The 115343-nt window shown below is 42.2% G+C and carries 72 protein-coding genes and 3 pseudogenes (2 of these 75 cut by a window edge); 24 read left to right on the top strand and 51 right to left on the bottom strand.

The window, feature by feature from the left end; genetic code table 11:
• A protein-coding gene (locus MKY19_RS14655; RefSeq protein WP_339803930.1) for an FGGY-family carbohydrate kinase crosses the window boundary here: on the bottom strand, positions 1–41 show its start. 1567 nt of this gene lie to the left of the window's left edge; only the first 41 of its 1608 coding nucleotides appear in the window; its start codon is at positions 39–41; the stop codon falls past the left edge of the window.
• 262 nt (positions 42–303) lie between these two features.
• Between MKY19_RS14655 and MKY19_RS14650 the strand changes: the two genes are divergently transcribed.
• Positions 304–1386 (top strand): GntR family transcriptional regulator, encoded by a 1083-nt coding sequence (locus tag MKY19_RS14650; protein ID WP_042188207.1) that lies wholly within the window; start codon positions 304–306, stop codon positions 1384–1386.
• A gap of 103 nt (positions 1387–1489) precedes the next feature.
• Here the strand turns inward: MKY19_RS14650 and MKY19_RS14645 are convergent.
• From MKY19_RS14645 to MKY19_RS14630, 4 genes and pseudogenes are all read right to left on the bottom strand, one after another.
• A pseudogene (locus MKY19_RS14645) lies at positions 1490–2197 on the bottom strand (glycoside hydrolase family 11 protein); the annotation flags it as partial.
• 244 nt (positions 2198–2441) lie between these two features.
• Entirely contained in the window at positions 2442–3275 is an 834-nt protein-coding gene (locus MKY19_RS14640; protein WP_339803926.1) for an SUMF1/EgtB/PvdO family nonheme iron enzyme, read from the bottom strand.
• Between the two features lie 151 nt (positions 3276–3426).
• Positions 3427–4062, bottom strand: coding sequence for a glycoside hydrolase family 11 protein (locus MKY19_RS14635; RefSeq protein WP_042188200.1), 636 nt, complete (start codon positions 4060–4062; stop codon positions 3427–3429).
• Between the two features lie 358 nt (positions 4063–4420).
• Complete coding sequence (locus MKY19_RS14630; RefSeq protein ID WP_339803923.1) at positions 4421–5344, bottom strand: 2-dehydropantoate 2-reductase N-terminal domain-containing protein; 924 nt, start codon at positions 5342–5344, stop codon at positions 4421–4423.
• A 148-nt stretch (positions 5345–5492) separates the two neighbouring features.
• Here MKY19_RS14630 and MKY19_RS14625 point away from each other — a divergent pair, with 148 nt between their 5' ends.
• From MKY19_RS14625 to MKY19_RS14580, 10 genes are all read left to right on the top strand, one after another.
• Positions 5493–6044: a TetR/AcrR family transcriptional regulator gene (locus MKY19_RS14625; protein ID WP_339248192.1), complete on the top strand. Its 552-nt coding sequence runs from the start codon at positions 5493–5495 to the stop codon at positions 6042–6044.
• A 286-nt stretch (positions 6045–6330) separates the two neighbouring features.
• On the top strand, positions 6331–8118 hold the full coding sequence (locus MKY19_RS14620) for a sensor histidine kinase (RefSeq protein WP_076301134.1): 1788 nt from the start codon (positions 6331–6333) through the stop codon (positions 8116–8118).
• Positions 8111–9664, top strand: coding sequence for a response regulator transcription factor (locus MKY19_RS14615; RefSeq protein ID WP_339803920.1), 1554 nt, complete (start codon positions 8111–8113; stop codon positions 9662–9664). Before MKY19_RS14620 ends, MKY19_RS14615 begins: the two co-directional genes overlap by 8 nt.
• Before the next feature lie 131 nt (positions 9665–9795).
• The gene (locus MKY19_RS14610; protein WP_339803917.1) at positions 9796–10752 is read left to right on the top strand and encodes an ABC transporter permease subunit; all 957 of its coding nucleotides are present in this window, start codon (positions 9796–9798) and stop codon (positions 10750–10752) included.
• A gap of 9 nt (positions 10753–10761) precedes the next feature.
• Positions 10762–11664 carry a carbohydrate ABC transporter permease gene (locus MKY19_RS14605; RefSeq protein ID WP_339803914.1) on the top strand — a complete coding sequence of 301 codons (903 nt, stop codon included), beginning with the start codon at positions 10762–10764 and terminating at the stop codon, positions 11662–11664.
• A 76-nt stretch (positions 11665–11740) separates the two neighbouring features.
• On the top strand, positions 11741–13492 hold the full coding sequence (locus MKY19_RS14600) for an ABC transporter substrate-binding protein (RefSeq protein WP_339803911.1): 1752 nt from the start codon (positions 11741–11743) through the stop codon (positions 13490–13492).
• A gap of 124 nt (positions 13493–13616) precedes the next feature.
• Positions 13617–14711 carry an endospore germination permease gene (locus tag MKY19_RS14595; protein ID WP_339803908.1) on the top strand — a complete coding sequence of 365 codons (1095 nt, stop codon included), beginning with the start codon at positions 13617–13619 and terminating at the stop codon, positions 14709–14711.
• Positions 14708–16159 carry a spore germination protein gene (locus tag MKY19_RS14590; RefSeq protein WP_339271286.1) on the top strand — a complete coding sequence of 484 codons (1452 nt, stop codon included), beginning with the start codon at positions 14708–14710 and terminating at the stop codon, positions 16157–16159. Before MKY19_RS14595 ends, MKY19_RS14590 begins: the two co-directional genes overlap by 4 nt.
• Positions 16156–17295, top strand: a complete 1140-nt coding sequence (locus MKY19_RS14585) for a Ger(x)C family spore germination protein (protein ID WP_339271283.1) — start codon at positions 16156–16158, stop codon at positions 17293–17295. The genes MKY19_RS14590 and MKY19_RS14585 overlap by 4 nt, the downstream gene beginning before the upstream one ends.
• Positions 17296–17544: 249 nt before the next feature.
• On the top strand, positions 17545–18798 hold the full coding sequence (locus MKY19_RS14580) for a HAMP domain-containing sensor histidine kinase (protein ID WP_339803906.1): 1254 nt from the start codon (positions 17545–17547) through the stop codon (positions 18796–18798).
• Positions 18799–18872: 74 nt separating this feature from the next.
• Here MKY19_RS14580 and MKY19_RS14575 read toward each other — a convergent pair whose 3' ends face one another.
• The 8 genes from MKY19_RS14575 to MKY19_RS14540 form a co-directional block, all read right to left on the bottom strand.
• Positions 18873–31856 (bottom strand): discoidin domain-containing protein, encoded by a 12984-nt coding sequence (locus tag MKY19_RS14575; protein WP_339803903.1) that lies wholly within the window; start codon positions 31854–31856, stop codon positions 18873–18875.
• An 83-nt stretch (positions 31857–31939) separates the two neighbouring features.
• Complete coding sequence (locus MKY19_RS14570) at positions 31940–38953, bottom strand: discoidin domain-containing protein (protein ID WP_339803900.1); 7014 nt, start codon at positions 38951–38953, stop codon at positions 31940–31942.
• A gap of 210 nt (positions 38954–39163) precedes the next feature.
• The gene (locus MKY19_RS14565; protein WP_339803897.1) at positions 39164–42232 is read right to left on the bottom strand and encodes a glycoside hydrolase family 2 TIM barrel-domain containing protein; all 3069 of its coding nucleotides are present in this window, start codon (positions 42230–42232) and stop codon (positions 39164–39166) included.
• Positions 42233–42270: 38 nt separating this feature from the next.
• Complete coding sequence (locus tag MKY19_RS14560; RefSeq protein WP_076299057.1) at positions 42271–43092, bottom strand: carbohydrate ABC transporter permease; 822 nt, start codon at positions 43090–43092, stop codon at positions 42271–42273.
• Complete coding sequence (locus MKY19_RS14555; RefSeq protein ID WP_076285839.1) at positions 43092–44000, bottom strand: sugar ABC transporter permease; 909 nt, start codon at positions 43998–44000, stop codon at positions 43092–43094. The genes MKY19_RS14560 and MKY19_RS14555 overlap by 1 nt, the downstream gene beginning before the upstream one ends.
• A 132-nt stretch (positions 44001–44132) precedes the next feature.
• Entirely contained in the window at positions 44133–45443 is a 1311-nt protein-coding gene (locus MKY19_RS14550; protein WP_339803893.1) for an extracellular solute-binding protein, read from the bottom strand.
• A gap of 185 nt (positions 45444–45628) precedes the next feature.
• Entirely contained in the window at positions 45629–47407 is a 1779-nt protein-coding gene (locus MKY19_RS14545; protein WP_339803890.1) for a sensor histidine kinase, read from the bottom strand.
• The gene (locus MKY19_RS14540) at positions 47404–48963 is read right to left on the bottom strand and encodes a response regulator transcription factor (protein ID WP_339803888.1); all 1560 of its coding nucleotides are present in this window, start codon (positions 48961–48963) and stop codon (positions 47404–47406) included. Before MKY19_RS14540 ends, MKY19_RS14545 begins: the two co-directional genes overlap by 4 nt.
• A 389-nt stretch (positions 48964–49352) precedes the next feature.
• Between MKY19_RS14540 and MKY19_RS14535 the strand changes: the two genes are divergently transcribed.
• Positions 49353–49574: a DUF3955 domain-containing protein gene (locus tag MKY19_RS14535; RefSeq protein ID WP_042188163.1), complete on the top strand. Its 222-nt coding sequence runs from the start codon at positions 49353–49355 to the stop codon at positions 49572–49574.
• A gap of 103 nt (positions 49575–49677) precedes the next feature.
• Here the strand turns inward: MKY19_RS14535 and MKY19_RS14530 are convergent, their stop codons facing one another.
• A complete protein-coding gene (locus tag MKY19_RS14530; RefSeq protein ID WP_042188161.1) occupies positions 49678–50571 on the bottom strand; it encodes a hypothetical protein in 894 nt (297 codons plus the stop codon).
• Between the two features lie 470 nt (positions 50572–51041).
• On the opposite strand from MKY19_RS14530, the gene MKY19_RS14525 reads away from it, so the two are divergent.
• A complete protein-coding gene (locus MKY19_RS14525) occupies positions 51042–51584 on the top strand; it encodes an RICIN domain-containing protein (RefSeq protein ID WP_052404286.1) in 543 nt (180 codons plus the stop codon).
• 82 nt (positions 51585–51666) lie between these two features.
• Here the strand turns inward: MKY19_RS14525 and MKY19_RS14520 are convergent, their stop codons facing one another.
• Positions 51667–53163, bottom strand: coding sequence for a glycoside hydrolase family 43 protein (locus MKY19_RS14520; protein WP_339803884.1), 1497 nt, complete (start codon positions 53161–53163; stop codon positions 51667–51669).
• Positions 53164–53306: 143 nt separating this feature from the next.
• Here MKY19_RS14520 and MKY19_RS14515 point away from each other — a divergent pair, with 143 nt between their 5' ends.
• The 3 genes from MKY19_RS14515 (at position 53307) to MKY19_RS14505 (ending at position 56106) form a co-directional block, all read left to right on the top strand.
• Positions 53307–54170, top strand: coding sequence for a helix-turn-helix domain-containing protein (locus MKY19_RS14515; RefSeq protein WP_339803881.1), 864 nt, complete (start codon positions 53307–53309; stop codon positions 54168–54170).
• Positions 54171–54281: 111 nt separating this feature from the next.
• Positions 54282–55418, top strand: a complete 1137-nt coding sequence (locus MKY19_RS14510; RefSeq protein ID WP_339803878.1) for a glycosyltransferase 61 family protein — start codon at positions 54282–54284, stop codon at positions 55416–55418.
• Positions 55419–55560: 142 nt separating this feature from the next.
• The gene (locus MKY19_RS14505) at positions 55561–56106 is read left to right on the top strand and encodes a TetR/AcrR family transcriptional regulator (protein WP_339803875.1); all 546 of its coding nucleotides are present in this window, start codon (positions 55561–55563) and stop codon (positions 56104–56106) included.
• A gap of 92 nt (positions 56107–56198) precedes the next feature.
• On the opposite strand, the gene MKY19_RS14500 is transcribed toward MKY19_RS14505, so the two are convergent.
• From MKY19_RS14500 to MKY19_RS14465, 8 genes are all read right to left on the bottom strand, one after another.
• Positions 56199–58472: a glycoside hydrolase family 3 N-terminal domain-containing protein gene (locus MKY19_RS14500; RefSeq protein WP_339803872.1), complete on the bottom strand. Its 2274-nt coding sequence runs from the start codon at positions 58470–58472 to the stop codon at positions 56199–56201.
• 36 nt (positions 58473–58508) lie between these two features.
• A complete protein-coding gene (locus MKY19_RS14495; RefSeq protein ID WP_339803869.1) occupies positions 58509–59822 on the bottom strand; it encodes an MFS transporter in 1314 nt (437 codons plus the stop codon).
• Positions 59823–59989: 167 nt separating this feature from the next.
• On the bottom strand, positions 59990–62521 hold the full coding sequence (locus MKY19_RS14490; RefSeq protein ID WP_339803866.1) for a helix-turn-helix domain-containing protein: 2532 nt from the start codon (positions 62519–62521) through the stop codon (positions 59990–59992).
• A gap of 143 nt (positions 62522–62664) precedes the next feature.
• On the bottom strand, positions 62665–64518 hold the full coding sequence (locus tag MKY19_RS14485; protein ID WP_339803863.1) for an ABC transporter ATP-binding protein: 1854 nt from the start codon (positions 64516–64518) through the stop codon (positions 62665–62667).
• Entirely contained in the window at positions 64505–66244 is a 1740-nt protein-coding gene (locus tag MKY19_RS14480) for an ABC transporter ATP-binding protein (RefSeq protein WP_339271254.1), read from the bottom strand. Before MKY19_RS14480 ends, MKY19_RS14485 begins: the two co-directional genes overlap by 14 nt.
• A gap of 11 nt (positions 66245–66255) precedes the next feature.
• Entirely contained in the window at positions 66256–66741 is a 486-nt protein-coding gene (locus MKY19_RS14475) for a nitroreductase (RefSeq protein WP_339803859.1), read from the bottom strand.
• The gene (locus MKY19_RS14470) at positions 66728–67111 is read right to left on the bottom strand and encodes a hypothetical protein (RefSeq protein ID WP_339248126.1); all 384 of its coding nucleotides are present in this window, start codon (positions 67109–67111) and stop codon (positions 66728–66730) included. Before MKY19_RS14470 ends, MKY19_RS14475 begins: the two co-directional genes overlap by 14 nt.
• A 591-nt stretch (positions 67112–67702) precedes the next feature.
• Positions 67703–68398, bottom strand: coding sequence for an SUMF1/EgtB/PvdO family nonheme iron enzyme (locus MKY19_RS14465; protein ID WP_339271647.1), 696 nt, complete (start codon positions 68396–68398; stop codon positions 67703–67705).
• A gap of 178 nt (positions 68399–68576) precedes the next feature.
• Here MKY19_RS14465 and MKY19_RS14460 point away from each other — a divergent pair, with 178 nt between their 5' ends.
• Entirely contained in the window at positions 68577–69023 is a 447-nt protein-coding gene (locus tag MKY19_RS14460; RefSeq protein ID WP_042188137.1) for an OsmC family protein, read from the top strand.
• 128 nt (positions 69024–69151) lie between these two features.
• Positions 69152–71044: a squalene--hopene cyclase gene (gene shc, locus MKY19_RS14455; protein WP_339803855.1), complete on the top strand. Its 1893-nt coding sequence runs from the start codon at positions 69152–69154 to the stop codon at positions 71042–71044.
• Between the two features lie 388 nt (positions 71045–71432).
• Here the strand turns inward: shc and spoVB are convergent, their stop codons facing one another.
• Positions 71433–72989, bottom strand: coding sequence for a stage V sporulation protein B (spoVB, locus tag MKY19_RS14450; protein WP_339803852.1), 1557 nt, complete (start codon positions 72987–72989; stop codon positions 71433–71435).
• 320 nt (positions 72990–73309) lie between these two features.
• Complete coding sequence (locus MKY19_RS14445; RefSeq protein ID WP_339803849.1) at positions 73310–76099, bottom strand: glycoside hydrolase family 3 C-terminal domain-containing protein; 2790 nt, start codon at positions 76097–76099, stop codon at positions 73310–73312.
• A 181-nt stretch (positions 76100–76280) separates the two neighbouring features.
• Between MKY19_RS14445 and MKY19_RS14440 the strand changes: the two are divergent.
• Together MKY19_RS14440 and MKY19_RS14435 are read left to right on the top strand one after the other, a co-directional pair.
• Positions 76281–76457: pseudogene (locus tag MKY19_RS14440) on the top strand (rhodanese-like domain-containing protein); the annotation flags it as partial.
• Between the two features lie 51 nt (positions 76458–76508).
• Positions 76509–77395: pseudogene (locus tag MKY19_RS14435) on the top strand (MFS transporter).
• Between the two features lie 68 nt (positions 77396–77463).
• Here the strand turns inward: MKY19_RS14435 and MKY19_RS14430 are convergent.
• The 7 genes from MKY19_RS14430 to MKY19_RS14400 all read right to left on the bottom strand — a co-directional run bounded on the left by MKY19_RS14430 (position 77464) and on the right by MKY19_RS14400 (position 86714).
• Complete coding sequence (locus MKY19_RS14430) at positions 77464–78792, bottom strand: family 43 glycosylhydrolase (protein WP_339803846.1); 1329 nt, start codon at positions 78790–78792, stop codon at positions 77464–77466.
• Positions 78793–78834: 42 nt separating this feature from the next.
• On the bottom strand, positions 78835–79671 hold the full coding sequence (locus tag MKY19_RS14425) for an NAD(P)-dependent oxidoreductase (RefSeq protein ID WP_339803843.1): 837 nt from the start codon (positions 79669–79671) through the stop codon (positions 78835–78837).
• 43 nt (positions 79672–79714) lie between these two features.
• Positions 79715–80938 carry an enolase C-terminal domain-like protein gene (locus tag MKY19_RS14420; protein WP_339803840.1) on the bottom strand — a complete coding sequence of 408 codons (1224 nt, stop codon included), beginning with the start codon at positions 80936–80938 and terminating at the stop codon, positions 79715–79717.
• Positions 80939–81238: 300 nt separating this feature from the next.
• Positions 81239–82798, bottom strand: coding sequence for an extracellular solute-binding protein (locus MKY19_RS14415; protein WP_339803837.1), 1560 nt, complete (start codon positions 82796–82798; stop codon positions 81239–81241).
• A 53-nt stretch (positions 82799–82851) separates the two neighbouring features.
• Positions 82852–83736 carry a carbohydrate ABC transporter permease gene (locus tag MKY19_RS14410; protein WP_042188123.1) on the bottom strand — a complete coding sequence of 295 codons (885 nt, stop codon included), beginning with the start codon at positions 83734–83736 and terminating at the stop codon, positions 82852–82854.
• 39 nt (positions 83737–83775) lie between these two features.
• Complete coding sequence (locus MKY19_RS14405; protein ID WP_042188121.1) at positions 83776–84702, bottom strand: ABC transporter permease subunit; 927 nt, start codon at positions 84700–84702, stop codon at positions 83776–83778.
• 206 nt (positions 84703–84908) lie between these two features.
• Positions 84909–86714, bottom strand: coding sequence for a sensor histidine kinase (locus tag MKY19_RS14400; protein WP_339803833.1), 1806 nt, complete (start codon positions 86712–86714; stop codon positions 84909–84911).
• A gap of 131 nt (positions 86715–86845) precedes the next feature.
• Here MKY19_RS14400 and MKY19_RS14395 point away from each other — a divergent pair, with 131 nt between their 5' ends.
• A complete protein-coding gene (locus tag MKY19_RS14395; protein ID WP_339803830.1) occupies positions 86846–89575 on the top strand; it encodes an alpha-mannosidase in 2730 nt (909 codons plus the stop codon).
• 56 nt (positions 89576–89631) lie between these two features.
• Here MKY19_RS14395 and MKY19_RS14390 read toward each other — a convergent pair whose 3' ends face one another.
• The 7 genes from MKY19_RS14390 to MKY19_RS14360 form a co-directional block, all read right to left on the bottom strand.
• Complete coding sequence (locus MKY19_RS14390) at positions 89632–91368, bottom strand: response regulator (protein ID WP_339803827.1); 1737 nt, start codon at positions 91366–91368, stop codon at positions 89632–89634.
• Between the two features lie 111 nt (positions 91369–91479).
• Entirely contained in the window at positions 91480–92958 is a 1479-nt protein-coding gene (locus MKY19_RS14385) for an Lsa family ABC-F type ribosomal protection protein (RefSeq protein ID WP_339803824.1), read from the bottom strand.
• Between the two features lie 317 nt (positions 92959–93275).
• Entirely contained in the window at positions 93276–93776 is a 501-nt protein-coding gene (locus tag MKY19_RS14380) for a DinB family protein (protein WP_042188113.1), read from the bottom strand.
• A 283-nt stretch (positions 93777–94059) separates the two neighbouring features.
• On the bottom strand, positions 94060–94608 hold the full coding sequence (locus MKY19_RS14375; RefSeq protein WP_339803820.1) for a CueP family metal-binding protein: 549 nt from the start codon (positions 94606–94608) through the stop codon (positions 94060–94062).
• A 179-nt stretch (positions 94609–94787) separates the two neighbouring features.
• Positions 94788–95654 (bottom strand): SDR family oxidoreductase, encoded by an 867-nt coding sequence (locus MKY19_RS14370; protein ID WP_339803817.1) that lies wholly within the window; start codon positions 95652–95654, stop codon positions 94788–94790.
• Positions 95655–95837: 183 nt separating this feature from the next.
• Positions 95838–97589: a HAMP domain-containing sensor histidine kinase gene (locus MKY19_RS14365; RefSeq protein ID WP_042188106.1), complete on the bottom strand. Its 1752-nt coding sequence runs from the start codon at positions 97587–97589 to the stop codon at positions 95838–95840.
• A complete protein-coding gene (locus MKY19_RS14360; RefSeq protein WP_042188104.1) occupies positions 97586–98341 on the bottom strand; it encodes a response regulator transcription factor in 756 nt (251 codons plus the stop codon). Before MKY19_RS14360 ends, MKY19_RS14365 begins: the two co-directional genes overlap by 4 nt.
• Before the next feature lie 194 nt (positions 98342–98535).
• Between MKY19_RS14360 and MKY19_RS14355 the strand changes: the two genes are divergently transcribed.
• Positions 98536–99567 (top strand): M23 family metallopeptidase, encoded by a 1032-nt coding sequence (locus MKY19_RS14355; RefSeq protein WP_339803814.1) that lies wholly within the window; start codon positions 98536–98538, stop codon positions 99565–99567.
• Between the two features lie 163 nt (positions 99568–99730).
• Positions 99731–100609, top strand: coding sequence for a deoxyribonuclease IV (locus MKY19_RS14350; RefSeq protein ID WP_339803811.1), 879 nt, complete (start codon positions 99731–99733; stop codon positions 100607–100609).
• A gap of 57 nt (positions 100610–100666) precedes the next feature.
• Here MKY19_RS14350 and MKY19_RS14345 read toward each other — a convergent pair whose 3' ends face one another.
• The 10 genes from MKY19_RS14345 to MKY19_RS14300 all read right to left on the bottom strand — a co-directional run bounded on the left by MKY19_RS14345 (position 100667) and on the right by MKY19_RS14300 (position 113119).
• Complete coding sequence (locus tag MKY19_RS14345; RefSeq protein WP_042188099.1) at positions 100667–100990, bottom strand: hypothetical protein; 324 nt, start codon at positions 100988–100990, stop codon at positions 100667–100669.
• A 100-nt stretch (positions 100991–101090) separates the two neighbouring features.
• Positions 101091–102311, bottom strand: a complete 1221-nt coding sequence (locus MKY19_RS14340) for a GNAT family N-acetyltransferase (protein WP_339803807.1) — start codon at positions 102309–102311, stop codon at positions 101091–101093.
• A 128-nt stretch (positions 102312–102439) separates the two neighbouring features.
• Positions 102440–103813, bottom strand: a complete 1374-nt coding sequence (gene nhaC / locus MKY19_RS14335; protein ID WP_339803804.1) for a Na+/H+ antiporter NhaC — start codon at positions 103811–103813, stop codon at positions 102440–102442.
• A gap of 253 nt (positions 103814–104066) precedes the next feature.
• Positions 104067–106574 carry a hypothetical protein gene (locus tag MKY19_RS14330; protein WP_339803800.1) on the bottom strand — a complete coding sequence of 836 codons (2508 nt, stop codon included), beginning with the start codon at positions 106572–106574 and terminating at the stop codon, positions 104067–104069.
• A gap of 37 nt (positions 106575–106611) precedes the next feature.
• Complete coding sequence (locus MKY19_RS14325) at positions 106612–107952, bottom strand: ABC transporter substrate-binding protein (protein ID WP_339803797.1); 1341 nt, start codon at positions 107950–107952, stop codon at positions 106612–106614.
• 38 nt (positions 107953–107990) lie between these two features.
• On the bottom strand, positions 107991–109151 hold the full coding sequence (locus tag MKY19_RS14320; protein WP_339271206.1) for a biotin/lipoyl-binding protein: 1161 nt from the start codon (positions 109149–109151) through the stop codon (positions 107991–107993).
• Between the two features lie 20 nt (positions 109152–109171).
• Entirely contained in the window at positions 109172–110050 is an 879-nt protein-coding gene (locus MKY19_RS14315; protein WP_339803794.1) for a carbohydrate ABC transporter permease, read from the bottom strand.
• A gap of 13 nt (positions 110051–110063) precedes the next feature.
• On the bottom strand, positions 110064–110930 hold the full coding sequence (locus MKY19_RS14310) for a sugar ABC transporter permease (RefSeq protein WP_339271645.1): 867 nt from the start codon (positions 110928–110930) through the stop codon (positions 110064–110066).
• A 204-nt stretch (positions 110931–111134) separates the two neighbouring features.
• Positions 111135–112604: a DUF4179 domain-containing protein gene (locus tag MKY19_RS14305; RefSeq protein WP_339803791.1), complete on the bottom strand. Its 1470-nt coding sequence runs from the start codon at positions 112602–112604 to the stop codon at positions 111135–111137.
• Positions 112605–112624: 20 nt separating this feature from the next.
• Positions 112625–113119 carry a sigma-70 family RNA polymerase sigma factor gene (locus MKY19_RS14300; protein WP_042188081.1) on the bottom strand — a complete coding sequence of 165 codons (495 nt, stop codon included), beginning with the start codon at positions 113117–113119 and terminating at the stop codon, positions 112625–112627.
• Between the two features lie 184 nt (positions 113120–113303).
• On the opposite strand from MKY19_RS14300, the gene MKY19_RS14295 reads away from it, so the two are divergent.
• A complete protein-coding gene (locus MKY19_RS14295; protein ID WP_339803788.1) occupies positions 113304–114059 on the top strand; it encodes a DeoR/GlpR family DNA-binding transcription regulator in 756 nt (251 codons plus the stop codon).
• 50 nt (positions 114060–114109) lie between these two features.
• Here the strand turns inward: MKY19_RS14295 and MKY19_RS14290 are convergent, their stop codons facing one another.
• A complete protein-coding gene (locus MKY19_RS14290; RefSeq protein WP_339803786.1) occupies positions 114110–114916 on the bottom strand; it encodes an alpha/beta hydrolase in 807 nt (268 codons plus the stop codon).
• 13 nt (positions 114917–114929) lie between these two features.
• Positions 114930–115343, bottom strand: partial view of a Gfo/Idh/MocA family oxidoreductase gene (locus MKY19_RS14285; protein WP_339803784.1) — the 3' end only. It continues 660 nt past the right edge of the window; only the last 414 of its 1074 coding nucleotides appear in the window; its start codon lies off the right edge, out of view; its stop codon occupies positions 114930–114932.

The following is a 115343-nucleotide window of genomic DNA, read 5'->3' as shown; positions in this document are numbered from 1 at the left end:
TTATTAATCGCTTGTTCGATGCTTAATCGATTCGATATCACGTTTGTCACCTCTCTGAGAGCGCTTTTTTAAAAGGTCATGATAAGAATTTGCTTTCTTAATTGACAGCTTTAGTATAATTTTTTGTACGTACATTTGTCAATTGATTAGTTATATATACATACAAATATGGAGATAATAATGATTTAACTGTATAAAAAAAGAGCCCCTTTCTATTTTTTTTGTTGTCATGCTATAATTTGTACATACAAATTTACCGAATATACGAATAACTTAGCGAACAAGAATGGAAAGAGGAATTACATGAAACCAAAGTATCAAGTGATATTAGATGACATAAAAAGCAAAATTCTTTCGGGAGATTACAATGTTGGTGAGCAAATCCCTACTGAATCTGCCTTGCAGTCCATGTACGAAGTTAGCCGGCAGACTGTTCGAAAAGCAATTTTAGAACTTTCCAACGAAGGCTTCCTCCGAAGCGAAAAAGGGTCTGGTACTTATGTCAGCAACCAATATCGTTCGAAGACCGGTGGGAGTTCCCATAAGAAGACGATCGGCGTAATCACGACCTATATTTCCGACTATATCTTTCCTTCCATTATCCGTGGGATCGAGAGCCGGCTAAATGAGGATAATTATTCTCTACTATTAGCTAGTACAAATAACGATGTTGCTCAAGAAAAAAAGGCCCTGGAAATGATGTTGTCCTACGGTGTAGATGGTTTAATTATTGAACCGACGAAAAGCAATCTATATAACCCCAATATTGCTTACTACCTTTCTTTTAAGGAACAGGATATTCCGATTATAATGATTAATGCCTTTTATGAAGAAATAGAACTGCCGTACCTTTGTCTTGATGACGTGCAGTCCAGCTATTTGGCAACAAAAGAGTTGATAACCAAAGGGCACACCCAAATAGGGCTCATTGCTAAAATGGATGATTTACAAGGAAAGTATCGGATGAAAGGGTACATTAAGGCACTCGGAGAATCCAAATTACGATTTTATCCTGAGCAGATATTTTCATTCAACACAGAGACAAAACAGACGTTATCTACAGACTTGAAGGATTTTCTGAATAAAAATAGAGATACGCTCACTGCTATTGTTTGTTATAACGACGAGGTTGGGTTGGAGGTGGTCCATGCCTGCAGACAGCTGGACATCACTATTCCGGAGGAATTATCGATTATCGGACAAGACAATTCCTATATCGCCAAAAACGCGAACATCAAACTAACCACCTTGACACACCCACAAGAAGCCATGGGACGCGATGCAGCGGATTGGGTCATTAAGAAACTACAAGGAAAAAAAGACCTTCCGAACAACACTTATTATCAGCCTGTGTTAATTGAAGGTGAGACCGTTGTTGAGAGATAGGTTGTAACAAGGCAAGCAACCCACCAGTCATGGCTGGTGGGTTGCTTTTTTCTTTTTGTCTCTACATTAAGCAGTCCGGCTCCAATTTCCGTGTTTGGAATATTTACTGGATTTCCAGATAATCAAGATAAGCATCCCATGTCCCGTTATCAGCTGTTACGACGAGCTGGATCTCTTGATTTCCGGTTCCATGACTGACATTGTTTAGAGTATAAACGGCGGGACTGCTTCCCCCGAAATAAAAGGTGCCCTTGGTCACTCCACCGATTTTCAAATCGACCCTCGCCATATTGGAGTTATTGGAAGCCCCGCAGAGTGAAAAATTATGGGTACCGGTCGTAAAATTCTGTGTATATTTCACTAGATCATTGTTGGCGTATAAAGCCACTCCAGAGAATGGTGAGCTTATATTGGAGGTATACTGACCACTTTTAGTCATATTTTCAGCTTCTATTTTTGTACTTGTGCCCGGATTTGGTGTGGAGGTTGGTGTTGGGTTTGGCGTTGAAGTCGGATTAAGCGTTGGCGTCGGATTCGTACCTCCGCTACCTCCGATCGTAATTGTATTGCTAGTCACGGTAGCTGTTCCACTACTTTGATAACCCTCTACCGTAAGCGAAGTTTCATACATCTTCCCCATTGACATTCCTCTGCTCTCCCACGCTTTAAAGTGTTCACTAACAGATATGGTTCCGCTTGAACGTTTGGTCGTCCGGACACTCCAATATTGTTTAAAGGTTGCTGTGCCTTTAATTGAAGGTTGGTTGACTCTGGTAGTCTCATATATGTCATATGTTCCCCCATCAACGGTACCTTTTTATTCCATATTTATTTATGTAAGCGGAAACAATTAGATTCTATCATTGTCCTATTTTTTTCATATGTATAAACTAAAGCTTATACCGTGAAAAGTTTAGATCTTTTGTAGTTGGAAATAAACGAAAATTAAATAAGCTGCTTCCGGTAGAGTACCGGAAGCAGCTTATTGGCTTGATCATTTTATCATTGCTTATGAAATGGAGTCTTAACTTAAAAGAGAATAACCTTCCCGCCATTTACTCACCACGACTCACACGAAAGCCTTGATCAGGTCCCATGCCATTTGCGTCGAACTTGCCTTGAAAAGATATCTCGTTGTTGGTGATGTTACCGATCCAACCGCCGCCCTTCACAACCCGGAAAGATCCGACATCGCTTCCCCTATCCCCGTACCAGTTCCAACACCATTCCCTTACATTCCCTGACATATCATAAAGTCCTAACTCGTTGGGCTGTTTGACACCAACAGATTTTGTTTTATTATTGTTGTTTTCAATGATAGGCCAGTTCCATTCTCCCGATAAGTATTTATCTCCAGCGTTTTTCCAATACCATGCTACCTCATCTGCATTATTGCTTCCACTGTAGGTGTAACTCTTGCTTAATTGACCTCCACCTGCAGCATATTCCCACTCTGCTTCTGTCGGTAATCGATAACCATTAGCACCTTCATTGATCGTTACGGTCCATTTTATATTATCGTTTTCGCTCTTATTATTTGTATCTATTTTATTCATATCTATATTGTAATAGGGTGTTAAACCCTCTTTTATACTCCGCTTATTACAGTACTCAACAACGTCATACCAGCTAACCATTTCAACCGGCAAATTGTCGCCCTTGAATTCTGAAGGATTACTTTCCATTACCTCAATCCATTCTTTTTGAGTTACCTCATATTTACCGATATAAAAGTTCGATAGGGTTGCACCATTGTAGTTGGACTTTGTGTTTATAAAAGTTCCTCCCTTTACAAATACATTGTCATTACTCGTTTCAGGCTTTTCTTGTGAACAAGCGCTGATAACAACTATTGTTGCTATAAATAGGAAACTCAATAGTTTTCTCATTGATTTATCTCCTTTGAACGGATAGGAAAATAATAAGTTGTGACGATGATCTTAGTAGTATGTAAGTATTCTTTTGGAATAAATAAGGCCGCCGGTGGTGAGACCGGCAGTCCTTAGAATTATCATCGATTAAGAGGCTACAGTTTACCTGTTACCACACCGTTACGTTAGAGCTCCCACTACTTTGATAGCCCTCAGTAGCTAACACTTGGTAAGCCCAACTACTTCCCAAATTCATTCCATATTTCTTCCATGCGTTAACGTGGTTGCTAAAAGTGATAGCAACATTACTCCCAGTTGCTCTCTTCGACTGTCTTACACTCCAGAACTGAGTGAAAGTTGCAGTGCCGTCAATAGAAGGTGCGTTGGTTCGGGTAGTCGTATAGATGTCATATGTGCCACCATCACTGGTCACGGTACCTTTAAATGTTCCAGTAGGTCTATAAGTGCCCCAGCTATCAACGACGTAATATTCTATGAGTGAGTTTCTCGTCCACCCATAGAGTGTCAAATATCCATTACCGGAAGGCGCCCAGACTCCGGCATTGTAGTTTATTGTCCTTGTTGGTGATCCGGTATTCCAGCCTTTACCGACAACAAAGTTCCCGGTGTTTGACCATGTAACACTGTAATTCCCACCTGATCCATTCGTAGCATTTACTGTTCCTCCACCATCAGTCCAATTTTGCCAATAATCTGTCGCCGCATTTGTAGTTGCTGCAAACAAGCTAAAGCTCATTGTAGCTGCGAATAATACAGTCAAGATTTTCTTATTCATCTTAAACATAATCTACCTCCTAAGATTTTTTTTGATTACATACTACTTGACTGACCTCTAGTATTCCAAGCAATCGTCTGTGGTTTTCTTTGTTGTTTGGTAAAACTCCCGAGATCACCACATCCTTCCATTTATATAATTGTAAGCGATTTCAAATAGAAGTTTATCATAGCTTACGTACAATTTAATCTGTTCAAATTAAAGGTTTTACCCCAAAAAGTATTGTTATTTTATGGTTACAATTGGAAATATAAAGAAGGGACATACAAAAAAAGAGGACTTAGCGTCCCCCCTTTTCTTGTCATACATCAGTTTAATTATGTTCCTTACAAGCCCCTCCACAATACTATAATATTTCACCAAAAAATTACTGAACATGTATTTCTGATTTGATATCATGTTGACTTAAAAATTTCATTAAATCATTACTAAGCTGCACAATCTCATTGTTAGCATTATTCGCATAATCCGGCAACATCATATCCCTAACCATTTTAGTTCGTAGCCATGTCATAAAGAAAAGGTCCAAAAATAAGTTTGGAAATTTAAGCACCATTTTAAGCATTGGTGGATCAATTGAAACGCCAGCTTTTTGTGTTGCCCTTAGATACGCTTTTAAAGTGAATGTTATTTTGCGTGCTGTCTTTCTAGTTCTGGCTGTTTTTTTGTCAATGATCTTATTCTCAGAATGCAAAAAGCTCAACATGGCAATGTCTGATACGGAATGCGTGATCAGATACGCTTGCATATCTTTTTTAATAACGTAGGGAAGCTTTGCAGTTTTAAATAATATTGCAAGGTTTTCTATGCGTTCTGTCACTACACCATTAATTTCTCCAAATGCAGTTGCCGCTATAAACTTTGGTAGAAATCGAGCATGCAATACTCCGTCTTTAATCTGTCCGCCGAAGCCGGGAAAAGCTGGTAAAAGTCTATCCCCTACGATATCCATCCACGAAGAAAATCCAATTGAATTACTAGTCATTGTAACTATATTTTTACTTTGATTATCTTTTAGCGCTAACAACGCTGCTTCGGACCGATCATAACGAACGGTAACGAAAATAAAATCGTATACATCGTCATTTTCGAGCGTATCAATGACATTCACTTGTATCGATCTAACTGTACCTTTTTCTATATACTGCAGGCCATTTTCTCTTAATGATTTATATCTATTCGAATGTGCAAACAGGCTAACGTCAAACCCTGCTTCAATAAGCTTAATTGCGTACATGCTCCCGATGACACCTGCACCAAAAATTAAAATTCTATCTTGTTTTGCTGACATATAAACCACCCCTACTTATTAATATTCCCTTTGGAATATCCGACAACGTGTTGTATGATGTGATTATAAATCTTCATTATTCCTTGATCAACCATCAGTTTTTTATGATTTGTCGGATGATATTCTTATTCACTAATAGGAGGGAAACATGAAAAAGCAACCCCAAATAACGGAGAAAACAAAACAAAAGTTTGTAGAAGTTTTTTGTGAGTTATATAGCCAAAAGCCGATTGAGAAAATTTCGATTCAGGAAATTTCGAATAAGTCAGGATATAACCGCAGCACCTTTTATCAATACTTTACTGACATTTACGAATTGTTAGACTCTGTTGAAAATGACCTATTGAATGAAATGAAAAAAGAATTGGCAAATAAAGAGCTATCGTTGGATACGGTTCAAGACACGCTCTATTGTCTGGATAAAAAAGAACATCTCCTGGTTCTTAATGCCCTTTTGGGTGATTATGGAAGTGCCCGTTTTTTAAAACGCTTAAAAAAAGAAATCACTTTGAATCAATTAGAATTAAACGTTCCGCAAAACCAATCCTTAACGCCATACTTCATTGAGTTTTACCTGACAACTGCCCTTTCTTTATTTCGTCTTTGGCTCCAGCGTCAAAAGGATTTATCGTCAGAAGAATTTTTCAAGTTAGTAGAGAACCTATATTCAAAAGGGATTACACCCTATTTTAAAGAATGAGTCTGTCATTCAAACCAAATCCCCATAAGGGTCCGCATTCTGGTTTAAGAATTATTCTTCGGTAAAGAAAATCGAGACCATTCAATTGGATAAAAAAACCACTGATCTAGTTGACTAGATCAGTGGTTTTCTATTTTTTTGTAGATTTTTATATAATATTTCCTCTTTCCAAAACTCCATAACAGAAGACAATAAATCCCTAAATGATCACATATAATGGAAGTTCGTTAAACGATATACTTTTATGTAAGCGTTAACATTCCGGTGCAGGAGGTGGCCCTTAGTCGTGTATGCTCGTATCATCACTCTTATGAATAATCTAAGACTCAGAACGAAGTTATTTCTATCATTTGGCTGTGTCGTTCTAATCCCGGTCTTAATTGTAGGGCTGTTCCTTACAAATGAACTACGGAATATGGCAATGGCTAATGCGCTTGAGCAGATTACAGCCAACGTGGATCGAGTGAAAAAACGGACTGGCGAAATGCTCAACATCCCGCTTGATATTGCTTATCGACTATCGAATGATAGCCGGCTTGAAGAGGTTGCCAATCATCGTTATGAGTCTGTCTATGATGTTGTTGAAGCTTACTGGAACTATCCTGATTTCCGTGATTTTGTTCGACTATACAACGAAGTTTCCAGTATCCGCTTATATATCGATAATCCAACGGTTCTCAACAACTGGGAGTTTCTACAGACGAATGAGAGTGTTACGCAGGAACAATGGTACCAAACCGCACTAGCCCAAAGGGGACTGGTCTGCTGGAACTACATTCGAGACAACCGTAATGGACAATATTATTTAAGTCTAATCCGAAAGGTCAATTTTTTTAAGGCGAGAACCACCGGTGTGCTAGTCGTGAATGTGAATACCAAAAAGCTCAATGCGATCCTCAACCAAGAATCTTTTGAAACTCTTATTATGGATGAGAACGACAATATTGTCGCCTCAAATCGTGTAGATACACAAGATAAATCACTGTCGAATATTGACCTAGCAACCTTATCCGCTACAGGGCAAGGTCCCCACGATGTAACCATTGATGGTAAACCCTTCAAAATGGTGATCGATCACTGGCAACCTGGAGGAAGCTTGAATAGCCTGCGTATCATTTCCATTTTTTCTGTAGCAAGCATCGTCGATGAGCCCAACCGAATTATCTTTCTAGCTTCAATTGTAATTCTTTCGGCAATGATTATGGCTATTCTGTTGATTTACTATGTCTCGCGGCTACTCACCGGAAGGATGCTACATTTGAGCAAACATATTTCTAAGGTCGCTGCGGGAAATTTAGGAGCCACGCTTGTTATTGACGGTAAAGATGAAATCGGTCAGCTTGCCAGACAATTCAATCATATGGTTCGGAACATTAATGAACTAATGAGTGAGGTACAAGAATCCAATCGACAGAAAAATGCGACTCAGCTTAAGCAAAATGAAATTAAATTCAAGATGATGGCCAGCCAGATCAATCCTCACTTCCTCTTCAATGCCCTAGAATCAATCCGCATGAAAGCTCTTGTCAGAGGACAAGCGGATATTTCTCAAGTCGTTCGACTGCTGGGAAAAATGATGCGTAAAAACCTTGAGGTCGGCAATGGGATGATCAGTCTGCAAAGTGAGCTAGAAACCGTAAACAGTTACCTAGTCATCCAAAAATTCCGCTATGATGACAGACTCACTTATGAGCTACTTGTGGACCCAAAGGCGAATCCTTTTCAAATTCCCCCTTTAATTATTCAGCCCCTGGTAGAGAATTGTGTCATCCACGGATTGGAGAATCGAATTGAAGGCGGCATGGTCCGGGTGGAAATCCGCTTAGAAGACAGTTATCTAAAGGTTCAGGTATCTGACAATGGAGTGGGTATTTCAAAAACACGGATACAAGAAATTAGGAAGATGTTGAATAACAATGATGACTATGAAACTAATAATATTGGGATGCGCAATATTCATTTGCGACTGCAGCTGACCTACGGTCCACAATTTGGGCTGACCTTAGCAAGTCAAATCGGATTCGGAACGCAAATCAGCTTTGCGATTCCATTAAGGAGTGATTCTTATGTATAGCGTGTTGATAGTGGATGATGAGCTGGTGATCCGTGAAGGACTAGTTGCTCTGCTAGACTGGGAGAGTCTTGGATATCAAGTCATCGATTCCGCCGCAAATGCCATTGAGGCTAAACATAAATATAAACTTTACTCCCCTGATTTAATGATCGTAGATATTCGTATGCCCGGTAGAGATGGTCTAGAGCTTGTTGAAGAACTGAGAGCACTTGATCCGGAAATGCACATCATCATCCTCAGTGGCTATGCGGATTTTAACTATGCTAAGCGAGCGTTATCCTTTGGCATTGATACCTATTTGCTCAAGCCTGTAGATGAAAATGAACTACAGCTATACTTGGAGAATCTGTCCATTGAGCTGGATGCACGTATTACTGATCGTAAGAAACAGGCCGCAGTCAAAGTATGGAACCGGGAAATGCTAGTTCAATCCTTGTTAATGGATCGAAGTGCGCAGACTCCGTCAATAATGGATTCAATCATTCTTGAAGCAGAACTACTATGGGATTCCTATCAAGTGGTTCTGATTAGGCTGATACTTCAGGACAATGCTGATCATGGACCTTCAACAGTCGTAAAGGCGAGACTTGCAAAAAGCTTTGAAGAAAATGACTGGGGCATAGTATTCTTGCTAGATTCTTATTTGGGGGTTCTGCTTCAGCCCTCATTTCAGAAAGAACTTGTACATAAGTTAATGGTCCAGAATATACAGAAAGTAGTATCTGACCATGAACTTGAATGTATCATCACCGCAGGTGATATGGTGAACTCTCTGGAGGATATCTCTGTCTCCCACCTATCGGCGCTGGCAAGGATGAAAGAGCATTTCTTCTATGACGAGACGGGGATGATTGGACCGGATTCCATGAAAATAAAGAATGGGCTGACAGTTAGTTCAGAGGAAATAGAGAACAGGCTGGAGTCCGTTCTAGAACGGATGTTTTTTTGTATGGATACCGGCAATTGCTCGTTACTCTTCACCCTGATTCAAGAAGCTGGAGAACTTATGATTACCGCCGATTATTCCGAGATGGCCGTGAAATCGCGTTATGTGCGTATCGTCTCTTATCTACTTAACAAACTCTCGTTTCAATATAAGGAGCTGAGTCCTATGCACAGCAACATGGATGAGCAAATTGAACAAATCTATAAACATACCTCTCTGCCTCAATTGCAGCGCTATGCCTCCACTCTTCTTGAGTATTATGCAAAAGGCATTACCCGCGACGATATGGAGGTCTTCCTAAAGCGGATGCTGGATCTCATCCATCGACATTATAATAAGAATCTTAAGCTCGACACGCTAGCGGATGTATTTAGTTATAGTAGCGCTTATCTAGGGAAGCTTTTTAAGAACAGCACGGGGTATTCTTTTAACAGCTATCTAGATAATGTCCGCATGGAGAAGGCCAAGGAACTGCTTACTCAAGGCTACAAAATCCATCAGGTTGCAAACGAAGTGGGCATCAGTGATGTAGATTATTTTCGTGAAAAATTTAAGAAGCATGAAGGTGTCTCTCCCTCCGACTACCGCAGAAAGAATTAAAAGAGACTCAACATTTTTCAGAAAACGCTTACGAAAATAACAGATATACCCCTGTTTTTTATATAAAATATTCGGGTGTTTCTTTCACTTTCTGTAGATTATGATTATGGCATATCGAAGGAGGGACATAAATGAAAGCGATTACCTCAAAAGCTCAACCGGAGCTGAAGAAGCCTGCTTCACGCTTTTGGCCAACTTTTATACAGCAGAAATACCTCTATATGATGGCCATCCCATTTGTGCTCTGGGCATTTGTATTTAATTATTTGCCTTTATGGGGCTGGACGATGGCTTTTCAGAAATACAAACCCGGGAAATCCTTTTTCGATCAAAAATGGGTCGGCTTACAGTACTTCAGAGAGCTTTTTCAAGATGATCAATTCTTTAATGCACTTCGCAATACACTCGCTATGAGCATCATGGGCTTGTTGGCTGGATTCATTATTCCCATCATTTTTGCTATCCTTCTGAACGAGCTACGGCTTCAGTTTCTGAAACGGTTTGTACAGACGGTCTCCTATCTCCCCCACTTCGTATCTTGGGTGGTTGCTGCCGGAATTATTACCAAGATGCTCTCTACCGATAACGGTGCGGTAAACGACCTGCTGCTAAGTCTTCATCTAATTAGTGAACCTATACAATTCATGGCTAAAGGTCATTTATTCTGGGGGATCGTCACAGCTTCTGATGTTTGGAAGGAAACGGGGTGGAACACAATCATTTACCTTGCAGCTATCTCAGGTATAGGTCCAGAGCTTTATGAAGCAGCAAGAGTAGACGGTGCAAGTCGCCTGCAGCAAGTACGAAACATTACACTTCCAGGTATTCAGACAACCATCATTATTCTGCTCATTATTTCCATCGGGCATTTAATTAGCATTGGGTTCGAGAAGCAGTTCCTGCTTGGCAATAACCTGGTGCGCGACTACTCACAGACGCTGGATCTCTACGCATTGAACTACGGGCTAGGCATGGGCCGCTTCTCCTTCGGTACAGCCATTAATATCTTCAATTCTGTGGTAAGTGTGATTCTGCTGTTTGTCGCCAACGGGATATTCAAAAAAATAACAAAAGAAAGCATCATATAGGAGGCCCTTATGCTAAGTAAAAAACTGGCCGCCGTGTCATGGTCGGACCGCATCTTCGATCTGGTAGTCTATATTGCGATCACTGTAGTGACCATAGTTACGCTATATCCTTTTCTGAATGTGTTGGCAATTTCCTTTAACGACTCCACAGACAGCATTAAGGGTGGAATTACGATATATCCACGCGTCTTCACTATTAAGAACTATGAGACGATCTTCGCCTATTCCGGGCTGATGACCGGACTCAAAATCTCTATATTACGTACGGTGATTGGCACGATTCTTGGGTTGGTCAGTGCCTCAATGTTAGCTTTCACTCTGAGTCGGGTAGACTTCCAAGCCCGAAAATTCGTCTCTACATTTCTCGCGCTTACGATGTATGTCTCAGGTGGTCTCATCCCTGGCTACATCCTGATTAAAGATCTTCATATGATAGGAACCTTTGGCGTGTATGTCCTCCCCGGTCTAGTCAGCGCATTTAATGTATTTGTCATCCGTTCCTTTATCGATGGCTTGCCCTATGCACTGCAGGAATCCGCTAAGTTGGACGGTGCTAATGACTTCACGATTTATTGGCGGGTTGTTCTTCCACTGACCAAACCTGCGCTGGCAACCATCGCTCTCTTCCTCGCCGTTGGCCAATGGAATTCATGGCTTGATACTTATCTTTACAATGGTTCCAAGGATGCGTTGACTACTCTTCAGTTCGAGCTAATGAAGGTCATACAGAGTACGACAACTAATGCGGACAATTTCCGAGGTCGCAATATGACAGAGGTTATGGCACAAATTTCTCCGGAATCAGTCAAAATGGCAATCACGATCGTAGTCACTGTGCCTATTCTAATCGTCTATCCGTTTTTGCAGCGCTACTTTGTTAAAGGTATGACTTTGGGTTCAGTAAAGAGTTAGTACGCTAATGGTATAAGCAGGCTCAGCCTGTATACACAATACATTTTTTGACCAGAAAAAGGGAGGGTTTCTATTCATGACAAGAAATACAGTAAAATCGCATGTGATGTTGATGGTCTTGACTTTACTAATTAGTGTGCTGGCAGGTTGTAGCGGATCAAGCAACAAAACGGCTGATAACAACGAAGGAACTAAACCAACGAATGAAGTTAGTGCCACTGCAGAGGCTACCGCGGAAGCAACTGCACAAGCCGAAGATTTAAGCCCGCTTACACTCTCCTTCTTCGCTGAAGATCCAAATCCGAACTGGAATAATATGAAAGACGACATCAGTAAAGTGGTTACAGAGAAAACAGGCGTCACACTCGATGCGGAATTTGCGGTAGGTGATCCACAACAAAAAATCGCCTTAATCGCTGCTGGTGGTGATTATCCGGATATCATCTCTGCCAAAGCTGATATCGGTAAACTTGTAGATGCTGGAGCAGTCATCGATTTAACGGAGTTAATCGACAAGTATGCACCAAATATTAAACGTGTGCTTGGTGACAACCTTGCCCGGGCAAAATACACAAATGAAGACCAATCGATTTATGCCATTCCTACCTGGGCAGCGGTTGATGAGAAGAAATTCGTGGCTGGCGGTGGATTTGAGCTTCAACATCGCGTCTTGAAGGAAGCCGGATACCCTGAAATCAGAACAGTCACCGATTATGAGAATGTAATTAAAGCCTATCTTGAGAAACATCCAACTGATGAGAACGGCAACAAGAACATCGGAGTCTCCCTGAACGCGGATGATTGGCATATGTACATTTCTGTCACTAACCCTGCTGTTGCAACGACAGGCGGTTCGGATGACGGGGAATATTACGTAGATCAACAGACACATGAGGCGATCTACCACTTTCGCCGTCCGGAGGAGAAAGAGTATTTCCGCTGGCTGAATCATATGAATGATATCGGATTGCTAGACAAAGAGAGCTTCGTGCAAAAGTATGACCAGTACAAAGCTAAAGTAGCCACAGGACGTGTGCTTGGCTTGATTGATCAAGATTGGGATTATAATGATGCTCAACAAGCGTTGAAAACGGCAGGAAAGTTCGATCAAACTTATGGTCATTATCCGGTAACATTAACGAAAGAATACAAGGAAACTAGCTTCTGGCCTACCGGCTTCATGGGTGGTTATGGCATCTCGATCTCCAGCACAAATCCGGATCCGATTCGTACAATTAAGTTCCTGGATTTTCTCGCTTCTGACGAAGGACAAATCTTGAATAACTGGGGAATTGAAGGTAAGCATTACGTGGTAGAGAACGGCAAACGGATCGTTCCGACAGATGTACAAGATCGCATCAACAATGACAACACAGCCTTCACCAAGGAAACAGGAATTGGCTTCTACTGGAATATGATGGTTCATTACGGAGACGGCGCTAAAGATGCAAGTGGAAATTATTACACTAAAAACTTCCCGGAACAACTTGTACTTGGGTATAGCGATATTGAGAAAGAAACTTTAGCTGCCTACAAGGCCACCACTTGGAAGGATCTATTCCCGAAAGAAGAAGAATTCACTGAAAAGGCCTATGGTGCAGCGTGGAATATCGCGATTCCAGGTGAAGATGAGGTCACCATTTTAGGTAACAAAATGAGAGATATTACATGGAAACGTATTCCGGAAGCCATTCTTGCCAAACCAGCAGATTTCGATAAAATCTGGGCTGACTACATGGCAGCTTTGGAGAAAGCCGGAGTAGAAAAAATGGAAAAAGGCTACACCAAATATGTGCAGGATCGTGTTGCCTTATGGAGCGCTAAATAATAACACTTTGAGCCGAGCGGATATCCGCTCGGCTCTTTACGTTTTGCACTGCTCAATTCTCAGAATAAATCACCTCCAAGAATGGCATTATAAGGTAGACGGTGGGTCCGGTTTATTTAGGAGGATGAGGAAAATCAAAACAAATATTACGTTTATTCAATCCATCATGATTATTATGCTGAGTACAGGCCTTCTAAATCATGTCATTATCATCCCCATCCTATTGGACGCGGCAAAACGTGACGCCTGGATCTCAGTGCTGCTTGCTGGGGCTTGTGCGCTAGTTTGGATCTTTATCCTGCACATTAGTACTACCAAAATCAAAAAACAGCATCTTTTCGCTTGGCTGGCTAAAGCTTACCCTCCTATCGTGAGCCGTATTCTTGCGGTAGTCGCTAGTGTATATTTGTTTATCTTATGCATGATTACAACTAGAGACACTGTATACTGGGTGCATCTGACCTTCTCACCAGAGACACCTATACTGGTCCTTACGTTCGTATTACTTTTGATTTCTGTGATAAATGCTTATTTAGGTATTCACTCCCTCGCGAATACCGCTGCAATTTTGCTGCCTTTTGTTGTTATATTGGGTTTTTTTATAATGTTCTCTAATACAACTCATAAAGATTATTCCTTATTAAGACCGATGCTTGAGCACGGTATGCAGCCCGTTTGGAAAGGGAGCGTGTACGTAGGAGCAGGTTTTGTTGAGGTCATCATGCTTTTCTTTATGCAACATCACATCAAATCGCGATTGTCATATCTATCGTTTATGATCATGATCCTGCTTATCTTAGGTCTAACCATGGGTCCGATAATTGGTGCAATTGTTGAATTTGGTCCGGATGAGGCTGATAAACTCAGATTTCCCGCGTATGAAGAATGGAGATTGCTGACGATTGGACGATACATCGAGCATCTAGATTTTTTTAGCGTTTATCAATGGTTCAGTGGTGCTTTTCTGAGAATTTCTCTAACAATGTTTCTAATTCTCGATATACTCCAAATTCAAAGCAAAAAAGTGAAAATGTTGGTTCTTGGAAGCATATCTTTTGCTATTGTAGTGTTCACAGCCATTCCATTTAGTGACCAATTTTTTCTGAGTATGTTAGCTCACTATGTACTTCCCTTTTCTTTATGGGGGGTACTCGCTTTTTCTGTAATTATTGCAGGGCTGATTAGCTTGGCTCAACGAAAGGGGAAAGCAACATCATGAAAGAGCCTGAGCAAAAGGAATCCAATACGTTCGAGGATGTGTTCACACGAGTATTTGGTTCAAGTTCAGACATTAAGAGACTAACTATCTCTTTATCTGACTCGGACAATGCCGTTCAAATGGTGTATTGCAAGGGGTTGTGCGATGAAATCAAAGTGGAAGAATATATCATCCCGGAATTAAAAAAAATCCCGGAATCTATTCTCACATCGAATGAACTCGATCTTATGCAAAAGGTTCCGTTTCACATGACCCCCCTTCCATCAAAAGAGATTAATGCTTCAATGATTGATACTGTGCTTAATGGTGATCTTTTCCTTCTTTTTACGCCATCGAATCAATACTATGTTGTGAAATTGGCTGATCCACCTAAACGGCAACCTGAAGAACCCAATACAGAAGTGTCCACAAGAGGGCCTAAGGATGGTTTTACGGAAGAATCATTTACCAATATTGCCCTTATTCGAAAAAGACTTAAGACAGAATTATTGGCTGTTGAACAATTCAGTATTGGAATACAAACCGCGACTGAAGTTCATCTTTTATATCTCAAGGAGACGATTAAACCTCATGTACTAGATGAGATCAAGTCAAAACTAACCGGCATTCAAATCCAGGGATTGGTGAGTAGCACCCAGCTTGAAGAAAGTCTGACTGGGTTTTCATTTTTTCCATTATTCGCATATACGGGCAGACCTGACTATGCTGCGAATTCACTGCTTCATGGCAAATTTGTGCTTTTGACAAATGGTTCGCCTACTGTGATTATAGCGCCAGTGAGCTTTAGCTTCTTGTTGAATACTTCGGAAGATGCACATATGGTAAATATCTTTGTTGCTTTTACTAGGTTATTAAGAGTCCTAGGGGTTATGCTTTCCTTGTTTTTGCCGGGCTTTTGGATCGCGCTTACTACGTTTCATCAAGATCAAATCCCCTTTACGCTGCTTGCAACGTTAGTAAATTCTAGACAAGGCGTGCCTCTTCCGGCTCCCTTGGAGGCGATTGTGATGCTCATTTTGTTTGAGATTTTTCGGGAAGCAGGGATGAGATTACCTACTGCTTATGGCCAGACCTTATCGGTAGTTGGTGGTTTAATTATCGGTCAGGCAGCCATAAGCGCCGGCATTGCAGGTCCAGGTACGATTGTAGTTATAGCCATTTCAGTATTGGCAACCTTTACATTGGTCAACCAGTCATTAGTTAGCGTTGTTAGCTTGCTTCGAATTGCTATTCTCATCATTAGCGGGTTTCTGGGGTTGTTTGGTACGATGACATGTCTGCTTGCACTGATCCTCTTTATGGTCAATTTACGTTCTTTCGGCACCTACTATCTTTCCCCTCTATCCCCGCCTCAATGGAAGGATTTTTATAAAGTTATTTTCAGAATGCCGTGGGGAAAGGGAAAGTTCACGGACAATACGGGAAATAAAGGACGAGATCGATCATGAAATTGATCCGGTGCATGCTTGTTACTGCTCTGCTCTCCATGCTGCTTACAGGTTGTTGGGGATCAAAAGAAATTGAGCATATGATCTATGTGAATACATTAGGCGTCGATTATGTAGATAACAAAGTCGTTGTTTATATTCAAATGGTTAACTTTAGTGGCATTGCGAAAAAAGAGGCCGGGCAGAGCCAGGAACAAAAAACTTTCATAGGGAAAGCAGAAGGAGATTCGTTTGATGCGGCAATATTTAATTTATATGCCACTAGTCCACAAAGAATTATCTGGAGTAATGTGAAAACAATCGTATTTAGTGAAGCAGCGCTAAAGAAGGGTAGCGTCATCAATCAAGTATTGGACGTTTGGGATCGATATTATGAATTTCGATATACCGTTTGGACCATGGCAACCAACGAACCCATGGAAGAAGTGCTGAATACCCCGTCGATCGCCGATCTGTCAGTGATCTACTCGCAGCTTAACAGTCCCATGCGAACTTATGAACAGAGCTCGGTTATCGCTCCATTGTATCTGTACAAGTTTATATGGAAATGGAGAGAGAAAGCCGAAACGGTTCGATTACCTTTTCTTGAAGTTGCGCCAGACTGGACCAGTAATAAGGAACCTTCCCCTAACATTAGCATGTCGGGGATCTGCTTTCTGCAAAATGAGCAATTTCGTGGTTGCCTGAAGTCTAAAGAGATATTAGGGGTTCGATGGCTGGAAAAAAAGACGCAACGAACGCCTCTGATAATCAAAGATGACAAAGAAGTACTTGCTGTGATCGTCATGAACAAAGTTAAATTCTCTATTCAACCCAAGATGAAGCATGGCAAACCTATCTTCGATATTAAAGTGTCTATGCAGGGCACTCTTCCGGAATTGAGCGCAATCCTTAATCGAAAAGATATTGAACTGAAAGCGATAAAAGTAATTGATGATCAGATTAGGGAAACTTACTTGAAAGGTTTAGAAATAAATGCCGATGTATATGGACTCTCAGGCATATTCTATCGTAATCTTCCAAAAGAGTGGAACAAACTGAATGATAAAGGAATCTTACCGCTCGATTCAAGCAGCATCGAAAAGATTGATATCAAGGTGAATCTGATCAGTGGTGGGATATCTAAGATTGAGTAAACTCAGATGAAATGATCAAATAAAGGCTGAAGAACAACTTTTAATTATTAAAAGTTGTTCTTCAGCCTTTTTATTTGAAATGATTAAACGACAGGTTTCGCACGCACAGTATAATTCTTCCTGTATATGTAACTTTCTTCTCAATAGTTATTTTTAGTGCCTTTACACCGCTCCCTCAGAAGGAGGAATTCATAGTCACAACGAATAAACAGTATATCAAATTCTTTCTAAACTATCGGGAGGGCTAATATGCTGGATGTAAAGGATATTTTACTGCAATTATTGTTTGCCCTAACCCCTTTTGTCCTTTATACCATTTACTATCGTGACAAAGCCGTTAACTATTCAAAACAATTTATCACGATCACCTGCATGATATGTCTTTTTATGTCGATGACCTTTCCTGCTAGTATACAAGATGGAATCATATTCGACATTCGTTACGTGATCATGTTTTTCGGAATGGTGTATGGAGGCATAACTACTGGAGTTTTTCTTATCGTTGAGTTTCTAGTATACCGCCTCCTTATAGGTGGACAGGGACTATTTTCAGCGATAATTATTCTCTCCATCACTTTCTCCTTATCCGCATTGTTATCCAATCTATACCGTCGCAGTTCCGAGTACCGAAAGCTTATTACACTCATTGCAGGGATATGCTTTTCCATTATTCCAATAGGTACTATGTTTGCAACGGAATACCAATACACGATACAGCATTTAAAGTTCAATATCCTCGTTATGCCAGTACAAAATTTCCTCGGAATATGGATATTGATTTCCCTTTTTAATAAAGCAGTTTCTGATAAGGAATTATATCTCAGGTATCTTCAAAGTGAAAAATCGGAAACGATTGCTCATGTCGCAGCCTCTCTAGCCCATGAAGTCCGTAATCCACTTACAGCGGTTATGGGATTCTTAAAATTATTGAAGGATGATTCGATTACAAGAGAAAAGAGTCAGAAATATATTGAAATTTGCCTTGAAGAGATTAAGCGGACAGAAGTTATTCTTTCTGAATATTTATCGATAGCCAAACCCAATCATTCAATAGTAGAGAAAATTGAACTTGTGCAGCAAATCTGCTCAATTGTAGATATCATAACGCCGTACGCCAATATGAATAACGTTACTTTGGAGATGCACCCCTTGGAGGATAAACTATATGTATCTGCAAATCCTACTGAAATCAAACAACTATTCATAAATTTCATCAAAAACGCGATAGAAGCTTGCACTGTTCATTCATCAGGTATTGTGAGCATCCGTATCGAGCGTCAATCCCAATTCGCAAAAATAATAATAATGGATAATGGGGTTGGTATGAGCAGCGAGCAGATGGATCGACTGGGAAGCATTTATTTTTCAACTAAAAGCAAAGGTACCGGATTGGGTCTTACGCTTTCTTATCAACTGATCCGTTCGATGAACGGTGATGTAAATGTACGAAGTAAATCAGGAGAAGGAACTGAATTTATTCTCTCGATTCCATTAACTTACTGAGTACATAGATGCTCCAACGCAACAAAAAAACTCGGTTCAAACTTATCGTTTGAACCGAGCCTATTTAATATTACTTAATTCATAAACTTCAAATATTGCAAAATCTGTTTAATCATCAACGCTGCCTCAGCACGTGTTGCTACGTCTTGCGGTGCAAATGTTGTTCCTGTTTTCCCTTTTATTAATCCTTTCTCTGCCGCTTCTGTTACCGCTTCGCTAGCATAATCAGAGATTTGGTCCTGATCGGCAAATGGAGTACGTTGTTGCGCTTCAGTTCCGTTATCACTTTGCACGAGATGAATAGCTTTCATGATCATCACGACCATTTGCTCTCGTGTAATCTGTGTATCCGGACTAAACTTCCCTTCGCCAACGCCTTGAACCAAACCGAGTTTCGCTGCTGTATTCACGTCCGGCGCATACCACGCTGTGGCACTAACATCTGTAAACACATTTGTTAACGAATCCGTTGATAATCCCAGCCCTCTAACTAATAGTGCTGCAAATTGAGCTCGTGTGACCTGGTTTGCTGGAGCAAAGGTCCGCTCCGTCATTCCGTTAATGATCAGCTTGGAGGCTAAGGTCTCAACATCTTTTTGCGCCCAATGTCCAACCATATCATCGAATGTTTTCTTGTTCTGAACGATGGTGTATATGCCATTTAGTTGACCGAATATTGAGACTTCAGTCTTGCCGTTCTTCATAGTGAACACCGATGGCACGAAACGCATTTGTCCTGTAAGCGGATCGATCATAACTGCGGTTGCAGTCGAAGGATCTTGAATGACACCATTCATATACATAACGCGAGTCACAAAAGAATTCCCCAGATGTTGGATCTCCTCTTCTTTATCATTCGATTTAAGAATGACTTTGAATGCGATGATGTCACTTATCCGCTTCAAGCCTTTTTCTAATTTAGAGTGTTCGAACTTTTGATCCTGCTGTGAAGTCAAATTATCGATTCGAATGACTAAGGTAGCACGCTCATCTTTAGCAGCCTTCTCCACATCCTCACGATTCAGAATGGAAAGCGGAAGGTCATAAGAACCCAAATGACTTCGTAAGGTGAAAATAGTTTCGCTACTTCCTTTCATACTGTTGTACAGAATTGGAAGAGGGAACTCTACAGCGTTCAAGTCATGCTCTCCTGGAATTTCAAAATGAAGAACCGAACGATCCTTAGCTGCCATGAGATCAGCTAATTTCTGTGCCAATCGCTTGCTATCAATGACCGCCGTCACCGACGTGTGGCCGTCTTGCGTTGAGATCCGTAGTTCCGTTTCTTTCAGTTCATAGCGATTCGGATCTTCTTTGACTTGTGGCGTAGTTGTGTTTCCACTGCTGTTGTTAATATTACTATTATCGTTACCGTTGCCATTTCCGTTTTCATTACCAGATTGATTGCTTTGTCCTGTAATGGTTATGGATTTTTCTCCAATTACTCCGGAGCCGTCATTTGCAGTTACAACCACTTTTACGATGCCATCCTTAGCAGCTGTCAGCAAACCATGAACATCAATGGTTGCTTTATCTGTAGCTGTTCGGCTATCAGCTTCGAATACAGCCCATGTTACCGACTTATTCGTAGCATTATCAGGCAGCACGATAGCGCCTAATTTCAGGCTTCCGTTCTTAGCAGTAATTGTAGACACATTACCCACACTAGTGATGTCAATCGTTCCAACATACACTGTTTCAGTACCCGGATCGATAATGTCCGTTTGACCACTTATGGTTATAACCATTTCATCATGAACACCAGAGCCATCCGTTGCTGTGGTGACCACCTTCACGGTTCCATCTTTCACAGCTGTGAGCAAACCGGATACATCAATGGTTGCGATATCCGTTTCTGTTATACCATCCACTTCGTATACAGCCCATGTTACTGACTTATTCGTAGCATTAGCAGGTAGCACGGTAGCACCTAGTTTCAAAGTTCCATTCTTAGCAGTAATCGCGGACACATTTCCTGAGCTTGTGATGTTAATCGTTTCAACATTCACAAGCTCAGTGCCTGGATCGATAATGTCCGTTTGACCACTTATGGTAATATCCATTTCATCATGAACACCAGAGCCATCCGTTGCTGTGGCGACCACCTTCACGGTTCCATCTTTCACAGCCGTCAGCAAACCGGAGAGATCAATGTTCGCTTTGTCCGTTGCTGTTGTGCCATCTTCTTCATACACAGCCCATGTTACCGACTTATTAGCATGGGTAGGAAGTACGGTAGCGCCTAATTGGAGCGTTCCGTTCTTAGTCGTAATCACTGATGATTCACTTGTAATCGTGATCGATTGCACCATCTCATGATTGTTGATACTCTCCTCCATCGCTCGCAACGCAGCAGTTAAGTCATTCGCCGCTTGCTGCAATTGCTGCTGCGTTACTGATAAGCTGTCGCGTACTTTCTTCGCTTGATCAATGGCTTTTTGCAATGTTTGTTTTGAACCTTCTGGATACTGGCCATCTTCAGTCCCTTCAATAGCATTGTCGTGCATAATTTGTGCACTCATGATAAGCACTTCAAGGTCTTGATAGTCTATATCCATTTCATTCTTCACGATGTTAAGCTCTGCCGCGGAAGCCAATCCACCATGACCTTCAATAGCAGTAAGTCTTAGGTATCTACTAGCGACCGGAGTGAATTCTGCGTTTTTCTCAGTGCTGTCATCATCCCAGCGCCCGCTAGTAACCGGTGTGAAGTTGACTCCATCCAAGCTTGTTAATAACTCATAAGAAGTAATATTTCCGTTTTGTGCCCCATTTTGCCTTGGCAAATACTTTAATTTCGAAATGACGTGTGTATTCCCAAGATTAAGGGTGATCGACTGTGGAAGCGGATTAGACAAATCCCACTTCGTATGCCAGATTGTCGCCGGGTTCCCATCGATGGCTTGCGAAGCATTATTATTATCACCACTTGTCTCTTCACTCGTTGCCGTAGCTGTCATTTGCGATTGCGGGATCAACGACGTATCAATCGGAACTGCGCCGTACACATCAAATTCCCAAAAACTTGCCCAACCATCGGACATATCCGTCACATGAATTCGTACATACCTTGCGTGAGTGTTGAAATAGTCGAACTGCACTTGCTGTGAGCTTGACTTTTCTACTACGGATGCCCAGTTTACATCGTCTTCTGAAACCTCGATTTGATATCCATACTTTTTATTATCCATTTCCCACTTCACTCGAGTACCCGATAAATCGTAACCCCCCCCTAAATCTACCTTGTACCAATGTCCGACATCTCCGTCGGCCGCGCTCCAACGAGTCGTTTCATTCCCATCGTTACCAGCCGCTTCTGGGTTGTTGCTTTGATAGCTGTCTGCGGTAGCGGGCTTATTAAGCGCAACGTTCTGAGGATCACTAAAGACTTGAATTTCCTTGATCGCTGGTTTCTCTTTTCCACTGCCCCCTGCTAGTGATTCTACGGATACCCGTACATATCTAACCCCAGTTGCCGTATAGTTGTCCGGTCTCATATCTTGACCTGAGGCCGAGCGGCCCGCCATTTGTAACCATTCTTTACCGTTGGAGGAAACCTCTATTCTATAGGTGTAATAGATGTTATCCCTTCCCCAAAGGATTTTGCTGCCTGTTAAATTGTAGGAGGCACCTAGGTCCACTTGCCACCATCCAGGGGCATTGCTACTAGCCTCCCACCATGTGGCATTGATTCCGTCGTTTGCATGGATAGGCTCATTTCCAGTTACCGAACTGCTTGCGCTGACGGATTTATTCAATGCGACATTTACCAACTCTGGGCGCTGAGTCGCCTGATTTTGAAACGGAGCTACGCCAAACACTTTTAACTCGTTGAAACTAGCCTGACCGGTTTGCACACCCGTTAACGTTACGCGTACATACCGAGCATTAGCAACAAGCTTATCCCTCTGCTGTGCTGTTGCTATCGTATTTTTGGTTTTATCCAAAATGGTCGTCCAGTTCCCCTGATCTTCGGATACATCAATTTTGTACTGATTATAGGAGCTACTATTCGCCCAAACGATTTCAGATCCCGTAATGTTATAGGCTTCTCCTAAATCTACTTCCCACCATTGATCTGAATTGCTGTTTGTAGCTGTCCATCCAGTAGTGTCATCTCCATCATTTCCGTTCGTTCCTGGATTTTCGCTTTGCTCGCTGCTTGTTCTAACGGTTTTGTTTAAGGCTACATTCTCACCTTCAAACCAGTTGTCTCCTCCATCACTTCCACCGGGAACAAACATACTTTGATTTGGAACACTGGTAATTTCAGCACTTCCCGACAGCAATCCGCTCGCTGAGGCCGTTAATTTCAAAGTGCCATCCACAAGAGAAGATTTCACAAGCGCAGCGGCAACGCCACCTTCCACGGCAACCGGATTGGCAAAGGTTCGTGTCTCACCATTTCCGATGAGCCCTCCTGGGCCACTCAAGTTTAAAGAAACTGAAACATCATTTGTCGGAACTATATTGTTGTTAGCGTCCCGCACCGTAATATAAGCCATTACCAGATCGGAGCCGTCTGCAACAAGTTCCTTCCCCTTCTTATCGTACTCAACCGCCAAATGATCCGCCTGTCCCGGCGTATTCACGGTATGAGAAGCGACGACCTCACCGTCAATCAGTCCATCAGCCCGCAACGTTCCTGCTGACCAAGGAACATTGTTGAAAGTAAATGTCGGATGGGCGACATACTTTAATCCGCTGTCAGGACTACGGGTATCAATCAGTTTATTATTCAAATAAAGTTTAATTTGCTGCGTATTGCTAGTTACTGTAACATTCCTAGATGAAGATGGTGTCCAATAATTAGCGATATAAACCATCGGTCCAGAGTCGATACCACTTAGCTTCACATCAGGATTACGCTGACTTTGGAAGAAATAATAATTAAATTTCGGATAACGATCCAGATCCACTAGGCCTGAATATGCCGGGTCAGAATCCATACCCCGGTTGTTGTCGCTAAAGCTCCAAACTGAATGTCCGGCTATACGTGGATTGGCATTGAGGCCCGCCCAGTCGAAGTAGCCTTCACCATTTAGCGCCTTTTGACGCATGATGATGGAGTTGAGCATGTCGGTTTCGCCCACTTTGCGGACTGATCGATATCCCGTAGGACTTGTTGCGCTTTCCGACCAATCATCTCCCCATTCCCTCGTAAAGAGTGGTTTGAATGCTGTATCTAATTCTTTGTAGTTCACATCATAAACTTCTTTTCCGAAGAATCCGTATTCTGCAGATGTGTATGTCTGATCTCCTGGATATTCTTCATGGGTAGCATTATGAGCGTTTTGTGCATACTCCAGCGAGTAGAACGTTTCATTCAAGCTGGATTCCCACATAATAATACTCGGATGGTTTCGATCACGGCGTACCATATCCCGTATGGCTTGATAAGAACGCTCTTGGAAGACAGAATCTCCGAAGAACTGCCAGCCTGGCGTTGGGGCGATGACAGTCAATCCAAGCTCGTCTGCCGCATCCAGGAACGCAGGATCCTGTGGATAATGACCCGTACGCACATTATTGAAACCGCCTTCTCGAAGCTGCATAGCGTCTCTGTACTGTCCAGAGTTAGGCATTGCATTACCGACATACAAATACTCTTGGTGGCGATTTGCGCCATTTAACATTAATTTTTCACCATTGATAAGAAAACCTTGATCAGGTGTAAATTGAATGTGACGAATCCCGATACGGGTCTTATAGCTATCAACATAAGCAGCTCCATCATTCACAGCGGTATACACCGTATACAGATTAGGATGGTCAGGATGCCAAAGCTGTGGTTTGGATATCGTCGTCGATTGGACAAATGTATGATCGCTTCCCGCTCCTATTTTCTGTGGATCACTCACCATTGTGGCAACCACTTGATTATTGCTGTCTACAATCGTGGTTTTTACACTGGTGTTCTTAGCGCTCGTGTATTCATTGATGATATTTGTCTTCACCTGCACCGTCGCTTCCTCTTTGCTCACCTCTGGGTAAGTAACAAAGATGCCACCGTCCGCCACCTTATTTGCGTATATAGCATCGGAAACGTGTAAATTGTCCATGACATGCAGTTTAACATCTCGATAAAGTCCGCCGAAATATTGAAAGTCCAAACCGCTTTGCGGCTTGCCAGGTGGCGTTTGTGGGTCATCTCTGTTATCAAGCTTGACTGTAATGACGTTCGTTGCCCCCTCTAATTGAACATATTTCGTGATGTCGAATGTAAACGGGGTGTAGCCTCCGTGATGGACACCTAGATAAGTGCCGTTTATCCACACTTCAGCGTTGATCATCGCACCTTCGAATTCTATAAATAGCTTCTTGCCGCTGTAAGAATTGTCGAGTGTGAAATGTCTTCGATACGTTGCAAAGCCTTGGTAGCTTTGATTAGAGCCGCCGCTAATCTTTGGCTCCAGACGCACGCTATGAGGTAGATTGACTCCCTCCCAGGTGCTATCGTCAAAACTTGCCACTTGGGCTCCGCTTACATCTTCACGTTTGAATAACCAACCCGTGTTGAAATTTAATTTCTCTCGGTTCGTTGGATCAGTTGACGGGTTCTCATCATTTTGACCAGTGATGATAATAACTTTTTCACCGAAGAGAGAAGAATCATTCGTCGCCGTTGCAACGACTTTTACATTTCCATCCTTCGCAGCCGTCAACACACCAGCTGGATTGATTACCGCTTTATTTGTTGCAGTGCCATCCACTTCAAAGACACTCCAAGTCACTGGCTGATCAACCGGGAGTACGACTGCCCCTAAAGAAAGACTTCCGCCTTTAACGTTAATCCGGTTAGTTGTGCTTGTGATGGTGATAGATTTGGCATTCGAATCATTAATTTTGAGCGATTCAAAGGTTTGTAGCGCAGTATTCAAGGTATCGTAAGCCTTTTGTAACTGCTGTGATGTGATTGAAGTGCTATTAATGACTTGTTGTGCTGTTTTAATGGCCGCCTGTAGCGTTTGTTTCGAACCAGTCGGATATTGCCCTATGCTGCTTCCTTCAACGGCGCCATCATGCTTGCTTTGTGCATTCGCTATAAGCTTAACTAATTCCTGATACCCTACGTCACTAGCATCTTTGCTAACATGGAGCTCTGCCACAGATGCATAGCCTCCATGACCTGCAGTAGCAGTAAGCTTCAGGTATCTGCTTGTAATCGGATCGAATGTTGCAATTTTCTCATTGCTGTCATCACTCCAGCTTCCGCTTGTAAACCGTGTAAATGATATTCCATCCAAGCTTGTTGATAGCTCATAAGATGTAATATTTCCGTTTTGTGCCCCATTTTGTCTTGGCAAATACTTTAGTTTAGATACCATTCTTGGTTTCCCAAGATCTAAAGTTATCGATTGTGGCAACTCCGCAATAGGTTCCCATTCTGTATGCCAGATGGTTGAGGGATCTCCGTCAATGGCATTCCCCGCTTCTTCTCCGCTGTGATGACTGGTAGCTTTCGCTGTCATTTCACTTTGCGGAATCTCAGTTGCTTCTGAACCGTCAGGTGTATAATCATTCGTTCGCGTAACAACAAATCCTTGAGCTCCATCCACGGAGTCCGTGCCAGGAATCATGCGATTGAAGTTGATTTTTTTATCAACATCGCTTTCTTTAAAGCTGTTTCCCGCTATGGTAACATCCTTGGATGCATCCAAAGCAAGGTCAAAACCACCCTGATTCGCGGTATTGTTCGTAAACGTAAAGCCGTCTACACTCTTTGCATAAATCTCAGAGTTGCCGTCCGGTTTATTAAACTGGTTACCGTCAATCACGATATGACTGTGTACAGTCTTATCGGGATTCGTCAGAGAGGTGCTCGGCTCAACGCTAATCACCGCATTCCCGTTATTATTAAACGTATTGTTGCGGATCAAGACATCCTTCACCATGCCAGATTCGTACCAGCTACTCGCATCATCAGCGATCAGAATCGCACTCATCTGCATACCATTAAAGGTGTTATTCTCGATTCGGACAGGACCACGCGTTGTCACGAGAATGCCTCTAGTCGGAATCGTTTCAAACGTAGAATTCGTAATGCTAACCTTCGGTGTCCATGTAGCATTTTCCACCACATAGTCATTCTCAGTTATCAATGAAGGTACCGTCTTATCTAGCGTAAGGAGAATTTGAGTATCATTAATACGTGTTACGTTGGTGACCACAGCACTTTCCTTAGAAAGCAAAGTAGATTTATTGATGTACTCCATCGTATCCCCTACGGCAAATGCATCAAAGCCCCAGCTCTCAGGATGCATAAATTGGACCTTCACCTGATTGGATGCCGGAATCTGTACAATCTGCAGATGTGTACCATGAATATTAATGGCATCATCTTGCGCTCCAGCAAAATAGGAGTTCGACACCTGAATATCGCCTTTGCTTCCCGAAACTTGCAGGAAGTCAGCCATCGAAGCGTTTGTTCGTCCACTTCCTGCCTTAGGTGCAAAGCTCATCTTATCGATCGCTACATTTTCACTATATTGACTGACAATTCCCAGCCCCGGAACAGCGTAGAAATTGACATCAGACCACGCAATATCTTTGCTTCGATAAATCAATGCGCCTTGTTCTCTTCTAGCTGTATCCCGTAGCTGAAAAGTGTTTCCTACCGTCACATTCGGGCTTTTAGAGAAATTGAATTGCACCTCACGTTTACCGAGATCCTTCGCGCTTGTTGAGCTGTCGAGAGGATTAGCCACTCTCCAAGTTTGTTTAGTGACGGGATTATACTCTTGCACAACTCGTACATTTTGAGTTCCATTCTCTGTCCAGTTCTCTTCTCCGAACCATACTAATTGATTATTCTGAATAGAGTACCATGAGTCCTGATGTATGCTTGCTTTCATGTAGTTATCGCCTACTTCAGTAACGGTCATCTCCGAAACTACTGGACGGTTAAAATCAATGTTAATTCCATTCACCTTGATATTTGTCGCATGGTCAAATGCAATAGGCGTCATCACACCATGGAACAACAAGGTTGAGCTATTCCCACGAATGGTAAGATCATCGATATCTTTGAATAGAAGACCTACCTTTCGAGTGCTGCTTGGCGTCTGTTGGATAGTTGATGTATTTGAAATGAAATATTGCACTTTATTCGCGGTTGATGCTTTAAAGTGATAAGTATCCGTCGGAAAGTCTAGAATAACAGGCTTTTGCGCCTTCTTAACAGCCTCAATTGCTGCTCTAACCGCATCCCCTGCGTCTTCCCCTTTATAATTCAAAGTTATCACACTATAGTTAACCCCATTAATTGTTTCTTTCGTTTGTTGATAATAATCTTCGGATTTATTCACGCCCTTAACTACACGAGACTGAATATCCGCACGGTCGACTGAAATAAATGTGTTATTTGCATTGGCAATCTTCTGATCTGTCACCCGGATTTTGAGCACATGTTCCTGATTCAACATCTCCGAGCTTTCAAAAAGCAGTTGTTGATCTAAACGCGAAGAGGCGTAAGTATCAACCAGTTGTTCAGGACCATCGTCGATGGAAAACGCAACCATCCCCTGATTATCGTTCTTAGCTCCATTCAATTGCACCTTTGAGCCAGTAAAACGCAAAAGTGCGTATGAACCCGCCTTGTTAGAGTAGTGGTTGTCACGACTGAATGCCCCACCTTCGGAAGTAGTATAGTCCCAACCTGAACTGTATACAAACTGATCACTTCCTGATCCAGTTGCATTGTCGTTCACGGTTCTATCTAACGAAAATACAAACTTCTGATTATTTCCTGTTCCGGCTTTATTTTGCACGAATTGTTCACCGTTTGATAAACGGTTATCAGGCATTTCAATGACTTTGCCACTAGCCCGGTTTTTCAATTGAAAGTAACCATCACCTACATCTACGACAGACCATTCATCTTTGTAGTTCGTATCACCGATGAAAGTGGCTTGAATAATTCCCGCACCATCTGCTGTTGAAGCATTCTCTACAGCCAATGCTTTTGAACTGCTCATTGAAATTATTTTGTAATAGCCTGGATCTGTCTTCATAAACATCCATTGCTGATTCCAGCCTGAACCTGCAGTCCATTGTATGATTGCGGCCCCGTCTGCTTTTGAATCTTCATTTACGTCCATACGAAGATTGCTGTGTTGAACCGTTAGATTGAACTTCTGCTGATCATATAAATCTCTTACAGGATCTATTTTCAATAATTGCTCATCTGAATCTGTTATTGAAGTTTGGATCAGCTGTGCCCCATTCTCTGTGTTGCGTGATGCCGTAAGTGCTTTATCGCTATTGCGATTAACCAACTGATAATAACCGTTCCCTTTATCTACGAGTAGCCATTCATCATTATATGATTTGTCTGATGTATAGGTTTGCTGTACAAGCTTCGCACCATCATCCTTTGATGAATCTAATACGGCAATCGCTTTTTTACTCGTGTTATTAGTAATTTTGTAGTAGCCATCACTTACACTTTCTAAATACCACTGCTGACTGCTAGATAACGAATCTGCCATTTGAATAACTGCTGCTTGCTCTTGCTCCAATGCCCCTTCAATGTCCAGTAAATGACCGCTGTTCTTCATTGTCATCTTATACATTTGTCCGTCTTGAAGAGGAATTGAAACAATCGAGTAAACGTCTCCAACTTGTGTGTCGAAGGAAATTTGATTGTTATTGTCTACAGTATAATTTACCTTCTCCCCAACCTGATTTATGACACTTGCACCCGCTATGTTTGGATAGGCAATCACTGCACGATTACCTTTGTTTGATTTGACGCTGATATTTGTAGCTCTTGAATGGTACCATTTCACACTAACCTCAAATCCCCCGCGGGCAACTAAGCCTGAATAGCTTCCTTCTGGCCATGATGCAGGAAGCGCCGGCAAAACATCAATATTATCCAAATGGCTTTGCAGCAGCATTTCAGACATACCGGACGTAGCACCAAAGTTGCCATCGATTTGGAAAGGTGGATGCGTATCGAACAAGTTATTTAATGTACTTCCGGTAAGCTGACCTTCCAGAATGGTATGTGCATGTGTACCATCTTGCGCACGAGCCCACATGTTAATTTTGTTAGCTTTGCTCCACCCTGTACCTTCGTCTCCACGATGCTGTAACGACACTTTAGCTGCTTCCATGAGCTCGGGTGTATTTTTGTTAATTTGCTTGCCAGGATACAAGGCAACTAATTGAGACAAGTGACGATGCTTGTTATTAGGATCGTCGATGTCTTCTTTCCATTCTTGAATTTGACCATACTTTCCAATCTTAATTGGAGATACTTGTTTTAATTTACTTTGGACTTCCGCACGAAAATCAGAATCAACAGCTAAGGTTGTACTAGCCTCCAAATAATTAGTAAATAAGTCTTGTACAAGCTGCTGATCGTAAGCACATCCTGTGCTGATCGTACCTTGTTCTGGAGAAAAACAAGGTGTGGATACCAATGTTCCATCTGAGTCTTCTACTAAAAACTTAGTCCAAAATTGTGCCGTTTCCTTCAAAATTGGATAAACTCGTGACTTCAGTAGATCAATATCTCCAGAAAATTTATAACTCTCCCAAATATTATTTGCTATAAAAGCATTGGATGCCGGCGACCAGCCCCAATCAAAATCCCATCCAGGCGCAGTATATCCGAACGGATTGTTTGCCACTCCAATCGACCACGCATTAGTAATGCCATAATATTTTTCGGAAGAAATACGCCCAGGAGTACGTAGCGAATCTATGTAATCGATCAGTGGTGTCATTGTCTCCGAGAGATTCGTTACCATCGCTGGCCAATAGTTCATTTGAATATTGATATTAAAATGATGATCGCTGCTCCAAGGCGCTCTATTTGAATCATTCCATACGCCCTGTAAGTTGGCCGGTAGTGAACCCGGACGAGAAGATGAAATTAACAAATATCGCCCATATTGATAAAATAAAACCTCGAGCGCTTTACTTTTCGTTCCCGCATAGGTGGCTAAGAGCTCGTCTGTCGGAATCGTAGGTTTAGACTCCCCCAAATCTAGTTTCACACGATCAAACAAAGACTTATAATCTTTCTTGTGATTCTCAAGTAGTGTTTCGTAAGATTTACTCTCTGCGGCATCTAATATCGCCACTTCCTCATTATGCGGATCAGTTCCTCTATAAGTTGGATAGCTGTTGGCATAGTTGGTGCCTAATGACGTAAGAATAGTTAGCGAATCTACATTCACTGCATGGATCATTCCGTTACCTGGTGTTATATTTCCACCTTGATTTAGTACACGGAAGTTCGCTTCATATAGCATATTGTTGTCTTGTACATTGCCCCTAATATTAATGTTGTTACCACTAGCCGTGATGGTTCCTCCATGAGCACTTGTCGGGCGTACATCCAAGGATAACTTACCTGGCTGATTGGCTGTCAGACGTGTAACCATTACTTTATCTGGATAGCTGACAAAGTACTCACGAGTATACTCTACTCCATCCAGCGAGTATTTAACTCGAGATATCGCGTCTTCAAGATCAAGCTCACGACGATAATTCTCTACATTGCTTGTTGCTGACTTCTCAAAGTCCAGATACAAGTCGCCAAAGGTTAGATAACTTCCTAAACCTTCATTCAAGCCTGTAAGATTCTCATTTGCTTCTTTGTGAGCACCATCGATATCCCCCTCGCGGAGTTTAGCTCGGACACTCTCTAAATGATCTTCACCACCCTCGCGATTACCGAATGTATACGGGTTAGAAGTTGTTGGTTCATCCGTGGAAGGCCAAGTATATACAAAAGAAGAACCTGGACCACCAGACCACAACGTTTTTTCATTTAACTGAATGCGTTCTTGCTCGATGCCACCGAAGATCATCCCTCCCATAAGGCCATTGCCAATTGGAAGCGCATCAGTTTCCCAATTTATCGCCGGTTGTCGGTACCATAGGGACAATTTATTCTCCGGAGCATCAGACATTCTATTGATTGCGCTTACAGGTTCTGCTTTAGCTATGGGAACTGATATAGGATTCTGAATAATTAAGCTCAATGATAAAGCGCTCACAGTCAAACGTTTAGCTAAAGGTTTGATTTTAATCAAGATCATTCACTCCTCCTTATAACTAGTTGATAATCATTGTGCTCGGTTCACAGTTAAGTGTGAGCCGAGCACAGTTTTCAAACATTTATCTAGTTCATAAACTTCAAGTATTGCAAAACTTGTTTGATCATCACCGCTGCCTCAGCACGTGTGGCTGCATCTTGTGGAGCAAAAGCTGTTTCTGTTTTGCCTTTGATTAATCCTTTGCTTGCTGCTTCTGTTACGGCTTGGGTAGCGTAACCAGAGATACTAGCTTGATCGGCAAATGGAGTGCGCAATTGAGCTTCTGCTCTATCATCTCCTTGAACGAGCTGAATAGTGTTCATGATCATCACGACCATTTGCTCTCTCGTAATCCGTGAATCCGGACTAAATTTACCTTCACCAACGCCTTGAACCAAACCAAGTTTCGCTGCTGTGTTCACATCCTGTGCATACCACGCAGTTGTATTAACATCTGCAAACACATTCGTTAACGACTCCGTCGATAACCCCAGTCCTCTTACCAGTAGTGCCGCAAATTGAGCACGCGAGACTTGACTAGCTGGCGCAAACGTCCGTTCCGTCATTCCGTTAATGATCAGCTTGGATGCCAGCGTCTCAACATCCTTTTGCGCCCAATGTCCAATCATATCATCGAATGCCTTCTTGTTCTGAACGATGGTGTATAGACCATTTGCATGTCCGAAGATCGAGACTTCAGTCTTGCCGTTCTTCACGGTGAACACCGATGGCACGAATCGTAGTTGTCCCGTAACCGGATCGAACATAACAGCGGTCGCAGTCGCTGGATCTTGAATAACGCCATCCATATTTATGAAACGTGTCATAAACGGATTTCCGAAACGTTGAAGCTCTTCTTCTTTATCATTCGATTTAAGAATGACTTTGTACGCGATGATGTCGCTTACTCGTTTCATTCCTTTTTCTACTATGGATTGTTCAAACTTCTGCTCATGCTGTGAAGTCACATTATCCATTCGAATGATTAAGGTTGCACCCGCAACTTTAGCTGCTTTCTCAAGTTCTTCACGATTAAGATTGGCAAGTGGAAGTTCATAACTGCCTAAATGGCTTCTAAGTGTTATGATTGTTTCCTTATTTGCTTTCAAGCTGTTGTACAAGACATCCAATGGCAAATTGACTGTATTCCATGAATTCATTCCCGGAATCTCGATGTCAAGATTAGGGGTTCCTGTAGTTTTGTTAAGAGCTTCTAACTTCTTCGCTAAAGCTTCCTTATCGATGTTAATGGTCAGGCTCGTTGTTCCGTTCTGTGCAGTTTCACTTTGTAGTTCTTTTCCTGCTGGAACATAACGATGTGGATCTTCTTTTGTAGGAGGGGTCGTTGGTGTAGGTGTAGGACTCGTTGATGTCGTTGGGTTGCCTGGATTTGTTCCTGGGCTTGGAGTAGGCTCTGGGCTGTCATTTTGACCGCTTATCATAATCTCTTTTATTCCGTAAACAGTGGTGTTATCAACGGATGTTGCAACGACTTTCACAACGCCGTTCTTCGCAGCCGTTAACAACCCATTTGTATTGATGATTGCTTTATCCGTTACAGTTTTTCCATCTGCTTCATAGACCGCCCACGTAACGGACTTATTCGTAGCATCAGCTGGTAGAACTTCCGCTTGTAACTGCAGAGTTCCTTTCTTCACTTCAATGGACGACGAAACGCTCGTGATTGAGATAGACTGTACTTTAACATGTTGATTCTTTGAAGCCTCTAATACTTGAATTGCTGAATTCAAATCATTTGTTGCTTGTTCTAACTCAGACTGTGTAGCTGAATCATTGTCATGCACTTGCTGTGCCTCCATGATCGAATCCATCAGTTTCTGTTTCGAACCTATTGGATACTGACCAACAGCCGTTCCTTCCACGACTAAATCATGAATGGCTCGTGCATCAGCGATTCGTGCGGCAAGTTGTGCTCTATTAACATCATCGCTTACGATCACATTCGCAACAGCTGGGATCACTGTGCCGTCTACCGCTCCACTTACGCTAAAGACACCCGCTTCGGCATACTGTGAAGGATCAATTACGTCCCATACAACTGATTTATTTTGGGTTGTTCCATCGCTGTATACAGCCGTTACAACTGTTGGCAGTACAGGTGGAGTTCCAATCACCGTAGCTACATTGACTGGCATGATATTTGTAATCACTGGTGCAGCTACAGGCTCCCATTTCGCATAGAGAGTAATATCATTTGCCGGAACCGTATCAACAGTAAAATCCCATACTGTATTCAAGGCTGCGTCTTGATACCAATTCACAAATTTAAATCCATCACGAGTCGGTTCTGTAGGCGCAGTAATTTTCGTACCGACTTCAACCCCATACAAGGAAGAAATCGAACTTCCTCCATTACTATTGAAGTTAATAGTCGTACCGGTCTTGAATAGAGAAGTATCCCACTCATCATGCCAACTTACCGCAATTCTGCGATTCTCGTTATCGAGTTCAATCGGAAGCCAAACATATCTGGAATCACTCAAATTACTCGGGTACCAGCGATCGGCCATAAAGATAAATTTATTCGGTACCAGAACACCATTACCATCCCGATAAGGCAGTACAAACGTGCTTTGGCTCCTGAAGGTATTTCTATTGTCATTAACCATAGGATTTCCTTTATTTTCCCACGGTCCAAACATTCCCTCAGTGGAGACGCGGTATTGGGCTTCGTTAGGATCCCAACCGGACAAACCGGACGTAATCATATAATAGACTCCGTCTTGCTTAAAGATCGTTGGTGCTTCTCTCCAATCTTTAAATGCTCTCACATAGTGAGTTCCTTCTAAGGATTCACCCTTCTCATTCTGGGCTGGACCAGTATAATCATCGTTCAACATCATGATTATGGTCGTAGCATTTTCTTCGGAAGAAAAAATCAAGTAGGCTTTGTCATCCGTCGCTTCATTACCATCGTCATCGACATACAAGGTCATATCCCGAAGCATTCCTTCATTGCCACCTTTATCACCTACATTTGGCAATCGGGATGTGCCGAGATATGTGAATGGTCCAGTCGGCGAATCGCTTACAGCAACACCACCTTCTGCTGTCCAATATTCGCCAGCAATCGGTCCGTCTTGATGCCACCACATCACATAATTGTTGTTCTTCTTGTTGTAGACGACTTTAGGACGCTCGACAACTTTATCCCAGTTGAAATCTTTATACATCTTTTGCTTCTCTTCATTCGAATAATTCGAATACAGCGCATTTAGCTCAGCGATTCGAGCTGGTGAATTATGTTTACTGAGCGTATTGTTTGGCGCTTTCATGTTACCTGTGTAATCTTCATCTTTACTTTTAATTTCTACTTTCCTATCCGGATCGTATGGAACCCCGCTATTCTTGTACGTTTCAGAATTTTCATCCAGATATAATGGCAGGTCATTTCCAGCCGGCACTACAGCTTCGCCAAGTTGAGGGTTATTGAAGACAGGCAATACGATGCCTTCATTTTGCCATTTGTACAAATCTTTGGACGAATATGCGTGAACTCCAGTAGGAAGATAACCTTCCGTCTTGTCTTCACCGTACCAGTAATATGTCTTATTCTTCTCGTTGTACAGAATGCCTCCGCCATGTGCTTGAATCGGTACGCCTTCCGTATCTAACCATACTTCACCACTCTTAATGGAGTTTCTGTTATTTACAGTCAAATAGAGATTGTATAAGTCTTTTATCTGTCTGGTGTATTGCGAAATGCTTTCTTCGGTTAAATCACTAAGATCACCGATCGTTGTAATTTGCTTTTCTATCGCAGCTTTCACTTTTGGACTAATGTCTGACAACGTACGCAATTGATCGATTGCTGCTTGTAGTTTACTAGTATCAAAAGTCGCTGTTTGTTTCTGACTAACTGCAATTTCTGCAGCGCTGAGTGTGTTACCGTCACCGCCAGTAGTTATAGCCTGAATGGCGATATACCGAGCTTCAACGGATTTGAACGTTGCGGATTGAACACTTGTGCTATAGTCATCAAAAGAGCCATTTGCTGCAAATTTGAAATTCTCGTCCAAATAAGCTTGCGTACCGACAGCGTCAGCAGGTAAATCCTTCAGGTTCGCATCGCTGTAATAGATTTTGAACTGTTTGATGCGACCATTCGCTTTGTCTAGTCTTGGTGTAACAAGCACCTTCCCAACGTCAGGAACGCTCTCTCCCAGATCTATAACGATATAATCGCCAGATTTGTATTTCCGTCCGTTCTTGTCCCAGTTAGATTCGTAGAAGGTAGAAATATCGTTATCCACCATTAGATTAGCAGGATTCGCGTGATAGGCTTCTGGTGTATAGAAAAGGCTCATTCCCTTAATATTTGGATTACTGTTTTGAATATTGGATATTTCAGTAAAGATACGGCTGGCAAATTTCGCGATCTCTTCTTGTGTCGCTGTTGCGCTATTTAGCAGAGTACTAGCTCGACTAAGGATCGCGTCGAGATTCTTGAAGTAAGACTCATCTTTCCCAGAATCTGTTTTGAACTTCTCTGCAGCTTGAATTGCGCTGTCTAAGCTGGAGAAATCCACTTTATATCCCTGCTTGTTAAAAATATTGATCTCTGCAGCCGATGCATATTGCTTACCTGCATCACTTCTCGATTCAAGTGCAGTAAATCTAACATATTTAGCACCCTGCGCATTAAAGGTTGCTGATTTCTCTGTCTTATCGGCATTCCAAGTTCCTTCTGCAACTACTTTGGTGAATTTATCACCATCGTCACTTACAGAAACTTCGAACTTAGTGACTACACCATTCCAGTCCACATCCTGTCGTGGCAAATATTGAAGTTTGTAAATACCGTTATATGCTTTACCTAGATTATAAGTAATGGAATGCGGGAGTGTTGAATATTCGTTGTTATATGCAGTATGCCATTTAGTCCAAATATCGCCATCAATAGTTTTCTCCGGCCCATCCTCAGATGCGGAATTGTCAGACGTTGCCGTCATCTGGCTTTGTGGGATAAGTCCTTGGCCTAAAACGCTATATTCTACGTTCAGTTTGTAAACGATTTGCGTGATCTCTTCCTGTGTTGCTAAAGTGTTCTTTTGAACAACTTTGGCTTCATCCACCAAATCTTGCAATTCCGATACATTTACATTTGCGTTATTAGCTGAGATATAGTCTTCTGCTCTAGAAATTGCATTAGCGAGTAAAGTCGTATCCACTGTGAAATTGGACTTTCTCATAATATTTATCTCTGCAGCCGATGCGTACTGCGCTCCAGACCCATTACTTTCATCTACCTTTAACCTTACAAGCTTCGCTTTTCGCGAAGAAAACGTTGCAGTTTTTTCAGATTTATCGTTCTTCCAGGTTCCTATCGCAACCGGTGTGAAGTTATCGCCATCCGAACTCACTTCGATGGTAAACTTCGTTACGATACCGTTCTCATCTTTATCTTGCCGAGGCAAATAGCTCAGCTTGTTGACATCATCATATTGCGCTCCAAGATCATAAGTAATCGAATGCGGTCCCGCATTATAAGGGTCCCATGACGTATGCCAATTCGTCCAATTATTCCCATCCAGTGTTCTTTCAGCTTCTTCACCAGACTGAGCACTACTCGCGGTTACCGTCATATCGCTCTGAGGAATAAGTAAGTTGCTTGTAAAGGAAGCTCCATCAATTACGAAAGTTGTAATAGATTTTGCGCCAACCTTCGCTTGCAGCATTTTATCCAAAACAGGAATTTTACCCTTTTGTACGACATTCTCTGTCGCGGAAGAAACATAAGGCGTTGCATCCCCAGTGACCGTATCAAACTGTGACAAATCTAAAGAAATATTTTGACTGGTTACGTTTGGATTTCTATATACAATATGAATTTTTTTAGTATTAGGATCAAAAGCGGCCAACGTGTTATCGTCGGTATCCTCTATGAAACGTGCACCCTGCGGAATAAATTTACTAAATTGCTGCATGGCGTAATACTTCTTCGTATACCACCATTCTTGCGTGTCGAAATCTGCATGAAGGAGACCCCAGTTCATGTTCTCCTTATCCTTTTGCATATTCTTCTCGCTTTCAAACGCTTGCCAAGTGATCCACGCCGTAGGTTCTAGCCAAGTAATGTCCGTCATAATTCTTTCTGCCAATGCTAGTGCTGGTTCGAAATCATCATGGTCGTGGGCAACCCCAGAAGGACCTAAATCCACTTCAGACATCCACAACGTCTTGTCTGCAGCTTTCGCGGCATCTCTGATCTCAGCTCGCTTTGAACCACCGTAGGAGTGGGTATTCATTTTACCAACATTAGCTTTAGTTGTCTCATCATAAGAGTTCCAGTTACTTACAAAGGTGTCCAGAATAGATTCATCCATGGCAGCTATTTGTACAGATTGTAGATTTGCTGCATCCAATTTAGCACGTGTCGTATTTATGATTTTCATTTGAGAACCAACATCCCAGTGGGAACCCTCTTGACCCCCACCGAATCCCCAGTAACTCGTACTAGGTTCATTCACTGGTGATAGATAATTGAAGTCAATATTCCAGTCATCTTTGAAATGCTTAACCACTTCTGTCAAATAATTAGCAAAGTTCTCGTACTCATCCGGCTTCAAGTTGTCTTTTCCCGAATCCCAGTGACCAGTCGTACTTCCGCTTTCCGTCATATAATACGGAGCAGAGTTCGAGAACGCTTCCAGAATGTTGGCACCTCGTTCTTTTGCCGCCTGCAGCCACCAACGCTGATTAGCATCTTGCGCCCAATCAAATACTCCAGGTGATGGCGAGAATCCGGGTACTTCCCCTCCTTGGCGCATCGTATTGTAGTCAGGATTCTCTCCGCCGCCTATATTATATCTAGCAATATTAAAATTCAATCTGTCTGGAGAATATAGTGAATCAGCCATTGCATTTTTGACTTTATCGTTCCAACCACCAGTGATATTACCAAACCAGGCAAGTGAGGTTCCCCACCCCTCCCAAGATTGCTTCATATGGTTTGGATCTAATTTAATCGTAGTATTCGCTGCATCTACCTTCTGACCTGTTAAACCCATAAACATAGGTACGACTAAAGAAATAGAAAGAAAAGACATGGTCAACCTTCGTTTAACTGTAGTAATCATCCAGATTACCCCCTTCTCATAAAAATAATCATAGAAACCACTTCTTTACTATCTTCCGATCAACATTGCAAACTATTTTTTAGATTACAAACACCTCCTCCATAAAATGTAAACGATTACAAATATGTATAAACCAACTATTCAATCATTCACAAATAGGATTTGGTTGCCCCAACCTTATCCATTGAGGCAACTGCTATCCGTCTCTAATTATGCTCTGCGAATTGTAAATTCAAAATCCAAATCTATTGATGGATCAATTAAATATTCATCAAGAACTGGTGCTCCCCAGCTGTCATCACCGCCAACGCCCATTTGACGACCGGCAATCGTAACAACGGTATGATGAATGTTCGGCAGCTCATAATGATGCGTCGCATTCTCCAGCTCCATTGCGGAATATGGCGATATGTTGGCTTCAACAGGGGCTGAGACTGGTGAGGATATTATAATCCCTTGACCAAGATCGTTGGTTACGGATACTTCACGCACACCTGTACGGTTGCCTGATTCCTGCGGTACCAAATAGGACGATACATTGTCCACCGCATGATTCTGAAAGCGACACAATCTCGCGCCAAACGAACGGTCAATATAATTTTCTTCTGGCCCATTCGCATACCAATTCAGCTGGTAATAATCCGCTGGCACCTTGAAGGTTAAAGCGAAAAGGGGAAACTTCGGTAAACCCGGCTCTCCATGGTAGCTTGATTTTACCTTTATGCTCCCATCGGAGAACACCGTGTAAGTTACACTTACTCGTACTCCTTCTGACACACTCAGTTTATACACGTAAGTCACAGTAGCTCGGTCCTCTTCTTCCATAAGCTCGAAGTTTAAGGTTCTTCGGCTCAAGCTTGCAGCATACCAAGTGGAAGAGTCGAAATGCATTCCCGCCCCCTTGTCGTTGTCTGTCATCGCTCTCCAGAAGAGCGGTGCCGGCGGCGAAGAGATCATTTCCCTTCCTGAATATTTGACGGATATTAGTGTACCAGCCTGCTTCGAGAACATTACAGAGAAGTCACGACCGTGAACGCCAATATTTACATCCCCTTCAACTACGCGAAAATCATTTACATTAGTGCTTACCTTAGGCTGTGTTGTAACCTCATCTTCTGACTTGTTCTCCACTTGAAATACATACTGTCCAAAAGCGATTTCATAACCAGCGCTTGCCCATAACGAATCTTCTTTGAGCACAAGAGAAACATCTAAACTATACTCACCAGACAGGTTAGTCTCTGGTAAATCAAGTTCTACATATCTTTCTTCTCCGGGTTTAACCTGGGCGAATACAATGCCATGATGGAATTCCTTGCCCTCATAATTCAGACAATAGTTCAATTTATAAGCATCCAAGCCAACAAATAAGTTCTCATTTCTGATGATAACCCCATAGCAATCAGGGGAAAGTTTGACGTTCTGATATAGAAATTTCACTTCCTGCATTTTCGGAGACCATCTGCGATCCGCATACACAATTCCGTTTCCTGAGAAGTTGTAATCGGTTGAACGGTCATCGAAGTCTCCACCATAAGCCATATAAGGTTTGCCATATCGATCATTTTTTACGATGACCTGATCCATGAAATCCCAGATAAATCCACCTTGATACATTGGATACTTCTGCTCTAGCTCTGTGTATTTATGCAATCCTCCAACGGAATTCCCCATCGCATGCATGTATTCGCAGCTAATATATGGCTTTAATGGATTTTCTTTTAGATACATTTCGATATCTGCTGCTTTCGCATACATCCGGCTTTCCATATCACTCGCATCATCATAATCCCGGTTATGGAACACCCCTTCGTAATGAACCAGACGCGTAGAATCCTTCTCACGAAAATAATTCGCAACGTTCCGAATGACTTCTCCGGCAAAAGACTCGTTGCCACAGGACCAAATCAGAATCGATGGATGGTTCTTGTCTCTCTCCACCATGGAAATCGCACGATCCATTACGATATCCTGCCATTCAGGCTTACTGCCCGGTATGTTCCAAGACGGTTCTACAACACCCATTTTTTGCCATGATCCATGCGATTCTAAATTCATCTCGTCAATAACATACACACCGTACTCATCACACAGCTCATACCAGAGTGTTTCATTCGGATAGTGCGACGTCCGTACAGCGTTGATATTCGCCTGTTTCAAAGTCTTTATATCCCATTGCATATCTTCTTTCGTAATACTGCGTCCGAAGCGCGAATTAAACTCGTGCCGGTTGACACCTTTGAATACAATACGTTTACCATTTAAGTACATAATCTTATCGATCATCTCGAATTTTCGAAATCCAACCTTTTGCGGCACAACTTCCACAAGATCCCCGGATGCGTTGAAGACAGATACGTAAAGGGTATACAAATTAGGATCTTCTGCGCTCCACAGATGAACCTTTGATGCCTCAACCGTAAGCGAAACGGAATCTCCTGAAATTCCAGTCTCGCTACGAACTACAAGATTACATGCCTTATCCTTAAGTTCAAGGACCACTTTCGAAGCAGGCTTACCCATCAACTGCAATACAGCCGTTAGCGTTCCCTGCTCAAACTTCTCATCCAGATCGGTCTGAACGTGGAGATCCCTCACGTGAACATCAGGCACAGTATATAGATACACATCGCGAAAGATTCCGGAGAAGCGCCAGAAATCCTGATCCTCCAACCAACTTCCGGTACTGCGCTGATAGACCTCAACCGCCAGCTTATTCTCACCTGCCGTCAAGTACGGTGTCAGATCAAATTCACTCGGCGTAAAGCTATCCTCGCTATAGCCAACAAACTCCCCATTTAGCCAGATATAAAAAGCGGATTCAACTCCCTGAAAAGAGATATACAGTGGACGTTGCTCCCAGCCTAAAGGCACTTCAAAATATTTAACATAGCTGCCTACAGGATTGTGATCCTCAGATATCATTGGAGGTCTAAGATGCTCATGACCATCCCATGGATACATCGTATTCACGTACTGAGGCTGCCCAAAACCCTGAAGCTGGATATGTCCAGGAACCTCAATATCATCCCACCCTCTACAGGACACGTTCTCCTTATAAAAATGCGCCTGTCGTTCCATAGCGTTGTGGGCGTAGCTAAATTTCCAGCTTCCGTTCAGGCTATGGCGCCAACGCATATCTCCAAGCCCTTCAGCCTCAAATTTCGTCTCGTAATACCGATGATCGGAGTGCGCATGTATTCTGCCTACTGCATAAATGGAAGGGTCTGACAACCATTCCAGGCTTGGAGTGACGCCCCGTTCAACCTGCTGCTTCATCTAATTTTCCTCCTTCTGCTATTAAAATGATCGCTTTCTTATTTAACTGAACCCGTCATACCAGCCACAAATTGCTTTTGCATCATGAAGAATACAAGTGCAGTCGGCAGAGTCGTAATGACAATCGCGGACATAATCAGACCATAGTCAGGCGCATAACCCGATCCAAGATTCGATATTAGCAATGGCACGGTCATATTTTCTGGTGATTGCAATACGATCAAAGGCCATAAATAGTTGTTCCAGCTGTTAAGGAAGGTGATAATCGCCGCGGCAGCATAAGTTGATTTCATCGTTGGCATATATATGCGGAAGAATAAACCAAATTCCGAAAGACCATCGATGCGACCGGCTTCCATCATTTCTTTAGGAAACATTTTTGTGTTTTGACGGAAGAAGAAAATTAAGAATGCTGTTGTAAATGTCGGCATAATAACTGCTGCTGCCGTATCGATACCAAGGAACGGCACAACACTCGATACTTTGGCAAACATTTGAAATAGAGGTACCATGATTGCCGCGAACGGAATCATCATAGAGGCTAGTAAGATATTAAATACGATATCTTTACCACGGCTGCGGTACATTTCAAAACCATATCCAGCCGCTGATGCTACCAATAGTGAAAGTAAAGTAGTAACAACAGAGATTTTTGCAGAGTTCCAAAGAGCTTGCCACATATCTACGGAATTGAACAGATTGTCAATATTTTTAAAGAGATGCGCACCTGGTAGTAATGTCCCTTTAGTTACATCAACCGACTGATTCGTGGCACTAATAACCATCCAGATAAATGGAAAGATAGAGATCAGCGCAGCGATGACTAGAAACAGGTAAGTAAACATGCGTTTAGTTTTCATTATCTCTTGTCTCCTCCTACTTTGTTCTGAATCAGCGTCAGAATGAGTACCATTACAACAATCGAGTAGGAGACGGTTGCAGCGTATCCAAAGTCAGGTGTGTATTCAAAGGAAAGGTTGTAAATATATTGGGAAATCGACATGGTTGCATTGCCGGGTCCACCTTTCGTGATGTTAACCACCTCATCAAACAACTGAAGTGTTCCAATGGTCGATGTTATCGTCGTAAACAAGATAATCGGTTTCAGTAGAGGAATTGTGATTTTGAAAAATTGAGTAAATGCACTAGCGCCATCTATGTGAGCAGCTTCATATATAGATTTGTCTACATTTTGCAGGGATGATAAATAGAAAATCATATTATAGCCAGTAAAGCGCCAGGTGATAGCAATGATGATCGTAACTTTGGCCCAGAAGGGGTCAGTAATCCATTGAATCGGTTCGCTGATTAGATGAAGATTCACCAGAAATTTGTTAATGATCCCTTCGGCTCCAAACATGTACTTGAAAACAACGGAATACGCTACAAGTGAGGTTACCGTCGGCAGAAATATAGCCGTTCTGAAAAAACCCTTAAATTTCAGTCTATCGTCATTTAGCAGGACGGCGATAAAGAGCGCCAGTACCAGCATGACTGGAACCTGAATAATCAAATAAATAAATGTATTTTTGACGGCAGTAAGAAAAGTAGTATCGCTAAACAATCGAATATAGTTATCTAGTCCGGTAAACTGAAGATTGTTGCCTCTACCCGTCTTAAAGGATAGAATTAACGCTTGGATCATTGGATAAAAATAGAAAATACTGATCATAATGACCGGCACAAGGACGAATAACCAACCCGTCAGACGGATCTGCCGTGACCCTTTAGAGCTCTTATGTTTTTGCGGGCTTAGCCCTGTCTTTATAGTTTCCACTCCACTCCGCACCCTTCTGTCTTATATATTAGAGATGAAAGCCCCTGCTACCTATCCTTCTGTATAAATCCAATTTACAGGAGAAGAAGGAGCAAGGGCATCGGTTGTACAGCCTAAGTGCGATTAGCGAATTTGAGTATCCGCTTGCTTCTGCGCATCTTTCAGAACAGTGTCTACATCTTTGCCACCTAGATAAGATTGTACTGCTACAACCATAATGTCCTCGATTGCGTAAGTGTTCATGCCATAGTTGACGTTAGGAATTTGCTCGGTCCATGCTGCAAAGTCTGATACGACCTTTTGGCCTTTGAAAAATTCATCCGCAGCTGAGTAAGCTTCACCGCTCGCCGCAGCTTTCAAGGTGCCGATAACACCAACTTTTGTATTCAACGTCTGATACAGTTCAGCATCAGAAGCAAAAGTCTTAGATAGGAACTCAGCTGCTGCTTCTTTACCATCTACATTCATTACGTACCAGGAACTACCTCCAAGGTTGGAAGCGTGAACAGAGCCTTCTGTTCCTCCTAACTTAGGTAGTGGAGCTACTGCCCATTTACCAGATTGAGAAGCTTCTGCTTTAATCGAAGGTGTAATCCAGTTACCTGTAGGTACACTAGCCACTTCACCACCATTGAATGCACCTACAAACTGACTCCAGTCTGAAATTACTTTTACGATCCCGGAATCCATCATTTCTTTGTACATCACAAGTGCCTCTTTCAAAGCAGGGTTGCTTTCTATAGTCGGAGTCTGACCATCATCTCCGGTATACCATGCGCCCGCCGATTGGATCATCACTCGGATAAGACCAAGGTCGTTCGGATCAAGTGTTAGCATGCTTTTGCCGGTTTTCTCTTTTACAGCTTTACCGATCTCGATATATTGCTTCCAGTCGATATCCTGTAATGCATCCAGGCTGTAGCCTGCTTGCTCGAGATAGTCTGTCCGTACATACATTCCAGTTACGCCAGAGTCAAACGGAACACCGTATTGTTTGCCGTCAACACTGGTAGGGCCAATCTTATAATCCGCAAAGTCAGCAGCCTTTACAACATCCGTCAATTCATAAAAAGAATCTGGATATGCTTGTAAGAAGCTCTGTGCACGATAATCTTCGATCAACACAATGTTAGGCAGACCCTTCGTGGAACCAGAGTTTAGCCCCGTATTCAGCTTTTGAACGATATCAGCTTGCGCGTTCTCAACGACGTTAACCGTTACGTCCGGATTAACTTTCGCATAAGCATCTTTGGCAACATTCATAGCGGCAATGTTAAACGCCGGGTCCCAAGCCCAAACTGTAATCTCTTTTGGCTTGCTGCTACCTTCGGCACCGGAGTTACCAGAGTTGCTCGTTTCATTTTTCGTTCCACCTGTGGAACATGCCGACAGTAGAACCACACTAGCTAGCATTACGGATAATAATTTTTTCACTACGTAAACCCCCTTGATAGTCTGAAAAATAATAAAGATGGAAGCGTTTTCTCTTCTACGCCTCCATCTTATCATTTTGTATTCGTTTTCTTTGGCAGTATCTTTGTTAGCTTTGGTGATATTATTGGGTCCTATTTTGATTCTAATATCGACTCTGGTACTATTTTTAGATTCATGTAAAATTTTTAGTTTTTTAACAATGGAAGCGTAACAACGATTTGTGTACCTTCATTCCGTTTGCTTGTAATATTAATCCCGTATCTCTCACCGTATAACAATTTGATTCTATCATCCACATTCCGTATACCGATCCCGGAGAACAGTTGGCGTTTGTGCTTCGAAGCTGGTAGCTGCTCCTCTTCCAGCAAATTCGGGTCAAGATCCATTCCATCACCGTTATCTACAACTTCACATACTAGTTGCTCTTCCTGTACGGAAATCATGATGAGAATTCTTCCCTCATCTTTAAGGTTGAATGCATGAAAGAATGCATTTTCGATAAAAGGTTGAAGAATTAGCTTCGGCATATGATAATCCAAGCTCTCTGGCTCCACAAAGTAATTCACACGAATCTTCTCGCCATATCTCACGTGATTGATATACACATAATGCTTCAACGACTCCAATTCTTGACTAACAGGAATAGTAGAATGAACATCGCTTACTGTATTTTGCAGGAGTGAGATTAGTGAATTTATCGTTCCAGCTGCTTTTTCCTTATTGCCCTGCTGCACCAGAAATTTGATAGAAGCCAGCGTATTATATAAAAAATGTGGGTTAATCTGCATTTGGAGTGCCGCCAGCTCCGCATTACGTTGTTGCTTCTGAGTCTCCATCAGCTTATCAACATAATCATGAAGTGAATCAAGCATAAAATTGAAGGCGTTACCTAACTCCTTAACTTCATAACTACTATTAGTGACATCTACATGATTATCGAAATCACCTGTAGGAATACTCGACATCTGTTTAACGAGTACACGTAAGGACTTCGTCATTTTTCGGGTAATCAAAAAAACAATAATGAGCGATATTGCCACGATAGCCATGATTGTCAGTGTCACCGCTTTGGCATTCACCATCTGTCCGGTCACGGCGTTCTTATCTATCAGGTTCACCATGTAAAAATCAAATTCAGGTAAGTATTCCGAGAAAACAATTCGTTCATTCCCCATCACATAGGTAGAATCGCCATCTTTACCTCCATCCTCTACTTCTTGCAGCAGCTTTTTATCGCGGAGCCCAATCATTTCTGTCTTGCTGCTGGATACAATTAATCCCTTCTTATTCAGCAACACGACGTCATTACCCTCACTCGTAAAGTTAGCGTAAAAGGGCTTGAAATCTCGATCACGAATGGCTACGTACATGGTGCCATAAATTCTTCCGGTTGAATGATCAAATAAAGCTTTGGAAGCTACCAGCATAGGCTCTTTCACGTTCTCTTTATTTTCCCTTAGATCGAGCTGGTACAGGATTTGATCAGGATGGGATATGGTTTCCTTCGTTATTGGGTGAGCCATTAGTTCATCTGCAGAAATGTCCCAATACCAAGGATCTGTTGAATAACTCCTGCCATTTACACCCACGATCATGATACCAACATCAACGGCGCTGAGGTTAGAGCGGATTGCCCGCATGCCCTCTGTCATGTGATATGTTTTGATCGCAAGATTCACTGCATCCGTCTCTCCGCTAGATAAATAATTCCGGATAGCTTCATTTTGAGCCATCATAGTAGCACCGGTAGCAATAATGTTGTTATACGATTCCAGGTTTGACTTCATCTGATTCAGCAGTTTGCCGTTTGTAATACTAAAGGTCTGTAAAAATAATTTCTCCGACATACTAATTGTAATAGCCAGCGTCAAGAGTGATACAGTTACGATGCTAATTAGGGTCACGAGAAACAGCTTGAGGAATAAGCCCTGCTTTCTAATATTGTTAATGAAATTTCCAATCATGGCTGGTCTACGTCCCGTCTCCGGTACCGGCTTGGAGAAATGCCAGTCTGCTTTTTAAATACCTTGGTGAAATAACTCTGATCTGAATAACCCACGCTTGCGCTGATATCAGAAATTGATTTTTCCGTTGTCTCGAGCAGTTCCATAGCTTTTTCCAACCGGACTTTGTTCAGGTACTCACTAAACCCTTCGCCATTGTGTGCAGTAAAGTAGCTCGATAAATAAGAAGCATTGAAATGAAACTGTCTAGCTACCCCTGTTAATGTGATTGGATCTGCATAATGATTCTGAATATATTCGAGTAGCTTCGTCATATTGGGGTTAACCGATGAATTCGTCTCACCAATAGTTCGCTCCACTTCACGAATGAATGCTTCGGTAACTGCAATAGCATCACTTGCATACATCGCTTCATCTATTTTTCGGAAGTAGTCGTATTTGGTCTCCTCCAGACCTCCGATCTCACACTTCATTTTTCCAAGCGTGGTCGCTACGTTAAATATAAAGTTGCCCAATAGCGATTTAAATTCGAAAATATCAATGCGATAATCCATTGAACGCAGATGGACATATTCAAGAAACTCTGTAAATGCCTTCTGGAATTGCTTACGTCTCAACTGGTCCATTAATTCTCCCATATCAATTTCCTGATATGCTCCCGGAAGACCCGGCAAATGATCATTCTCAATCAGACTTCGTTCTGGCAAGTAGAAACTGTATCGTGTAAGCTTCAAGTAATTGTCTCGATAAATCTCACCAAGTCTCTCAAAGTGCGCGAAGCTCTGACTGATAATAAAATGTGTTTCTTTCACACGATGTTCTATTTCTGAGATCAGAAAACGGAGTTCAATCACAAGCTCGTCCCAATGTTCTGGATTAACGTTAAGCAAATAAATGACCGAGTCGTTAACAAACTTTAACCGAATAAACACAACATCGTCCAATGCTAACTTTTGAATTCCTCTTTCGATTTCATTTGCGAACGTTAACTTATCACCAGAATCTTTAATATGCTTCATATCTGCTCCGAAAAATGCGAATTGTGCGTGTGGAAACTTGGAATGAAGCAAAGCAGGTTCTAGCACTGACTCATAACCCGTCATGAGCTTCTCGATCGCGAACAAAAGCTGCTTTTCCTCTGGATCGGCCCCTGAGTCGCTTATCTTCATCCCTGCCATCTTAGCTGTAGTTTTATTTAGGATGGACAACAGATAATCGGCTTCCAGTTTCGGCTTAAGGATGTAATCCGCTACCCCACTCTGAAATGTGGAACGGACATAATCGTATTCACTGAAGCTGCTTAAGACGATTACTTCAATGTGTGGGTACTTCTCCTTAACGATCTTGACTAGCTTCTCCCCGCCCATTATTGGCATTACGATATCCGTAATAATAATATGAGGATTCAGCTCATCCATCATACTCAGTGCTTCAACACCGTTAGAGGCCTCTCCGACGATTCGATACCCTTCTTGTTCCCAATCCAAAAGATGTTTAATTCCCTGTCTAACCAGCATCTCGTCATCCACAATCATAATCTTAAATATTGGTTTCATATCTGCCCCCTTGCAGCTGTTCAACCTGTTATTATGTTCATTCACTGATTGAACAAATTTAAAAAGTCATACAAATGATCAGAACGTCGTTCCTCCATACTATCGAAGCATTCGATGTAACCGTTTTCTATTTATCTGTTACAGTTCAATCCTTCCGACTTGGAGCGACCTTCTATACAAATAAAGCCTTGAGACTTACTTAAATTTGTTTAAACCAAATAATAGTCCTCACCAGCAATTATGGTCAAGTCCCCATTTTCAAATCCAATTCCTAGCACAAGTTAATTCATTTGATTTACAATAATGATATATCGAATTACAATAAATTAATGTTGATTCGCGAGTGTTTTTTGTGTATTATATGGTTATCAAGCAAAGGAGAATGTCATATGAAAAAGAAATATCTATTAGCCGCTTCACCATTATTATTAAGCATCATCAGTTTAATGATCTCACGTATGGTGGGTTCAAGCGTGGGATCGGATGGAATCTTGCATGAGCCGGCTTTCTTCTTAATTCCGCTTAGTTACCTATTTTTTTTCTGCAGTATTGTAGCATTTCTATTCGTAGGTCTCGGGTCAGTCCTCAATAATAGAAAAAAGATTTCGTAATAGCGTTGTGTGGGGACATTAACTTTCATAGCAAAAAGAAAGAAGCCGCAATCTATCGCGGCTTCTTCTGTGTTGGATGTTCATTTTAAATTTGACATGAACTCTATAAACTCAATTTCTGCTGGAGTAAGACTACCAGCTCTTCAGCTGTATCCCAAACGATTGGACGGATATTCTTCACTTGTACGAAAAGATCATTAGCATCGCTGCTGTTCACAGTCCAAATCACTGGAATGTTCAACCCGAGCGCATATCCTGCAGTAAAATACACTTCAGGGGATTGGCCGGTTAAATCAGCGATAATCAGTTTACTCTCCTCTATAAGCTCTAAGGAATACGGTTCACGGTTATGCATTGAAGTATGCCTTAGTAACCGTGGTATATAACCAAACTGCTCGATTTTAGGAAGCAGCTTATCCACCCACTCCGTGTGCAAATCCTCTGCATCTGACAATAGAACGATACAGGGTTTTAATTTTTTGCCTCCTGCGATTGCGGCAGCTTCATTCCATCCCTTATCCGTCAGCTTAAAGGTCATGCCTTCCCTGATCATAAACTGCTCGTTAATCAGCTTATCTATGATATATACCAGTTCTTGCAGATTAGGCGAATACGTTAGGTTATAGCTACTGGAGAGTGGCTGAATAACAACGGATTCCCCAGGGGCTTCAGAATGTCTGTATAAGTATTGCAGTAAACGGTTTCCTTTATCTTCAATCGTCACTGGAATTTTCGAGGAGTTTACAATGGATTCTAAATCGTCGGCCGATAGACTGACCTTTTCTCCGCGATCTGTCAGCTCCCGTATATAAGCCGATATCACATGAAACATATCGCGTTTCTTTGGATGCGCGAGAGAGTTTATAGGCTCATAGCTGTCTCTCAATAAGTTATAGAACCCGTCAGGAGAACAATTACAGCCTAAAAATCTATCGTAATCACCTTCCGATGTAATGGATACCATCTCATCACAGAACAAGCAGTATTTCTTAATCATTACAACTCATCACCTCTTATTCATTGATATCCCCTTACCTTACCAAGAATATCTTAAAAAGTAGACAAGAAGATATTTCCTTTAGCACTGAACATAGAAGTGAAATATCAGGAATGTCCACAAAAAGACACTGACTTGTATCCGTGTCTTTTTATGGTCCGATGAGTATTTTTGGTTTTTGAAGTGCTCATTTAAAGCTGTTGATAGTATTATTTTTATATAAATAGAGAAAAAAATCATATTGACTCATTATTTGATATTAAAGTATATTCTTAGCAAATGAACCATTATTTATTTATATTTTATCTATTTACTTTTGAGGATAGAGTCCTTTTTCAGATTCTATCAAATGACATGCAATACATTTACTGATTTAGGAGGTGGTTAAGTTGAATACATAAAGCTTGTTTTTAAATTGGACAGGCCGCAGGTTAAGAAATTAAATTAAATTGAAGAAGGAGTGTATTTTCATGAAACGATCTCTCATTCGGTACGGTTTGAAAACTCTTTTGGCACTTGTGTTAGTTGTATCTGCATCATCACTCGCACTAACTTCAACGACGTACGCTGGAGTGCCAATTCCTCTCAAAATTATTAATGAACACAGCAATAACGTGCTGTCAGTCAGCGGAGCGGATTCACAAGCAGACGGTGCGCTTATCGTACAATACATCGATCAAGGAGCAGAGTATCAAAAATGGTATCTCGAAATTGCAGAAAACGGATATTATAATTTCAGAAACATTGCTAGCGGAGATTTATTGGATGTCAACGGAGCATCTTCATCCGATGGGGCCAGTGTTATTCAATGGCCGAGCAATAACGGGTGGAACCAACAGTGGGAACTTATTCCAACTGGTGAAAAAAACATGTATAAAATTAAAAACCGAGCCAGTGGCAAGTTATTGGATATTTCGGGACAAGATAAAACCAGCGGTGCGCAGGCCATTCAATGGAGTGATAACGGCGGTCACAATCAGCACTGGTATATAGAATATATACGGAAAAATTAAGCTATTGCCAAATACAAGAAATGGCGGTGCAGGGAAACATCCCGAGCATCGCCATTTCTTAATTTAACATATTTTAGGATTGTTATTCCTTTTGATATCGGAACCAATCATAATATGCGATTGTTCGGTTGATAGAGTAGTTATACATCCCAAAGAACACTCCGGTAAATCCACCTGCCACTTCAGTAGAGATCAAGTGTGTCTCCGCTTCACCTAGTGGATGCCATAACTGATCTGCACCTCGATAAGAGAACAAATATTTCTCAGGTAATACTTGAATCTTCAATTCTACGACTGTGTCTTCCAATGGAGAAGAATATTTTACATCACTTATGCTACCCACTTGTCTTCGCAGCGTAATCACATTTTCACCTTCTACCTGGGTTAGTCCGATTTCGTAGTGATACATCTGATCCATAAACACAACAAGCCCCGCTTCATCACCATCTAGTGGGTTGAATTCCATTTTAGTGGAGATTTCACAATCCAAGTGACGCTGTCTACAGCCAATAAATGCAGGCGTTCCCTGTTCGCTTAATCTCACATCCGCTCCACGTAATGCCAGCCACCCTGGTCGCTCCTGCAAAGACCAATCGACTTTTTTAGCATTGCGAATAAAATTCCAGCTCATTCCTAAATCAGATCGATTAAAATCATCGGTCTCAGGCTCGTCTTCCCATAGCACTGGTGGTGGAGTGTCAGCTTCCATTTCTAATCCAACAACACCGTGATCTCCAATCATCGGCCATCCATCTTCACTCCAATGGACCGGAGCAAGAAATGTCTCTCTGCCAAGATGATGTCGATATGGATATCCTACTGGTCGAATCCCTAGAAATACCGCCCACCAGCTGCCATCCTGTGCTTCTACCAGATCGCCATGTCCCGTAGCTTGTATAGGGTAATCCGAGCTCCGGTGAGTCAAAATGGGGTTCCGGGGTGAGGATTCATAGGGTCCATAGGGTGATTTACTTCTTGCTATGGTTTCCATGTGTCCATATTCTGTCCCACCTTCAGCACACATTAAATAATAGTAGCCATTTATTTTATAAAGATGTGGTCCTTCAGGAAATTTACCGCCACTGCCTGTCCATATCAAACGAGAATCGCACAGCTTATGGCCCGTTTCAATATCAATCTCACATTGGTAGATTCCCATACCATCCTTGGTGCCAGTGCTTGTAAAATATACTTTTCCATCGTCAAAAAATAAGGATGGATCAATCCCTTCCTGATCCACATAAATAGGATCCGACCACTCACCTGCTGGATCCACCGTCCAAACATAGAAATGTCCACCGCTATCCTGATTTGTCGTCACCATGTAGAATCGACCATTATGATGACGAATGGTTGGTGCCCACACCCCTCCAGACACTACCGATTTATCAAATTGAAGCTGGGAATCACGTGTTAAGCAATACCCGAGCTGCTTCCAATGGACTAAATCTTTACTATGCCAAATGGGTATTCCCGGAGAGTAAGCAAATGAACTGTTTACCAAAAAGTAATCCTCGCCTACTCTGCAAATGCTTGGATCTGGATAAAAACCTGGTAATATCGGATTGTTATATTTCATGAAGCATTCTCCTTTTGTTGAACATTTGCATCTATGTCAAGGATTATACTCCACCAGCTAAACGATAAACCTTGATTATCCAGTCGTAAAATAGCATGATATAGACATTCATTCATCTAGACATGCTTTTGGAGGGTTACGAATTGAGCGAATTTTATTTGAATTGGTTTACATCAGATCAGAAATTCCCATTCTTTATTCAATACGGCTTTCATGACAATGATACTGATCTTCATAGACATGTGGACTTTTCAGAGCTTGTAATCGTCTTGAGTGGTACTGCTACTCATATTGTGAATACCGAAGAATCATTCATCAAGAAGGGAAATGTTTTTGTGATTAACGGTTCAACCCCGCATGCTTTTAAAGATCCTCAGGATTTTAAGATCTGTAATATTATGTACAAGCCTGAAATGCTGTCGACGGCTGGACCGGATCTGCGAACTTCGAATGGCTTTCAGGCGCTGTTTGTATTGGAACCGTTGTATCGTCATAAACATGCCTACACAAGTAAACTAAGCTTGCCAATTCCAATGCTGGAGTTTGTCACTGCACTCATTGCCGGTATGATTGAAGAATATAGCCACAAGCTTCAAGGATATCAGACGTTGCTCGTCTCACGGTTTATGGAACTGGTTGTCTATTTATCAAGGCATTATGAAAAACAGGATAAAGGCAGCCAGGATAATCATCTAATACATTTGGCGAAGTCGCTCTCTTTTATGGAAGACCATTATCTTGAAACGTTGTCGCTGGATCAAATCGCCGCACACGCAGGGATATCTGTTAGGCACTTAAACCGGATCTTTCGCTCTTACTATCAGACGACTCCTATCTCCTATCTCCATCGATTGCGTCTGGAACGGGCTTGCAGCTTGTTGAAGCATTCTAACTTCAGTATTACTCAGATCTCACATGAAAGCGGGTTTAGCGATAGCAATTACTTTACACGACAATTCTCCAAAACCTACGGTATGTCTCCTAAGGCTTATCGGAAGAAGCTATAAAGGAACTGTTCACTCGCCCTTTTCAGAAGGAATTGTGTCGTTAAGTTCTTTGTTCCATAGAATAGCTTAATGATGTTTCTGGAGTTCTACTTGGTCAAAAGAGGTGAAACGATGAGATTTTCTGTGAACGGGGGAGCGCCCTCTGGTTATTACCGGAGCGTCTTGGAACTTGAAACAGAATGGGGACAAAAAAGAACTATCCATGAAGCTGGACAGGTTATTCCGTTTGATTTCGGTCAGGTGGCCGAGTTCACCGCTCCTAAAAGCATTGAATCGAGTATTCATCCTGCACTGACGCCTTATTGTTTACAGCCGTTTGGCGGATACTTAGCCACCATCTCGAGTGGAAGGGTATGGGGAGAATCTGGTGCTGTTCTATCTCCGGAGGGAAAGCTGATCTTTGATCTGTCACAGGAATATGACGCCGTTCAAAATAGAATGCTAGAAGCTGAGGAACACCCTGTGTTCCACCGGTGGAATGATCCAAAACTTCAATATTTAGAAGGAACCGTGGCTGTGTTGACGTTTTGCGGAAGCCATAACTATTTCCACTGGTTGTATGATGTGCTCCCTAGGCTGGCGATGCTCAAAACGAGTGGAATTCCTTATACCTCTATCATCATGAATCCAAATCCATATGGACCATTTGTGGAACAAACCTGGGCTATGCTCGGTATATCAGAGTCTTCAGTAATCCGGACAAATCCTGAAGCTTACTTTGAAGCTGATCAGCTACTTGTCCCTTCTTTGATGATGAATTCCCACTATCCCCCGTGGACCACGGATACGCTACGTAAATTATTATTGCCTCACAGGGAATCAACACTCGCTACACCTGAGCGTATTTATATTTCTCGAAACAAAGCAAGCACCAGGCGTTTGGTTAATGAAGAGGAAGTTATACGCTGCCTTGAAGAATATAGCATTCAACCTATTTATCTTGAGGATTGGACGGTTGCCCAGCAAATCCAGTTATTCGCTTCGGCAAAGGTAATCATGGGAGCACATGGCGCTGGACTGGCCAATCTGGCTTTTTGTCAATCTGGAACACAAGTTATTGAAATTGTTCATGAACAGCATGTCGTTCCAACGTATTGGATGATCAGCAACCATAACGCTCTTGATTATTACATGATGTATGGTCAAGGCTGGCCAGATCCTCCTATTCGTTTTCCGGGATTCGAAGATATCTATGTGGATATAGATCGTCTGAAGCAGATTTTGCATTTGGCAGGTTTGAATACTTAGCCCATCGTCATTGAGCTTGTCTACGCTTCTTAAAGAGAAATTTGCGGGTTTCTGGTTTTTTAAAGCGATGTGTGTGTTTTGTTCAATACTGAACAGGTCCTATAAAAGCGTTCATTTTTTTTGAAGGTAAGGAGAAACTCAAATGTCTAAAGTGGATAGAAGGATTCTTAAATCGCAAGAAGCACTTAAGAAAGCTGTTATTGAATTGATGTCCGAGAAGAATTTTGACGACATTACCATACAGGATCTCTCCGACAAGGCAAATGTAAGCCGAGGAACCCTTTATCTTCATTATCAGGATAAATATGATTTATTAGACAAGCTTATCGAGGAACATATAGAAGTTCTTAGAGTACTTTGCGAATCGGCAGCAGATTTAGATTTTATTGAGGCCACGTTGAAGTGGACGGAATACTTCGATAATCATTATTCTTTTTTCTCTATGATGCTTGCGAGCAAAGGCGCTCCTTATTTCCGTAATCGGTTCTTAACCTTTCTTCAAAAAGAGTTTAGACATGAAGTAAATGTAACGGAAGGGATAAACCACGGATTAAATGAAGAGGTTATCATTAGTTTTGTGGCATCAGCTTATGCAGGGGTTGTGGAATGGTGGTTCAAGAATGAGAAGCCTGTAACACATCAAATCTTGGCTGAACAACTTGGGACTTTGTTGGAAAGGAACTTATAGCTCCACCATCGGAAAAACCGATTAATATACAAAGCACCGCCTGATAAATTCTTCAGGCGGTGCTTTGCTTTTATTTTTCCGCAGAACGGTTCTTATTTCCGGTAATTCTTCGTTCTTTCATCCTCTATAACAGCATTCCAATTCATTCCAAAGGCAAAATCATATACATTTCCTTCTGAATCCGCATGACATTCCATGTCATGTGCCACATCTTCCAGCTGCTCTTCTACCGTTTGCATACCTGATGGCATTTGTACTGGTAGCAATCCCGAAGGCTCCTCGGCACCCGTTAACACCTCCATAAGTGCTTGATCCTGTAACCCAAAATTAACAAGTATAGCATCAACCTCTCCCTCAAATTCAGCAACAACCGAAGGATTGGACAATAACATCGACACAATTACCGGTTTGTCTTTCATCAGCTTGCGAGCTTCCAGGACACGATCCAGATCGCTCTCATTATGCGTAACAACGGTTTTTCCTTTATAAGAACGGTTGAGTACATCGTTATCTCGCGCATCTCCAGCTAAGCTCTGCTCCCGAGCATGTTCCGCAGTGTACGGTCTATATTGCAAGCTAATGGGTACATAGCCGTTACCGCCTTGCTCAGAATCTTCCTGACTAAAGCCTACTCCTGATTTAGGACTGCTTATGAAGACAAGAGCAAAGTCTGCTTTTTCCGGCTGATCTGTCACATGATAATATTTAGACACAACATCCAGGTTCACCGGATATTCTGTCTTTTCCGGCGTTGGGTTGCCGAACCAATCCTTTCCTGCTGGAGTATAACGCTTCGGAACATATACGGTTTGTTTCGCTGCCAACGGCAATACCCGATTTTTGTTTTTCAGCAGCACGATCGACTTCAGCTGTGCTTCATAGCCTGATTGCATAAACTCAGGATTCCCAACAATCCGAGCGCTCTCCTCAGGCTTCAAATACGGGTTCTCGAAGAGACCCAGACGGAAAATATTAAGTAGAAGCCGAACAGCTGACCGCTCAAAGCGATTCCGCATCCATACCTCTCCATGCTCAGCTACTCCCATTCGGTATGCTTCAAGGACGGGCTCCATCTCATTATTGCCGCCGAATTGGTCAACGCCTGCCATCAAGAGCTTGTAATGCCGTTCTGCGACGGACATACCCTCTACGCCCCAAGGTTTACCACTGAGAAAGGAATCCTTACTATCTGATTCGTCTGCTGTAATGAGCCAATCTGTGCACACAACGCCATCGTAACCGTATTTTTCCCGAAGCAGATCGGTAATAAGATAGGAACTATAAGAATTTCCGACATTCTCCCCGTTCAACTGATCTTGATCTGTAGAAATTGTGTAGTATGGCATGACCGCTGAAGCCTGTTTGGTTGGGCCTTCCAGCTTGAAAGCCCCTTCTGTAAATGGAATAAGATGTTCATCAAAGTTAGCACCCGGATAGACAGCATATTTGCCACAAGCATAATGCGCATCCCTTCCGCCTTCCCCGGAACCACCGCCAGGCCAGTGTTTTACCATAGCGTTCACGCTGTCATATCCCCAGCCTTCGTTAATCTCCCTGTCATCTTTCGAGCTCTGGAAGCCGTCGACATAAGCCTTTGCCATGTCAGCAGATAACTTCGAATCCTCGCCAAAAGTGCCGTTAAAACGAAACCATCGTGGATCTGTAGCAATATCGATTTGCGGCGATAGCGCCGTCCCTAGACCAAGTGCACGATACTCACGTGAGGCAACTTGCCCGAAACGATAGGTGATCTTCGGATCGAAGGTTGCCGCAAGGCCCAGCGTCTCCGGCCACATGGAGATTTGCCCACCAGCTCCAGCATTAAACTCTGAGCTAGAATCTGAGCCATGGCGTGGGTCGGAGCTGTTGTTGGCTGGAATCCCAAGGCCGGTTCCTTCTGCAAATGCCTGCACCTGGTTGTTCCACAGGGCGGCAATTTCCGGACTTTCCACGGTGGTCACCAGAATATGTCTTAGATGGTCCTGTGCCAGAAATGCCAGCTGTTCATCGGTAAGCTCCCATGGTTTGGCTCCGCTCTCCTCATAAGATTTACCGTTATACGTTCCTGAGAACCAGCTGCTACTAAGTGCTGGGATGGATTGATGACGACTATACAGCATGAGTCCAGCAATTTGTTCAATACTCATTTGTGAAGCTAGATCTTGAGCCCGCTCTTGCGGCGTCAATCGCCAGTCCTCATATTTATCCAGCTTGCCATTACGATTCAGATCTTTGAAGAACAGTCCATCCTGCTCGAGAATCTGCACTCCAGAATCCGGGGAATAACCCAAGGTTGGACCGCCCTTATTGCTTACGTAAGAAATGGTATGAAGGCTTTTAGTTTTAATAGTCTCTCTCTGATTCATATGGTTTCCCTCCACTGTTTTCTTGTTTGTTTTTTCTTAGACCAGATTGGCTTTTTGTGATTGCGCTTCGACAGCTGTTAGTTCAGCAGTTTGAGCTCTTTTCTCTGTTCCCACTTCTGGAAGTGGCTTCACTGCCAGCATACCGAGTATAGTGCAGACGGCAAGGAAGATGTAAAAGAAGGTCCAGCTGCCAATGCCTAACAGCACAGGAGCGATTGCTGGAACAATGGACTGAGGCAACGCATTAGCTACGTTCATAATCCCGAAGTCTTTGGCTGAATCCTCTTTACTTGGAAGAATGCGTGCAACGAGTGCCATATCTACGGCTGAGAAGCAGCCAAAGCCCAATCCGATCACTGCAGCTCCGGCAATGTAGGCCGGATAACTTGGCACAAAGGCAAACAACAGAACCCCAATAGCAATAATGAACCCTGAAACAATCAGGAATGGTTTTTGCTTACCAAATTTATCTGACAACACCCCACCGAAGATACTTGTAATTGCAACACCCACTAGCATAACGATATTAATCGTAGCAACCTTTGCGGTGGCAAGCTCTTCCGTAAGTCCCATCCGGTTTACCAGCATGACTGTGAGGTATAAAGTGCTACAATATCCCATCATGATCAGGAACTTGGATACGAAAGCCCAAGAGAATTCCGGGAATTTACGTGGACTAGGAAAAATCGTACTCAGCTTCTTGCCCAGCGATATTTGATTATGTGTCTTGGGAACAAGTTCTACTTTACCTTCTTTAATAATCAACGTACTGAGAAGTGGACCTATGATGCCGATTACACCTAGCAAAAGCCACTTAATTTCTGAAGAAACTGAGGTCATCACTGTCATCATGATCATCCCTACCGTCATAGCGATTGGAATAGTGAGACCGATTAATCCGGAGATTGTCCCTTGTTTCTCCTGAGGTACTTGGTCTGGAATAAGCGCTGTATAGGCTGCCATCCCTACATTGAAGAAAAATTGTGCGACTGCCCAGCTAATCATGATCTGCCAAGGCTCGTTGGCGAAACCAGTACATACCAGAGCAGCACAGCCAACTAGTGGACCTAGGATAATCCACGTGCGCCGCCGTCCGAACGAAAGATGTGTTCGGTCACTGAGTGCACCGCCAATCGGATTTCCGATAAGAGCAAAGAATGCGCCTATTCCTGCAACCAGCCCATAGGAAGAGGTATATCCATTCGGATCCACTTCAATCATTTTAAAGGTCAGCAGCAAGGTGGCAGGTGTCATCAGTGCCAGCATCATCATGCCGTACCCAAGCAGAATACCAAAGGTCAATCTACGAAAAGGGGTGTGAACCTGCCCTTTAGTCGATGCTCCAGTCATTGTAATTCCTCCTCGTCCTTTTAGAAAACGTTTACAATTTGATTATAAAATAAACCACCTCTTGGAGGAGAGGTGGTCAATTACACACTTTTAGGTTCATTTTTAATCTAAATGAAAGCGTTTCAATATTATTCATTAAGATGAAGCTTAAAAATTGACTCATTTTCTCATAACAATGGAGTCAGCTCAATGAGCTCTACGCTATGAGGTTCCATTCTAATGACAACAGAAAGCCCTTCACCTACTTCAAGAATCTGAATCTGTCTACCTGGAAGAGAGGCAGCTTTTAGATAAGCAGTGTCCTCTACAGTCAGAACGGGTGGAGCCCCCATTTCTACCCACTTGTCAAAGCTGCTGCCATGTGCCCTGCTGATCGTATGGTTCACTTGCTTATATCTGCCAGATGGTAATCCAGTTAATGTGAGTTCAATTTTAAGAAGCCTCTCGTTTTTGAAGCCACTATAACGACTAATAGATGTAATGAATGAAGTATCACCAAGCGCGTACAAATCATCAAAATGACAGTAATTATAAGCCAAAATCTGATAACCACCTCTTCCAGCCGTCACGATATAACCCTCTTCGTGTGCGACTAGCCGATTCCCCAGCTTAGCGAGCATTTCATAGGCATTCATAGCCGCTTTCGGAATTCCATACTGAGCCATAAGTCCAAGACCACCATGAAATATCCGGGATGAAGCTGCTGTTTCTTCAATATTGTCACTTAGTACCCAATATCCGAACCCGCTGATGCTGTCGAGATTTTCGATGATATTTTTTACGATATATGCAGCTTTATATAATGTGTCATTGGTCAGTTCACGATGAAATGCCGTTGAATTCCATTCGGTTAAATATAGCTCTTGTCCGTTAAGTCCCAACTCAGCGAGCAGTCCGATTTCACGCTCCAGTGATTCCTTCAAATAATCGGGGTTTGGGGACACTTTGTTGAACCCCTCTACTGTAAGTGGAGATATTTCTTTTTCACTTAATCGTTCTTCAGGCTCCCAATTTTTACTAAGCAGATCATCCATGTCCTCATGCGGATAAAAATGTAACGGGATAAAGTCTGGAAGACAACCCCGTTCTTTGCAGAAAGCGAAAAACTGTTCACAAAACGCATTGGAGTTCAGAGTAATAATTCTACCAGGAGCGCCAATCTGAAGGTTCAGAGAGATGGCTTTGAGGGTATCGAACGTTCGGGCATACAATTCGTTGTACACTTCTTCCGTCGCAGGCCAGAACAAACCATATTCCGGTTCATTCCAGAATTCAAACTTCCAGCTTTCCACCTCTTCAAGACCATATCGATTGATACAATGGCGAATAAACCGATCTACCAATTCGCACCAGCGGTCCATGGATTTAGGCGGACTCACGTAACTTTTTTCATAAAACACATGTTTACTGCTGTCTGCTGCGAGATCAAAAGGCATAAACCCCAGTTCTATAAAAGGCTTCAAACCGATCGATAACAAAAAATCAAACAACTGATCTACAAAGCGAAAATTAAAATGTGCCTGCCCTTCGTGATCCTCCCGGTACACCATCATTGAATCATCAAAAATTCCATGAAAACGCAAATAGCGAAACGGACACCGCTCTTGTACATATTTCAAATGAGCTTGTACATCACTTTGGAGTCCTTCATTTGCTTTACTAATCGTAATGATATTTTTCCAGCTATGCTGGATTTGCCGCTGAATCCTGTCTAAAGGAATACTCGCAGACAGCTGAACAACCGCATGTACGGGTTCAAGCTGGTGCGACTGACTACGCCGGAGGAATTGCCGAACAATGCCCAGTGCGCTGGATTGATTAAATGCTAAGTAGCCGGAAGCAGAACCTTCCTGTTTCGCATGAGTTTGAGGCCGATATTTTTTGCGATATTCATGTGGTGTAATATGATATCGGCTTTTGAATGCAGCGTAAAAAGATTTTGCGTTTGGAAAGCCCTGCTCAAGTGCCAGCTCAGCAAGCGAATGTTCTTGATCTCTTAAAAGGGCTTCTACGGTATTTTTTAAACGAATGCTGGTTAAGTAAGTCTGGAAGTTGACCCCAATGTTCTCGCTAAAAAATTTGGACAAATACGGCACCGACAAATACTCTCGTTCTGCGATTGTCTGCAGCGACACCGGGTCTTTATAATGTTCATCTATATAAGTGATGATGCTCATCATTCGTTCCATATATTTTATATTCATCGCTTCGCCGGAATTTGGCAGTTTAAACTGTTTGACCAAAATAGAGAATAACCCAAGCATACGCGCTTCCATCTCCAGCTCATAGGCTTCTCCGCCTTTATACTTCAGCTGTACCATTTCAGCCATGAGCTGACGCATGTTATCTAAGCCATTTTGCTTCTCAGGACCGACTTCAGCAGAATAACATTCAAAGCTGATCTTCTCCACATTGTGGATATGCTGCTTAAGATAGGTTGTTGGGATTTGAAAGGTCGCGATGATATTCTGATCTAATCCGATAACTTCATGCACGTAACACTGGTTAATGAGTAGCATATCGCCTTCTTTAAGCCTATATTGACGGTTTCCGGTCGAAACCTCTAGATTACCGGACAGCACAAAAATCAGCTCCACACTCATATGCCAGTGATTCGGCACAAAGTTGACGCTATGTAAAGAAACATCAAACGGTAATTTGCCTTCGGTCTCAAGCTGCTCATAGCTGGAATGGCTCAAATAATCACTTCCTTGTTTACATTATCTTGTAGTAGCATACAATGTAGCGTTTCGGCGGTCAATTCGATGGTCTGTGGTCACCTCGCTAATAAAAAAACACTGATCCAAGTCAGTGTTTTTTCATAAGCTATACAAATGTTTCTTTAAATCGCTCGTTTGAACTGGGTATTGTATAACTCGTAATAGGCGCCCTGCATCGCAAGCAGCTCCTCATGACTTCCTTGCTCAGCAATTCCTCCACTCTGGATCACGAGTATGCGATTGGCGTCCTGGATCGTACTTAGCCTGTGGGCGATTACAAAGCTTGTTCGACCCTTCATCAAATTCTTCATTGCTTGTTGAATGTGCATTTCCGTACGTGTGTCCACGCTACTGGTTGCTTCGTCAAGAATTAATATGGCAGGATCAGCTAAAATTGCGCGAGCAATCGTTAACAGCTGGCGCTGGCCATGACTCAGATTACTGCCTTCTGCATTGAGGAGGGTCTCGTAACCATGCGGCAATCTTTTGATAAAAGCATCCGCATTGGCTAGCTGCGCCGCTTGCTCAATCTCTTGATCGGTCGCATCGAGTCGGCCAAACCGAATATTCTCACGAATCGTTCCCGAGAATACATGCGCATCTTGCAGCACCATCCCTAGTTGACTACGAAGTGCGTTTTTATTCAGCTCTCGGATGTCGCGACCATCAATTCGTATGGAACCGCCATTCAAATCATAAAATCGGATCAGCAGGTTAACGATGGTTGTTTTACCTGCTCCTGTTGGGCCAACGAGTGCAATTTTCTCCCCAGGTGTTGCTTCAAACGTAACGCCCGACAGAATCGGGGAATCCGCTTTGTAAGCAAAAGAAACGTCCTGAAAAACAACCTCCCCTGTTAATCTTGGGAGATCCTCACTTTCTTCATCCCCGTATTCGGACGGCATCTCCAAAACCTCAAACACACGCTCTGCACCGGCGATTGCAGATTGAATTAAATTGTACTGGTTAGCAAGATCAGAAATGGGTCTACCGAACTGTTTGGAATAGGTAAGGAAGCTAACGATTATACCAACCGTAGCCATGTTATGGAAAGCCATCCAACCCCCAACCCCGGCAATGATCGCAAAACCAAGGTTATTAATCATGTTCATCACGGGTCCTACTAATCCTGATACGATTTGTGCCTTAATGCTGACCTTATTCAGTTCTCCACTTATTTTTCGGAATCGTTTAACTTCTGACTCTTCCCTACTGTATTGTTTGACCACCTTTTGTCCGCTGATGGTTTCTTCGATGAACCCGCCAAGTTCACCTAAATATCGCTGCTGATTTCTAAAATAAGTGCGGCTTAAACCAATGATTTTTCGACTAGCCAATAATACGAGCGGGATCGTGATTAATGAGACTACAGTCAACGGAACGTTCAGCATTAACATAATAACGAGGGAGCCGCTTAGTGTAATCAAACTATTTAACAATTGGGTTACACTCTGATTGAGTGTGCTGGATACACTCTCTATATCGTTAGTTGCCCGGCTCATCAATTCTCCGTTAGCCCGAGTGTCAAAAAATTTAATGGGCAGCTGCTGATACTTGCTGAACAGATCACGGCGCAGCTCAAAAACAGTATTCTGCGAAACAGATGTCATGACGTATGCTTGCACCCAGGCAACTACACTGCCTAGCCCATAAATGCCAATAAGGAGTATGCAAAACCGAATAAGACCCTGATAATCGTGTGGAATAACCGCAGTATCAATCGCTTTACCGATGAGATACGGTCCGATTAATGAAAGAAGTGCATTCAACACAGTAAATACATATACAATGATTAACCCGAACCGCTGACGATTCAAATAAGTCCAGATGCGTTTAAGCGTGCTCGCTTGATTTTTGGCGCGCACGATTGGCACAGCGCCGCCGCGTCCGGGGCCAGATCCCGGTCCTATCCCTGGTCCGAATCCGCCTGGTCTATGGATAGGGGGAGTGTTCATGCCGTTGTCATGCTTTGACATAAGGAACCTCCTCCCCTTTCATCTGTGATTTCCAGATGTCTCGATAAATTTCACTGCTACTCATTAGACCATCATGTGTACCTTGTACAGCAATTCGGCCGTTTTCTAGAATTAAGATGCGGTCCGCGTCAATCACTGATGTGACACGCTGAGCAATCATTATATTAGTGCTGCTACTCAGCCGTTTTTTTAACATTTGCCGAATTCGTGACTCAGTCGCCGCATCGAGCGCACTCGTACTGTCATCCATGATGAGAATTGTTGGCTGTATTAACAACGCCCTTGCAATCGAAAGCCGTTGCTTCTGCCCACCGGACAAGTTGATGCCTCGTTGGCCAAGCACTGTATCATAACCCTGTGGTAGCTCTAAAATAAAATGGTGCGCTTCAGCAGCTTTTGCTGCTTGTTCCACTTCTTCATCCGTAGCCTCCGGTCTGCCATATCGGATATTATCACGGATTGTTCCGCTGAACAGAATGGCTTGCTGCATAACGTAACCGATCTTGCGGCGTAAATGTTCCAAAGAAATTTGCCGAGTGTCGGAACCATCAATTGTGATTGATCCAGAAGAAACATCGTAAAGGCGTGGAATGAGGCTCACCAAGGTTGATTTACCAGCGCCTGTGGCTCCAAGGATGGCTACAGTTTCACCTGGCTCAGCAGTGAAATTGATGCCATCTAACACGAGGTTCTCATCCGCAGGATCATAGGCAAAGGAAACGTTGTCAAATACAATCCGACCGTTTAGTATCGTATCTTTTTTAGATTCGGTTACGTCTGTAATCTCGCTTATCGTAGAAAACACTTCATTCTCCCGATCTGCGGAGACCTTTGCACGCGAGAAGAATGTGAGCATATTGCTCAACATCAGCATAGACATCAACAATTGGGTGATATAGTTAATGAAGGCGATTAGCTGACCGACCGGCAGCGAGCCGTTCCAGCTCTGCAGCCCACCAAACCAAAGAACAGCTACGATACTGACATTGAGCACAAGCATCATGAGCGGCATATTTAACGACATTAATCGCACCGCTTTTATCGCAGTTTCTGTGTAATCCTTATTAGCTGTATTAAACCGTTTCTGTTCATGCTTAGCACGGACGAAGGCTTTGACTACACGGATACCCGATAAATTTTCCTGTAATACTGTGTTGACGCCGTCTAATTTGACCTGCATTTTCTCGAACAAAGGGAAAGAAAGTCGAATCAACCCATATAATATTGCAACCAGCAATGGCACGGCAACGACAAGGATAAGGGTTAGTGAAGGACTAATCCGTATAGCCATTATCAAGCTGCCGATTAATAACAATGGAGAGCGAATATTCCGCAAAATCATCTGAACAAAGGTTTGTAGCTGTACCACATCGTTTGTTAAACGAGTAATCAACGAGCCCGTCTTCAATTGGTCCAGATTCTTGTTTGAGAATTTCTGAATATGTTCAAACAGGTTAATCCGTAAATCATTCCCGAAATTTTGTGAGGCGATGCTCGAAAAAACGGTGCAGCCCACCCCACCAATTAGACCGACAAATGCTACTCCAAGCATGGTCAATCCCGTCGAATAAATATGTGATAAATCTTTCGTCATAATCCCATGATCCACAATGCTCGCCATTAGTGTAGGTTGAAGCAAATCCATAAACACTTCGAGCATCATCATAAGTGGTGCTAACACAGACCACAACCAATATGGCCTTAAGTAACTCTTAAGTTTCCACATTGCATCACCTTTTAAGATAAATATGTGATTTTTGATTTCATCGGTGTTCTTGGCTTAGCATTTGGAACTTCCTCCGGATATCCAATGCCAAATAGTCCAATCACATCGTAATATTGCGGGACACCTAGAATTTCACGATTATGAGGTAAAGCACCTAAAGAAGCCCAATAGGCTCCAACCCCCACTTCATGTGCAGCTAATAAGAAGTTCTGTGCGAAACAAGCGGCAGCCATAACATTCTCGTCACGCTCAAACGCTGTTGCACCAGGTTTAGATAAGATAGCAAGAACTACAGGAGCATTTCCGAAATTCGTCTTATGCTTTAATTTAGCTCTAGTCTCAGGCCCGATAAATAGGAGTTCCCAAGGTTCGTTCATACGATGGTTTGGAGCATAACTAGCTGCTTCCAGCCAATTCAATAAATCATCCTCATGAATCGAATCCGCCTTAAATTGCTTAATACTTCTACGGGTTTTTATAAGATCAATGGTTTTCATTTTTTTGATCATTCTCCTCTTTTTTAATTTCGCCAACAGTCTTATCTTCCGGCGTTACTTCATGAATCTGAAAAATATGGATAAACTCTTCAATGATCGCTTCCGTTGCCTTCAATTCACCGCTAATCACTTGCTTGATCGAATCCAGCTCCGGTGTTTGCAGCTGCCGCTGTAAAGTGGCTCGATTCACATTCAGCTTTTCCAAAAATGCTAGAGCTCTGCCGCGACGAAAAGTTTGTGCACTTTTTGGGGGACCATCCATAGAATCCATCCCATGTCTGCTCATATGCTCGCGATCTCTATGCTCTCCACGGTCTTTGTGATCCCCATGTTCTCTATGACCGCGTTTTCCGAAATGTCCATCACGCATATTTACTCCTCCTTTACTTTGTATACATATGTATACGTTTCGTTTATGTATACAAATGTATACGTCCGATAGTTTTCTGTCAAGTTATCTTTTTCATTAGCAAGATCCACAAAGAAAAAACCGCACAAAGTGCGGTCAGCTTGGAGAGATGCTATTCAATTTACTGACCAAGATTTTTTGTTATATCTCAACTATTGTTGATTAACCTTCTTTAATCTTTGCGGCTCCTTAGGATCTAGTTGCTTCCAATCTGATGCATCTCTGTCTGTGAAAATATAATCCGTATCTGGTTCATTAGCAAATCTAACATATACAGGGAACTTCGGCATTGAGCTCAGTTTAGCTTTAATACTCAGTAAATCAGATTCAGAGTATCCTTCAACATTGATCAAATATTCTCTTAAGTTTTTCTCAAGTGAATTATATTTAAACTGAAGTGCTGCGTACATTCCTAGAACGAGCAGAGTAATAATTACAACGGAGATAGCTACAAACTTTCTAATTCTAGAAGCACCTCCTGTAGTAAGTCTATTTTAAGAACAATCATTTTCTGTGTTAATGTGAGTTGATTAATGTAGAGACGAATTAATGTTATAAAGATCGAGCAAGACGAAATCCAAGATCATCCACACTAAATGTGGGATGGCTGCGACGACGACAGGTTGCTCCACAGCCCCTAGCCTCTTCAGCCCAGCTGCCTCCTCGAAAAATCCGATAGGAGCCGTACACTTGTTCATCATATAAATCCCAGCACCACTCCCAAACATTCCCTAACATATCATAAAGCCCCCATGCATTCGGTTCTTTCGTCCCTACAACATGGAGTACACCATCTGAATTTTCATTGTACCAAGCTATCTTATCTAGCTCGCCATATTGATAGCCAGTAGTTTCTGCTTTACATGCATATTGCCACTCTGCTTCTGTTGGAAGTCTATAGCCATTGGATTCCCTATCCCAAATAATATGATCTCCATCGTCACTGATAACATAAGCTTTTTTCAATCCAGCCTTCTGAGAAAGCAGATTACAGAAAGAAATAGCATCATTCCAAGAAACATTCACCACAGGTATAAGATTTTCGACGGATGACTTCGTTGTTTTTTTAGTAACAATATTGTATAGATCCACTGTTACAGGATTCGGTGCAAGAAGAAATGGTTTTATTTCAGTCTTCCATTTAGTTTTTATTCGATCGTCTCTTAATTCTATTGCTCCCCCTAGAATTTTAACCATTGGATTGTTCAAGTAGCGTTCAATTTCGTTTGACACTTTATCTTCTCCCATCTTTTTAACAAAATCCAACTCATGAAGATGTATGAATTCAAATAATACTAATCAAGTATTGACAGGGTATAAAGATTAGAACTATAATCTAAACAATTCCTAGAAAAATACTATGAATTACATAATGTTCAAAATATCTAATTATATTCAGGTTGACCAGAAGAAGGAGTGTAGACAAATGCCAAATGTTCAAACTTTCAAAGCAACTGCCCATTTACAAGATGGGGTTAAAGTCATTACTAAAGCAAGACAATTCGAGCTCGTCATCGATGAGCCACAAAATCTTGGGGGTACGGATACAGGAATGAATCCTGTTGAAGCTTTGCTTGCTTCTTTAGGGGCCTGCCAATCTATTGTGGCTCGAGTTTATGCTTCCAAATTTGAGGTAGAGCTTGAAGATTTCAGAGTAGATGTTGAAGGTGATCTGGACCTCGATGGATTTTTCAACCGTTCTGAAGTCCGTCCCGGCTATTCCGATATTCGATATACATTCTACATAAAGACCCCATCCCCTGCCGAGAAGGTCGAAGCATTCGTACAATTTTTAGAAAGCAAATGCCCTGTGGGTGACACGATTGCTGCACCGGTAAATCTTAAGCTGAACCGTATCGTGATTGAAAATTAACCGATTGATTAGCTAAATATTATCAAGGGCTGTGAGGTTGCATAAAGCAACTTTACAGTCCTTTTTCATTTCAACCTCTCATCCATCATATAATACTAAAAATGAAGGACCTCGGAGGTACCTAAGGAATGAATCCTATACTGAGCACAGTAGATAATGAGATCGAGCGTTTAACGGCATTCCTGATTGATCAACAGCAGCAAGATGGATCTTGGCACTTTTGTTTTGAGAATGGAATCGTTATCGATGCCTATGTCATCATTCTCTTTCGGATTTTGAACGTACAGAATGAAGCCCTGATCAGGCAGCTACATGATCGTATTCTTGCTGAGCAACAGTCCGCTGGATTCTGGCAATTGTATAGAGATGAAGAAGATGGTAACTTATCCACCTCGGTTGAAGCCTACTACGCCCTTCTCTATTCTGGGTACAGTAAGGTGACAGATGAGCCGATATTGCGTGCAAAGCATTTTATTCAATCCAAAGGTGGAATTGGAAAAGTAACTAGCATCCTAACCAGAGTCATTCTCGCAGCTACTGGACAGAGCAAATGGCCTTTATCGATCTCTTCGATTCCCCTAGAAGTTCTGTTGTTCCCGTCTTATTTTCCTATTAACTATTTTGAGTTCTCTGGCTACTCAAGAGTGCATCTCACGCCTATGCTTATTATGGCCGATCGACGTTTCTCGATCTCAACAGCGAATGCTCCTGATCTATCTGATCTCATAGACACACGCATTGAAGATGCTGAACCCGCTTCCCGTGGATATCATGAGCTGCAGGACGTTATTCAAACTGGCCTAAGCAGACTTCTTGGAAGCCCTCGCTACATTCACGAAGTTGCCCGAACCAAAGCAGAACAGTTTATTCTCCAGCGGATTGAATCCGACGGGACTCTATACAGTTACGCAACTAGCACAATTCTTATGGTCTATGCCCTTCTGGCTCTGGACTATGACCAGCAGCATCCTCTGATTACGAATGCCATAGATGGGCTTACCTCGATGCAATGCCGTTCTGAAAGTAAAACAACAATTCAAAACTCTCCGTCTACGATATGGGACACGGCTCTAATCGCTTATGCTTTACAGGAGGCACAAATTCCCGATCATCATCTCACGATTCAACGTGCTACTTCGTATCTGCTGACCAGACAACAGCATAAAACTGCTGATTGGAGTATTCATAATCCGGATACGACTCCGGGGGGATGGGGTTTCTCAGAATCTAATACGATTAATCCGGATGTGGATGATACGACCGCTGCTTTACGAGCCATTCGAAGTTTATCAATAACTCAGCCATCCTATCTAGAATCATGGAATCGTGGACTGAACTGGGTCCTATCGATGCAGAATAAAGACGGTGGCTGGCCAGCTTTTGAAAAAAACACCAATAAAGAAATGCTCACTTGGCTCGCAATCGATGGGGCTAAATCTGCTGCTATTGATCCCTCGGAGGCAGATCTAACCGGGCGCACCTTGGAGTATCTCGGGAACTTTGCCGCCCTTGATACGCGAAACGAATTCATCGGGCGAGGTGTGAAATGGCTGATTCAGCATCAGGAGAAGGATGGCTCATGGTACGGAAGATGGGGCGTTTGTTACATCTATGGGACTTGGGCTGCCTTAACAGGATTGCAGGCCGTTGGCCTGCCACTGGAACATGAAACATTGCAAAAAGGAGCGAATTGGCTCCTAAGCATACAGAACTCGGATGGGGGTTGGGGGGAATCTTGTCATAGTGATCGGCTTTTGAAATATGTGCCATTAGGCGAAAGTACGCCTTCCCAAACCGCATGGGCGCTTGACGCACTCATCACCATTCAGCCGAAATCAACAGCTGCCGTGGAAAAAGGGATTGAAAGATTAATCATGTCTATTCATGAAGAGGATTGGAAAACTTCTTATCCAACAGGCGCTGGTCTCCCCGGCAATTTCTATTCTAATTATCATAGTTATCGCTATATCTGGCCGTTACTTACACTGAGTCATTTTAGAAAAAAATACGGTCAAGGATAATACTCGGTAATAACTAGCGTAGTCCTGCTTCACTTCTAAAGTGTCTCATAAAACTAGATCGCGCCTTATGTAGTCCTTTTTGGGAATCTAGCTCCCCTTTCTAATACCCTGCTCCGGTATGTATTCATCAGTTCAAACAAAAATTCGTAAAAAACATCAGAGCAGCGATCATCCGTTATTGGAGAATCGTTGCTCTGATGTTATGAACCGGGGGTTGAATACTTTTGTCCGTTACACTTCCTTCTAAATTACCCATCCATTTATAGCTGTACAAAATACAGTTAAACACCTCGCGGATCCCCGTTACCTTCATCCGCCTCCATACTGTTACACAGAGGGTTGCATTACTCAATTTACTTTTTGGAGCACGATACCAAAATATCCCCTTTCAAGAAACAGGCGTAATCGTCGGTGGTTTCTGTGACCGTTCCCAAGCATGAGTTACCTGCAATGTTGCAGCATAGGTGATCAATGAAACGAATAGCGCTCCGGACAGTTCAATGATCTGCCCCAGGTCCATTCGTTGCAGTATACCGTGAGCCGTCATCCCGCAAATTGTCATGACAATCCCCCCCGCGCCCACCTTGAATACAATGCGAAAGTCAAAATAAAATCCGATCGTTCCTGCCACAGACATAAAATTCAGCAGCGTCAGCAGCAAAAGCCCCAGTCCGAACCCTATAGCAATCCCTTCGATGCCAATATTAGAACCGAGAACAAAGATCGCAATCACTTCAAAAATATTCGTAAGAATATGGTTCCACATGACGGTTGATGCTTTCCCCAAACCAAGCAGAATCGCTTGCAGGGGTGCTCCAAAATAATAAAGAAAAAATAAGGGGGCAATCAACCTTAGCAGCTCGCCCGCTTCTGGCGAATGATAGATCAAAGTAGTTAATGGTACAGCCCATAAGTACAGGATGATTGTACATGGAAGACCAACAATAAGCGCGGATCGCATAGCCATATCCATCCGACTATGCATGAGCTTGCTGTTATTGCTCACACTTGCTTCGCTGATCGCCGGAATTAATGCAGTGGACAACGATTGTGTGAAGAAGCTGGGGAGAAACAACATGGGGAGAGCATATCCCGCTAAAAGTCCGAATTGCTTAGTCGCCATCTCAACCCCCACACCAAACAGGACTAGACTTTTCGTAATCAGCAAAGGGAGAAACGCATGATAGAGAGAATGAATAAAACCGCTGCCTGTCATCGGTAAGCCGATGCGCAGCAGATCTCTCAACGTACTGTCTCCTTTGGGTGAAAAACTTGAACTAGGCGGTGGGGTGGTTTTGATCTTCCCTCGATTTGCCCATTTGAAGACAGCAAACAAATAGAGCAAACCAAAACCTTCGCCGATCACGGAAGCCGCCATAGCGCCCGCAGCTGCATAAGCAATCCCATAAGGCAGCAAAACGTTGACAACACCGATAATGACAATGATTTGCGCCAAATTCTCAATAATATCGGAAAAGGCCAGCGGGTTCATATTCTGTTTTCCACGAAAATAACCTTTCAATACAGCTGACATCGCGATAATTGGAATGATCGGCGTAATAGCGACCATAGCATAATACGCCCGCTGATCGGCTAAAAAAACCGACGCGATCCATTTGGAGCCAAATAGAGCCACTAAAGTTAGTATAATACTCAACGTACCCGTAATACTTAAGGATACTGTGAGAATTCGCTTTACTCGCGCTTCATCCTGCTTAACCTCAGCTTCTGAGACAAGCTTTGAAATCGCAACAGGAAGCCCCAGCTCTGTCAACGTAATAAACAAGGGTAGCAGTGGATGAGCAATCATAAGCAGCCCTACCCCCTCGGCTCCTAAGAAACGTGCCAGCAAAACGCCATTCAAAAATCCAAGCCCTTTTGTAAAAAATGACGACACGGTTAAAATGAACGTGCCACGAATAAAGCTTTGTTTACGCATCCCCATTTCTACGCATCTCCACCTATGGTTTGTCCTGGTCCTACTTTCTAACTTATTCGAACAAACACAAGTACATGCAGACAAGTATTTGTAAAGTATATAATCTGCAAAAAGCCCGACACACCATAGTTGGTGTACCGGTCAATTTCCTCATATTTTAGTATCCGATAAAGGAGTTGAAATCCCCCCTACATACTCATGTGCAGCAGTGGAAATGAAATATATGAACCCCCGCAACAATAAGTACAACAAAAAAACCGCGAAATATATCGCGGTTTTTAGAAATGAACTATATTTACTATCTATCTAACATTAACGCATGACACCTAGTCGATTTTATTGAATTCAATCCAATCGATCTGCAAACCTGGTTTGATGAACTCCAATTTCATATCATAAAGACCTGCTTCGAGTTCAACTTTCACAAGCTTTTGTCTGATCCACTGACCTTCAGTACCATTTGTTTGAATGGTTGTCATCAATTGATCATTCACTGATACATTGCACGCACTTTGAGCCAGCTCAGGTTCCGTTGACATGATATGCACCAGGATACGGTATTGACCAGCCTGTTCCACTTTAAAGCTAGTCGATCCTTCTACGACAGGTTTAACCTGTGGATTCTGTGATAAGGATTGAGCTTGTTCTTCAGTAAGTGAAGGATTAGCTTTAAAGAACTCTACAGTTTCTACAATTTCCTGTTTTCTAGAGAATACAGGTGCATTCATGATAAACTCACAAATGTTTATGGCAGAACGTTGGAGCTCTCCACGGGTTAACGTGCCATTTTCCAACGACTCAATGGTGTTATCATTCCATCCGTTAATTTCTGAACCATAGTTAGGTACAACCATATAGAGGTCGTTTTGTGCACGAACCATCCAATTTGTAAATTTCCGATCTGCTGGTCCACCATTAACTACATCATTCATGATCGCCCACCAGTCAGTCATTACAATGCCTTTAAAGCCCCACTCTCCACGAAGAATCGTGGTGTTCAAATCATAATTCGAAGCCGCCCAGTGTCCATTAACTGGATTGTAGGAGGTCATTACAGAATTCGAACCGCCCTGCTTCACGGAGATTTCAAAACCTTTCAAATAAATCTCACGAAGTGCACGTTCAGACACCACGGCGTTTACTTTACTACGATGTTTCTCCTGATTGTTACAAGCGAAATGCTTCATCGTAGCGGTTGAGCCGCCTTTCAAAATACCGCGAGTACATGCAGCAGCAAACACCCCAGAGATCAAAGGATCTTCTGAAAAATACTCAAAGTTACGTCCATTAAGCGGACTGCGTCGGATATTAAGGCCAGGTCCAAGCAAGGAATCCACGTTATTTCTTAACAACTCTTGCCCTTCCATAACATAAAGCTCTTCTACCAAATCCGCATTCCAAGTAGCTGCAAGAAGCGTTCCGATAGCAACTTGAGTCGCCTTTGCTCCGCTGTCCATACGAATCCCTGAAGGACCATCAGCTGTACAAGCCACTGGAATTCCGAGATTAAATAAACTGTCACTTACGCCTCCAAATGCAGAAGCCGTGCCCGGTGTAACTAAAGGACTGCTCATCCCTTCACCACGTACAATTGCAGCCAAATCCTCATCACTGAGCTGTGCAATGAAAGCTTCCATGCTAACCTTCTGTTCATATACGTCTCTTAATTTATATCCTTTATTACCTGTTTGTGAGATCGTCTCTGGAAGATTAGTTTCAATTCGCTCAGCCAACGAAATTTTACGTTTAGGAACTTCAACATAAACAATCTCGTACGAACCGTCCGCCTTCTGAGCACCTGGCATCATTCTCGTAAAGCTTTCTGTAGGCGCGAGCGCTTCTTGCAATTGCTCCACAACTTGAAGAGCTTCAACGACATAGCCGTCTTTACCCTCAACACCGACTGTCACCACTTGTTTAACACTAGTTCCCACATACAAGCGGTACGTTCCTTCTTCGAGAACATAGGCAGAAGCATGTCCTGTTACGCCTGCGTCATCATAAGAAGCCATAGAATGAGCTGAGAAACTCACGGTAAGGCGCTGTGCTTCACCCGGTTCAAGAACTTTCGTCTTACCGAATGACACCAGAGCTTTAGCTGGCTTACCAAGCTTACCTTGTGGAGCTTCATAATAGACCTGAACAACCTCTTTACCAGCAAAGGAAGTTCCTGTATTGGTAACGGTTACGCCGATTTCAATGAAAGACTCGCCTTCTTTGGTAATCAACTTGGCTTCTTCTGGCTCGATACTAAAAGTTGTATAAGATAAACCATAACCAAATTCAAATTGAACCTTATCTGGGCAAAATGTCTCGAAATAACGATATCCTACATAGATATCTTCCTGATACAAGTTCGTAAATTCATTGCCGTAATTCTGTGTTGATGGGTAATCATTGATGGAATAAGCGATTGTATCCGTCAGTTTACCACTTGGAGTTACCTCTCCAGACAGCACATCTGCAATCGCATTTCCGCCTTCCATACCACCCTGCCATGAATAAATCACAGTTGAAATTGGATATTTATAGCTTTCATCGTTCATCCAGTTCATATCAATAATGTTGGAGACATTCAGGACAACGATTGTTTGCTCAAAATATGTAGTTACCTGCTTCAGCATTGCCTGTTCATCATTTGTTAATTGGTAGCTGCCCGGTGCATCAGCATTATCCTGATCTTCCCCTGCCGTGCGTCCAATTACAAGAATGGCTTTATTCGATTTGTTTCTAGCTTCGGAAACCAATTCATTGCTCAAAGACATTTCCTTCTGATGCCAAGGTTCTGCAGCCCATGCGCCTCCACCATTATCAAATGGATTCTGTTCAATCCACTTTTCATAGACAGCAGCCAGATCTTCGTTAACTGTAAAGTTCTTCTTAGTGCGAAGACCATCCAATAAATTGGTCGTATAAGTAACATGGACACTACCGCCGGAACCTGTACCACTGCGATAATAATTCACTTGGGATCTGCCAAAAATCGCAACATTATCGCCTTCGCCAAGCGGAAGTACCTGATTATCATTCTTCACCAGCACCGCACCTTCAGCGGCTACTGTCCGGCTAAATTCTGCAAAACCTTCTAATGGAATTCCCACATTCTGTGTGCTCAACTTATTTCCTCCTGTTGTTCAATTCTATAGGTTGTTTCTTGAAATCTTCAATTCCTTTAATAACATGCTAACAATGCATCTATATCATTATAGTACATTGGAAAACTGGAATATATATAATAATTAACTTTATTAATATAATAATTTTAGTTTGGACCCTTCACTAATTTAATAACGAGTAATTTTGCTGTTGGATGTAAGACCGAAGGAAGAATATGATATGGCACATATTCCAGGGGCTATATCTATTCCTATTGAAGAATTAGAAGAGAAGCTTGCTTACTTACCCTCAAATTGTGATGTAGTCGCTTATTGTAGAGGACCTTACTGTTTAATGTCCGTGGAGGCAGTCGAATTAAAAACAACAGCAAGAACATTAAGAAGTGTTGCTAGAAAGGCGGAAAATCTAATGTCGACGAAAGTTAGTGATTCTACAAGTATTAGCAATCAGCCTGAATGGTTACAAAGTTACCTCGTTTCTCCAGAAAAGCAACACCAATTATATCGGAAAACACTATTTATTGTCATCATTTCGCAATTTTTTTGGAGGAGCAGGTCTTGCTGCTGCACTTTTTACACTAGGATCTGCTGGGGCAGCATTATTTATAGGACATCTATCTCAAAGATTCGGAAGACGTACTGGTCTTGCTACTGGCTTCTTAATAGGCGGATTAGGAGGAATCGGAGTCGTAATTTCTGCTTTAACTAATAATATTCTACTTTTAATGTTCTCATTGCTTATCTATGGAGCAGGCACAGCAACTAATTTGCAGACACGTTATGCGGGTACAGATCTGGCGGCCCCCACTCAACGAGCAACAGCGATTAGCATCGTGATGGTTTCAACTACATTTGGTGCTGTTGCTGGGCCAAACTTAGTTAATGTAATGGGGAAGTTCGCTGAATCTATTGGTGTCCCGGCTCTTGCCGGACCGTACATTCTAGCTGCTGCAGCATACATTGTCGCTGGTTTAATCCTTCTAGCTTTACTTAGACCAGATCCGCTCGTTGTTGCAAAAGCTCTTGCAGAGGCACTAAGCTCCACTCCAAGTCATTCTGATCATTCAACAGGAAATACAGCTTCTATCAACAAAAAGGGCGTTATTATTGGAGCCACAGTAATCAGTAGATGTCTTGATCGCGTTGGCAGGAGCATCTGGTGGAGCTTTATCTGGTATGATTTTAGCAAATTCCAGTTACGCTCTTTTATCACTTGGTGGAGGCTTCGTTGCATTATTGCTTCTTCCAGTCGTTATTTCGTCTCGAAATTTGAATAACAATAATAACAAAGGTTGACCTCAAGAAAGATGTGAGATCAACCTTTGACTTTTAATAGTAATTTATTTTAAAAAATAGCGTACATTTCAATCCACAAGTGGGCTAATCGTCATTTGTATAATACTAATTTCACCATGACCGCCCGTGATTCTCAGCGTATTAATAGCACCCGGCAATACATTGACGGTAATATTCGTACGGCCACTAAATTGTTGAGCTCCACCAGTGGAGAGGGCATTAAGGAGCGAGTAATCCTTGTCATTGACGTATAAATTCACTTTTGCCAGACGTTCACTCGTAGCATAATGAAGTTCAATGGAAGCTCTGCCGCCCTCTCCTCCCTGTATATTATTGAAAAGAACATAGGAACCCTCTGTTTGTAAGTGGCTCACCACCTGTTGACCTGATTCTAACGTCTGTATTTCTGCTCCTCCAAAAACCATACAATCCGCAGCCGGATATGTCTTAAGATAAGGATTGACTTCCGGTGTAGTTCCAATCGATGAGACGCCCTCTTTTGTCTGAATAACCGGCTTGATCGTACCGTCTTCGTTGAACTCTAGGTAATCGATACACACGCTACGCAGATTACCTTCTCCAGAAATGGACTGATTATGATAGAACAAATACCATTGGTCTTTGAACTCCACCACGGAACCATGAGTTGTTGAACAGCCTGTCGGCTCTAGAAAGATCCCTCTGTACATCCACGGACCAAGCGGATTCTCACTGGTGGCGTATCTCATTCGATTATTGTCTTCTAAGTTATCCGCATAGGTAAGGTAGTAAAGACCGTTTCTTTTGAATACCCAGGCTGCTTCATGAAAATCTTCTAGTCCCTCCATTTCAGTCATCCCGTTCTTCAGAGACAACATATCTTCATTCAATTCCCCGCCAAGACATGTACTCCCTCCGCCGTAATACATATAAGCGCGATCATCTTCGTCCACTAACACACATGGATCGATCAAAGCGAACCCGCCAAGCCCTGGAATATATCCCTGATCGGTAAAATCACTTGCTGGCTTCTTGCTTGTCGCTACCCCAATTTTCCACGAATCATTCCAATTCGAGTCACTCGGATGAGGATAATAGAAATAGTAGGTTCCATTCTTGTACGCACAGTCTGGAGCCCACATGAAACCGCCTTCAGGTCTGCCCCAAGCGACATCGTCCGAACTAAGAATTTCACCTTCATCCACCCAATTCACCATATCTTGAGAGGAAAATACGTGGTATCTGTCCATAAGATCACAGCCTCTGGCTGGATCCATATCATGGGAAGCGTAAATATAAATCTTACCATCACTCCAGACATGAGCTGATGGGTCAGCCGTATAGATGGATGTAATTACAGGATTCAAAGATGTTCTCTTTTTTGATTCGACAATTATATCTTGATTGTTGTTAGACATGATAAGACCTCCTGAAGTATGCTTTTTTGATAGGGTGCTATTCTACTTCTGTTTTGACCATGAGTATTTAGGTTGCCAAGACAGGAGCTTTTTCGCCAGAGCATTACTGACAATAGCCTCTCTATCTTGGAATGTCTTACGCAAGTCTCCTACTTCAGAGTAAAAGCTCCTCAGCAGTTCTTCTGTTGTTCGGTCACTTAATGTATCATCTCCAGTGATGTTCAGGTGGATGGCTCCATTAAGTTCAGCATGAAGAGCGGCAATACAAGCCGTCACTGCATCCCGAATATCAATATAACTCCATAAAATAGGTTTGAAGGTCTCTGGTTTTGCAATCGCAAGATGTCGATAATCTCCAGGACCAGTAATCATAGAGAAACGTAGGGATGTCACCTGCATATCGTTTCTCCGGTGAAACATTTCAGCAGTCAGCTCGTTGACGACTTTGGAGAGTCCATAACATTCTTGCGGTAGCTGTGGATGGTCTTCGTCTACCGGAAAATAATGCGGTGAAAAGGGTTGTGGAGCCCAAGCAAATCCGTAGGAAGACTCACTTGAGCCCATTATCACTTTACGAATACCCAAGAGAGAAGCCGCTTCTAGTACATGATAACCAGCCACTGTATTGTTCGCATAAATATAAGAATGTGGATAATGAATCGGAGCAGGTATTGCAGCTAAATGTATGATAGCATCTACGCCTTCAAGCGATCCCACCACTTGCCCGAAATCATTCAGATCGACTTTAATCTGCTTGCAATGAATTCGATCAGACAGATGATTATCTAACGACACAACATCATATTTCTGCTCTTGGAGCATCCCGATTACTTGAGAGCCAAGTTTGCCCCCACCACCAGTAACGGCAATAGTGTTCATTTCAATATACCTCCTTGATCTGCGTTTATTTTAGTACTGTAATCTAAGGGCGCACCAATGTTCCGTCTGCTTTGCGGTCCAGAGGATAAGGTCGGTGATATTGACTAGAACTCCATTGTTCTCTGAGAAGAGATTTAGCCTGCACTTCATCGATATCAATACCTAATCCCGGTTTGTCAGAGGGGTACAGGTACCCACCTTGTCTGACGATATGTCCTGGAAAAGCTTCTAATTCTTCCTGCTTGAAATGATTAATTTCCTGGATGCCGAAGTTCCAGAGTGCCATATCTAGATGAACTGCAGCTGCCTGGTTCACTGGATCATTTTCTCCTCCTTCTTGCCAAGCCGTGCGGACACCGTAGATTTCACCCAATGCGGCTATTTTACGACAGGCACTGATGCCCCCTGCCTTAGAAACTCGTACCCTAATAAAATCAATCAGTTTCTCCTGCATAAGCCCTGTCCATTCCTGCGGGTTCACAAATAACTCACCCACAGCCTGCGGTGTTGCGCTCTGTTGCCGAAGCTGGCGGTACCAACCAATCTGCTCTGGTGCTATTGCATCCTCTAAGTAGAAAAGACTGTAAGGCTCTAAGCGTTTAGAGAGTTGAATCGCATGTATAGGCGAGAGGTGCTCATGAACATCATGAGTGAACTGAACGCTGGATCCAAATTCCACACGAAGCTTCTCGAACATGTCAGGAATGGCATTCAGATAAGCATGCTCGTCAAATACAGGACCACTGCTCCAAGGATGGACAGGAAGCTTCGCTTCCTTCCCGCTGACAAACCCACCACCGCCGTATCCTCCCATCTGGACACGAATCACTGTGTAACCTTCCTCTATGAATTTATAGACATCTTCCTTGAGCTCTGTGATATCAGCGCCACCAGCATGGCCATAACAAGGGACCGCCGAACGACAGGCACCTCCCAGAAGCTGATAGACTGGCAGGTTCGCTTCTTTGCCTTTGATATCCCACAAGGCCATATCAATACCACCGATAGCCGTGTTTAGAATCGCACCGTTTCTCCAATATCCACTCATATGCATAAGATGCCAGAGGTCTTCAATGTTCGCCGGATCACGACCCTTTAGAAGTGGTGCAAGCAGTTGTTCAACAACTTGAACTACAGCCTCAGGATTATACAAATCTGATGAGGAACCAATCCCATACAATCCATCCTGATCCGTCGTTACTTTCACAATCGTCCAGCTTCCATCATGTCTGGTACGGATGCATTCTACTCCTGTTATTTTTGCCATGATTTCACCATCCCCTTTTGTGTCGCTTTTATTTTAATGCAATCATCGACACATCCAAACGGGACGTTATTAAACTTTCCACCGCATTTCTATCCTCTTCCTGTTGATAGAATAGAATGGAACAAAAAACGTCCCAGACTGTCGTTAATCGACAACTTGGGACGCCTTTTTATTAATCAAAAACCCTTATGATAATCACTTCAAATTATAAATCCGATACAGTAGGACTGCGGTCTTCGCACGTTTCAGCATGCCTTCTGAATTCAGATTGGTGCCACTTCCCTGCAGTAACTCCGTAGCTTATTTTTTGGCAGCAAGATAAGCGTCTATTTGTTTCTGAGTTTCAGTAATAATTTTATCAAGTCCGTTTTTCTTTTGAGTCTCCACATAATCGGCTACAGCTTTGTTAACATCCTTCACCATACCGTATTCAATCGGTCTGCTGATCTCATCGGTGGCTTGATCGCGTTTAGCTAATTCATTCTTCATAGCATCTTCAGCAATAAACAGACCGTCAATCGGGGAATTCACATTGTACGGCTGATTAGCAAAATCGGCTTCTTTCACCCAGAAATCTTTAGCATAAGTTGTTGTTGGACGCATGTATTGAGGTTTCCAGAACGCCCATTGTCCACCCCACTCCATGTAATTACTCGTAGAAGACTGCATGCCTTCCGGATAATCCGCAGCTTCACCATTCAGGACATAGGTTTTGCCTTCGATACCGTATTGCAACAAATCATATAGCGTTTGGTCAGTCTCCACCATATCAAGGAAACGAAGTACCCGATCTGGATTCTTGGAGTTTACATTGATGGCTACAACATTAGCAAGTGCTGTACGGTTGACATACTTTTTGTCTGGATACATGAGCGACATCCCTTGTTTATAGGAAGCATCTGAGAAGCCTGGATCAGCATAAGCCCATTCATGTGATGTTACAGTAAAGAGCAATTTACCGTTTCTCCACTGATCTTCTGCTCCTTCTTTATCAATCATGGCATCTCTGTTGATCAGTTTGTCGTCATACCATTTCTTTGCCAGAAGAGAAGCTTCGAGGAAGAAAGGCTGTTGTTCAACAGATTGAATAGTAATTTTCGGATCACTCAGATAGAAGCCTAACCCATGGAAGTTGAGATCTACCCATTCATCGCGGATATAATACAAAGATAATGGTGTAGTACGGGAAAGCTTCTCGTTCGGATAAGCTTTTTTCAGCTCACGAAGCAGATTGTCGACATCTTCAATCGTTTGAATAGAATCCGGAGCGATGTTAATGCCTGCTTTTTCAGCCAGATCTGAACGCCATCCTGCAAATTTACGTTCATTCATTTTCATTGTCCATGGAAGTCCTACGATTTGTCCGTTAACCGTTGCAGCTCCTAACGTTCCTTGTTCTACATATTTCTTCTCAAGATTAGGCGCATATTTCGGGAGCAGATCATTTAAGGCCATGTAGGAACCTTTTGCAGCCATTTGTTTATAGGAGAGCCAATCTCCATCAAAGTTCATATCCCAGTTATCCCCGGATGCGGCCATCACAAGCATTTTTTCCTTGAAGTCGCCAAATGGTATGAAATTTACGGAGAACTTAACGTTTAGGCCTTTGGATTTCACGTAATCACTAATTTTGGACCAAACCTCGTCCGTGGCCGCCTTTTTGTCCCCACCAAAATAGAATTTGAGTGTAACTTCATCTTCACCTTTCGCAGGCTCTGTACTAGAACCGGTGTTGCCCTTGTTTTGATTCGTTTCATTGGACGAAGTATTTCCGCCACTCGAGCTACATGCGGACATAATCAGTCCTAGCAATAGCATTGCTATCAGGACGATCTGAAATCTACCCATGCGTTTGCGCATCCTAATCTCCCCTTTTACATTTAATTTATACTATACGACTTAAGTCGACATAGTTAACCTTTAACAGCTCCAACCATAAGACCTTTAACGAAATAACGTTGCAGGAATGGATACAAGAAAATAATAGGTCCAATGGTTATAACTGTTAGCGCCATTTTGATAGACTCGGAAGGAATCTGAGCTGAAATCCGCTGCATCGCTGCCGCATTTCCAGAGTTCTTCAAGAAATCGACATTAGAGATCAATGTTCGCAGAAGGAGTTGCAGTGGTTGAAGCTCTTGCTTATCGACGAACATTAACCCGAGGAACCAGTCGTTCCAATACCCGAGAGCTACGAACAAGCCAACAGTCGCTAGAACTGGTAGAGCCAGTGGCATGATCAGCCTAGAATAGATTCTGAATTCACCTGCACCGTCCATTTTGGCCGATTCATGCAGATCCTCTGGAATAGAGAGCATAAAGTTTCGAATAAGAAACATATTGAAGGCATTCCCCAGCGATGGAAGAATAAGCGCCCATATCGTATCTTTCAAATGCAGGTATCTAACGATAACGATATACCAGGGAACCAATCCCCCACTGAAGAGCATGGTGATGATGACAAAGATAGAAAGAATATTCCTATATTTAAAAGAACGTCTTGCCATTACATAAGCGCCCATGCTCGTTAAGAAGAGCGACAAAATAGTTCCGACAACAGTGACGAATGTGCTGACTCCGTACGCTTCAAAGATTCGATTAGAGCCAAGAAGCAAAATACGATAGGAATCAAACGTTATCGTCTTCGGCCAAATAGAATAGCCGTACTGCATAATATCTTTTTCCGTACTAAGCGAGCCTGAGATCACCATGAGGAACGGGAACAGGCAGGCCAGACTGAATAGGCCGATAACCAGAGCGATTAGAAACTGGCTGAATGAGAATTTTCTTGCTGACATCGTGTGGGATGACCTCCTTAAAGTTAGATGAGCTTGGCTTTAGAATATCGCTGAGTCTTTGTCGATTTTGCGTGCCGCATAATTACTCCCAAGGACTAAGAAGAAGGCAACAAAGGACTGTAGAAAGCCCGCAGCGGAAGCCATTCCAATATCACCAGATTTACGCAGGCTCCGATAGACAAAGGTGTCAATAACATCTGTGGTCGGAAAGAGTAGAGAAGCGTCACCTACCATGGCGTAGAACATCCCAAAATCAGCATTCATAATTCTACCTACTGCTAGTAGCGTCAGGATGATAATCGTTGGCCGCAGCATAGGAATACTGATGTACCTGATCTGCTGCCATCTAGATGCTCCATCAATGGAAGCAGCTTCATAATAAGAACTGTCAATAGAGGTTAACGCGGCCAAATAGATAATTGTGCCATAGCCAGTGATTTTCCAGCGGGCAGCAATGGTTAAGATTGCCGGCCACAGCTCGGCCCTACTATAGAAGTCAATCGGTTGAAGATTTAGGTACTCCAGGAAGCGATTTATCGCTCCGTTCTCATAGTTCATCAGATTATAAGCGAATACACCTACAACAATCCATGAGATAAAGAACGGTAAAAAGGTCAAGGATTGCGTAATTCGTTTGAAATACTTATTGCGCATTTCATTCAATAGGAGAGCAAACCCAACTTCAAAAACGAGCCCTATTGCTATAAAGAGAGCATTTAATAGGATCGTGTTGCGGATGGCCCGGAATGCCACCGGAGAAGAGAATACATAGTCAAAGTTGCTGAACAGTGGGTCCATCCAATCACTTCCAAAAATCCCTTTGGAGAAATCAAAATTCTTGAAGGCGATTACAAGACCAGCCAGCGGTAGATAGTTAAAGAGCAAGAACAGTACCCCGACGGGTAAGAACATGAGCAGCAAGGTGCGATTTTTGTACAGTTCCTTGAACACTCCGTTTAGTTTCATATCGATTTCCCTTTCGCTGTTTGGATAAATTAATTGTAAAAGAGTGAATGTGCACTTACTATGAGTCAATCTTGCACTTTGTTGATTCATTTTTATCCTGATCCACGAGATATCCAATTTCCTGTGTAAAAATAAAAGTAGCGATTCTCTTAGATGCGAGAATCGCTACTTTATAAGACTTTTAACGATTTGATTGAGTAAGACCATTAACGGGCCTCATCTGTTTTGGACAATTCTTCGTCTACCTTCATAGGGTGCCGCAATAAAATACGGGTCCCTCCTTGTGCTCCTATCTGAATCTGTAGCTTATAGTCAGACCCAAAATACAGCTTCAGACGGTCGTTCACATTGCACAAGCCCACACCTCTCCGAGTAGTTGTATACATTTCCTCCTCAGGATCTTCATAATCCAGCTCGTCAATGATACTTTGTGGAATGCCTTTTCCATTATCTGCAATCTCGATGATCATATCTTCCTTTTCACGTCTAGCGGACACAATGATCTTCCCCTTCTCGAAGTCACTCCGTACACTATGTTGGATTGCATTTTCTACTAGAGGTTGTAACAGCAGGCGAAGGAATGGAAAATCCAGCAAATCTTCATCTATGGAATATAAAATCCGGATTGTTTTGCCCATTCGGGCCTGTTCAATCAGCACGTAAGCTTTAACTTGCTCAATCTCACGCCGCAGCGTTGTGATCTCCTTCCCTTGATTCAGACTGAGCCGAAGTAGATTTCCCAGTGCAGATACCATTTCACTAATGTCGCTGCGGCCATGGTTTTCTGCCTTCCACCGAATAGATTCAAGCGTATTATAGAGAAAATGTGGGTTGATCTGGTGGCTAAGCACCTGAAACTCCAGAGCCTTCTTCTTCCGCTCGGAACGCCAAGCTTCCTGGATCAAGACATCAATCCGCTGGACAAGACTTCCGACGCCTCGATACAACCAGCCTACTTCATCTGTTCTTGGCGAAGTCAACGCTTCTGTCTGGAAATTGCCCTCTTCCATTCTCCGCATAAGCCTTACCAGACGTGCGATAGGGTGGGTGAAATACACCGTAATGTAAAAAACAACGGCAAAGCAGCAGACGAGATAAATAAACAGAAAGATGATTAGCAGACGTGTCATTTCATCACTTGTTCCAGTCAGTTCCTTCAATAACGTCAGACTGACAATCGCCCAAGGCTCACTGTCTAAGCTGACATAAGTAGTAAGATACTTGTGTCCATCAATCTTGATCGTTTGTGAGCCTGCCGGATTTTTTTGAAGATGGGTAATGAACGAATTCGAAGGAAATCGTGTACCGGCCCATTCATTGGATGATGAGTCATAATAAATAGTACCGTCACGATTCATGAGTAGCAGCTTCTGATTCTTCAATTGCTCAGTGGGTGAGAAGTAACGCTTCAAATGATCCTCTGAAACTTCTGTAACGACCATACCTCGGGGCTTACGGTCATAGAGTCCTGAAAAACGCTTAATATATCCTAGCAGAGGGCGTCCATATTTTCCTTGCTGTGGCATAAATAACTCCCACATTGGACCTACAGTCCCTTGTGACCGCGTAAACCATTCCTCTGAAGTTATATTCGCCGCTTCTCCCAAAGTATTCATATAAGAAGGATACAGCGAAGGATTTATTGGATATACTCGCACTCGGAAAGCATCGATTTGTGGAGTGGCCTGATAGAGCACAGTAAGTAGATTTACAGTAAAATCCTCTTCTTCAGCAGAATTGGCGGGCGGATCAATCAGTAAATCTTGTACACGTTTATTGCCGATAAGAGTGTTGACCTGATCATTAAGTGTATTAAGATAAATCTCAAAATTTTTAGCTGCTTGCTGAAGGTAGCTCAGTGAGATCTTAGTGTTCGTATTCGTGATGCCTTCAATAGACTTAATATGCGCAAAGTAAGCAAAGATGAGAAAAGGCACAATAATAATCATAAAAAATACCAATATAATACGGTTCCTTAACGATGCGCCCAGACGCAGAGTGAAACGATTCATAACAATCCCCCCAATCCTTACATGTCGACAATAATCCCCGCAATAATTTGCGATCCACTCATTGTGGCAAAAAATGCATTTTATATAATTAGGCTGTAGCATTCATCATCTTATGGAAAAGAGGAATCGTATTGACTGGAGCTAGTAAAACCGTTGTACATGTCATCTCTCATACTCACTGGGATAGAGAATGGTATATGCCCTATGAAGCCCATCACGTTAAGCTTATCGAAACTATAAATTCTTTGATTGAGACGTTTGAATCCGACCCGGATTTTAAGAGCTTTTATCTAGATGGACAAACCATAGTAGTGGAAGATTATTTGCAGGTTTATCCTGAGAAGCGTGAAATCATCCAGAGATTATGCGATGCTGGCAAGCTCTCTCTTGGGCCGTGGTATATTCTTCAAGACGAATTTCTGACAAGCGGTGAAGCTAATGTTCGCAATCTGCAAATCGGACATCGTGATGCAAGGACATTCGGTCCCATCTCTAAGATCGGCTATTTCCCGGATTCTTTTGGCAATATGGGCCAAGCTGCACAGATTCTTCAGCAAGCTGGAATCGATACAGCCATCTTCGGCAGGGGTGTGAAAGCTACTGGTTTCAACAATCGCGTGGTAGATGCCTCTGATCAGGAATCTCCTTACTCTGAGCTGATATGGCAATCTCCTGACGGCTCCAAAGTGCTCGGTATCCTCTTTGCGAATTGGTACAACAATGGCATGGAAATTCCTGTTGATCCTGATACTGCTAAAAGCTACTGGGACCATCGCCTTGCACGTACCAGACAATATGCTTCCACCCGACATTTACTGCTTATGAATGGATGTGATCACCAGCCCATCCAAACCGATCTTTCTGAAGCTTTACGTGTTGCGCGTGAATTATATCCAGACTGTGATTTCATTCATTCTAACTATGTTGATTATGTAAAAGCCGTTAAAAATGAGCTTCCCGATGACCTAACCCTTACTACAGGGGAGCTGCGCGGGCAACATACAGACGGCTGGTACTCACTAGTAAATACTGCTTCAGCGAGGGTATACATCAAGCAGCTCAATCAACAGAACCAGACTCTTCTAGAAAAAATAGCTGAACCGCTAGCCGCTATTGCACATGGATTAGGCAAAGCTTATCCGCACGGTCTAATGCAATATGCCTGGAAGACGCTCATGCAGAACCATCCGCATGACAGTATTTGCGGCTGCAGTGTAGATGAAGTCTACCATGAGATGAAGACTCGGTTTGCAAAAAGCATGGAGGTCGGATCAGCCCTCATCACTGACAGTGCCAGATTCATTAGTGCTAAGGTCGACACCTCTATCTTCGCATCATTTGGAGATGACGCCACTGCGTTCGTCGTTTATAATACTAGCGGCTATTCTAGCAGCAGCGTAGTGACCTTGGAAATTGAGTGGTCTCACCGTTTCTTCAATCAAAGTGAAGACCCAAGTGCCGTGTTCAAGCAAGTCTCTGACAGAACGCATGGCGAGGGCTACCTGGTCAATTCCCAAGGTGATCGAGTAGACTGCACTGTTGAAGATCTGGGGGTACGCTTCGGTTACGAGCTGCCAAACGATAGATTTAGACAGCCTTATATGGCGCATGCATTACGGCTAACCTTTGAGGCAAAATCGCTTCCTGCCCTAGGACTGGCAACTTTTGCTTGGATTCCCGCAATGGACACAGCGATATCGAAATCTTCAAGTGACACACTGATTACCGATGGCTTCACTATGGAGAATGAATTTCTTCGAGTCATTGTGGCACAAGACGGCAGCTTTTCTATGTTCGACAAAAGCAGCGATGAGCTGTACAGCGGTCTTGGTGTGTACGAGGATGTCGGCGACATAGGTAATGAATACATCTTCAAACAACCAGAAGGTGATTTAGCCATTACTACACGCGGCATCCCTGCTGAGATTCGCTTAACGGAGAATACCCCTTACAGAGCTGCTTTTGAAATCAGACACACCCTAGAAATTCCGGCATCAGCCGATGAACAGTTACAGCAGGAAGTAGAAACCATGGTTGAGTTCCGGCAGCGGAAGTCGGTCCGGTCTCAGCAGCTTGTCCCTCTAAATATTGTGACTCGTATCAGTCTAGAGCGTGAAAGTCTTGCATTGCAAGTGCAGACTCGAATCGACAACACCGCCAAGGATCACCGTCTACGTGTTCTGCTGCCAACTGGCATTAAGACGGCGCTTCATTACGCAGATTCCGTCTTTGAAGTCGCTGAGCGAGAAACCATACCTGCACCGGAATGGGAGAACCCAAGCAATTGTCAGCATATGCAGGCGTTCGTGGATGTACATGCCGATGGACGCGGCTTGACCGCAGCCGGTAAAGGTCTTAATGAGTACGAGGTGTTGCAGGATGATGAAGGTACAATCGCCCTAACACTCCTTCGTTCCATAGGAGAACTTGGCGACTGGGGCGTCTTCCATACCCCTGATGCTCAGTGCCTTGGCGTTAATGTAGCAGAGTGGAGCCTTATCCCGCATGGCGGAGGTGACAACCGCTTCGCGGCCTACCGTGAAGCCTATCGTTATGCTGTTCCCTTCACCACTTCTCAGACCGGTATTCATGAAGGAACTCTTCCTCCTGTGCACAGTTTTCTGGCATGGGATGGTAAAGAAATGGCTTTTTCCAATTTAAAAATCAATGAAGATAATGGAGATTTAATGGCACGCTGGTACAATCTTGCTTACACACCTTCTAATCTGAGTATTAATACCAGCGAAAACTCCCTGCTATACCACAGTAATATCATGGAAGAAATGACCTCCGAGGTTCAGACACAGCCGATTCCTGTATGTAAGGCTGGGATTGTAACTATAGGAATCACGCCACTATAAATACTTGCATAGATCCAGGGTGCCAGGTTCTTCCGAACCTGAGCAACCTGGATTCTTTATTCTTCAGCAATTCCAAGCTGTCTTCTGAAATCCTTAGGGGTGCAGCCTACCTGTTTCTTGAAAAGCTTTGAGAAATGCACCGGGTCTTTGTAGCCGACCTGATAGGAGATTTGATAAATTTTAAACTGCACATCGTATAGCATTTCTTTTGCCTTTTTAATGCGAATATCTGTTAAGTATTCAAGAAAGGTCATATGCAGTTCTTTCTTAAATAACTTACTAAGCCAAACAGGAGTTACGTGAACCGCAGAAGCTACAATTTGCAGCGTTAGGCTTTCAGCATAATCACGGTGTAAGATCTTCTCAGCTTCGCTAACAATTTGGCTAGGTGTATGCGAAAGCTTACGAAAGTCTGCAGCAATCTCATGCAGAAAGACCTCTGTTTGTTCACGAAGCGCCTGCAGGGTATCGTATTGCTCCAACAGCTCCCAAACTGCGATCGGATTATTTTTCCAATTCTTAAGAACGGTTCCCTCCGCTCCTCGCCGGAACACTTCGAACAGCCATTCAAAAATTTTCTGCTGGATATCCCTAAGTTGTGTAAGCTGCCACGACTGTATCATCTCGATAAAGGTATCCATCGCTCTTGTTATATCTTCATCCGAACCATATCGAACTAAATCAAGCATTTCATCCGGGTTCTGAAGTGACAAGTTATCACTCTCCCCGTCGTAAAATAGCCCTTGCTCAGTGAATAATCTGTTGCCCCCATAAACCGCCTTTTGCTCCATTACGCTCACAGCCTCAATATACATATGGTGCAAGTTTCTTGTTTTGCCCGGTTTAGTCAGCATTCCTGCACTAGCAGTGATTTTGACAAAATCATTGATTCTTTGAATGAAAAGCTGTGCCATGCCCTGTGCGATATCCGTCTGCTCATGAGAAAGACTTCCAAGCACGATAATCCAGCGGTTATAACGGTCCTTATAGAGAGCAGAAGGATGGGCGTATTCCTCTTCAAGCGTCTGATGTAACACATTACTGATCCCGAATAGAATCAGTTCCTTTTCATGCGGATTCTTATTCTCTATCGCTTTTAAATTATCAGCCTCAACGACAATCAACATCGTAGGCTCCTTCAGCATCCATTCAAGCTCCAATGTTTGAAGACGGTGGTATCTACGCATTTCAAGATTAGGATCATAAACCTGTTCAATCATTTCCTTTAATAATTCCTCGCGCATTTTGGAGATGGCGAAGACCGCCTGATTCTTAAGCATCTGCCGGTTACGATGATCCATCTTCATTTTATTGATGTTCTCTATCGATTTATCCACCATTTTACCTAGTTCATCCAAATTAATTGGTTTCAAAATATAATCGCATACCCCTATTTTCATGGCCTGCTTGACCAGTTCAAAATCATCATAACCACTTACAATAATCTTCTCAGGCTTATAGTCCTCTTCGGCAGATAAGGCGCTAAGGAATTCCAGACCAGACATGCGGTTCATCTTGATATCTGTAATAATCAGAGCGGGCCTGATCTCAAGTGCCGTACGTAAGGCCACATCACCATCATCCGCAACAAGAACCTCTGTAATATTGTAATCCTCCCAATGAAAGCGATTCCGCAATCCTTCACGAATCTCATATTCATCATCCACTATAAGTACACTAAGCATCTGATCTCCCTCCTGATTCACTTGGATGTACAACTGTTTCTTTTGGAGATTATAGTCTTTAATTTCATAGTACTCGACACGAGTTAGGATTGCACGGAGGTAATCCATAACTTTTATAGGGGGATATTAAATTGCTTTTTTAAATGTGCAGCGTTTGTAAAATAATACAAAAAAGCCGACAGATAAACTCTGTCGACTTCCCCCATTTCTTCATTTTAATTAAAGTTCAACGATTTTCGTAGCAACATTGTTGCAAAATTCCCGATCATGCTCCACAAAAACAAGAGTTGGCGTGTATTCAAGCAACAGCTCTTCAATTTGCATACGTGAAATGACATCAATAAAATTAAGCGGTTCATCCCAAATGTACAAATGAGCTTTCTCACTAAGGCTTTTGGCAATCAGCACTTTTTTCTTTTGACCACCACTATAAGTGGATATGTCTTTATCAAATTGGATTCTAGAAAAATCAAGCTTTCGTAGAATAGATTTAAACAGACTTTCATCGATTCCGTTGTCTCTGGCATAATCCGTTAGATTCCCCTGAAGATTAGAGGTGTCTTGGGATACGTAGGAAATGATAAGCTGATTATCCTTTGTGAGAGTGCCTGTGAAATCTATATCCTCACCACACATCAATTTGATGATACTTGATTTACCTGAGCCGTTTTTACCCGCCAGAGCAATACGCTCACCCTGCTCGATAGTGAAGCTTACGTCAGAACATACCTTTTTTTCACCGTAAAAAATCGAAATATTGTCTAGCTCAGCAAGTTGACGTTTATGATAGTCAAGCTGTGTAATCTCTAGATTCTCAGAATTTTCGATATTTTTAAGAAGCTTAGACTTTTCGTTGATCGCAGAATTTTGTCTTTGTTCAATGGCTTTAGAGCGTTTCATCATTTTAGCGGCCTTGTGTCCAATGTAGCCTTTATCGACCTTTGAGCCGGAATTTCTCGTTCCGTTTTTTGTTTTTTCCACTTCATGTGACCAGTTGCCTGTCCGTTTAGAAGAAGCAGATAAGCGTTTAATATCTCTTCTGAGTTTCTCGTCCTCTGCCAGCTCAAAGTTATCTTGTCTGACTTTATTCTCCCACCAGCTTGAAAAATTGCCTTTTTGAATTTCTATATTCGTCTTATTTATAGACAAAATATGGTCTACACAATTATCAAGAAAAGATCTGTCATGAGAGACCAGAATATATCCACTTTTCGTATTGAGATAATCACTGACCAGCTTTCTTGCCGTCATGTCTAAATGATTGGTAGGTTCATCGATCAACAGGAAGCTATTTTCCTTAATGAAAAGAGTGGCTAACAGCACTTTCGTCTGCTCTCCGTTAGACAATGAGTCAAAGGGCCGATATAACACATCTTCAGAAACCTTTAATAATGAAAGTTCACGCATTAATTTCCAATGAATATAATCCGGAAAAATTTCGCTGATCACATCAATGGTATTAAGCGCCTTGTTATCCACCTGAAAAGGAAAATATTCAAAAGTGACATGGGCAGAAATATTTCCGCTGTATTCATATTTTCCAAGCAATAAACTCAGAAAGGTGGTCTTTCCTCTACCGTTTCTTCCGGTAAATCCTAATTTCCAATCAGTATCGATTTGAAAGTTTACATTCTCAAAGATGTTATCGTAGCTGCCCTCATAGGCAAAGGTTAGATTTGTAACATTTATTAATGACATATAAGTATCCTCCTGTATGAAAAAAATAAAAGCCACAAGAAAGTTACTTTCTTGTGACTCAAATAAATACAGCAAATCTAGCCCCAAATGGAGTTAGATAAGGATATATTGTTCGAGTGAAAAGAAGTAGTAACTTTCTTGCATACAAAAAATAAAACAAACGAAATAAACCGTTTTTGTTGTTTTATTCATCATGTGTCGCAAGAATAATTACTACACTATACTTTTCAACTCCGATCATTAATTTGTATCCATGTTATCATGCCGATTTGTTTTTTTCAACTTTCCGATCCTTAACTCATTAAGAAATTCATTAATTAGGCGTTCGCTAATTCATCTGCAGAGGGTCCGTAAAGGCCCGGTACTGGTATATTTAGAAGTCGGAAATATACCCCAAGCTGTGCCCGGTGGTGAATCATATGATTTAATCCGATGGTACGAAGCGCGACTGCCCGTGTCTGACGGCGGATAACCGCTGTGCCATTACGCAGTGTCCACTCCGCACCAAGCGTCTCCACATTGCTTTGAGAAATTAATTCTTCAATCTTGCGAGCGCTCATATCGAACTCTTGCAGAACCGCGGCGGGGCTCTCCAGCGCTTCTCGACGATATGGCACAGATGCCAAATCAAACTCCGAGTGAAGAAGAATGGCTGATTGCCAGTTTAGCAGATTGACGAGATGTGTGGATAGCCCACCGAGACTCATTGACTTTTCGTGTGGTTTCCATGTCATATGCTCCTGCGTCAGCTTCTCCAGCATACGACGCGTACCAGCTAACTCCTGCAAAACATCCCCGATGATCAGATCTTTATCCATCCCTCTATCTCCTCTCAAAAATGAAGTACCAACTAAAGTTTATCATAGAGAATCACCCTTGAGTTTTTCGACGATACCCTTCTTCAAAGAACACTCCCTATAAAAGGTCGACACTTGATATCCATCAGATTATATCATTTCCAGGAGGTGGAAAATCACTATAATTAAACTTTACCTTAGAACCTTCTTATTCATACAGATACATAAAAAACCTCCCATAAATTAAATGGCAGGTCCGATATGGAATTTTCAGAGGAAGTAGTGACTTCGCTGTCTCTGATGCTTAGATACTCTCTACTAATTGCATGGTCGTAATACATGTATTATCACTCTTAAAAGTGGAAAGTGCGGCTTTCGCTTTTACACCATCCTGTTCAATCGTTACATTATATTTCTTATCGCGAGGTAACCAAAGATCAATGAATCCGTTAGATTGGGACTTCATAGTTTGATCCACAATCACGTTGCCCGCAGTGTCCTCGACATATACATTAAATTCTTGTTCTGTTAATTCCCCTTGGCATCCGGTCAAGCTATGTGTTGCACACGGGTGTGTATTCTTAACATATGGTGCGATGGAAACAAAAAACTCATCTTTGGGTAAGTCATATTTGGTTGATTGATTGTTGCTGTCGGTCACAATAAGCTGCTCTGAAGTGATGGAAGCAGAGAGGTCTTTCATGCTGCTTGAACTATATTCCTGCACTAATTGTTTAACGTTAGATGTATCGGTTGCTGCGGGTGATTTTTTATCGTTCCCCCCCACAAATAAAACAGCCCCTAAAGCAACTACAACTACTGCACCAGAGGCCATCCAAATTTTTGTCCTCATTGATATTCATCCCCTTCTCTTCGATTCAATCATTTTCATTACACCAATAGTTCACATATGTTTCCTATTATATCATTATTATTACTTCACGAAACCTTTATCAATGATGTTAAAGATGCACAAAAAAAGGCCCCTTCTGGTTATTCACCGAGAAGAAGCCTTGAATCTTGCTATATTATTTAAGCTTGCAGACTATTTACAAGATCACTGATAACATCCGCTAACGGAGTGACTGGACGATTCAGTACTTTCTCTAGATCGTCACTTTCAATATCCAGCCATCCTTCGCGAATACCACGTTGAATCGCAACAACGAATGGCAGAGCAGCTTCTGGTACACCAACCTCAGCCATGATTTTCGCATAAGCTTCGTCGTCAACTTGCAGCACTTTAATTTCTTTACCTATTACGCCACTTATAATTCCAGTCAATTCTTCTTGTGTTAAAGGCTTGCCAGACAATTCATAGACAGAATTCTCATGTCCTTCCCCAGCTAGAACATTAGCAGCAGCTTCTGCATAATCTCCTCGTGCTGCCCAGCCAACTTTACCACTACCAGCAGAAGTTACCCATGGGGCACCTGCTACGGCGCCTTGGATAGACCCAACCTCGTTCTCCATGTACCAGTTGTTGCGAAGGAAACTGTAAGGAATTCCGGTAGCTCGAATGGCTTCCTCGGTTACACGGTGTACTTCAGCAAGGAACAGCTCACTCTTCTCTGCATGTCCTACACTTGTATAGGCAATGAATCCAACACCAGCTTTAGCGGCTGCATCAATAGCTGCCTTATGTTGGCGAATCCGAGTCTCGTTATCTCCATCTGAAGATACAATTAGCAGTCGATCCACACCGGCAAACGCAACATCCAATGTTTCCGGCTTATCAAAGTCACCATGACGGACTTCCACACCACGCGCTTTAAGATTACTTGCTTTATCTGGATTCCGGACACTAACTACAAGGTCCCCTGCGGGTACAGTTTTAAGTAGAGACTCTATCACTAATGATCCGAATTGACCTGTTGCTCCTGTTATTGCTATTTTCATTTTAAAATCCTCCTAAAATTATGATAAATTTTATCCTCTTAATAATTGTTTACCTGTAACTATTGTAGTTACATTCAAAAAAGATGTCAACTCCTTTATTTTTATAGCCTTTACTCAACCTAATAAATACAAACAACCCTCGCGGTATCCGGTTGGAATACAGCGAGGGCTCGAATGAATATATCAGCTCCATATTAATTTAATAACCGTTCCCTTACCTATGTGACTTTCTACAGTAATCTGGCCACCCATACATTCGATCAGACCTTTAGAAATCGCCATACCGAGCCCAGAACCGTTGGAGGTAGACGCTGTATCCGTTCCTCGATAATATCGTTCAAATAGCCGAATCATTGTTTCTTCATCCATTCCATCGCCGTCATCAGCAAATTGAATGATAAATCCGGTCTCCCTTTCTTTATGAATAAGCGAAACGGTCAACTTCGTATCCGGTGGGTTGTGGAGCAGCGCATTCGCAGTTAAATTGTTGACAACCCTCTCTAGCCATGGCGTATACAATTGAGCTCTAACTTCGGTTTGTGCAGGTAGAAATACTATTCGCTGCTTCCCATAGGCAGGATTGGCAGCAGCTTGTTCGAGAGCTTGTTGCAGCCAAGTGTTCAATTCAACTTCCATCGTCTCAGGTGGTTTAATTCCTGACTTTAGACGATAGGTCATTGCAAGATCACTGATCAGCATGTCCATATGGGCCGATTTATCTAGCATAGTCGTTGTAAACTTACGGACTTCCTCTTTCGACCAATCGTATTTTGGTTCTGCCAGTAAATGAGCATATCCTGTGATTGAGGATAATGGGGTTTTCAAATCATGAGTAACACCAGCGATCCATTCTTCGCGTAAGCTCTCCGTCTCCTCCCGCATGACTTGATCTCTCTTCAAGGTTGCCGATAATTTCTCAATTGAAACCATCACATCAGCAAAAACACGGTACCTTCTCCTCCATTTTAAGGCGGGTGTTCGACTGCGACGAAGTCCTTTACGATCCGTTGGCTCTGTATAAATGGCATTTCCGATGGAATCGAGCCATACGAGCATATGCAGCATTGGCGCACCAAAACGATGTGCTTGCCATAAGGAAAGCAACACAAACGCGATCAATAATGCGATAAGCATGGCAAATGAACCGATGATCACGACTTTAACTTCTTCTGGTACCCACATTTTTTTGCCTGGATCTGTCCCTTTGATATTGGGTTCTCCCACGATCCAAGTACGACCTGAGTCCTTATCAAAAGAAGAAAGAACATGGTACCCATATCGTTCACTGTACAGGGTGCGAAGTGCAAGCTCTTGAACGGAGTACTGAGTGGGTATCACATTAGGTCTATTATAAGAAACCACTTCATTGCCTGATGAATCTATAAGTTGAACAAAAGCTTGGGCCGATTTAATTTCTTTTTCAAGTTCATCAGGAAGTACTGGCTCCCCTTTCGCAGCAGCGAATGTCCCCTCACTCACTTTCTTTAATAGTGGACCTAATACATTAGGCGCACCATACACCAGTGCGAGCTGTTTACCATCCTTTTCTTGAATCCATAGTGCCAGATTATAAGGAAACGGCTGAGTGCCCGTCCAATAAGCAACTACTTCGCCAGGGCCATATTGAATGGGTACATCTTTAGGTGTATTATAGGCACTCTCAACTTGCCCATCTTCATTTAGACTTTGTAGCCAGCCATTATTTTTCTTCACTTGCTCCAGTAAACTCGGAGAAAAATGTATGCCATCCTTATCAATTTTAGAAGATTCTACCAATTGTTCAAGACCCACATTGGCAAAATCACGCGAGAGACTAATATCAAGAAACCGCAGCAAAATCCAAGTAAATGTTATGGCAGAAATAGCGAGTACTACCATGCCCGTAATTGCGAGCTGAAGAACAAACTTTAACGTTAACCGGCGCTTAATATTCATGGCGCAGACAACTCTTGACGTTCTACTTTAACCAGTTTGTACCCAAGACCTCTAACATTAACAATAAACTTCGGATCGGATGGGTCTGCTTCTATACGCTCTCTTATACGGTGAATATGCACCATGACCGTATTATCATCACTTAAGGCTTCTTCACCCCAAACCTTTTCATATAATTCACTTTTGCTGAATATTTGATTGGGATGTTTACATAAGAACAGCAGCAATTGGAATACAAGTGCCGGACAAGAGACCGACTCACCCTCAACCAGCAGCTCCCCTGCCGTCTCATCCAGTTTAAATCTCCCGTAATCGTAAACGTTCGCAGATTTGCTGTGAACTGTCGCTGTGATCTTATCAGTATCTGATGGAGCAGGTGAACTTAAGTACCGCCGCAACTGCGCTCTTATTCGAGCGACAACTTCAAGTGGATTAAAGGGTTTAGTGATATAATCATCTCCACCTATAGCAAATCCGGTCAGCTTATCAAAATCAGAGGTTCGAGCCGTAAGAAACAGGATAGGTGCGTCCGTCGTCTGCCGGATAAAAGGACAGATTTCAATTCCACTGCGCCCTGGCAACATCACATCCAATACAATCAAATCATATTTTTTGGCTTCGCAGGCGCTTATCGCTTCTTCACCCGTCACCGCAGTATCAATATTTAAATAACCCTCTTTGCGTAATACAGTCTCCATAATCTCCAAAAGCGATTGTTCATCATCTACAAGTAAAATCGATGCTTCATTCATTGTGAAATTCCCTTTCCAAATAGCCCTTGTTTTTATCATCATAGCATGATTCTTGACGCTATCAATCGCACTTACCTTAACAGAAGCTTAATTCGTATTCGTCTACTACACCAAAAGTTAAGATCGTATTAATGCTGTGTTTCAGAAGAGCTAAGACTCATTTGCTATAATTTGACTAATGGGAGGCGATATTCTTGAAAAAAAGCTCTAAAAAAATAATCAGCATACCGGGAATGTCAGCAAAAACAGTTTTGGCAATAGGATCACTTGCCTTGCTATTAACAGCTTGTGGAGGAGGAAAAACGGATATGAACAATAATGCGAAAGTGGAGCAAACATCCAGTTCAGCTGTAGAATCAAACGAAACAATGTTCCTGCCTGATGATCTGCCAAATTTTCTGCTTAAAGGGAACTATAAAGAAATGTACGCCCACTTTAGTCAGCCTTTGAAAGATAAGGTTAGTGAAACTGAATTAGCTGAGACCGCTAAGGAATTCACAAAGGATATCCAGACACTGAATAAAGCTTCTGATATGCAGCTTAATGGATTTGATCGACGTACTTGGGTGAGTGATGCAGGTAATAAAGGGCTTATCGGAATGTTTGATCCGGATGGAACCATTTCATTAATCCAGATTCAAGAACTGACATCCTCCCCTGAAACCGACTCGAAACTTAGCAAGCAGGAATACGCGTTGCCTTTCGAAGGTGACTGGTTTGTATTTTGGGGCGGAAAGAATATTCTCGTAAATTATCATTATGAAGTAGAGATCCAGCGGTACGCTTATGATTTTATCCAAGCCAAGAATAACTATTCTTATAAAGGGGATCCGCTAAAAAACAAAAGCTATTATGCCTTTGGCGAAAAAATTCTCGCCCCTGCGGATGGTACAATCGTATCGGTTGTGAATGATATTAAAGATAATGAACCTGTCGGTGTCATGAATCCAAACCAGGCAACCGGCAATAACGTGATCATCGACCACGGTGGTGAATACAGCCATCTAGCTCATCTAAAGAAAGGCTCGATTACAGTTAAGGCGGGCGATATAGTTAAAAAAGGCGATGTCATTGGACTGACAGGTAACTCAGGCAACTCTAGTGAGCCCCATTTGCATTTCCAGATTTCTGACGGAGTAGATTTGTTCAACTCTCGTTCAATCCCTGTTAGGTGGGAGAACGGATTGAATCCAATCCAAGGCGAGACGATTACCGCCACTGAATAGCGATCATTTTGGGTTGATAAGGTTGTCTCCCCTAGGAGATATTCGGACGAGACAACCTATACCTAAGCTTGAATACATACAAATAGGTCGATTTACAAATATTAATAGGCCTATAGTGACTAAATACTGATCTCTTCTCTGAAGAAAGGAAGTGTTACACCAGATGACTTTACTCCTTGGGTCACATGTATCCATGACTGGACCAAAAATGCTCCTTCGAGCTAGTGAAGAGGCAGCATCTTATGGAGCGACCACCTTCCTAATATATACCGGAGCTCCTCATAATACTCGCCGTAAGCCCATTGAAGCTTTGAATATTGAAGCTGGACAAGCTCACATGAGAGATAATGGCATTTCAAATATCGTTGTACATGCTCCATTTATTGTTAACTTAGGGAATACGCTATCCGCTCAGGTCTTTGAACATAGTATTGAGTTTCTTCAATCAGAGATTATTAGAACGGAAGCTTTAGGCTCTACACAAATTGTCCTGCATCCCGGTTCCCATGTGGGTGCGGGTCCACAGGCCGGAATTTCTCGAATTGTAGAAGGCTTGAACGAAGTGCTGTCCGATAAACGAAATGTTCAGGTTTCATTAGAGACCATGGCGGGAAAAGGTAGTGAATGCGGAATTACATTTGAGGAATTAGCAGCGATCATTGATGGAGTTACTAATAACGAGCACCTGTCTATTTGTCTGGACACTTGCCATATCCACGATGCTGGTTATAATGTGAAGGAAGATTTTGATGGCATATTGGATCAATTTGATCGCATAATTGGAATAGAGCGCCTAAAAGTCATTCACGTAAATGATTCAAAGAATATCATCGGCTCGCGAAAAGACAGGCACGAAAATATCGGACATGGATATATCGGCCTTCAGGCGCTTCGATATGTAGTCCACCATCCACAGCTAACAACCATTCCCAAGCTCCTGGAGACCCCCTCCATCGGTGAAAAGAAATATGTCAACCCGCCCTATAAGCATGAGATTTCATTGCTACGAGGAGAAACGGATGAGCCGATAAAACAAGCATAAACGCCTTCGGCGTCCTTATAAGGACGGTAAGCGTTTATGCTATAAACTATAATCAATTTATCCTTTTGCTGGATCATTCGTAACAGGTGCGGTTTCGTTCACTTGGAGTTTCTTTAGTGAGTTTTTCTTTGCGGTTAATTCTTTTGACAGATCAGCTTGCATACGATTTAAGGTTTTTATCTCATCATTCAGCTTTTTGATTCGCGACATTTTACTGCTCAAATCTGTGTGAGACTTGCTAAATTTCATATCCTGTTCTAATTGATTAATTTTAAATTTAGATTTTTCTTTTTTGTTCTGTGTGCTCTTGATTTTGTTTTCGAGCTCGGTAATTTCTTGTTGTAATTTAGTGATCATTGGTTTAGTAAAATTAATTGCCATTCTTACACCTCATATCATATTGTGTTGCTGAGAGACTATTCTACTATAAAAAGAGCAAAAAAGCACACTCATTAGAGTATGCTTCAAAGGTTCACATATTTTAAAAATAATCAGAGAAATAAGGATGCTCTGGTCTAATCAGTCCTTCCAGCAAATGAATCGTGGCTTCATCCGTCTGAATACGTCCGATGCGAGCCAGGTAGGTTGGCCGCTTATAGCCCATTAACATGGTTGTTAAGGTAGGAATATCAATCGTAAGTGAAGGATTTAATCCCCCTTCTCGCAGGGTCCCCTTCCCTTCTTTATCTACAGTTAATGAAAATGTCCCTCGATTCCATTCCAGCATCGGATCGCTTAAGTTAAAAATGAGCTCACAGTCTTTTTCCTGCCGTTTAAAAGGATACTGTTCAATAAATAAACGGACATCTACAATCCGCGCCATAAAGTATGGAGCGATCGTTTCCTTGATATCCCCATCATCTAATATGAATGACAACGGTTCTCCTTTATAAATATCCCCTTTAACCAGCTTAATCATTGAAAAGTGCGCACTAATAAAATTCCATAAGCCCGTTCGAGCCTCTTCAACAATATATACCATCTCTTTGATATAAAATATTTCTTCGGCGACCCAATACAACAAGTACCCCATGGGTTCATCGTTTTTATTGTAATAAATACCTACCGTCATATCATCTAAATCCCACCGCAAATATTCTTCCCAAGCTAACTCATTACGAATCATTGCCCCATGATGCTGCACGGCAAACTGATCATAAATCACTTTGATATCTGGATGTTCAATGGATACACGTTCCACATTTCCTGGGACATTTCTCATTTTTGGCAACTGGGTATCCGGCACTTCAAATGAGATTTTATCAGTGATGATTTCCCAGCCTTTTCTTCTATAATAAGGGATTGAATACGGATAAAGATAAGATATCGATTGTTTACGATCCCGCATTTTAGTTAAAGCATGAAGCATCAGTTTATTCATTAAACCTAAATTGGCATATTCGGGATAGGTTCCAACACCCGTTAGTCCACCCATCTCATAGATATGCCCAAAAATATTAACCTGAAATGGGTATACGGCTAACTGAGAGATGAGCTTGTCTCCATCAAACCAACCTACAACATCAGCATACTTAAGAACTGGCAACTTAGCCTGAGTGATTTCACGATTCTCCCAGCCAAAGATTTGCAGATCACGATTGGTCACTTGAAATACATAACGTAATAGATTATTAAATTGTTCTGCGTGCTTAGTTTCGACATTAGCTAATCTGATTCTATCCTGTAACTTACTGCGACTCACTGTTATTACCTCCGATAAATTGACCACTTTTTAAGCTTAGATCACTAGCTTGATCACATTGACTCAACGCATAGTATTCTTTATATACGTTGAATCAATGCATTAGGTGTCCATTATCTTGAGGTTTCTTAATCTTTACCCAATGAGTTCCTTTGTAATCTAGGGATCAACGCGTAAGCAAACGTGATGAATGGACTTAACCATAAGAAAGCTGCATAAGGCGCATATTCTATCACGGGTACACCCAGAGTCACTGCGAAGAAGGCACCACTAACACCCCATGGAATCAATGGATTAACGAGAGTGCCGCAATCCTCTAGCGTACGGGACAGCGTCTTTGCTGGAATGCCACGGCGATTATATTCATCTTTGAACATTTGACCTGGCAAAAGAATCGAAAGATACTGTTCACCAGTCATGCCATTTACCGCTATGGATGACGCTCCGCTCATCAGTACAATGCTGCTTTTACGCTTGAGCGGTTGAATGAGTTTACGGAAAAAGGCCTCAATGACACCGCAATGCTGAATCAAACCACCTAAGGATAAGGCAATTAAGATTAGAGATACAGACCACATCATCGATTGCATTCCTCCGCGGTTCACGATAGAAGCAACCATTTCATTCGCGATATTACTGTTATATCCACTCTGCATTACACTAAACCAGACATCAATTTCAGTCTGCTGCTGAATCAAAGCCGTCACAAGAAGACCACTGACAATACCAACAACTAACGTAGGCAGGATCGGTATCCGCTTGATCGAACAAGCGATGACAGCTAGCGGAGATAGCAGCGTTAACCAATGAATATGGAATCCATCTTGTAACGCAAGCTTAATGTCTTTAATCGAGGATAAGTCGATCGAATTCCCCTTTGGAGCGAACAGAAAAAAGAGAGTGGTGATAACAAGCGCCGGCACCGTAGTGTATGCCATGTTACGAATGTGTGTAAACAAGGATATCCCAGCCACTGCAGGTGCAAAATTCGTTGTATCGGAAAGTGGCGACATTTTATCACCAAAACAAGCCCCACTAATAATCGCTCCAGCAGCCAAAGTTGGGGAAATCCCCGTAGTTACTGCAATTCCTATTAAAGCAACACCGATGGTGCTTACTGTCGTGAAGGAGCTTCCAGTGAACATCGAGACGATGATCGTGACATATAATGCGCTCACCGCAAAATAATTCGGATTAATATAATCCATACCATAATATAAAAGCGACGGTACTGTACCGCTCATCATCCACACAGCGATCAGAATTCCAATCAGCATGAGGATAAGAATTGGCATTATGGCCGTTTGTATCCCTTGAATAATTGCTGATTCGATCTTCTTCCAAGAGAAACCAAACATTCCTAGTAAGACGGCCGTGCCTATTGTAGTTACGAGAAGCGGTAGATGCGGCTCCGCTTTCAATAGAAAGATGGATACAAATAGAAGTGCTAAAATAAAAACGATGATGATCATGCTTTTTGAGAAACTAAGCCGTCGTTCCATGAAAATAATGCTCCTTAACATTGTATTGGGTATAAAAATAATGATCGAACGCTTCCGCACTTTTAAGCTTTTTTGCTTTTTGGCATTGAAGCGCAGAGGTAATCTTAACGAAAAGACTGAGAACAGTCAATGTAAAGAACATACATTGAAGGAATTTCCATAAAAAGTTCATAAGTATAGGCGAGAAATAAAAAAAGTGCTGGCAATTATGCCAACACATTTGACTTGGTTCTTAACCCAGCTCACTACAATTTTAATTGTCAATGTTTTTAGTTGTTCTCGGTTCCGATGAAACGTAATTTAACGGGTAAGACTGACTCCCTAACAACATCCTATGACCCTGAAATTCATCATATAAATTTATACGGAAGCTTCCTCCCCTTAATTTATTGTAAAGGTTACTATTAAATGAAGTTGTGTATGACTTATTTTTGCCCATTGGCAAATCAGTCCCCATTACCAAAGTCTTCTCCATAGATTGTCCGTAAGGGTCAATTAGCTCTAAGACTAACTTATGCTCATAGGCACCTGCTTCAAAATCCTCTTGTTCGGATAAGCTATAATTTACAGCTATATCTAATGTGTCCCTTTCTTCAGTAATGTAACCCACTGCATTTGCAACCGAAAGGTTGTAAGGGAATAGATCAACACTTATTAGATTATTCTGTGAGATTACTGCTTTAGGGGTAAGTGCTAATTTAACACTATTGATAAATCCAGTTGATGTCCCCCCTAGATCTGTAAGCTTACCGTCAGCAACCCCTTCTCCAATATATAGCACAAGCTGAGAGGTATCCACACCTTGGGGAAGCTTACTCCAGATGGTAACCAATTTTTTACCATTTGGGCTAGTTGGCGTTGTCGATTGGCTAACCATCGCGTTGAAAAATTGGTTATCAGGTGTTTTGTAATAAGCTACCAGCTGTGCCTGTTTCGACTGGCGTGGTTCTTCGCTAATCATTTCCAGTTCCGTATAGATCAAATTAGATTTGTTAGAATTATATGTGGTTGTCCGACGCTCACGGACTTCTGCTTTTTTGCCTAACGAATTCATATGATGAGATTCACCTGCAGCAATCGTATGGATCACATTATTTAGCGAGTTTGAATACATGGAGAGAAACTTCGTGACTTCATCTCCAGAGGTATCTTGTAGTACAATTTTCAGCTGATTGAAGCTATAAGAATATGGCACTTTCGCTATCACAAATATCTCTTTTGCTTCATTAGGAGCTAGTGACGTTTGCGAATTTGTGGTCACGATCTGGGCTGTACTGCTCAGATCACTCATTCCTGCTTTGACTATAGCTTTTAAAGAAGGTAGCTGTACTGAGGTTAAGCCTGTGTTCCGGATGCTGATATTAGTTACGATTTGATCACCATCATCCCAAGGCAACCGCTGATAGGATCCAAGCTTCACCATGAACTTCCCGTACCTGTTCTCGACCATATACTCTTGTCCCATCAGATTATTATATTCTAGAGCATACGGAATGTTATACAACGCAGTTGGAAAAACAACCTTGTCATCAACAGCGGGTTCCGTCCACTCCAGCTTTAACGTACCTTGATTAAGTGTTAATGGCACATCCGCACTGAGACTGACGATCTTTTCTTCAAGTGGTTTCAATATTACATTCGCAAGTGCTTTTGAATCTACCGGAATACTTAATCCTTCAGCAGCTTTAACCGTAAGCTCATATGCAGGTAGCGTGACAGGTTTATTCCCAAGATTCTTTAGGCGGAATAGAAGATTCCATTTCGCAAAGTCATTTTCCGAATATACGGAAGCACTCTTCAATTGTGTTTCAACCGTGTTATTCTTGATAGAAATCTTTTTCACAGCATAATTAGCCACAGCGAAGTCAGGAGTTGTTACTGAAGGAAGCTTAAAAGATTTAACAGGTAGCATTATTTTCAAAGCTTCATCTTCTTGTGCAAATTGCAAGATCATATGTTCAGTCTTCATATAGGAAGGAACTTCAGTTAAATAATAAATCGTCTTCTTTTCTTGGGACTGTACATCGAAACTGCTGCTAGCATCCTCCTGCTTAAGTTCGAACACCGAACCACCAGCTGATCTCAGGTACGTAGTATAAGTAGAATTGCTTAGCACTTTTTTACCCAAATTCGTGTAACTAACGCCAACTCTCATATAGACTTTTCCATTCCTTTTAAGCCTTTGCATACTTTCCGCTTTGATATCAACTTGCAGATTATCCAGCGTGAGCTTCTTGCTCTGGCCTTGAGGAACGACAACTGAGTAACTTGCCGGAATGGCGAATTCGCCTAGCTTTTTCTGATAATCCTGGCTACTGAAATCCCACTTCAATAGGGTCACTTTGGTGCCGTTTAATTTTGTAGACTCTCCAATATTCACGTAGTAAGTTACAATTTGACTACTCATTGAAGGAATATTTTTTTTAGTAACATCTCTCGTGACAGGTTTACCTTGTATGACTGTCCCCCCAGTTGTAGTAACCCTTGAGAAATAATCTACGTGAGCTACACTATTGGTACTACTATTGCTATAACTAAGTGTGTATATAAGTATATTACCGCTCGGTTGCTCTAAAATATCCATATCTATTAGCTTCACGTTGACATTGTTTTTTAAAGCGATCGACCCAAGTTTGTCAAGAGTGAATACCGCTGCAGTTGAAGCACTTGTCGGTGCTGCGTAAATGCTGTTTGCAAGAGGTTGGCTTAACATCATTGCACTGAGCAGAACTACAGCGTATGTCTTTAGTGGTTTGTGCATGAGTCTCCCTCCTTATACAAAATCCTGTTCAATACATCTATTCGTTTAGAACGGTTGCTACTCGATTCTGGATCAGCTTTGCAACATCTTCCGCAGATTTTTGTCCACTGAAGAATGATGAGGACTCCTCTCCAATAATAGAAAGCACTTTAGTATCCAGTTCCGCATATTGATCTACCGTATGAATGATTTCTTTAAACTTAGTAAATTCTTCATCAGAAACCTTAGCCGCTTTTCCGGTTGGAAGCTTATATGCTCCACTTTTCACCTTTTCCTGAACATCGTTTAAATTCTTATCGTTCACTGATTGGAGCAGAGAGAATCCTTCTCTATCTTGCAAGGACTGTGCTTCTTCAGATAACAAGAAAGTCATAAACTTATAAGCTTCTTCTTTCACCGGAGTATTGGCTTGTATGGCGAGCGATGATGAAGGAATGATTCTCATACCACCAGTCTGACCTGCATGTGGCTTTTGAAGGTACACCGGATTTTCAAAGTAAGAATATGGACCATCGATAAAGTCTGTTGGTGACCATATAACGATGGAGTTAAAAAGCTGATTACCTATCTCCGCTGGCTCCGAAGTCATAACTTGTTCTTTATACATTTTCTTGACTTGTTCCAACAGCTCCACAAAATCAGGCGAGTCGAACTTCGCTTGTTTCGCTTCACTATCAACAAACAAATTATAATTATCAATAGCCATTTCTTGGAGTGTCATTTCCGCTGGGTACTCCGTTAGGGCATAAAGTTTGTTTTTAGCGTCCTTCCCAACCTGTTGTATAATTTCCTTCGATTGCTCCCCAAACTCTTTCCAAGTCCAATTCTTATCGTCAATCTTCACATTTGAGTTCTTAATCATATTTCCATCACCTATGAACGCTCTAAAAGCGAACCCGGTAGGAATAAAGTATAGACCGTCGTTCACCTTCATTGCGTCCAAAACATTCATTTCTAAATCGCTCTTATTTACCGTTTTATCTTGTTCAAATATATCATTCATGTTCACAAGCAACTTTTTACTCACATAATCATCGATTGAAAAGGCGCTTACATCAAAAATATCTGCACCTTTTCCGGAGAGTAGGGCTGTATTCGTTGTTTTTTTATATTCTAAATAACCATTCTCCCCCCACTCATTTCCCACTTCTTTATATGCCTTAATTTGTAGGTCGATATCCGGGTATTTCGCTTCAAACTTTTTCTCTAGCGCCTGATAGAATGCACTCGATTCTGCTAGAGATAGAGTCAAGATTGTCTTCCCCTCTTCAGTTGTCGTTTTCCCCTTACTTTCCACTTTCTCATTACCTCCGGAATTACATGCCGTTGTCATTATCAAAGCACCCATTAATAGTACAAAAATAGACCTTTTGATCATTTGATTTCCTCCTCCTATTTTCTCGTTTATATGATTTCTTATTGCAGTCGAACTCGGTTCCCGTCTTCAAGAGGTTCATTACTTTCCAGAATAATTGAATCCTCCTCATAGAGAATATCCGATTGAATCATCGTTTCTTTCTCGTTCTTTTCACTAGAGTGAATACGGACTTTTTGAGCGACAAAAACATTGCCTAATGCCCCCCGCTGCTCGTCAACTTTATAGACAAACAAACCTTCGCGATCCTCATGAATAGCTTCATTGGATAGGAGTAATCCTTCTTGGAGTGAATGTTTTTCGATTTTGATCCGAGCCTGTTCACCTCCTTTAAGTTCTGGATCAACGACTTTTATTCTCAGATTCTTTTGAGGAATGGTTTGAGTCTTCCCGGACTCATTACTAGAGGGGCTATCAGTACGTGACTCTGAATTCGCAACTTCTTCAATGGAGCCGTTTATGGTCCGGGCTTCTTGTCCATGATTCATATCAACCTCAACCTCTATCTTTTCTCCAGCAGAAATCCCTAAATTGGACAAATGCACGGAATCCAATATAATATCCAATCTGTAACCCCGACTACTGTTGGATACAATTACATCCGCTTCTCCCATTGAAGCTAACCCTTCGACGGCATTTAGTTTTGAAATCAGACCATCGAAAGGAGAAAACAGTTGTTTTTCACTTGTTAGACGATTTTTCATCCCGCTAATCTTATTTTCCTGAGCTAAGATATCTAACTTCCCTTTTTCGATATCACGTCTTGCATTTCTGATTTTGAATTCATCCTCCTCCAGCGCGGATTGGATGTACTGATCTTGCCTATTCTGTTGATCAATTTTCTGCTTTTCTAAATTTGTTATTTCATCTTTCAATTCTTGCTCAGCCGTTTTGCTCTCATAAATAATAAGCTTTTGTCCCTTTTTTACACGTTGTCCTTCTTTCACTAGAATTTGTTCGACCTTTAGTCCGGAAGTATTCGAAAGTTTAACTTCAGCAAGTGGCTGCAATATCCCACTACCTTCAATCGTAAATAAAAGATTTCCCTTTGTTGGTTTTTCGGTTCTAACTTTCGGCAAGGTCAAAGTTTGTATCGTGTTACTGAACAATGTAAAAAACAACAATAATCCCATAAAAACCATGAAGACGACTTGAATATTTCGTTTACGTCTACGATCAGTCGGCTCTATACCTAACTCCATATCCCGTCATTCTCCTCCAATCAACCTTTGATACCAGACAATTGAACGCCTTCAATAAAATACGATTCCGCATACAGAAATAGCATCACCATCGGAGCCATATAAAGTATGGATGCAGCAAAAGCAATTCCTCTCTCGCCTTCATTGATCCTCGATAAAAAGACTGACAATGGCTGCTTAAACGGATCATCTAGAAAAATAAGCGGCTGCTCCACCATATTCCAATAATCAACGAACAATAATATGACGAGTGCTGCCAGACCAGGTTTAATCATCGGAATAATAATCTTGTAGAAAATCAGAAAATGTCCAGCACCATCCATTTTGCTTGCTTCGATATACGCATACGGTATATCTAGCATGAACTGTCTGAGCATGAACACACCAAAAGCTGCGAAAATTCCAGGCAATATAATTGCATATGAACTATTTAATATTCCTAGCTTATCCGCCATAATATAGTTCGGTACTAGCGTCACTTGGAAAGGCATAAGCATTGTTAGGACATAAATAAGAAACAAAGGATCTCGTCCCCGGAATTTCAGCTTCGAGAAAGCATAGGCAGCGAGTGCTGCTACCAATGTTTGTCCTGCAATGATGGGTACAACCATGAATACTGAGTTCCAGAACATCGTCAGATATTTAGGGTTGTCTAGGAGAACCTTAGTATACTGGTCCAAGGACACTTGATCCGGCAGCAATTTTAAATTCACAAAAGGATCTTCTCTCCCTTCAATCACCTCATTCATCTGCCCGATAGGTCCATAATTGATCTCAATTTCTTTCTCTGTCATAAGCGAATTTGTGAATGTGATCACAATCGGGAATAATAACAAGACTGCAATAACAGCCATGACGAGTGTTAATGCCCCTTTTCGCAAGACTTTGACAACTGGCACAACCTTTTCACCCCTATTCCATGAATTGTCTATGCCTCCGTTCAAATGCAAACAATCCCAACACAATCAATAAAATACAACCAAACATCAAGGTCGCCGCGGCAGTCAGCTTCTGAACATCGAGCGACATGAACATATTGTTCATATAATGCTGCAGCATGTAAATGCTGTCTTGCGGATAATCACCAGCGATTAAATACGTTTCTCGAAACACTTTGAATGAATTAATAATCGACATGATGATTACAAAAAACATCGAAGAGGTTAGATAGACAAGCGTAATACTGCGAAACTGCCGTAATCGTCCAGCACCTTCAATTTGAGCTGTTTCATAATAATCCTTTGGAATTTGCTGCAATCCCGCCAAGAATAAAATCACGTTATAACCAATGTTCTTCCATAAATAAACAACAATGATTACATTTCTAGCTGCATCCGTCTTCATCCAATCCACACGATCGATACCGAAGTTGTTCAGCCAGGCGTTAAGCGAGCCATTCCAATCGAAGAGCATCTGCCAGATCAGAATGATGGAGGCGACAGGTACGACAAGCGGCAACACGTATCCAGTCCTCAGCCAATTCCGAAAATATGTATTTTTATTCAATAACATCGCTAATCCTAACGAGAGTACAAGCATTAGTGGAACACTTATCACACTAAAATAAAATGTATTAGATGCTGCTTTACGGAAAGAATCGCTATCTAGCAGCTCTCGGTAATTATCAAACCCTACAAAGTGGCCCTCTATCGTGCTATCCATAAAAGAATAGAATACTCCCATAACAAACGGTATAAGGTAAAACATCGCGAATCCGATACCGCTTGGTGCCAGGAACATTATTGCCGCTGAGACATCCTTTCGGAGCCATTTCTTCATAATTGGGTTTATCATTCTTTCAGTAACCTCCTTCATGTACTTAGAATAAGTAAAACTTTTTAAAAAGAAGTATGGTATATATTAAGTATTTCTTAAATTTCAAAAAATGAAGATGTGGGGTCACAGAAAAACCGTTGATAGAATTATCAACGGCTAAAAGAGTTAATATAAAATTCAATCTTTTGTTTAATCATTCATTGCTTTCTAATTCTTCGAGTACAACTCCACAGCCTGCGTCTCCATAATTGGATTTGTATATTTCTCTAACGTTATCGTTAATGGCTGAGGATAGTTCTTCGCTTCCGCGCCAAAATTATATCCAAACTCGTTCACGGCTGACCCATCCTTAGAAGTCGTATAGCTGCTGAAGCTACTTGTGGAAGGTGCTCTATTATATACCTTCCCTTTTGCGTCAGTAAAAGTCTCAGCAAGTCTAGTAGAGCCTTCTAAATATTGAGCATTCTCAATATTACGAATTAGGAGGATTTCTCCTTCCTCTACGTTATTCTCTTGCTTTGGCGTGACTAACTCAAGTCCAGTTCCGGGCGCTTCAATAAGCTGATATTTGTTAAGATCCACGACAATTTTCATTTGATCTTTTTCGACTGCCGAAATTCCGAATGCTTTCAACGTCACAGAATCCGGCTGCTGGCTGCCCTTACTATTCTTGAACACTAACGTGAACTTGGAGTTGTCCGTATAGACTTCAGAATTGTCAAAATTGATGATATCGGGGTAATACAACTTCTCAACTGTGTCCCCTTTTTTACTAATCAGTACTGGATTAATTAATTGAAAAATCTGTTTATCATTATTCTGATTATATTCCAGATCCACATAGGTGCTAAGCGGAGTATACTGCACTTGATTCACTCTAATCTTTTGCCCGTCCACTGTCAGTGTTCCGTCTGTATCCAGCATACGTTCCTGTGCTTTAAGCATGTCAGGATCAAGCTCGAAAGCAACATCTAGACTAGTCCGATACTTATTACTACTGGATAGGAGAGCCTTATCTGAAGTTTCTGTAAGAATTATATTATAGTTGACTTTCTTTGGATATTTAACCGTTGGTGAAAGATTAGTGGAGTATATAAAATCCATAGACTGTCCGGGTTGAATTCGGCTCTCACTAGCGAGCATACTTAATGATGCACCTTTGTGAAGAGGCGACTCCTGTATCCCTTCAAATTGAAGCTCAAAATCTGCGTGTATAACTACTTCGTCCGTATTGTTCTGAACACTGTATAAAACATAAACCTTCCGCCCATCTGTAACGGCACCTGTCACATCTATCCGGTAACCCTTGTTTTCCGCACTTTGACCGACCGGCACAACGAGATTCTGCTCAAGAGCACTGGCTAGCGCAGGCTCTAACCTTGAGAACGAGCGATAAGCTTTGAAATTATCCGTGTTTTTAGTGCTTGCCGATTGTACTGAAGGTTGTGCCACTCCCTTATTCGGTAATCCGATTGTTGAGTAAGTAAACAGTAACGCAACCGCTGCAGCTGCAACCACGCCCATACCTGTAGTATAGATGCGTCGTTTTTCTCGCTTCTTCCCTTCCACAATTCCCTTTTTCATAGCGTTGTAGATTTTCATCTCCTGTATTGTTTCGACATTCTGTTGCATATCATCGATGTTCTTACGTAGAATACGTTCTTCTTTTTCTGTCATTCCATTCACCTCCAATATCGCTATAGATAACTTCGAAGCTGTTTGAGTCCTTCGCGCAGCCAAGTCTTAATCGTACCTTCTGGCCTTTTTAGTACTTTGGCAATTTCAACAGTGGTCATGTCATGGTAGTATTTCAGCGTTACGACATGCCGGTATTTAGGTTTTATCCGATTCATCGCACGCTCCAGGTCAATTCGGTCATTACTCTTCATTTCCTGTGCCGCTTCCTCCACCAGCTTCTCCGCTACAATCACACGCTTTTTGCGCCGTAGCTCATCCATGCAACAATTGATCGTTATTCGGATCAGCCAAGGTGTGAAGGACTGTTCATCCTTTAATTTTTTACGTTTCATCCATGCCCTGCATGACGCTTCTTGGATCACCTCCAGCGTGTCTGCCTCTGTTCGTAAATAACTGTAGGCAATAGCGTACATTTTTCGATGCTCCACATACAATCGACTAAAAAAAGCTTCTTCATCCATTTGCGCAAAATCTACCATTCTGACTTCATCCATTGTGTTTTCCACCTTCCACCACCCCCTCTATCTTCTATCAGGAAGATGCATCCACCTCATATATCTATAAGTAAGACGGAGTTGAACGTAAAAACGATTGATTTTTTTCAAATTCATTTCATATGTAGTAAAATAGTAACGTTAAGTACAACCTTTAGAGCATTTTGTGAAAAGAGGTGGATCAGTGCTAAAAGCTGACAGACAGGCGTATATCCTAAAAAAAGTAGAGACCGAAGGCCGCGTCGTTGTCCAAGAATTAACACAGGAATTAAATGTAACAGAAGATACCATACGAAAAGATTTACAAAGCTTGTCGAAGCTGGGACTTCTCAAACGAATTCATGGTGGTGCTCACAGCCTTATTAATGACATGAAAGATTTCAATTCACGTGTAGAATTTAATAGCCAGACCAAAGCTGACTTAGCTAAACGAGCTTGCACACTTATTGAGAATGCAAAGGTTATTTTTATTGATGGAGGGTCCACAAATTTAAAAGTAGCCGAGAACATCCCTGAGTATTTTGATGGAAGAATTATTACCAACTCCCCCTCTATTGCATTATCGCTGTGCCGATTGTCCAAAGCTAGTGTAACCTTGTTAGGTGGCGACCTCGATAAAAAGAACCAAGTGTTATTCGGAGCCGCAACGCTTAGAGCGATACAGCAAATCCATTTGGATCTAACAATCCTTGGCGTATCCACGCTGGATTCAAAGGTGGGCATAACTGTTCCCTCTTATGAGGAATCCATCATTAAGAATCAACTTTTTGAACAATCTTCCATGGTTATCGCCATAGCTACGAAAGAAAAGCTGGAGAAAATATCCACTTTTTTTGTAGCCAAGGTATCCGCGTTAGACTATTTAATCACTGAAGGTACAGTAGACAATAAAATTGTTGATACATATAACAAACTCGGCGTTAACGTAATTACAGTATAGATACTTTCTAAATTTGTACAAAAAAAGATGAACACCTTTGAAGCTTGTGCTCATCTTTCATTTAAAAAGTTCTCAATAGCCTCATAGGAATCTTGATTATGTTGCTTATTACTGATCGTTTTCGAAGTAATCTCAATAAATTTAGAGTTTGGGATATATTCTGAGAGTAATCTCCCGTAGGTGTATGGATGAATAGGGTCAAGTTGACTAGCAAGGATCAATGTGGGCAGCTTTAAGTTCTTCCAAGCCTCACGATCATGATTAGGACAATCCATTGGCAGCTTCACAAACTTCATCGAGGTTTCTTTTACATAAGGATATTTAAACTGCCCTAATAGGGATTCACCCGCATAAGTAGATAATGAATTTATGGATTTATAGACCTCTGAATTTTCGTATCTATTTTGGGCAGTCAGAGGATCTGTATCTTGCAGTACCTCATGAACTTTGGCGTAGGCTTCACGAATCAACTTCTCTTGCGGTTTATCTTCCCAAGCTGGACGTGACAGAATAAGCTTCTTAACGCTATCCGGATATCTCAATGCCAAATGTAGCGACACCCCAGCACCTGTGGAAATGCCTCCAATATTAAATGGACGGATATGCAGGTGTTTCGTTAAAGCCATCACATCTTCAGCGAATTGTTTAAAAGAAAAATCATCCGCATGGCCAAACGCCACCGTCTTTCCATGCCCGCGAAAATCTAGTGAGATCCTTCGTATGTGATTTGTTTGCTTCATTAAACCGAAAGTTTGATTAACGTCACCGCCCAAACCATGAAGAAAAATAAAAGGCTCTCCATCCCCTCCATCATCTTCATAATAAAATCGAATGTGCTCGTAGGTAAAGTAAGGCATATTCTCCCCTCCTTTACAAAGGACCAGAAACGTCACTTAGATAAATCGTATTTCCGGTCTTCACCGATTCTTCAACAGCGAGCATCGCTCTCATCGTAGCAATCCCATCTTCAATCGTTGCACCTACACCTGGCTTATTATGCAGATTTGAATCAGCAAAACCTTCAATCTGCAATCTATAAAAATGACCATCTGCTCCAAGCGGTCTATGGTAGCTGTTATCACTAGCTTTGAAAATTTCTACATCGCTTGATTTTAATGTCCACGGGTTGTATGTCTTTCCTACTACTGATCCGAATTCACCATAAATTTGGAATCCTTCATGCCAATCCATCCGAACCGCAATGGTCAAATCCAATTGAGCTACAAAGCCGCTTTCAAACTCCGCAGTAATAAACCAACAATAGGCACCGAACTTTTGCGTATT

Origin of the sequence: Paenibacillus sp. FSL R5-0744 (assembly GCF_037972555.1) — a bacterium.
Classification (GTDB): Bacteria; Bacillota; Bacilli; order Paenibacillales; family Paenibacillaceae; genus Paenibacillus_AQ.
The sequence above is the reverse complement of the archived record's forward strand: the minus strand, read 5'-3'. Positions and strand labels throughout refer to the sequence as shown.

Coding starts and splice junctions, on each gene's coding strand:
- MKY19_RS14570 (WP_339803900.1), bottom strand. CDS start 38,953: ATGATTACTACAGTTAAACGAAGGTTGACCATGTCTTTTCTTTCTATT.
- MKY19_RS14530 (WP_042188161.1), bottom strand. CDS start 50,571: ATGATTAAGAAATACTGCTTGTTCTGTGATGAGATGGTATCCATTACA.
- MKY19_RS14565 (WP_339803897.1), bottom strand. CDS start 42,232: ATGAAGCAGCAGGTTGAACGGGGCGTCACTCCAAGCCTGGAATGGTTG.
- MKY19_RS14410 (WP_042188123.1), bottom strand. CDS start 83,736: ATGTCAGCAAGAAAATTCTCATTCAGCCAGTTTCTAATCGCTCTGGTT.
- MKY19_RS14610 (WP_339803917.1), top strand. CDS start 9,796: ATGAAAGCGATTACCTCAAAAGCTCAACCGGAGCTGAAGAAGCCTGCT.
- MKY19_RS14420 (WP_339803840.1), bottom strand. CDS start 80,938: ATGGCAAAAATAACAGGAGTAGAATGCATCCGTACCAGACATGATGGA.
- MKY19_RS14360 (WP_042188104.1), bottom strand. CDS start 98,341: ATGAATGAAGCATCGATTTTACTTGTAGATGATGAACAATCGCTTTTG.
- MKY19_RS14500 (WP_339803872.1), bottom strand. CDS start 58,472: ATGAATCAGAGAGAGACTATTAAAACTAAAAGCCTTCATACCATTTCT.
- MKY19_RS14350 (WP_339803811.1), top strand. CDS start 99,731: ATGACTTTACTCCTTGGGTCACATGTATCCATGACTGGACCAAAAATG.
- MKY19_RS14485 (WP_339803863.1), bottom strand. CDS start 64,518: ATGTCAAAGCATGACAACGGCATGAACACTCCCCCTATCCATAGACCA.
- MKY19_RS14495 (WP_339803869.1), bottom strand. CDS start 59,822: ATGACTGGAGCATCGACTAAAGGGCAGGTTCACACCCCTTTTCGTAGA.
- MKY19_RS14540 (WP_339803888.1), bottom strand. CDS start 48,963: ATGAAACCAATATTTAAGATTATGATTGTGGATGACGAGATGCTGGTT.
- MKY19_RS14330 (WP_339803800.1), bottom strand. CDS start 106,574: ATGCACAAACCACTAAAGACATACGCTGTAGTTCTGCTCAGTGCAATG.
- MKY19_RS14575 (WP_339803903.1), bottom strand. CDS start 31,856: ATGATCTTGATTAAAATCAAACCTTTAGCTAAACGTTTGACTGTGAGC.
- MKY19_RS14320 (WP_339271206.1), bottom strand. CDS start 109,151: ATGGAGTTAGGTATAGAGCCGACTGATCGTAGACGTAAACGAAATATT.
- MKY19_RS14415 (WP_339803837.1), bottom strand. CDS start 82,798: ATGCGCAAACGCATGGGTAGATTTCAGATCGTCCTGATAGCAATGCTA.
- MKY19_RS14430 (WP_339803846.1), bottom strand. CDS start 78,792: ATGTCTAACAACAATCAAGATATAATTGTCGAATCAAAAAAGAGAACA.
- MKY19_RS14510 (WP_339803878.1), top strand. CDS start 54,282: ATGAGATTTTCTGTGAACGGGGGAGCGCCCTCTGGTTATTACCGGAGC.
- MKY19_RS14290 (WP_339803786.1), bottom strand. CDS start 114,916: ATGCCTTACTTTACCTACGAGCACATTCGATTTTATTATGAAGATGAT.
- MKY19_RS14365 (WP_042188106.1), bottom strand. CDS start 97,589: ATGAATATTAAGCGCCGGTTAACGTTAAAGTTTGTTCTTCAGCTCGCA.
- MKY19_RS14650 (WP_042188207.1), top strand. CDS start 304: ATGAAACCAAAGTATCAAGTGATATTAGATGACATAAAAAGCAAAATT.
- nhaC (WP_339803804.1), bottom strand. CDS start 103,813: ATGGAACGACGGCTTAGTTTCTCAAAAAGCATGATCATCATCGTTTTT.
- MKY19_RS14385 (WP_339803824.1), bottom strand. CDS start 92,958: ATGTCATTAATAAATGTTACAAATCTAACCTTTGCCTATGAGGGCAGC.
- MKY19_RS14405 (WP_042188121.1), bottom strand. CDS start 84,702: ATGAAACTAAACGGAGTGTTCAAGGAACTGTACAAAAATCGCACCTTG.
- MKY19_RS14525 (WP_052404286.1), top strand. CDS start 51,042: ATGAAACGATCTCTCATTCGGTACGGTTTGAAAACTCTTTTGGCACTT.
- MKY19_RS14390 (WP_339803827.1), bottom strand. CDS start 91,368: ATGGATTACCTCCGTGCAATCCTAACTCGTGTCGAGTACTATGAAATT.
- MKY19_RS14560 (WP_076299057.1), bottom strand. CDS start 43,092: ATGAAAACTAAACGCATGTTTACTTACCTGTTTCTAGTCATCGCTGCG.
- MKY19_RS14615 (WP_339803920.1), top strand. CDS start 8,111: ATGTATAGCGTGTTGATAGTGGATGATGAGCTGGTGATCCGTGAAGGA.
- MKY19_RS14635 (WP_042188200.1), bottom strand. CDS start 4,062: ATGTTTAAGATGAATAAGAAAATCTTGACTGTATTATTCGCAGCTACA.
- MKY19_RS14595 (WP_339803908.1), top strand. CDS start 13,617: ATGAGGAAAATCAAAACAAATATTACGTTTATTCAATCCATCATGATT.
- MKY19_RS14310 (WP_339271645.1), bottom strand. CDS start 110,930: ATGAAGAAATGGCTCCGAAAGGATGTCTCAGCGGCAATAATGTTCCTG.
- MKY19_RS14605 (WP_339803914.1), top strand. CDS start 10,762: ATGCTAAGTAAAAAACTGGCCGCCGTGTCATGGTCGGACCGCATCTTC.
- MKY19_RS14475 (WP_339803859.1), bottom strand. CDS start 66,741: ATGAAAACCATTGATCTTATAAAAACCCGTAGAAGTATTAAGCAATTT.
- MKY19_RS14460 (WP_042188137.1), top strand. CDS start 68,577: ATGCCAAATGTTCAAACTTTCAAAGCAACTGCCCATTTACAAGATGGG.
- MKY19_RS14535 (WP_042188163.1), top strand. CDS start 49,353: ATGAAAAAGAAATATCTATTAGCCGCTTCACCATTATTATTAAGCATC.
- MKY19_RS14300 (WP_042188081.1), bottom strand. CDS start 113,119: ATGGATGAAGTCAGAATGGTAGATTTTGCGCAAATGGATGAAGAAGCT.
- MKY19_RS14580 (WP_339803906.1), top strand. CDS start 17,545: ATGCTGGATGTAAAGGATATTTTACTGCAATTATTGTTTGCCCTAACC.
- MKY19_RS14600 (WP_339803911.1), top strand. CDS start 11,741: ATGACAAGAAATACAGTAAAATCGCATGTGATGTTGATGGTCTTGACT.
- MKY19_RS14375 (WP_339803820.1), bottom strand. CDS start 94,608: ATGAGGACAAAAATTTGGATGGCCTCTGGTGCAGTAGTTGTAGTTGCT.
- MKY19_RS14470 (WP_339248126.1), bottom strand. CDS start 67,111: ATGCGTGATGGACATTTCGGAAAACGCGGTCATAGAGAACATGGGGAT.
- MKY19_RS14505 (WP_339803875.1), top strand. CDS start 55,561: ATGTCTAAAGTGGATAGAAGGATTCTTAAATCGCAAGAAGCACTTAAG.
- MKY19_RS14640 (WP_339803926.1), bottom strand. CDS start 3,275: ATGAGAAAACTATTGAGTTTCCTATTTATAGCAACAATAGTTGTTATC.
- MKY19_RS14400 (WP_339803833.1), bottom strand. CDS start 86,714: ATGAATCGTTTCACTCTGCGTCTGGGCGCATCGTTAAGGAACCGTATT.
- MKY19_RS14380 (WP_042188113.1), bottom strand. CDS start 93,776: ATGGATAAAGATCTGATCATCGGGGATGTTTTGCAGGAGTTAGCTGGT.
- shc (WP_339803855.1), top strand. CDS start 69,152: ATGAATCCTATACTGAGCACAGTAGATAATGAGATCGAGCGTTTAACG.
- MKY19_RS14625 (WP_339248192.1), top strand. CDS start 5,493: ATGAAAAAGCAACCCCAAATAACGGAGAAAACAAAACAAAAGTTTGTA.
- MKY19_RS14630 (WP_339803923.1), bottom strand. CDS start 5,344: ATGTCAGCAAAACAAGATAGAATTTTAATTTTTGGTGCAGGTGTCATC.
- MKY19_RS14345 (WP_042188099.1), bottom strand. CDS start 100,990: ATGGCAATTAATTTTACTAAACCAATGATCACTAAATTACAACAAGAA.
- MKY19_RS14585 (WP_339271283.1), top strand. CDS start 16,156: ATGAAATTGATCCGGTGCATGCTTGTTACTGCTCTGCTCTCCATGCTG.
- MKY19_RS14480 (WP_339271254.1), bottom strand. CDS start 66,244: ATGTGGAAACTTAAGAGTTACTTAAGGCCATATTGGTTGTGGTCTGTG.
- MKY19_RS14425 (WP_339803843.1), bottom strand. CDS start 79,671: ATGAACACTATTGCCGTTACTGGTGGTGGGGGCAAACTTGGCTCTCAA.
- MKY19_RS14325 (WP_339803797.1), bottom strand. CDS start 107,952: ATGATCAAAAGGTCTATTTTTGTACTATTAATGGGTGCTTTGATAATG.
- MKY19_RS14590 (WP_339271286.1), top strand. CDS start 14,708: ATGAAAGAGCCTGAGCAAAAGGAATCCAATACGTTCGAGGATGTGTTC.
- spoVB (WP_339803852.1), bottom strand. CDS start 72,989: ATGGGGATGCGTAAACAAAGCTTTATTCGTGGCACGTTCATTTTAACC.
- MKY19_RS14465 (WP_339271647.1), bottom strand. CDS start 68,398: ATGGGAGAAGATAAAGTGTCAAACGAAATTGAACGCTACTTGAACAAT.
- MKY19_RS14305 (WP_339803791.1), bottom strand. CDS start 112,604: ATGACAGAAAAAGAAGAACGTATTCTACGTAAGAACATCGATGATATG.
- MKY19_RS14520 (WP_339803884.1), bottom strand. CDS start 53,163: ATGAAATATAACAATCCGATATTACCAGGTTTTTATCCAGATCCAAGC.
- MKY19_RS14370 (WP_339803817.1), bottom strand. CDS start 95,654: ATGAAAATAGCAATAACAGGAGCAACAGGTCAATTCGGATCATTAGTG.
- MKY19_RS14545 (WP_339803890.1), bottom strand. CDS start 47,407: ATGATTGGAAATTTCATTAACAATATTAGAAAGCAGGGCTTATTCCTC.